The 115,343-nt window shown below is 66.7% G+C and carries 93 protein-coding genes and 2 riboswitches (1 of these 95 cut by a window edge); of the genes, 44 read left to right on the top strand and 49 right to left on the bottom strand.

The window, feature by feature from the left end; translation table 11 throughout:
• The 8 genes from era to rpoE all read right to left on the bottom strand — a co-directional run.
• On the bottom strand, window positions 1-433 hold the beginning of the coding sequence (gene era / locus CLM74_RS15835) for a GTPase Era (protein ID WP_025877117.1). Its footprint begins 464 nt before the window's first position; the window shows 433 of its 897 coding nt (coding positions 1-433); it begins with the start codon at window positions 431-433; its stop codon lies off the left edge, out of view.
• Window positions 430-1,110, bottom strand: coding sequence for a ribonuclease III (rnc, locus tag CLM74_RS15840; RefSeq protein WP_032977092.1), 681 nt, complete (start codon window positions 1,108-1,110; stop codon window positions 430-432). The genes era and rnc overlap by 4 nt, the downstream gene beginning before the upstream one ends.
• Window positions 1,100-1,483: a DUF4845 domain-containing protein gene (locus CLM74_RS15845; RefSeq protein WP_025877113.1), complete on the bottom strand. Its 384-nt coding sequence runs from the start codon at window positions 1,481-1,483 to the stop codon at window positions 1,100-1,102. Before CLM74_RS15845 ends, rnc begins: the two co-directional genes overlap by 11 nt.
• A 34-nt stretch (window positions 1,484-1,517) precedes the next feature.
• On the bottom strand, window positions 1,518-2,312 hold the full coding sequence (gene lepB / locus CLM74_RS15850; RefSeq protein WP_025877111.1) for a signal peptidase I: 795 nt from the start codon (window positions 2,310-2,312) through the stop codon (window positions 1,518-1,520).
• 54 nt (window positions 2,313-2,366) lie between these two features.
• Window positions 2,367-4,160 carry a translation elongation factor 4 gene (gene lepA / locus CLM74_RS15855; protein ID WP_032977135.1) on the bottom strand — a complete coding sequence of 598 codons (1,794 nt, stop codon included), beginning with the start codon at window positions 4,158-4,160 and terminating at the stop codon, window positions 2,367-2,369.
• 184 nt (window positions 4,161-4,344) lie between these two features.
• A complete protein-coding gene (locus tag CLM74_RS15860) occupies window positions 4,345-5,883 on the bottom strand; it encodes a DegQ family serine endoprotease (protein WP_025877107.1) in 1,539 nt (512 codons plus the stop codon).
• 76 nt (window positions 5,884-5,959) lie between these two features.
• Window positions 5,960-6,835, bottom strand: coding sequence for a sigma-E factor negative regulatory protein (locus CLM74_RS15865; protein WP_105164480.1), 876 nt, complete (start codon window positions 6,833-6,835; stop codon window positions 5,960-5,962).
• Window positions 6,832-7,452, bottom strand: coding sequence for an RNA polymerase sigma factor RpoE (gene rpoE / locus CLM74_RS15870; protein ID WP_025877103.1), 621 nt, complete (start codon window positions 7,450-7,452; stop codon window positions 6,832-6,834). The genes CLM74_RS15865 and rpoE overlap by 4 nt, the downstream gene beginning before the upstream one ends.
• 235 nt (window positions 7,453-7,687) lie before the next feature.
• On the opposite strand from rpoE, the gene CLM74_RS15875 reads away from it, so the two are divergent.
• The 4 genes from CLM74_RS15875 to CLM74_RS15895 all read left to right on the top strand — a co-directional run bounded on the left by CLM74_RS15875 (window position 7,688) and on the right by CLM74_RS15895 (window position 12,758).
• Complete coding sequence (locus tag CLM74_RS15875; protein WP_025877101.1) at window positions 7,688-9,751, top strand: 3-hydroxyacyl-CoA dehydrogenase NAD-binding domain-containing protein; 2,064 nt, start codon at window positions 7,688-7,690, stop codon at window positions 9,749-9,751.
• Window positions 9,752-10,398: 647 nt separating this feature from the next.
• On the top strand, window positions 10,399-11,262 hold the full coding sequence (locus CLM74_RS15885) for a pirin family protein (protein WP_025877100.1): 864 nt from the start codon (window positions 10,399-10,401) through the stop codon (window positions 11,260-11,262).
• Window positions 11,263-11,383: 121 nt separating this feature from the next.
• A complete protein-coding gene (aqpZ, locus tag CLM74_RS15890; protein WP_032951977.1) occupies window positions 11,384-12,103 on the top strand; it encodes an aquaporin Z in 720 nt (239 codons plus the stop codon).
• A 196-nt stretch (window positions 12,104-12,299) separates the two neighbouring features.
• Window positions 12,300-12,758, top strand: a complete 459-nt coding sequence (locus CLM74_RS15895; protein ID WP_025877096.1) for a hypothetical protein — start codon at window positions 12,300-12,302, stop codon at window positions 12,756-12,758.
• A gap of 225 nt (window positions 12,759-12,983) precedes the next feature.
• Here CLM74_RS15895 and CLM74_RS15900 read toward each other — a convergent pair whose 3' ends face one another.
• Window positions 12,984-13,835 (bottom strand): pirin family protein, encoded by an 852-nt coding sequence (locus tag CLM74_RS15900; RefSeq protein ID WP_105164482.1) that lies wholly within the window; start codon window positions 13,833-13,835, stop codon window positions 12,984-12,986.
• 269 nt (window positions 13,836-14,104) lie between these two features.
• Here CLM74_RS15900 and CLM74_RS15910 point away from each other — a divergent pair, with 269 nt between their 5' ends.
• Both CLM74_RS15910 and CLM74_RS15915 read left to right on the top strand, forming a co-directional pair.
• The gene (locus CLM74_RS15910) at window positions 14,105-16,186 is read left to right on the top strand and encodes a carbon starvation CstA family protein (protein ID WP_025877093.1); all 2,082 of its coding nucleotides are present in this window, start codon (window positions 14,105-14,107) and stop codon (window positions 16,184-16,186) included.
• Window positions 16,186-16,410, top strand: coding sequence for a CstA-like transporter-associated (seleno)protein (locus CLM74_RS15915; protein WP_025877091.1), 225 nt, complete (start codon window positions 16,186-16,188; stop codon window positions 16,408-16,410). Before CLM74_RS15910 ends, CLM74_RS15915 begins: the two co-directional genes overlap by 1 nt.
• Window positions 16,411-16,771: 361 nt before the next feature.
• Here the strand turns inward: CLM74_RS15915 and CLM74_RS15920 are convergent, their stop codons facing one another.
• Together CLM74_RS15920 and CLM74_RS15925 are read right to left on the bottom strand one after the other, a co-directional pair.
• Complete coding sequence (locus CLM74_RS15920; protein WP_158684160.1) at window positions 16,772-17,878, bottom strand: DUF3103 family protein; 1,107 nt, start codon at window positions 17,876-17,878, stop codon at window positions 16,772-16,774.
• A gap of 209 nt (window positions 17,879-18,087) precedes the next feature.
• A complete protein-coding gene (locus CLM74_RS15925; protein ID WP_105164485.1) occupies window positions 18,088-19,338 on the bottom strand; it encodes a DUF819 family protein in 1,251 nt (416 codons plus the stop codon).
• Window positions 19,339-19,494: 156 nt separating this feature from the next.
• On the opposite strand from CLM74_RS15925, the gene CLM74_RS15930 reads away from it, so the two are divergent.
• Entirely contained in the window at window positions 19,495-19,884 is a 390-nt protein-coding gene (locus CLM74_RS15930; RefSeq protein ID WP_025877085.1) for a VOC family protein, read from the top strand.
• Between the two features lie 87 nt (window positions 19,885-19,971).
• Here CLM74_RS15930 and CLM74_RS15935 read toward each other — a convergent pair whose 3' ends face one another.
• Together CLM74_RS15935 and CLM74_RS15940 are read right to left on the bottom strand one after the other, a co-directional pair.
• The gene (locus CLM74_RS15935) at window positions 19,972-21,252 is read right to left on the bottom strand and encodes a HAMP domain-containing sensor histidine kinase (protein WP_032951976.1); all 1,281 of its coding nucleotides are present in this window, start codon (window positions 21,250-21,252) and stop codon (window positions 19,972-19,974) included.
• A complete protein-coding gene (locus tag CLM74_RS15940) occupies window positions 21,242-21,952 on the bottom strand; it encodes a response regulator transcription factor (RefSeq protein ID WP_025877081.1) in 711 nt (236 codons plus the stop codon). Before CLM74_RS15940 ends, CLM74_RS15935 begins: the two co-directional genes overlap by 11 nt.
• Window positions 21,953-22,084: 132 nt before the next feature.
• On the opposite strand from CLM74_RS15940, the gene CLM74_RS15945 reads away from it, so the two are divergent.
• The 4 genes from CLM74_RS15945 (at window position 22,085) to CLM74_RS15960 (ending at window position 28,801) form a co-directional block, all read left to right on the top strand.
• Window positions 22,085-23,788: a glycosyltransferase family 39 protein gene (locus CLM74_RS15945; RefSeq protein WP_105164486.1), complete on the top strand. Its 1,704-nt coding sequence runs from the start codon at window positions 22,085-22,087 to the stop codon at window positions 23,786-23,788.
• 112 nt (window positions 23,789-23,900) lie between these two features.
• Entirely contained in the window at window positions 23,901-24,653 is a 753-nt protein-coding gene (locus CLM74_RS15950; RefSeq protein ID WP_105164487.1) for a phosphatase PAP2 family protein, read from the top strand.
• On the top strand, window positions 24,650-26,299 hold the full coding sequence (locus CLM74_RS15955) for a phosphoethanolamine--lipid A transferase (protein ID WP_032977235.1): 1,650 nt from the start codon (window positions 24,650-24,652) through the stop codon (window positions 26,297-26,299). Before CLM74_RS15950 ends, CLM74_RS15955 begins: the two co-directional genes overlap by 4 nt.
• 537 nt (window positions 26,300-26,836) lie before the next feature.
• The gene (locus CLM74_RS15960; RefSeq protein ID WP_032976622.1) at window positions 26,837-28,801 is read left to right on the top strand and encodes a M2 family metallopeptidase; all 1,965 of its coding nucleotides are present in this window, start codon (window positions 26,837-26,839) and stop codon (window positions 28,799-28,801) included.
• 121 nt (window positions 28,802-28,922) lie between these two features.
• Here the strand turns inward: CLM74_RS15960 and CLM74_RS15965 are convergent, their stop codons facing one another.
• The 3 genes from CLM74_RS15965 to CLM74_RS15975 form a co-directional block, all read right to left on the bottom strand.
• A complete protein-coding gene (locus CLM74_RS15965; protein ID WP_025877073.1) occupies window positions 28,923-29,315 on the bottom strand; it encodes a hypothetical protein in 393 nt (130 codons plus the stop codon).
• A 77-nt stretch (window positions 29,316-29,392) separates the two neighbouring features.
• The gene (locus tag CLM74_RS15970; protein ID WP_105164488.1) at window positions 29,393-30,289 is read right to left on the bottom strand and encodes a siderophore-interacting protein; all 897 of its coding nucleotides are present in this window, start codon (window positions 30,287-30,289) and stop codon (window positions 29,393-29,395) included.
• Between the two features lie 141 nt (window positions 30,290-30,430).
• Window positions 30,431-31,657, bottom strand: a complete 1,227-nt coding sequence (locus CLM74_RS15975) for a multidrug effflux MFS transporter (RefSeq protein ID WP_105164489.1) — start codon at window positions 31,655-31,657, stop codon at window positions 30,431-30,433.
• A 299-nt stretch (window positions 31,658-31,956) separates the two neighbouring features.
• Window positions 31,957-32,059: riboswitch (glycine riboswitch) on the top strand.
• A gap of 61 nt (window positions 32,060-32,120) precedes the next feature.
• On the opposite strand from CLM74_RS15975, the gene gcvP reads away from it, so the two are divergent.
• On the top strand, window positions 32,121-34,988 hold the full coding sequence (gcvP, locus tag CLM74_RS15980; protein WP_105164490.1) for an aminomethyl-transferring glycine dehydrogenase: 2,868 nt from the start codon (window positions 32,121-32,123) through the stop codon (window positions 34,986-34,988).
• A gap of 100 nt (window positions 34,989-35,088) precedes the next feature.
• Here the strand turns inward: gcvP and CLM74_RS15985 are convergent, their stop codons facing one another.
• The 3 genes from CLM74_RS15985 to CLM74_RS15995 all read right to left on the bottom strand — a co-directional run bounded on the left by CLM74_RS15985 (window position 35,089) and on the right by CLM74_RS15995 (window position 37,779).
• On the bottom strand, window positions 35,089-35,499 hold the full coding sequence (locus CLM74_RS15985; RefSeq protein WP_105164491.1) for a VOC family protein: 411 nt from the start codon (window positions 35,497-35,499) through the stop codon (window positions 35,089-35,091).
• 105 nt (window positions 35,500-35,604) lie between these two features.
• Entirely contained in the window at window positions 35,605-36,981 is a 1,377-nt protein-coding gene (locus tag CLM74_RS15990) for an amino acid permease (protein ID WP_025877063.1), read from the bottom strand.
• A 75-nt stretch (window positions 36,982-37,056) separates the two neighbouring features.
• The gene (locus CLM74_RS15995; protein WP_025877061.1) at window positions 37,057-37,779 is read right to left on the bottom strand and encodes an AraC family transcriptional regulator; all 723 of its coding nucleotides are present in this window, start codon (window positions 37,777-37,779) and stop codon (window positions 37,057-37,059) included.
• Between the two features lie 118 nt (window positions 37,780-37,897).
• On the opposite strand from CLM74_RS15995, the gene CLM74_RS16000 reads away from it, so the two are divergent.
• Both CLM74_RS16000 and CLM74_RS16005 read left to right on the top strand, forming a co-directional pair.
• A complete protein-coding gene (locus tag CLM74_RS16000) occupies window positions 37,898-39,994 on the top strand; it encodes a catalase (RefSeq protein ID WP_105164492.1) in 2,097 nt (698 codons plus the stop codon).
• Between the two features lie 21 nt (window positions 39,995-40,015).
• Entirely contained in the window at window positions 40,016-40,504 is a 489-nt protein-coding gene (locus CLM74_RS16005; RefSeq protein WP_099785049.1) for a hypothetical protein, read from the top strand.
• Here CLM74_RS16005 and CLM74_RS16010 read toward each other — a convergent pair.
• Window positions 40,501-41,247 carry an alpha/beta hydrolase gene (locus tag CLM74_RS16010; RefSeq protein WP_105164493.1) on the bottom strand — a complete coding sequence of 249 codons (747 nt, stop codon included), beginning with the start codon at window positions 41,245-41,247 and terminating at the stop codon, window positions 40,501-40,503. The genes CLM74_RS16005 and CLM74_RS16010 overlap by 4 nt on opposite strands.
• A gap of 138 nt (window positions 41,248-41,385) precedes the next feature.
• Between CLM74_RS16010 and CLM74_RS16015 the strand changes: the two genes are divergently transcribed.
• Together CLM74_RS16015 and CLM74_RS16020 are read left to right on the top strand one after the other, a co-directional pair.
• The gene (locus tag CLM74_RS16015) at window positions 41,386-41,925 is read left to right on the top strand and encodes a hypothetical protein (protein WP_105164494.1); all 540 of its coding nucleotides are present in this window, start codon (window positions 41,386-41,388) and stop codon (window positions 41,923-41,925) included.
• Window positions 41,926-41,939: 14 nt separating this feature from the next.
• A complete protein-coding gene (locus CLM74_RS16020; protein WP_032951973.1) occupies window positions 41,940-42,230 on the top strand; it encodes a hypothetical protein in 291 nt (96 codons plus the stop codon).
• Window positions 42,231-42,314: 84 nt separating this feature from the next.
• Here the strand turns inward: CLM74_RS16020 and CLM74_RS16025 are convergent, their stop codons facing one another.
• Window positions 42,315-44,441, bottom strand: a complete 2,127-nt coding sequence (locus tag CLM74_RS16025; protein WP_105164495.1) for a methyl-accepting chemotaxis protein — start codon at window positions 44,439-44,441, stop codon at window positions 42,315-42,317.
• 234 nt (window positions 44,442-44,675) lie between these two features.
• Here CLM74_RS16025 and CLM74_RS16030 point away from each other — a divergent pair, with 234 nt between their 5' ends.
• On the top strand, window positions 44,676-45,641 hold the full coding sequence (locus CLM74_RS16030; protein WP_105164496.1) for a L,D-transpeptidase family protein: 966 nt from the start codon (window positions 44,676-44,678) through the stop codon (window positions 45,639-45,641).
• A gap of 4 nt (window positions 45,642-45,645) precedes the next feature.
• Complete coding sequence (locus CLM74_RS16035; protein WP_105164497.1) at window positions 45,646-46,302, top strand: M23 family metallopeptidase; 657 nt, start codon at window positions 45,646-45,648, stop codon at window positions 46,300-46,302.
• 30 nt (window positions 46,303-46,332) lie between these two features.
• Here the strand turns inward: CLM74_RS16035 and CLM74_RS16040 are convergent, their stop codons facing one another.
• The 5 genes from CLM74_RS16040 to hflK all read right to left on the bottom strand — a co-directional run bounded on the left by CLM74_RS16040 (window position 46,333) and on the right by hflK (window position 50,970).
• Window positions 46,333-46,989 (bottom strand): hypothetical protein, encoded by a 657-nt coding sequence (locus CLM74_RS16040; protein WP_105164498.1) that lies wholly within the window; start codon window positions 46,987-46,989, stop codon window positions 46,333-46,335.
• Window positions 46,990-47,133: 144 nt separating this feature from the next.
• Entirely contained in the window at window positions 47,134-48,426 is a 1,293-nt protein-coding gene (locus CLM74_RS16045) for an adenylosuccinate synthase (protein WP_025877044.1), read from the bottom strand.
• Window positions 48,427-48,720: 294 nt separating this feature from the next.
• The gene (locus CLM74_RS16050) at window positions 48,721-48,906 is read right to left on the bottom strand and encodes a DUF2065 family protein (protein ID WP_025877042.1); all 186 of its coding nucleotides are present in this window, start codon (window positions 48,904-48,906) and stop codon (window positions 48,721-48,723) included.
• A gap of 67 nt (window positions 48,907-48,973) precedes the next feature.
• Complete coding sequence (locus tag CLM74_RS16055; protein ID WP_025877040.1) at window positions 48,974-49,837, bottom strand: protease modulator HflC; 864 nt, start codon at window positions 49,835-49,837, stop codon at window positions 48,974-48,976.
• On the bottom strand, window positions 49,834-50,970 hold the full coding sequence (hflK, locus tag CLM74_RS16060) for an FtsH protease activity modulator HflK (protein WP_025877038.1): 1,137 nt from the start codon (window positions 50,968-50,970) through the stop codon (window positions 49,834-49,836). The genes CLM74_RS16055 and hflK overlap by 4 nt, the downstream gene beginning before the upstream one ends.
• A 152-nt stretch (window positions 50,971-51,122) precedes the next feature.
• On the opposite strand from hflK, the gene CLM74_RS16065 reads away from it, so the two are divergent.
• Both CLM74_RS16065 and pilH read left to right on the top strand, forming a co-directional pair.
• The gene (locus CLM74_RS16065) at window positions 51,123-52,118 is read left to right on the top strand and encodes a YhdH/YhfP family quinone oxidoreductase (protein WP_105164499.1); all 996 of its coding nucleotides are present in this window, start codon (window positions 51,123-51,125) and stop codon (window positions 52,116-52,118) included.
• An 88-nt stretch (window positions 52,119-52,206) separates the two neighbouring features.
• Entirely contained in the window at window positions 52,207-52,578 is a 372-nt protein-coding gene (pilH, locus tag CLM74_RS16070; RefSeq protein WP_005410644.1) for a twitching motility response regulator PilH, read from the top strand.
• A 232-nt stretch (window positions 52,579-52,810) separates the two neighbouring features.
• Here pilH and CLM74_RS16075 read toward each other — a convergent pair whose 3' ends face one another.
• Complete coding sequence (locus CLM74_RS16075) at window positions 52,811-53,701, bottom strand: DnaJ C-terminal domain-containing protein (protein ID WP_105164500.1); 891 nt, start codon at window positions 53,699-53,701, stop codon at window positions 52,811-52,813.
• A 259-nt stretch (window positions 53,702-53,960) separates the two neighbouring features.
• On the opposite strand from CLM74_RS16075, the gene CLM74_RS16080 reads away from it, so the two are divergent.
• Together CLM74_RS16080 and CLM74_RS16085 are read left to right on the top strand one after the other, a co-directional pair.
• Complete coding sequence (locus tag CLM74_RS16080; protein WP_025877032.1) at window positions 53,961-54,443, top strand: peroxiredoxin; 483 nt, start codon at window positions 53,961-53,963, stop codon at window positions 54,441-54,443.
• Window positions 54,444-54,473: 30 nt separating this feature from the next.
• Window positions 54,474-55,055 (top strand): ferritin-like domain-containing protein, encoded by a 582-nt coding sequence (locus CLM74_RS16085; protein WP_033831761.1) that lies wholly within the window; start codon window positions 54,474-54,476, stop codon window positions 55,053-55,055.
• A 274-nt stretch (window positions 55,056-55,329) separates the two neighbouring features.
• Here the strand turns inward: CLM74_RS16085 and pbpC are convergent, their stop codons facing one another.
• The 8 genes from pbpC to prpB all read right to left on the bottom strand — a co-directional run bounded on the left by pbpC (window position 55,330) and on the right by prpB (window position 71,239).
• Complete coding sequence (pbpC, locus tag CLM74_RS16090; protein ID WP_105164501.1) at window positions 55,330-57,714, bottom strand: penicillin-binding protein 1C; 2,385 nt, start codon at window positions 57,712-57,714, stop codon at window positions 55,330-55,332.
• Between the two features lie 49 nt (window positions 57,715-57,763).
• Window positions 57,764-62,671 carry an alpha-2-macroglobulin gene (locus tag CLM74_RS16095; RefSeq protein WP_105164502.1) on the bottom strand — a complete coding sequence of 1,636 codons (4,908 nt, stop codon included), beginning with the start codon at window positions 62,669-62,671 and terminating at the stop codon, window positions 57,764-57,766.
• Window positions 62,672-62,846: 175 nt separating this feature from the next.
• Window positions 62,847-64,307, bottom strand: a complete 1,461-nt coding sequence (locus CLM74_RS16100; protein ID WP_105164503.1) for a bifunctional 2-methylcitrate dehydratase/aconitate hydratase — start codon at window positions 64,305-64,307, stop codon at window positions 62,847-62,849.
• A 99-nt stretch (window positions 64,308-64,406) separates the two neighbouring features.
• Complete coding sequence (gene prpF, locus CLM74_RS16105; RefSeq protein ID WP_105165040.1) at window positions 64,407-65,591, bottom strand: 2-methylaconitate cis-trans isomerase PrpF; 1,185 nt, start codon at window positions 65,589-65,591, stop codon at window positions 64,407-64,409.
• A gap of 34 nt (window positions 65,592-65,625) precedes the next feature.
• Window positions 65,626-66,330 carry a hypothetical protein gene (locus CLM74_RS16110; RefSeq protein ID WP_025877015.1) on the bottom strand — a complete coding sequence of 235 codons (705 nt, stop codon included), beginning with the start codon at window positions 66,328-66,330 and terminating at the stop codon, window positions 65,626-65,628.
• Window positions 66,331-66,424: 94 nt separating this feature from the next.
• A complete protein-coding gene (acnD, locus tag CLM74_RS16115) occupies window positions 66,425-69,043 on the bottom strand; it encodes a Fe/S-dependent 2-methylisocitrate dehydratase AcnD (RefSeq protein ID WP_105164504.1) in 2,619 nt (872 codons plus the stop codon).
• Window positions 69,044-69,152: 109 nt separating this feature from the next.
• Complete coding sequence (gene prpC, locus CLM74_RS16120) at window positions 69,153-70,310, bottom strand: 2-methylcitrate synthase (RefSeq protein ID WP_025877010.1); 1,158 nt, start codon at window positions 70,308-70,310, stop codon at window positions 69,153-69,155.
• 35 nt (window positions 70,311-70,345) lie between these two features.
• Complete coding sequence (prpB, locus tag CLM74_RS16125) at window positions 70,346-71,239, bottom strand: methylisocitrate lyase (protein WP_080148858.1); 894 nt, start codon at window positions 71,237-71,239, stop codon at window positions 70,346-70,348.
• A 162-nt stretch (window positions 71,240-71,401) separates the two neighbouring features.
• Between prpB and prpR the strand changes: the two genes are divergently transcribed.
• A complete protein-coding gene (gene prpR, locus CLM74_RS16130) occupies window positions 71,402-72,985 on the top strand; it encodes a propionate catabolism operon regulatory protein PrpR (protein ID WP_105164505.1) in 1,584 nt (527 codons plus the stop codon).
• A gap of 99 nt (window positions 72,986-73,084) precedes the next feature.
• Here prpR and CLM74_RS16135 read toward each other — a convergent pair whose 3' ends face one another.
• From CLM74_RS16135 to pdxH, 3 genes are all read right to left on the bottom strand, one after another.
• Window positions 73,085-73,549 carry a DoxX family protein gene (locus CLM74_RS16135; RefSeq protein WP_088100567.1) on the bottom strand — a complete coding sequence of 155 codons (465 nt, stop codon included), beginning with the start codon at window positions 73,547-73,549 and terminating at the stop codon, window positions 73,085-73,087.
• Between the two features lie 186 nt (window positions 73,550-73,735).
• A complete protein-coding gene (locus tag CLM74_RS16140) occupies window positions 73,736-74,083 on the bottom strand; it encodes a hypothetical protein (RefSeq protein WP_105164506.1) in 348 nt (115 codons plus the stop codon).
• A gap of 9 nt (window positions 74,084-74,092) precedes the next feature.
• A complete protein-coding gene (gene pdxH, locus CLM74_RS16145) occupies window positions 74,093-74,692 on the bottom strand; it encodes a pyridoxamine 5'-phosphate oxidase (protein ID WP_033831770.1) in 600 nt (199 codons plus the stop codon).
• Between the two features lie 40 nt (window positions 74,693-74,732).
• Between pdxH and CLM74_RS16150 the strand changes: the two genes are divergently transcribed.
• Window positions 74,733-75,560, top strand: a complete 828-nt coding sequence (locus tag CLM74_RS16150; RefSeq protein ID WP_105164507.1) for a kinase — start codon at window positions 74,733-74,735, stop codon at window positions 75,558-75,560.
• A 6-nt stretch (window positions 75,561-75,566) separates the two neighbouring features.
• On the opposite strand, the gene CLM74_RS16155 is transcribed toward CLM74_RS16150, so the two are convergent.
• Window positions 75,567-75,770 (bottom strand): dodecin family protein, encoded by a 204-nt coding sequence (locus CLM74_RS16155; RefSeq protein WP_025876997.1) that lies wholly within the window; start codon window positions 75,768-75,770, stop codon window positions 75,567-75,569.
• A 98-nt stretch (window positions 75,771-75,868) separates the two neighbouring features.
• Between CLM74_RS16155 and CLM74_RS16160 the strand changes: the two genes are divergently transcribed.
• The 5 genes from CLM74_RS16160 to mdtD all read left to right on the top strand — a co-directional run bounded on the left by CLM74_RS16160 (window position 75,869) and on the right by mdtD (window position 80,500).
• Window positions 75,869-76,411 (top strand): shikimate kinase, encoded by a 543-nt coding sequence (locus tag CLM74_RS16160; protein WP_032976596.1) that lies wholly within the window; start codon window positions 75,869-75,871, stop codon window positions 76,409-76,411.
• Window positions 76,408-77,520, top strand: a complete 1,113-nt coding sequence (aroB, locus tag CLM74_RS16165) for a 3-dehydroquinate synthase (protein ID WP_059064823.1) — start codon at window positions 76,408-76,410, stop codon at window positions 77,518-77,520. The genes CLM74_RS16160 and aroB overlap by 4 nt, the downstream gene beginning before the upstream one ends.
• Before the next feature lie 128 nt (window positions 77,521-77,648).
• Window positions 77,649-77,888, top strand: a complete 240-nt coding sequence (locus tag CLM74_RS16170; RefSeq protein WP_025876992.1) for a WGR domain-containing protein — start codon at window positions 77,649-77,651, stop codon at window positions 77,886-77,888.
• Between the two features lie 28 nt (window positions 77,889-77,916).
• Entirely contained in the window at window positions 77,917-78,999 is a 1,083-nt protein-coding gene (hemE, locus tag CLM74_RS16175) for a uroporphyrinogen decarboxylase (protein ID WP_032951968.1), read from the top strand.
• A 91-nt stretch (window positions 79,000-79,090) separates the two neighbouring features.
• Window positions 79,091-80,500 carry a multidrug transporter subunit MdtD gene (gene mdtD, locus CLM74_RS16180; protein ID WP_105164508.1) on the top strand — a complete coding sequence of 470 codons (1,410 nt, stop codon included), beginning with the start codon at window positions 79,091-79,093 and terminating at the stop codon, window positions 80,498-80,500.
• Between the two features lie 636 nt (window positions 80,501-81,136).
• Here the strand turns inward: mdtD and CLM74_RS16190 are convergent.
• Together CLM74_RS16190 and CLM74_RS16195 are read right to left on the bottom strand one after the other, a co-directional pair.
• The gene (locus CLM74_RS16190; protein WP_105164509.1) at window positions 81,137-84,667 is read right to left on the bottom strand and encodes a hybrid sensor histidine kinase/response regulator; all 3,531 of its coding nucleotides are present in this window, start codon (window positions 84,665-84,667) and stop codon (window positions 81,137-81,139) included.
• A gap of 96 nt (window positions 84,668-84,763) precedes the next feature.
• Window positions 84,764-88,309, bottom strand: coding sequence for an ATP-binding protein (locus tag CLM74_RS16195; protein WP_105164510.1), 3,546 nt, complete (start codon window positions 88,307-88,309; stop codon window positions 84,764-84,766).
• A gap of 165 nt (window positions 88,310-88,474) precedes the next feature.
• Here CLM74_RS16195 and CLM74_RS16200 point away from each other — a divergent pair, with 165 nt between their 5' ends.
• The 3 genes from CLM74_RS16200 to CLM74_RS16210 are packed head-to-tail and all read left to right on the top strand — an operon-like array spanning window position 88,475 to window position 90,264.
• Complete coding sequence (locus CLM74_RS16200; RefSeq protein WP_105164511.1) at window positions 88,475-89,119, top strand: YceI family protein; 645 nt, start codon at window positions 88,475-88,477, stop codon at window positions 89,117-89,119.
• A complete protein-coding gene (locus CLM74_RS16205) occupies window positions 89,116-89,688 on the top strand; it encodes a cytochrome b (RefSeq protein ID WP_025877835.1) in 573 nt (190 codons plus the stop codon). Before CLM74_RS16200 ends, CLM74_RS16205 begins: the two co-directional genes overlap by 4 nt.
• Before the next feature lie 3 nt (window positions 89,689-89,691).
• Window positions 89,692-90,264 (top strand): YceI family protein, encoded by a 573-nt coding sequence (locus CLM74_RS16210; RefSeq protein WP_099843332.1) that lies wholly within the window; start codon window positions 89,692-89,694, stop codon window positions 90,262-90,264.
• An 85-nt stretch (window positions 90,265-90,349) separates the two neighbouring features.
• On the opposite strand, the gene CLM74_RS16215 is transcribed toward CLM74_RS16210, so the two are convergent.
• Window positions 90,350-90,580 carry a glutaredoxin family protein gene (locus CLM74_RS16215; RefSeq protein ID WP_025877830.1) on the bottom strand — a complete coding sequence of 77 codons (231 nt, stop codon included), beginning with the start codon at window positions 90,578-90,580 and terminating at the stop codon, window positions 90,350-90,352.
• A 101-nt stretch (window positions 90,581-90,681) separates the two neighbouring features.
• Here CLM74_RS16215 and CLM74_RS16220 point away from each other — a divergent pair, with 101 nt between their 5' ends.
• Together CLM74_RS16220 and CLM74_RS16225 are read left to right on the top strand one after the other, a co-directional pair.
• The gene (locus CLM74_RS16220; RefSeq protein WP_025877828.1) at window positions 90,682-92,064 is read left to right on the top strand and encodes an L-serine ammonia-lyase; all 1,383 of its coding nucleotides are present in this window, start codon (window positions 90,682-90,684) and stop codon (window positions 92,062-92,064) included.
• Window positions 92,065-92,201: 137 nt separating this feature from the next.
• Window positions 92,202-93,197: an alpha/beta hydrolase gene (locus CLM74_RS16225; RefSeq protein ID WP_105164512.1), complete on the top strand. Its 996-nt coding sequence runs from the start codon at window positions 92,202-92,204 to the stop codon at window positions 93,195-93,197.
• Between the two features lie 97 nt (window positions 93,198-93,294).
• Here the strand turns inward: CLM74_RS16225 and CLM74_RS16230 are convergent, their stop codons facing one another.
• The 3 genes from CLM74_RS16230 to CLM74_RS16240 are packed head-to-tail and all read right to left on the bottom strand — an operon-like array spanning window position 93,295 to window position 96,622.
• A complete protein-coding gene (locus tag CLM74_RS16230; RefSeq protein WP_032976589.1) occupies window positions 93,295-94,362 on the bottom strand; it encodes a homoserine dehydrogenase in 1,068 nt (355 codons plus the stop codon).
• Window positions 94,359-95,594, bottom strand: coding sequence for an O-succinylhomoserine (thiol)-lyase (locus CLM74_RS16235; protein ID WP_088100574.1), 1,236 nt, complete (start codon window positions 95,592-95,594; stop codon window positions 94,359-94,361). Before CLM74_RS16235 ends, CLM74_RS16230 begins: the two co-directional genes overlap by 4 nt.
• Window positions 95,591-96,622: a homoserine O-succinyltransferase gene (locus CLM74_RS16240; protein WP_025877822.1), complete on the bottom strand. Its 1,032-nt coding sequence runs from the start codon at window positions 96,620-96,622 to the stop codon at window positions 95,591-95,593. Before CLM74_RS16240 ends, CLM74_RS16235 begins: the two co-directional genes overlap by 4 nt.
• A gap of 76 nt (window positions 96,623-96,698) precedes the next feature.
• Window positions 96,699-96,817: riboswitch (SAM riboswitch) on the bottom strand.
• 137 nt (window positions 96,818-96,954) lie between these two features.
• Between CLM74_RS16240 and CLM74_RS16245 the strand changes: the two genes are divergently transcribed.
• The 4 genes from CLM74_RS16245 (at window position 96,955) to CLM74_RS16260 (ending at window position 102,340) form a co-directional block, all read left to right on the top strand.
• Window positions 96,955-97,839, top strand: a complete 885-nt coding sequence (locus CLM74_RS16245; RefSeq protein WP_032976586.1) for a M23 family metallopeptidase — start codon at window positions 96,955-96,957, stop codon at window positions 97,837-97,839.
• Window positions 97,840-97,913: 74 nt separating this feature from the next.
• Window positions 97,914-99,518 (top strand): peptide chain release factor 3, encoded by a 1,605-nt coding sequence (locus tag CLM74_RS16250; RefSeq protein WP_025877820.1) that lies wholly within the window; start codon window positions 97,914-97,916, stop codon window positions 99,516-99,518.
• 96 nt (window positions 99,519-99,614) lie between these two features.
• Complete coding sequence (locus CLM74_RS16255) at window positions 99,615-100,253, top strand: hemolysin III family protein (RefSeq protein ID WP_025877819.1); 639 nt, start codon at window positions 99,615-99,617, stop codon at window positions 100,251-100,253.
• A 113-nt stretch (window positions 100,254-100,366) separates the two neighbouring features.
• Complete coding sequence (locus CLM74_RS16260) at window positions 100,367-102,340, top strand: AsmA family protein (protein ID WP_105164513.1); 1,974 nt, start codon at window positions 100,367-100,369, stop codon at window positions 102,338-102,340.
• Between the two features lie 571 nt (window positions 102,341-102,911).
• Here the strand turns inward: CLM74_RS16260 and CLM74_RS16265 are convergent.
• The 3 genes from CLM74_RS16265 to mtgA all read right to left on the bottom strand — a co-directional run bounded on the left by CLM74_RS16265 (window position 102,912) and on the right by mtgA (window position 105,177).
• Window positions 102,912-103,343, bottom strand: coding sequence for a CBS domain-containing protein (locus CLM74_RS16265; RefSeq protein ID WP_025877817.1), 432 nt, complete (start codon window positions 103,341-103,343; stop codon window positions 102,912-102,914).
• On the bottom strand, window positions 103,303-104,322 hold the full coding sequence (locus tag CLM74_RS16270) for a glycosyltransferase family 2 protein (protein WP_025877815.1): 1,020 nt from the start codon (window positions 104,320-104,322) through the stop codon (window positions 103,303-103,305). Before CLM74_RS16270 ends, CLM74_RS16265 begins: the two co-directional genes overlap by 41 nt.
• 105 nt (window positions 104,323-104,427) lie before the next feature.
• Complete coding sequence (mtgA, locus tag CLM74_RS16275) at window positions 104,428-105,177, bottom strand: monofunctional biosynthetic peptidoglycan transglycosylase (protein ID WP_025877813.1); 750 nt, start codon at window positions 105,175-105,177, stop codon at window positions 104,428-104,430.
• Window positions 105,178-105,254: 77 nt separating this feature from the next.
• On the opposite strand from mtgA, the gene CLM74_RS16280 reads away from it, so the two are divergent.
• The 3 genes from CLM74_RS16280 (at window position 105,255) to CLM74_RS16290 (ending at window position 110,261) form a co-directional block, all read left to right on the top strand.
• Window positions 105,255-106,148 carry an Hsp33 family molecular chaperone HslO gene (locus CLM74_RS16280; RefSeq protein ID WP_033831777.1) on the top strand — a complete coding sequence of 298 codons (894 nt, stop codon included), beginning with the start codon at window positions 105,255-105,257 and terminating at the stop codon, window positions 106,146-106,148.
• 120 nt (window positions 106,149-106,268) lie between these two features.
• On the top strand, window positions 106,269-107,123 hold the full coding sequence (locus CLM74_RS16285; protein ID WP_032952038.1) for a hypothetical protein: 855 nt from the start codon (window positions 106,269-106,271) through the stop codon (window positions 107,121-107,123).
• A gap of 375 nt (window positions 107,124-107,498) precedes the next feature.
• Window positions 107,499-110,261: a TonB-dependent receptor gene (locus CLM74_RS16290; RefSeq protein ID WP_025877809.1), complete on the top strand. Its 2,763-nt coding sequence runs from the start codon at window positions 107,499-107,501 to the stop codon at window positions 110,259-110,261.
• A 138-nt stretch (window positions 110,262-110,399) separates the two neighbouring features.
• Here CLM74_RS16290 and CLM74_RS16295 read toward each other — a convergent pair whose 3' ends face one another.
• Window positions 110,400-111,002 carry a TetR/AcrR family transcriptional regulator gene (locus CLM74_RS16295; RefSeq protein WP_025877807.1) on the bottom strand — a complete coding sequence of 201 codons (603 nt, stop codon included), beginning with the start codon at window positions 111,000-111,002 and terminating at the stop codon, window positions 110,400-110,402.
• Between the two features lie 142 nt (window positions 111,003-111,144).
• Here CLM74_RS16295 and CLM74_RS16300 point away from each other — a divergent pair, with 142 nt between their 5' ends.
• The 3 genes from CLM74_RS16300 (at window position 111,145) to CLM74_RS16310 (ending at window position 115,076) form a co-directional block, all read left to right on the top strand.
• On the top strand, window positions 111,145-112,062 hold the full coding sequence (locus tag CLM74_RS16300) for an alpha/beta hydrolase (protein WP_033831779.1): 918 nt from the start codon (window positions 111,145-111,147) through the stop codon (window positions 112,060-112,062).
• A complete protein-coding gene (locus tag CLM74_RS16305) occupies window positions 112,059-114,536 on the top strand; it encodes an acyl-CoA dehydrogenase (RefSeq protein WP_105164514.1) in 2,478 nt (825 codons plus the stop codon). The genes CLM74_RS16300 and CLM74_RS16305 overlap by 4 nt, the downstream gene beginning before the upstream one ends.
• Window positions 114,537-114,608: 72 nt before the next feature.
• The gene (locus tag CLM74_RS16310; RefSeq protein ID WP_105164515.1) at window positions 114,609-115,076 is read left to right on the top strand and encodes a hotdog fold domain-containing protein; all 468 of its coding nucleotides are present in this window, start codon (window positions 114,609-114,611) and stop codon (window positions 115,074-115,076) included.
• The last annotated feature ends 267 nt before the right edge of the window (window positions 115,077-115,343 follow it).

Consider the following 115,343-nt stretch of genomic DNA (forward strand, 5'->3'; position numbering starts at 1 on the left):
CGGTCACTTCCTGCAGGAACGGCAGCAGTGCGCCCTTGTCCTTCATGCGGTCGATCTTGTTGACCACCAGCACCACCGGGATACCGGCGTCGCGCAGCACGTTGAAGGCCAGGCTGTCCTCTTCGTCCCAGCGACCGGCTTCGATCACCAGCAGGCCGGCGTCGACGCCTTCCAGCGAGCCGCGGGCAGCGCGGTTCATGACCCGGTTCATCGCCCGCTTCTGCACCTTGTGCAGGCCGGGCGTGTCGACCAGCACCAGCTGCCCTTCCGGGTAGGTGGCGATGCCCAGCAGGCGGTGACGGGTGGTCTGCGGCCGGTTGGACACGATGCTGACCTTGGCCCCGACCAAGGCATTGGTCAGGGTCGATTTGCCCACGTTGGGGCGGCCGATGACGGCGACGCTGCCGCAATGATGGGGAGTTTGTTCGCTCACTTGGAATCCAGTTGTTCAAGGACGGCCGCAGCCGCTTGTTGTTCGGCAATCCGCCGCGAGGAGCCTTCGCCCTCGGTGCTGGCGGCGGGGTCGGCTACGTTGCAGCGTACCCGGAAGTGTTTGGCGTGGTCGTCACCGGATTCTGACACCAGTTCGTACTGTGGCAACGCCTTCTGTCGGCCCTGCAGCCATTCCTGCAGGCGGGTCTTGGGGTCCTTCTCCGGTCGCCCGGTGGCCGGCAGCGCCTCCATCGAGGCGGCAAACCAGGGCAGGACCATCGCCCGGCAGGCTTCAAAACCCACGTCCAGGTAGATCGCAGCAACCACGGCCTCGAACGCATCGGCCAGGGTCGAGTCGCGGCGATGGCCGCCGGACTTCATTTCGCCGGGGCCCATCGTCAGCCGGTCACCCAGCTGCAGGGTCCGCGCGATCACCGCCAGCGCACCCTCGCGGACCAGCTCGGCGCGGGCGCGGGTCATCGCGCCTTCGTCCGCCTTGGGCCAGCGCAGGTACAACGCCTCGGCAACCATCATGTTGACGATGCTGTCGCCAAGGAACTCCAGCCGCTCGTTATGCGGCGCGCCGGCACTGCGATGGGTCAGCGCCTGCTTGAGCAGGTCTGGGTCGCGGAAGGCGTGACCGATCAGGTCTTCACGTTGGAAAGATTTATTCGGCACCGCTACGGGTCAGGTCCTGGGAAGAATCGAATTTGCCAACCACATCCAGATTGCCGACCAGTTGGCGGCGCACTTCGTAGTTGACCTTGAGGGTCCAGCCATTGTCGCGACGGTCGAACTTGACGTTGGCCGGCTTCACGTTGTCCGAGTAGTTGATGTACAGCCGCTTGAAGAACAGTTCCTGGATGTTGGCCGGCGCCATGCTGCCGATGCCCGGTTCCTTGGCCAGGCTCTTCATCGCCGAGCGCACCGCGTAATACTCCTGGTACATCGGGAACAGCTTCATGCCGATGTAGAGGAAGAAGCCAACCACGATCAGGACCGTCAGGAACGAGGTCAGGGTCATGCCGCGCTGCGTGTTCATCGTCTTCATTGCGTTCTCCCCAGATACGCGAGTGGATGTGAAGTCAGTTGATGCTCGAGCCGATCCGCGACGGTTCGAAGCCGTCCTTGCAGAACCAGCCCTGGCAGTTCAGCCAGATCAGGAATGCCTTGCCGCGCAGGTTCTCTTCCGGCAGCAGGCCCCAGAAACGGCCGTCGTCGCTGTTGTCGCGATTGTCGCCCATCACCAGGTACTTGCCGGCCGGCACGGTCCACTGGCCCTGGCCACGCGGATAATCGGTCTCCAGCACGGTGTGGGTGCGGCCCGGCAGGTGCTCGACCAGCAGGTTGGCGCCCTCGCCCTGACCCTTGTGGCCAGCGTAGATGCCCTTGTTGTCGTACTTCAGCGGTTCGCCGTTGAGGATCACCCCGTCGCCTTCGAACACGACGGTGTCGCCCGGCACGCCGATCACGCGCTTGATGAAGTTCTCGCCCTTGGCGGGGTCGTTGTCGCCATGGCCGGGGAAGTGGAACACCACCACGTCACCACGGGCCGGATCGCCGACCGGCACGAAGCGGGTGTTGGTGATCGGCAGGCGCAGGCCATAGGAGAACTTGTTGACCAGGATGAAATCGCCGATCAGCAGGTTCGGCATCATCGAGCTGGACGGGATCTTGTACGGCTCGGCGATGAAGCTGCGCACGATCAGCACGATCGCCAGCACCGGGAAGAACGCACGCGAGTAGTCCACCAGCACCGGCTCGGTGTCGAGCAGGCCGGCGCGCTGGGCGCGACGCTTGGCCAGGTACAGCTTGTCGGCCAGCAGGATCAGGCCGGAGGCCAGGGTCAGCACGACCAGGAGGATCTCAAACAGTTTCATTCAGGGTCCTTTGCAACGTCACCGGACGATCGGCCCGAAGGCCGGTTTCGGGGCTTATTTGTTGTCCATCTGCAGCACGGCCAGGAAGGCTTCCTGCGGAATTTCCACGCGGCCGACCTGCTTCATGCGCTTCTTGCCTTCCTTCTGCTTTTCCAGAAGCTTCTTCTTGCGCGAAACGTCGCCACCATAGCACTTGGCCAGAACGTTCTTGCGCATGGCCTTGACCGTGGTGCGCGAGATGATCTGCGAGCCGACGGCGGCCTGGATGGCCACGTCGAACTGCTGGCGCGGGATCAGGTCCTTCATCTTTTCGCACAGCTCGCGACCACGACGATCGGCATGGCTGCGATGCACGATCAGCGACAGCGCATCGACCTTGTCGCCGTTGATCAGCACGTCCACGCGCACGAACGGACCGGCATCGAAGCGCACGAAGTGGTAGTCCAGCGAGGCATAGCCACGGCTGACCGACTTCAGCTTGTCGAAGAAGTCCAGCACCACTTCGGCCATCGGCAGCTCGTAGCTGATCTGCACCTGGCTGCCCAGGTAGTTGATGCCGATCTGGCTGCCGCGCTTTTCTTCGCACAGCTTGATGATGTTGCCGATGTACTCCTCGGGAGTGAGCACGTTGGCGCGGATGATCGGCTCGCGGATCTCCTGCACATGGTTCACCGGCGGCAGCTTGGCCGGGTTGTCCATGTTGATGATCGTGCCATCGGTCTTCAGGACTTCATACACCACCGTCGGCGCGGTGCTGATCAGGTCCAGGTTGTATTCGCGCTCCAGGCGCTCCTGCACGATTTCCATGTGCAGCATGCCGAGGAAGCCGCAACGGAAACCGAAGCCCATCGCTTCGGAGCTTTCCGGCTCGAAGCGCAGCGCGGCATCGTTCAGGCGCAGCTTGTCCAGCGCTTCGCGCAGGTCCGGGTAGTCCTCGGCATCGACCGGGAACAGGCCGGCGAACACGCGCGGCTGCATTTCCTGGAAGCCGGGCAGCGGCTTCGGCGCCGGGTCGCCGGCCAGGGTCAGGGTGTCACCGACGGGCGCGCCGTGCACGTCCTTGATGCTGGCGGTGACCCAGCCCACTTCGCCCGCGCGCAGTGCCGGCAGCACCTTGCGCTTCGGGGTGAACACACCAACGTTGTCGACCTGGTGGTTGCGGCCGGTGGACATCACCTGCAGCTTGTCACCGGCCTTGATCTCGCCCTGCATCACGCGCACCAGCGAGACCACGCCCAGGTAGTTGTCGAACCACGAGTCGATGATCAGCGCCTGCAGCTTGTCGGTATCGCGCGGCACCGGCGGCGGAATGCGATGCACGATCGCTTCCAGCACGTCGACCACGTTCAGGCCGGTCTTGGCGCTGACCGGCACGGCGTCGCTGGCATCGATGCCGATCACGGCCTCGATCTCGGCCTTGGCGCGCTCGATATCGGCGGTGGGCAGGTCGATCTTGTTGATCACCGGCACCACTTCCAGCCCCTGCTCCACGGCGGTGTAGCAGTTGGCCACCGACTGCGCTTCCACGCCCTGGGCCGCATCGACCACCAGCAGCGCGCCCTCGCAGGCGGCCAGCGAGCGGCTGACTTCATAGGAGAAGTCGACGTGGCCGGGGGTGTCGATGAAGTTCAGGTGGTAGGTCTGGCCGTCCTTCGCCACGTACGGCAGCGACACCGACTGCGCCTTGATGGTGATGCCACGTTCGCGCTCGATCGGATTGGAGTCGAGCACCTGCGCTTCCATCTCGCGGGCCTGGAGGCCGCCACAGAGCTGGATGATGCGGTCGGCCAGCGTGGACTTGCCGTGGTCGACGTGGGCGATGATGGAGAAGTTGCGGATGTTCCGCATCGAATCAGAGGACATAGAGAGGTGGCGGCGGCGCGCGGCGTCGTCAGGGTAACGGTCGATTATCGCATGCCCGGAGGGCCGCCGCGTGGTTGGCCTGCCGGCACGGCCCCGGAACGGCCGAAGCCCCGCCAGGGCGGGGCTTCGGGGACACCACGAGGGCCGCCGTGAAGGCGGCCATCGGTTGTTACGGGCCGGCCTTGACCGCGACGAAGGCGCTGTTGCCGCTGCCGGTACGGACCAGCAGCATGACCACATCGCCCTTCTTGTAGCCGGACAGCGCGCGGTTCAGGGCTTCAACGCTGCCGACCGGGGTACTGGCCACCTGCAGGATCACCATGCCCCCGGACAGGCCGGCATCACGGGCGCCCTCGCCCTTCACGGCGGTGATGCGGACACCTTCGCCCGCCTCCAGGCCCAGCTGCTTGCGCTGCGGCGCAGTCAGGTCGGCAACGTCCAACCCCAGCAGGGCATTGGCGCCGGCCTGCGGAGCCGCCGTGTCATTGCCTGCGGACGGGCTGCGGGCATTGCCCTGCGCGTCCTCGGCCAGAGCGGTCAGGGTCGCGCTCAGGTCACGCGGCTTGCCATCGCGGATCACGCCCAGGGTGACGCGGCTGCCCGGTGCCATCGCACCGATCAGCGGCGGCAGATCGGACCAGCTGTTGACCGGCGCACCGTTCACCGTGCGGATCACGTCACCGATCTTGACCCCGGCCTTGGCCGCAGCGCTGTCCGGCACGATCTGGTTGACCAGCGCACCGCGGCTGTCGGGCAGGCCCATCGCCTGCGCCTTCAGGCCGTCGATTTCCTGCACCACCGCGCCGAGCTGGCCACGGGTGACCTTGCCGGTCTTCTTGATCTGCTCGACCGCGCTCATCGCCAGATCGATCGGGATCGCGAAGCTGATGCCCATGTAGCCACCCGAGGCCGAGAAGATCTGCGAATTGATGCCGACCACTTCACCACGGGTGTTCAGCAGCGGGCCGCCGGAATTACCCTGGTTGATCGCCACGTCGGTCTGGATGAACGGCACATAGCGCTGGTCCGGCCCACCGGTGTTGCGGCCGAGGGCACTGACCACGCCAGCGGTAACCGAGTGGTCGAGGCCGAACGGTGAGCCGATCGCGACAACCCACTGACCGGGCTTCAGGCTGTTGGAGTCCCCCACGCGCACGGTCGGCAGGTTCTTGCCGTCGATCTTCAGCAGGGCGACGTCGTACTGCTGGTCACTGCCGATCACCTTGGCGGTGAACTCGCGACGATCGCCGAGCTTGACCTTCACTTCGCTGGCGTCGGCGACCACGTGGTAATTGGTCAGCACGTAGCCGTCAGGCGAAATGATGAAGCCCGAGCCCATGCCGCGGCCCTTGATGCTGGGGCCGCCGTCCTGCCCGCCAGGGCCCTGCCCGGGCATCGGGAAATCCGGGCCGAAGAAGCGGCGGAAGAACTCGGGCATCTCGTCATCACCCGGGCCCATGCCGCCCCGCGCCTGGCGGTTGCTGCGGACGATGGTGGTGTCGACGTTGACCACACCGGGGCCGACCTGCTCAACCAGGTTGGTGAAGTCAGGCAGACCGCTGACCAACGGCTGCGCCGGTGCGCGTGGGGCCGCAGCAGCGGCGGCGGCCTGCGGCTGGGCGGCAGGCGCCGCCGGTTGGGCACAGGCCACCAGCGGCAGGGTCAGGGCGAACAGGCCAATGGCATGCGTGCGGAGTCGGGGAGTCATCGGACGGCAACCTCCGGGTCGGATGGAAAGGGAAAGAAGCGCCCCGCCGACGGCGGGGCGTGGAACGGTACCCGGCTCAGTCGCGCGGGCGTTGCGACGCCGGCAGGTCGTCCTGCAGGCGTGGCTCGAACGGATAGAACGCAGCGCCACCGGCATGGGCCGGGAAACTGGCATTGAGGGCGCCACCGGCGGCGGGCGCCAGGCTGGAGCGCGGCCACGGCCGTGCCTGCAGGTTGCCGACCTCACCAAAGGGCAGAGTGCGCGCGCTACCGGCGGGCATGGTCGGGGTCAGCGGCGCCTGGCTGGCAACCGCGCGCAGCGGCGCGTCATCGCGCTGGGCCACGCGTGCGGCCTGCTGGCTGCGGGTGGCGCTGGCGCGGCGCACATCCTGGCGACGGCTGGCGGCGGCCATGGCCACCGCCGGCACGCTGGCCACGGCCATCGCAGCAGTGTCCACCGACGCCTCGGTGACGGCAGCCGGTTGCTCCGATGCCGGCGGCAACTGCGCCTGGCTGGCGATCACCTGCGGTGCGGAGACATCCACTGGCGGCGCCTCCTGCAGTTTTTCGCGGCCGACGAACAGCGCTACGGCAGCAACCGAAGCGGCCAGCGCACCGCCGCCCCATGCACGCCAACCACTACGGCGGGCCTGACGCTTCGGCTCGGCCAGCGGTGCGGGCTCGGCGGCGATGGCGGCAGCCACGGCGGCGCTGAAACCGGCCGGTGCCAGCAGCGACGCCTGGCCGCGCATGACATCACCCAGCAGCTGCCAGCGTTCCTGGCAGCCAGCCAGTTCCGGATCGTGTTCCATGCGGCGCACCAGGAAGCGCGCCTCGTCTGCCCCCAGCTCGCCGTCGACCAGCGCCGACAACTGCTGGCGATGGCGTTCGTCCAGGCGTTGCCCGGCGGGAGACTGGTGGTTGTGCGATTCGTTGTTCGGAATGCGGGTCATATACGGCTCTTCTCGCGGGTGGCACTGCCGATGTCCAGCAGCGGCCGGAGTTCGGTGTCGATCGCCTCGCGCGCCCGGAAGATCCGTGAACGCACGGTGCCGATCGGGCACCCCATCTTCTGCGCGATTTCCTCGTAGCTCAGGCCTTCCACCTCGCGCAGGGTGATCGCCGACCGGAGTTCTTCCGGCAGCGCGTTGACGGCCTTCATCACCGTCTGTTCCAGTTCCTGGCGCATCAACTCGCGCTCGGGCGTATCGGTGTCGCGCAGGCGCGTGCCGCTGTCGAACTGCTCGGCGTCGCCGATGTCGATGTCATCGGTCGGCGGGCGGCGATTGTGCGAAGCCAGATGGTTTTTGGCGGTGTTCACGGCGATCCGATGCAACCAGGTTGAGAACTGGGCGTCGCCGCGGAAGCTTCCAATCGCACGGTATGCACGGATGAAAGTGTCCTGGGCCACGTCCTGACATTCACTCCAGTCGGCGATGTAGCGACCGACCAGGGCCACGACCCGATGCTGGTACTTGCGCACCAGGACATCGAAGGCGGCACTCTCGCCGTGCTGCACGCGCCGGACCAGTTCCAGATCCAGCTCCTGAGGTGTATCAACATCGGCCATGAGGGGCCGCACTCCTGTCAGCCCAACCGACGTCGGGCAATGAGACTGCCAATCCCGGGAAAAGTTCAGTCGCCGATCACCTGGCGCCGCACCAGCTTTTAACCACCGTTCCGTTAACGTTCCGGTCCAAGGCCTGCGATCCGGGGCGCCACACCCCTGCTATTGGGATTTGACGCGGGGGAAACAACCTCTGGATCATAGCCCCCTTCTCCATACACAACCGGATGGAACGTCCATGCTCTCAAGCTTCGATGGTCTCCGCTTCAGCCACTGGCACCCCGAGATCCGCGACGATGGCGTGGTGGTCCTCTCTCTGGATCGTCAGGACAGCAGTGTCAACGCAATGTCGCAGGATGTGCTGCTGGAGCTGGGCGACCTGCTGGAGCGCATCGCCATGGACCCACCGAAGGGCGTGGTGATCCAGTCCCTCAAGAAGGCAGGCTTCATCGCCGGTGCCGACCTGAAGGAGTTCCAGGAGTTCGATCGCCGCGGCACCGTCAACGACGCCATCCGCCGCGGCCAGTCGACCTACCAGAAGCTGGCAGAGCTGCCCTGCCCGACCGTGGCCGCCATCCATGGCCATTGCCTGGGCGGCGGTACCGAGCTGGCCCTGGCCTGCCGTTATCGCGTTGCATCCAATGACAGTTCCACCCGCATCGGCCTGCCGGAAACCCAGCTGGGCATCTTCCCGGGCTGGGGCGGCAGCGCGCGCCTGCCGCAGCTGGTCGGCGCGCCAGCGGCAATGGACATGATGCTGACCGGACGCACGCTGTCGGCCTCGGCCGCACGCGGCATCGGGCTGGTCGACAAGGTGGTGGCACCGGCCGTCGTGCTCGATACCGCCGTGGCGCTGGCACTGTCCGGCACCACCCGCCCGTTCAAGCAGCGTGCGCTGGCCTGGGCGACCAATACCTGGCCGGCACGCCAGCTGCTGGCCCCGCAGATGGTCAAGCAGGTCGCACGCAAGGCGAAGAAGGACCAGTACCCGGCGCCGTATGCGTTGATCAGCACCTGGCAGCGCAGCGGCGGCAAGCCGGTGCAGGCACGCCTGGATGCCGAACGACGCGCCGTAGTGAAGCTGGCCAGCACGCCGACCGCGCGCAACCTGATCCGCATCTTCTTCCTCACCGAACGCCTGAAGGGCCTGGGCGGTGGCGATTCCGGCATCCGCCACGTGCACGTGGTCGGTGCCGGCGTGATGGGCGGTGACATTGCTGCGTGGGCCGCCTACAAGGGTTTTGAAGTGACCCTGCAGGACCGCGAGCAGCGCTTCATCGACCCGGCCATGGAACGTGCACAGGCACTGTTCGCCAAGAAGGTGCGTGACGAGAGCAAGCGCCCGGCCGTCGCCGCGCGCCTGCGTGCGGACCTGGAAGGCAATGGCGTGGCGCAGGCCGATCTGGTCATTGAAGCGATCATCGAGAACCCGGAAGCCAAGCGTGCGCTGTACCAGACGCTGGAGCCGAAGATGAAGCTCGACGCGTTGCTGACCACCAACACCTCGTCGATTCCGCTGGTGGAGCTGCGCGATCACATCCAGCGCCCGGCGCAGTTCGCCGGCCTGCATTACTTCAACCCGGTGGCACAGATGCCGTTGGTGGAGATCATCCATCACGACGGCATGGCGGCCGAAACCGAGCGTCGCCTGGCAGCCTTCTGCAAGGCGCTGGGCAAGTTCCCGGTGCCGGTGGCCGGCACGCCCGGTTTCCTGGTCAACCGCGTGCTGTTCCCGTACATGCTGGAAGCGGCCACCGCATACGCTGAAGGCATTCCGGGCCCGGTGATCGACAAGGCGGCGGTGAAGTTCGGCATGCCGATGGGCCCGATCGAACTGATCGACACCGTAGGCCTGGACGTGGCCGCTGGCGTGGGCAAGGAACTGGCCCCGTTCCTGGGCCTGCAGATTCCGGCGGCGCTGCAGACGGTGGAACCGGACAAGCGCGGCAAGAAGGATGGCCAGGGCATCTACACCTGGGAGAACGGCCGGGCCAAGAAGCCGGACGTGGCGCGCGACTATCAGGCGCCTGCCGATCTGGAAGATCGCCTGATCCTGCCGTTGTTGAACGAGGCGGTGGCCTGCCTGCACGAAGGCGTGGTGGCCGACGCGGACCTGCTGGATGCGGGCGTGATCTTCGGTACCGGTTTCGCACCGTTCCGCGGCGGTCCGATCCAGCACATCCGTGCGGTGGGTGCCGATGCCATCGTGGAGCGCCTGAAGGCGCTGCAGCAGCGTCACGGTGATCGCTTCGCACCGCGCCCGGGCTGGGACAACCCGGTACTGCGCGAACCGGTGGTTTGATGTGATCAGCCGGGCCTGCGGCCCGGCACCCGCGTAGGCAACAGCAACAGCAACAGCCGAAGCCAGAGCCAGAGCCGGAGCAACAGCCGGCTCTGGCTTTTCTGTTTGGTGGGCGGGGCGGTGTGGGTTGGCAGGACACGCCGTAAACCCATCCATGGGGGCTCGATGGCGCCATCCATGGCGCCAACGGTCCTGCCAACCCACACCGCCCCACCCCTGACAGTTTCCCGGTGACGGTCGGTGACCTTCGGGAGCTGGTAGGTGTCGACCTTGGTCGACACGCTTGGTCCACGCCATGCGTGGATGCGAGCGAAGCGACCGGCGTTTGGGTTTGATTTTGATTTTCTTTTTTCTTCTCCGTGGCTGGACAGCACACGGAAACCGTCAGAGGCCGGGCGGGTGGGTGGCGCAGGACCGTTGGCGCCATGGATGGCGCCATCGAGCCCCCATGGACGGGTTTACGGCGTGTCCTGCGCCACCCACCCGCCCGGCCAAGCGCGGCTTCTGCTTTTGCCTTCAGCGACCAACCCACAGCCACGAGGGGCTGCGCCGTTGGCTGGAACAACCTGTTACCCGGACGGGGAATGTCACCGCCACCACCACATGCGATGCTGACCGCCTTGATCCCTGCCAGCGAGAACGCCCGCATGACCACCATCATCGCCCCGCGCGTGCACGACATCGGCGGCCTGGAAGTGCGCCGCGCCGTGCCCACCCTGCAGGCCCGCAGCATCGGTTCGTTCGTGTTCGTCGACCAGATGGGCCCGGCACTCATGCACCCCGGTACCGCCATCGACGTGCGCCCGCACCCGCATATCGGCCTGGCCACCGTCACCTACCTCTGGTCCGGTGCCATCGGCCACCGCGATACGCTGGGCTCGGACCAGGTGATCCGTCCCGGCGACGTCAACTGGATGACCGCCGGCCGCGGCATCGCCCATTCCGAGCGCACGCCGCAACCGGACCGCGACCATGACAACCCGATCCACGGCATGCAGACCTGGGTCGCGCTGCCGAAGTCGCATGAGGAAATCGAACCGGCCTTCTACCACCATGCCGCCGCCACCCTGCCCGAGCAACGCCGCAACGGCGCCTGGCTGCGCGTCATTGCCGGACGCGCCTATGGCGAGGAGTCGCCGGTCAAGGTGTTCGCCGACACGCTCAACGTGGCGATCGACCTGGACCCGGATGCGGAGATCGACATCGATGATGGCCACCGCGAACGTGCGCTGTACATCCTCGAAGGCCAAGCGCAGCTGGATGGTGTGGACATCCCCGCCCAGCACCTGGTGATTCCCGAAGCCGGTGCGCGCGGCCGCCTGCGCGCGAAGACGCCGGTGAAGGCGATGCTGTTCGGCGGCGAACCGCTGGATGGCCCGCGCCATCTGTGGTGGAACTTCGTGTCCAGCTCGAAGGAACGTATCGAGCAGGCCAAGCACGATTGGGAAGCCGGACGTTTCGGCACCATTCCCGGCGACGACAAGGAATTCATTCCCCTGCCCCAGTACTGAGCATCGCGTGTTGCACACATCCGAAGGTGTATCCCTGCACCCGGCGTTGACGCTACAGTCACCCGCTGATCACTGAAATGTGACATAAATCACACTTTAGACCGTCAAAGGAGTGCAACACATGAGCATGGGTAAACGCTTGTCCGCCGAGTTCCTCGGCACGTTCTGGCTGGTCCTGGGTGGCTGTGGCAGTGCGGTGCTGGCCGCCAAGTTCGGTGGCGACGGCAATCCGCTGGGTATCGGTTTCCTCGGCGTGGCCCTGGCCTTCGGCCTGACCGTGGTGACCGGCGCCTACGCGTTCGGCCATATCTCCGGTGCGCACTTCAATCCAGCGGTCAGCGTGGGCCTGTGGGCCGGTGGCCGCTTCCCGACCCGGGATCTGGTGCCCTACATCATCGCGCAGGTGGCCGGCGGCCTGCTGGCCGGCTTCATCCTGCTGCAGATCGCCTCCGGTGCCAGCGGCTTCGCCATTGATGGCAGCCAGGCCGGCGCGTTCGCCAGCAACGGCTATGGTGCGCTGTCACCCGGTGGCTACAGCGTGGCGGCCGCGTTCCTGTGCGAAGTGGTGCTCACGGCGGTGTTCCTGATCGTGATCATGGGCGCGACCCATGGCAAGGCGCCGGCGGGCTTCGCGCCGCTGGCCATCGGCCTGGCCCTGACCCTGATCCACCTGATCAGCATTCCGGTGACCAATACGTCGGTGAACCCGGCCCGCTCCACGGCGGTGGCCTTCTTCGCCGGCAGTGGCGCAACCGGCCAGCTGTGGCTGTTCTGGGTCGCCCCGCTGCTGGGCGGTGCGATCGGCGGCATCATCTACAAGTGGATCGGCAACGACCGCTGAGCCATGACCGTGCCATTGCGGCCGACCCTCGGCCGCAATGGTTACGGATGTAACCGCGATTTGTGCGATCGCTCACGTTCCGTTAAGGTCTGGTCATCCGCCCGTGCTTTCGCCGGGCAGGACGGCATCCGGGGATGGGATGCCTCGACCGCCGGTGTCACCGGCGGTGCCAACGACACGCCACCTTGGGGGATGCATGAAGTTCGCGCCTGTTGTTCTGTCGAGCCTGTTGTTCGTTGCGGCGTCTGCCTGCGCGCAGGCCCCGGTCGACTGTCCTTCGTTGCCCGCCAGCAGCGGCCTGCAATGGCAGCAGCAGGCACAGTCCGGCTTCCTGGTCTGCCGCGCGGCCACCAGTGACGGGCGCGAAGTACTGAGCCTGATGCTCAGCCAGCGCGATCCGGGCATTCCACTGACCCGCTCGCTGCGCCAGGAAAAAGGCAGCTTTGCCGGTGAATCGATGTACTGGTACCAGCCGGACCTGGGCGGCCAGCAGCCGCCGGGCTATGCCGAGCGCCGCATCAGCGTGGTCAAGCTGGACAAGGGCCGCTACGCGCAGATCGCGCTGTATCCCGACAGTTCCCAGGAACTGGGCACGCTGCAGCAGCTTGCGCAGGGCATGAACCTGACGCCCTCTGCCGTGGCCGACGGCCGCTGAGGCGCTGCGGGGATGACTGCCTGGCAGCATTCCCGCACTTCCACCCGATCCATCGGTAGCGCCGGGCCATGCCTGGCGGCTTTCGGCGGTGTCGGCTCTTCTGGACATCCGCCGGGCATGGCCCGGCGCTACCAATGTGCTGTGGGCATGGCCCGGCGCTACCAATGTGCTGTGGGCATGGCCCGGCGCTACCGATGCGCTGTGGGCATGGCCCGCAGCGCGACCTCAGAACCTGCCTTCCTGGAAATCGACGAAGGCCTGCATCAATTCCTCGCGGGTGTTCATCACGAACGGGCCATGACGCACCACCGGCTCGCGCAACGGACGACCCGCCACCAGGATCAACCGCGCGCCGTCGCTGCCTGCCGACAGATGCAGCTGCTCGCCGCCGCCCAGCACCGCCAGTTCCTGCCGCGCCACGTCGCGCGCCGCATCCTGCTCGCCCACCGTCAACCCGCCTTCGAACACATAGACGAACGCGTTGTGGCCTTCGGGCAGGGAGTAGGTCCAGGCACGATCGGCCTCCAGTGCAATGTCCAGATACAGCGGATCGGTGGCTGGCTGCGCGATCGGCCCCACCGTGCCCTCGACCGTGCCGGCGATCACCTTGACCTGCACGCCTTCGGCCGGCTGCACCACCGGGATCTTCCCGGGAGCGAATTCCTGGTACTTCGGCGCGGTCATCTTGTCGCGCGCCGGCAGGTTCACCCACAGCTGGAAGCCGCGCATCTGCCCGCTTTCCTGCTCGGGCATCTCCGAATGCACCAGGCCACGGCCGGCCGTCATCCACTGCACGCTGCCGGGGGTCAGCAGGCCCTCGTTGCCGTGATTGTCGCGATGCCGCATGCGGCCATCGAGCATGTAGGTGACGGTCTCGAAACCACGATGCGGATGCTCGGGGAAACCGGCGATGTAGTCCTCGGCGCGATCGGTACCGAATTCGTCGAGCAGCAGGAACGGATCGAGGTCGGGCAGCGAGGGGCCGCCGATGACCCGGGTCAGGCGAACACCGGCACCGTCGGAGGTGGGCATGCCACGGATGGTACGCAGGACGCGGACCGGCTCGGGAAGGCTCATGGTGACTCCTGTTGGATGGATGCCGGTAAAAATGGACGCTGCAGCGCGCAACGCCAATGGATGCCGTCGCAACCGATTGTTCCATCCCTGGTGTTCGCCGCACGTCATGTCCGCACGTCGGCACCGCCTGCGTTGTCGGCTGCGAAGGAACGTCGCCACCTGCCACACCCATGTACGACCAAAGTACTACCGCCGAATGGTCCCGTGCACATTGACCCTGCCAAGGGCACGCGGGACTCTTTGCCTGTCTTTCCGGGAGAGAGCACCTCATGAAAGGTTTTTCCAAAATAGGCTGGGCGGCCCTCGCCCTGCTCGGCGCGTTCTGCCTGGGCACGGTGGCGCTGCGGCGCGGTGAGCACATCAACGCGTTGTGGATCGTGGTCGCGGCGGTATCGCTGTACCTGGTTGCCTACCGCTTCTACAGCCTGTTCATCGCCGACAAGGTGATGCAGCTCGATCCGACCCGGGCCACCCCGGCGGTGATCAACAACGATGGCCTGGACTACGTCCCGACCAACAAGCACGTGCTGTTCGGCCACCACTTCGCCGCCATTGCCGGTGCCGGCCCACTGGTCGGCCCGGTGCTGGCCGCGCAGATGGGCTACCTGCCCGGCCTGCTGTGGCTGGTGGTCGGCGTGGTGCTGGCCGGTGCGGTGCAGGACTTCATGGTCCTGTTCCTATCCAGCCGCCGCAACGGCCGTTCACTGGGTGACCTGGTGCGCGAGGAAATGGGCCAGGTGCCCGGCACCATCGCGTTGTTCGGTGCCTTCCTGATCATGATCATCATCTTGGCCGTGCTGGCGATGGTGGTGGTCAAGGCACTGGCGGAAAGCCCGTGGGGCATGTTCACGGTGATCGCGACGATGCCCATCGCGATCCTGATGGGCGTCTACATGCGCTACATCCGGCCGGGCAAGATCGGTGAGATCTCGGTGGTGGGCCTGGTGCTGCTGCTCGCCGCGATCTGGTTCGGTGGCAAGGTGGCGGCAGACCCGACCTGGGGCCCGGCGTTCACCTTCACCGGCACCCAGATCACCTGGATGCTGATCGGCTACGGTTTCGTCGCCTCGGTGCTGCCGGTCTGGCTGCTGCTGGCACCGCGCGACTACCTGTCGACCTTCCTGAAGATCGGCACGATCATCGCGCTGGCCATCGGCATCCTGGTGGTGATGCCGGAACTGAAGATGCCGGCGCTGACCCAGTTCGCGGCCAGCGGCGACGGCCCGGTGTGGAAAGGCGGCATGTTCCCGTTCCTGTTCATCACCATCGCCTGCGGCGCGGTGTCGGGTTTCCATGCACTGATCTCCTCGGGCACTACGCCCAAGCTGCTGGCCAATGAAGCGCACATGCGCTACATCGGCTACGGCGGCATGCTGATGGAATCGTTCGTGGCAGTGATGGCGCTGGTGGCGGCCTCGATCATCGATCCAGGCATCTACTTCGCGATGAACAGCCCAGCGGCGGTGATCGGTGCCGATGCCGCATCGGCCGCACACTACATCACCAATACCTGGGGCTTCACCATCACCCCCGAACAGCTGACCGCCACGGCGGCAGCAATCGGTGAGCCGACCATCCTGCATCGTGCCGGTGGTGCCCCCACCCTGGCGGTGGGCATCGCGCAGATCCTGCATGAGGCGATCCCCAGCAGCAGCGATGCGATGATGGCGTTCTGGTACCACTTCGCCATCCTGTTCGAAGCACTGTTCATCCTCACCGCGGTGGATGCGGGCACACGTGCCGGTCGTTTCATGCTGCAGGACCTGCTCGGCAATTTCGTGCCGGCGCTGAAGAAGACCGAGTCGTGGACCGCCAACATCATCGGCACTGCCGGCTGCGTGGCGCTGTGGGGCTACCTGCTGTACACCGGCGTGGTCGATCCGTTCGGCGGCATCCAGACGTTGTGGCCGTTGTTCGGCATCTCCAACCAGATGCTGGCGGGCATCGCGCTGATGCTGGGTACGGTGGTGCTGTTCAAGATGAAGCGTGACCGCTACGCGTGGGTCACCGCGGTGCCGGCGGTGTGGCTGCTGATCTGCACCACCTATGCCGGTTTCATCAAGATCTTCGACAGCAACCCGGCGCAGGGTTTCCTGGCACAGGCGCACAAGTTCCAGGACGCGTTGGCCAGCGGCACGATCACCGCACCGGCCAAGTCGGTCGCGCAGATGCAGCAGATCGTGGTCAATGCCTATGTAAACACCGGCCTGACCGCGCTGTTCCTGCTGGTGGTGGCGTCGGTGCTGGTGTATTCGATCAAGACGATCGTGGCGGCGCGCCGCAATCCGCAGCGCAGCGACCGCGAGACCCCGTACGTGGCGCTGAAGCCGCATGAAATGGTGGACCTGTAATGAGTACACAACTGGTTCCGGTGGGGCAGTACCAGGCGCATCGCCGGATCTGGCGACGCCTGGTGCAGACGGCGCGGCTGTGCTGCGGCATTCCCGACTACGACAACTATGTGCGGCATGTGCGGGAGAAGCATCCGGACCGCGAGCCGATGGACTACAAGACGTTCTTCCGCGAGCGGCAGGAAGCGCGGTATGGCGGGCGCAACGGTGGTCGCTGCTGTTGAGGTTCCCGGTGGGTGCCGGGCTTGCAGCCCGGCGCCCGCAGAGGCAACGGCAACGGCAACATCAACTGCAACTGCAACTGCAACTGCTGGAGCGTCGGCTCTGGGGTTCTGTGGGTTTGGCGGGGCGGTGTCGGATTGCGGGGACGCCGCAAGTACGTCCCTGTAGGCTTGGCAGCCGCATCCATGCGGCTGACACCCCGCAATCCGACACCGCCCCACCTTTGACAGATTTCCGGTGACGGTGCGAAAACATCAGGGGTCGGATCCGTTTTCCTTTGGAAAACGGATCCGACCCCTTTTTGTTCATGGATGCCAATGGAATTGATCCGCGGATGGCGGTTGCGGGCGCCGCCCGGCGGGACTACTCCGTGAGGGTGATCGGGGTCAGGGTGACCTTGGCGTTGTTGGCCGCTCCCATCCGGTCCTGGTAGGCCTGGCCGCGCTGCAACAGGTAGTAGCTGTCGATATAGTCGATGTCGTTGGCAAACCACGACGTGGGCATGGCCTTGAGGATCGCGCCTGCGATGTCGGCGATGACGGCATACTCAGGAGCGAAGGCGCCCAGTGCGGCTTTGACGCCGTTGCTCAGCGCCACCAGCAGCTCCTGGTAATTGGTATCGCCGTCATCTTCGAACAGCTGCACGTTGGCGGCGTTGAAGCGATAGTTGCCCCAGATGATCAGCGGTTGCTGCGGGGTGTAGTCGGTACCGTCGTAGTCCAGGTACGGCATGTCGACGGTGACCATCTCCGGTGCGGTGGCGCCCACCTGCAGACCGGAAACAACAGCGAACACCTCGGCTGCCCCCAGCGCCCAGGGCTCCTGGTCGTCCGCCAGGCGGATGCGGTCCAGGCGGGTGATATCCAGCGACGCCTGCGTACCGTCAGCCGACAGCTGGATGCGTTCGGGCGATTGCAGGCCGCGGGCCTTTAGCCCCGCATTGACCAGGGCCATGCCCTCCTGCACGGCACGCCGCGTGTCGACGTCGACGATCAGCACCGGAAAGTCCGGGGCCCGTTTCGCATCCAGTACATGCGCGCGGCCCTGCGCGTCGTAGGCGGTGATCGTGGTCCAGTCGCGATCATTGCCACGCGGCAGACTGGCCACCCACAGCGGATGCGCATTGATGGCCGCCAGCGAGTGCCCCTCGGGCACGTACGCACGCAGCTGCAGCAGCCCCTGCCCCTGTGCCGGGAGCCCCTTGCGCTGGCGCAGCTGGCGATCGCCAGCAGCCAGCGATGCACTGGCCAGCGTATGCGCCTGCGGATCGAAACGGCCCATCAACGATTGCACCGGCACGCCCTGCTCCGGCGCCGCATGCAGCGAGCTGCGCACTGCATCGGCGAACCCTGGCTGGGCGATCAGTGCCGCCACCTCGCGCGCACCGGCATCGGTCAGCACCTGCACATCGGCGCCGCCGGCCCTCACCGGCCCCTGCGCGAAGGCCCCCGTGCTGGTCAGCAACAGCACCAGTGCGGAAACCCGAAACCTCCATTGCTTCGTCATCGACGGCCCCATCGAACGTCGCCGGCAACGCCGGCAGGAGCTTCCCACGCTACGACGCACGCGCCATACGTTCCGGTATGTGCCGCACAGTTCCGGCAGTGTCCCGCGAAAAGCAGCCGAGCGTGGGCTCGGCTCTACCCGTTCCTGATTTCCGTCGCTGATCGCGACAGGGCTCAGCCGTTGGCCATCCACTTCAGGATCAGCCCGGTCACATACGCCAGGCCGGTACCGGTGGCATAACCGACCGTACCGAGCAGCACGCCCACCGGCGCCAGCGTCGGATGGAATGCTGCCGCCACCACCGGTGCCGAGGCGGCGGCGCCGATGTTGCCCTGCGAACCGATCGCGAAGAAGAACAGCGGCGCACGCACCAGCTTGGCCACGATCCACAGCACAAGCACGTGGGTGACCATCCAGATGGCCCCCAGCAGGAACAGCCACGGACGATCCAGCAGCGACAACAGGTTCATCTGCATGCCGATGCAGGCGATCAGGAAGTACAGGAAGACGGTACCCAGGCGCGAGGCACCTGCCGCTTCCAGCCGGCGTGCACGGGTGAAGCTGAGCGTCAGGCCCATCGCGGTGGACAGCAGGATCACCCATACAAACTGGCTGTCGAGGCTGAACTGGCTGGCCCAGCTGACATTGGCCTTGAACCAGCCCGACAGCGGTGCGGCGATGGCATGGGCCAGGCCGACGCCGCCCAGTGCCACGCCGACGATCACCATCAGATCGGTCATGCTGGGGATGCGCGCGTTCTGTGCCTCGTAGGCGCTGATGCGCGCCTTCATCTCATCGATGGCGCGGGTGTCGGCACCGTTGCGTGCATCGATCTGCTGGGCGCGGTTGGCCATGAACAACAGGATCGCCATCCACAGGCTGGCGCAGGCCACGTCGACCACCGCGAACTGGCCGAAGGTGGTGGCATCGGTGCCGAACACTTCGCGCATGGCGACCATGTTGGCGCCACCGCCGATCCAGCTGCCGGCCAACGCGGCCATCCCGGCCCAAGTGTCGCCAGCCACGGTTTCCGGATGGATCAGCTTCATCACCTGGAAGGAGACGATGGCGCCAAGCATGATGCCGGCGGTGCCGGCGCAGAACACCAGCAGCAGCTTCGGCCCCAGCTTGGCGATGCCCTTCAGGTCGATCGACAGGGTCAGCAGGACCAGCGCCGCCGGCAACAGCACATCGCGGGCGACCGGGTTGTACAGCGAGGTGTTGTGGCCATCGATGACACCGGCGGTGTTGTAGATGGCGGGGATGAAATAGCACAGCAGCAGTGCAGGCACCCAGGCGAAGATCTTCTTCAGCAGGGGCGTCGGGCCACTGGCGGCCCAGAAGATCAGGGCAAGGGTGGCGGCGATCAGACCAAGGCCAACGATGTCGTTGCTGATCAGGGCAGTAGCGGGTTCGGTCGGCATGGGATCCTCTGTCGATCGAAAGAGCGGAAAAGAAAAGCGCCGCATAAGCGGCGCGGGTCGAAATTAACATAGTCTTCACGCAGGGTCATGCTGCGCTGCTTGCGGCAGCGCGTGGGCCTGCCGAGAATCGCTGCATTCCCTACTGGAGCCTGCCCCATGCAACTCGGCGCTTTTTCAGTCAGCCTGGCGGTGAAGGACCTGGCCACCTCACGTGCGTTCTACGAAGCGCTGGGGTTCTCGGTGACCGGTGGTGATGCGGCGCAGAACTGGCTGGTACTGCGCAACAACGGCATCGTGGTCGGCCTGTTCCAGGGCATGTTCGAGGGCAACCTGCTCACCTTCAATCCCGGCTGGGACCAGCACAAGCAGGAACTGGCGTCCTTCCAGGACGTGCGTGAGGTGCAGGCCGAGCTGGACGCCAAGGGCATCGCGCTCACGGCGCGTGCCGATCCCGATGGCGAAGGTCCGGCCTATCTGCAGCTGACCGATCCCGATGGCAACGTGATCCTGATCGACCAGCACGTGGCGCGGCCAACGGGGCGGTGACACGGCCAGCGTGCCAACCAGGGTTGGCACCTACCGGAACGCACGCGGCCATTGCCTGGTAGGCATCGACCTTGGTCGACGGACAGGTCAGCCTGGCCGCGATGTACCAAAGTCGAGCGAGGCCAGGGTCCCGCGCGGCTGGCAGGGCTGCAGCTGCAGGGTCCAGCCCAGGTGCTCGCACAACCGCGCGATCAGTTCCAGGCCGATGCCCCCGCGGTCGCCGCGCTCACCGCGGGCCATCCGCGCGTGGATCGCTGCGATCTCCTCCGGGCTCATGCCATGGCCGGGGTCCTGCAGGGTCAACACCGCTGCCGAGGTCAGGCGCAGCTCGATATGACCGCGGCCGCTGTTCTCGATGGCATTGCGCAGCAGGTTGCCGATCGCTGCCTGCACCACCGCCAGCGGCGCGACGATGTCGACCGGCGCGGCCTGGATGCCGATGCTCAGGTCCTTGTCGCCCAGCAGGTGGCGATGATCGTCGACGATCTCCGGCAGCAGCTGGTCCAGCGCGATGCGCTCGGCACGGGCAGCCAGGCGAGCGGGATCACGCGCCAGCACCAGCAACAGCTCGATCAGCTGCTCAACGCCCTGCGCGGTACGCAGCACGCGCTGCATCTGCTGTCGTGCGCGCTCAGGCAGGCCGGGCTGCTCCAGCGCCAGTTCGGCGGCACCGGTCATCACGGCGATCGGCGTGCGCAGTTCATGGCTTGCAGTACTGATGAACACCCGCTCGCGCTCGACGAACTGCTCGTTGCGATCAAGGTAATCGTTCAGCGCATCGGCGATGGTGTGCAGCTCGGAACTGCCGCGCGGATCGACGTCAATGCGCTGGCCCTGCACGCCGGGCCGCAGTGCACCGATGTGCTGGGCCAGCAGGCTCAAGGGGCGCACCATGCGCTCCATGCCGAAGGAGGCCATCAACACGGTGACGAAGATCATGATGATGCCGGCCAGCATCACCCAGCGCGTTGCGAATTGTTCAAGATCGTGGAAATCGGAGATGTCCAGGGCCAGCGCAACCCGCCCCATCGAGCCGGTATCGCGCACCATCACCGCCGTCTCGCGCTCGCCGATCATCACCCCGTCATGCAACCCCGGATGCAGGGTGCGCAGGCTGGCGGGCATGTTGGCTTCATTGAAGCGGAACAGGCTCAGCGTGTCCGAGTCCTGCCAGCGATAGTGCGGCTCGTGCTCGGTGTGCTCGACGATGCTGTCCAGTTCGGAATTGAGCAGCGCGCGCCACGCCGCGTGCTCGGCGTGTTCGTGCACGTAGTTGCCCACACTGAACACCGCCAGCGAAATCAGCGCCAGGTAGCCCAGCAGCCACCACACCACCCGCCGATACAGCGGCCCGGGTTTACGCGCCATCGTCATCGTTCCGTGCGTCCGCGCCTGCGGTGGACGCCAGCCGGTAGCCCACCCGTGGCAGGGTGTGGATCAGCTTGTCGGCAAAGGGGCCGTCCACGCTGCGGCGCAGTTCGTACACATGCGAGCGCAGCAGGTCACCGTCCGGTGGTTCGTCACCCCACAGGGCGAATTCCAGCTGCTGCCGGGTGACCGCACCCGGGCTGGCGCGCATCAGTACTTCCAGCAGCTTGCGGCAGGCCGGGTACAGGTGCAGCACCTGGCCGGCGCGCTGCGCCTCCAGGCTGGCCAGGTCCAGCACCAGGTCGCCCACCTGCAGGCGCTTGCGCGGATTGCGACCCTGCGCGCGCAGCAGCAGCGCCTCCAGGCGCACTTCCAGTTCCGGCAATGCGAATGGCTTGGTCAGGTAATCATCTGCGCCGGCGCGGAAGCCGGCGATCTTGTCCGGCAGTTCGTCGCGTGCGGTCAGCATGATCACCGGCACTTCCGAGGCGTGCTCGGAGCGCAGCCGCCGCAGCACCTCCGGGCCTTCCATGCGCGGCAGCATCCAGTCCAGGATCACCGCGTCATACGGGTGGCTGCCGGCAAGGTGCAGGCCGGTGATGCCATCCGGGGCCACGTCGAGCACATGCCCGCGCGACTCGAAATAGTCGAACAGGTTGGCCACCAACTGGCGGTTGTCCTCGATCACCAACAGGCGCATGCACGAAACATCCACGGAAGTTCATGCCATGGTAGCGCTGCGGATGTCGGAATGCGGTCGCCATGCCGGCCGCTCCGACGGCTTTCCCACGTGCCCCTTATCAGAATGGCCGTTTTGCTCCCGGAGCCTGCCGTGCCCGTTGCCCTGCCCCGCCGTTGGCACCTGCCGCTGCTGTGGTTGTTGATCGTGATGGCGCTGGCGGCCGGGCTTGGCATGCGCCAGCCGCAGCCACCGGACGAACCACGCTTCGTGCTGGCCGCACGTGCCATGGTGGAGAGCGGCGAGTGGCTGCTGCCGCACCGGGGCAGCGAGCTGTACGCCGAGAAGCCGCCGGTGTTCATGTGGCTGCAGGCCGCTGCCCACCAGGTGGTCGGCAGCTGGCAGTGGTCGTTCCTGCTGCCGTCGCTGCTGGCTGCGCTGCTCAGCCTGTGGCTGGTGTCCGACCTGGCACGCCGGCTATGGTCGCCACGGCATTCGTTGTACGCGCTTGGCGCACTGTTCTGCACCCTGCAGTTCGGCCTGATGGCCAAGCGCGCGCAGATCGACATGGTGCTGGTGGGCATGACCACGCTGGCCCTGTGGGGCCTGCTGCGCCACCTCTGCGAGCGCCGCAACCTGCCGGCCCTGTGGCTGGCCGGCTTTGCTGCCGGCGTCGGCACGGTGACAAAGGGGGTGGGCTTCCTGCCCTTGCTGATGGTGCTGCCCTGGCTGGGCTGGCGGTTGTACCAGCGCCGTCGCGGCCAGCCGGTGGACGGCCCCCACCCCGCCAGCCTGCTGTGGCTGATTCCGGCCTTCCTGCTGGGTGCGGCGGTGTGGCTGGCACCGCTGGGCTGGGCGCTGCTGCATGAACCCAGTGCATCGCTGCAGTCGTACGCCCACGAGCTGTTGTTCAAGCAGACCGGCACCCGCTATGCCAACGCCTGGCACCATCGCCAGCCGGCCTGGTACTACCTGCAGGTGATCGCCACGCTGTGGCTGCCGGGTGCACTGCTGCTGCCGCTGATGGTCAAGCCGTGGTGCCGCCGGCTGCGTCGCGGCGACCAGCGCCAGTGGCTGCTGCTGGGCTGGGCCGCGCTGGTCCTGCTGTTCTTCACTGCAAGCCCAGGCAAGCGCGAGGTGTACGTGCTGCCGATGCTGCCGGCGATGGCACTGGCGGTGGCTCCGCTGTTGCCCGGCCTGCTGCGTCGCCTGTGCGTGCGCCGCTACCTGTTCGGCTACAGCCTGCTGCTGATGCTGGCCACCGGCGCGCTTGGCGTGATGATGCTGACCGACAGCCCCTGGGCGCAGGCGCAGCTGGCCCGGCGGGCGATGCCCGACACCCTGCTGCCCGTGTTCGGCGATGGCCTGCTGACCTTCGCCATCGCCGTGGCGACGCTGGCGGTATGGCTGCGGATACGACGCGCGGCCACGCTGGTACTGCTCACCCACGGCCTGCTGTGGATGCTGTACGGACTGGTGCTGATACCGGCGCTGGACCCCTACGCCTCGGCGTCGGCGGTGATGCGCCGGGTGGGCACACGGATCGGCCCCGATGCGGAGCTGGCGCTGGTGGCCTGGCGCGAACAGAACCTGCTGCAGGCCGACCGGCCGGTGCGCGAGTTCGGCTTCAAGCGGCCGTGGGTAGAGCAGTGGCACGACGCCGGTCCATGGTTGGCCGAGGCGCCGGACAAGCGCTGGTTGCTGGTGCTGGACAAGGCCATGAGCCCCTGTGTCGATCCGGCCCAGGTCATCGAGATCGGTGTTGCCAATCGCAATCGTTGGCAGTTGCTTCCGGGCACCGCCTGGGATGCGGCCTGCCATGCCGAGCGTGCAGGCGCCAACGACGAAGAAGACTGAACGATGATTCGCGCCGGGCACCGATTAACCCGGCGCAAACGCGTGTACGACCCTTCTCCGACATGCCAGTGACGAGCATGGCCGCGGATTCCCGTAACGGCCCCTTCCCTGCATGCCCGCTCGCCCTCTTGTCCCGGCAGTCTCCTTTGCGCCCTCGCTGCTGGCGTCGCGTTTTGCCGTTACCCATCTTTGGCTGCCTTCTGTCATCGGCGTTGCGGTGTTCACCGTGTTGATGGGCCTGGGTGGCGACCAGTGGCTGGCCGACCATCTGTTCCGGCTGGAAGGCGGCCGCTGGGCGCTGCAGGATGCATGGCTGACGCGTTCGGTGGTGCACAAGGCCGGCAAGTGGCTGAGCACCGCTGCGGCGCTGGTGGCGATGCTGCTGTGCTTCCACCACTGGCGCCGCGGCCGCGATCGCACACTGCGCTGGGCGCTGCTGTATGTGGTGGTGGCCGTGGCACTCGGCACCGGGCTGATCTCGCTGCTGAAGTCGCTGGTACCGATGGACTGCCCGTGGGATCTGCTGCGCTATGGCGGACACGATCCGTTCGTCGGTCTTCTCAGCAGCCGCCCGACCGGCATGCCCGCCCGCGCCTGCTTCCCCGCCGGCCACGCAAGCGCGGGATACGCATGGATGTGCCTGTACTTCTTCGCGCTGCTGTGGCGCCCCGCTTGGCGTTGGGCCGGGCTGTGGATCGGCCTCGGCAGCGGCCTGGTGTTCGGCATCGGCCAACAGCTGCGCGGCGCCCACTTCCTTTCGCATGACGTTGCCACCGCCTTGATCTGTTGGCTGCTGTCGCTGGGCCTGTATCTGGTGGTCCGCCGCCAGTTGGATCGCTCGACCCGCCAGGAGGCGGTTGCATGAACGCATCGGTCCAACGTTCCTTGCGGCTGCCGACACTGGCCAGCATCCGCGCATGGCGGCCACAGCTGTCCACCGAAGCACTGATCGTGCTGACCAGCCTGTTCTTCGCTGTGGCCGGCAATGGCCTGTTCTGGCACAGCGCCATGGCCAGCCATCCGGGCAGCCTGCGCTATGCGCTTTCGCTGTTGTTGCTGCTGCTGGGTGCGCACGGTGTACTTCTGGGCATCCTGGTGTGGCGCTGGAATGCCAAGGTGGTGATCAGCGTGCTGCTGCTGGTCACCGCGTTTGCCGCGCACTACATGAGCCGTTACCACATCTATCTGGATGCGGACATGCTGCGCAACGTGCTGGCTACCGACCCCAAGGAAAGCCGCGAACTGATGACGGTGTCGCTGCTGTGGCCGGTCCTGCTGCTGGCTGTGTTGCCGATGGTGGTGCTGTGGCGCGTTGACCTGCGCCGCCGCAGCTGGGGCCGCAGCCTGCTGTGGCGCATCGGCTTCCTGCTGGTCGCTGCGGTCACCGCACTCGGTGGTGCGCTGGTGTCCTTCCAGGATGTGTCGGCGCTGATGCGCAACCAGCGCGAAGTGCGCTACCTGGCCACGCCTGCCAATGTGCTGCTGGGGCTGCCGCGTGCCCTGCGCGGCGACAACCCGGTGCAACGCGCGCCGAAGCTGCCGATCGGTACCGATGCCAAGGCGACCCCGCGCGCAGCGACCAGCAAGCCACGCCTGCTGGTGATCGTGATGGGGGAAACGGTGCGTGCGCAGAACTGGGGCCTGAATGGTGGCCGCAATACCACGCCGGAGCTGGCCCAGGCGGCGGTGGTCAATTTCCCGGACATGCACTCCTGCGGTACCAGCACCGAGGTTTCGCTGCCCTGCCTGTTCTCGCCATGGGGACGCCACGAGTACGACGAGAAGAAGATCCGTGCGCACCAGTCGCTGCTGCATGTACTGAACCGCGCGGGCATCGCGCCGCTGTGGCGCGACAACCAGTCCGGCTGCAAGGGCGTATGCGAGGGCCTGGACTTCCAGTCGCTGTCGGACGCGACCACGCCGGGGCTGTGTGCCGATGGCCGTTGCATGGACGAGATCCTGCTGCAGGACCTGGCGACGCAGGTGCGTGCGCGCCCGGGTGATCGGGTGGTGGTGCTGCACCAGCTGGGCAACCATGGCCCGGCCTATTTCGAACGCTACCCGGCCGCCTTCCGTCGCTTCACCCCGACCTGTGACACCCAGGACATTGGTCGCTGCTCGCGCGAAGAGATCACCAACAGTTACGACAACGCCGTGCTGTACACCGATCACTTCCTGAGCAAGACCATCGGCACGCTGCAGGGCCTGCAGGACTACGACACGGCGATGATCTACCTGTCCGACCACGGTGAATCGCTGGGCGAAAAGGGCCTGTACCTGCACGGTGTGCCGTACGCGATCGCACCGGCCGAGCAGACCCGGGTGCCAATGACGATGTGGTTCTCGCCGGGCTTCGCCAGCAGCCGTGGACTGGACCTGCAGTGCGTGCGCAAGCGCTCGGCCAGCTACACCGACCACGACAACCTGTTCCCGTCGGTGCTGGGGCTGATGCAGGTGAAGACCTCGCTGTACGAACGCGATCGCGACCTGTTCGCCAACTGCGAGAGTTAGGGTTGTTCGGCAGGGCTTGCAGCCCTGCACCTGCTGCAAGCAACAGCAACAGCCGAAGCAAACGCAGAAGCGGGTTTCCTGAGGGATGGCGGGGTGGGTCCGGTGGCGGGAGACGCCGTAAACCCGTCCATGGGGGCTTGGCCGCGGCATCCATGCCGCGGACACTCCCGCCACCGGACCCACCCCGCCTTCGACAGATTTCCGCTGCTGTTGGTGGGTGCCGACCGTTGGTCGGCACGGGGTCGGATCCGAATTTGAGTCTCGATTTCTGACAGATCTCATCCACGCATGGCGTGGATCTACTGCCATCACCGAATTGCGTCCGGGGCAGAGCCCCCTGAGTCAGGGGGCGGCCGCGAAGCGGCGGGGGTCTGGGAGCTGGTAAGTGGGGCCCACGTTGATCGCAGCGAAGCGTGGGAGCGACAGCGCGCATGCGATGTCGCGGTCCCCGGGCGCCGCTCGGCCGACTTCCGCCACTTGCGGAGGCAACGCCTGCCCACTAGCCTTCGGCGGTCGTTCACCACCCAAGGATCGCCCGTGAAACACCGTCATCTCCTGCTGGCCTCGGCAATCGCCGCCGCCACGCTGGCCCTGGCCGCCTGCAAGAAGGAAGCCGCCCCAGGCACCGAGACCGCCAGCAGCAGCGCAGCGGCCGGCGAAACCGCTGACCAGTTCGTGGCCCGCATCAATGCCGAATTCAAGGCGGCCTACCCGGAGATGACCTCGGCGCAGTGGCTGTCCTCCACCTACATCAACAGCGATTCAGAGCGCATCGCGGCCAAGGCCAACGAGCGTTCGCTGACCCAGCTCAACAGCTGGATCGAGCAGGCCGGCAAGTTCGATGGCAAGCCGATGAGCGAAGACAGCAAGCGCGCGATCCACCTGCTGAAGCTGATGTCGTCGATGCCGGCGCCGCGCGACCCGGCCAAGCTGGCCGAACTGACCCAGATCGCCACCCGCATGGAAGGCAGCTACGGCGCAGGCAAGTACTGCACCGACGCCAACGATCCCAACTCCTGCCGCCAGCTGGGCGAACTGGAGCAGGTGCTGGCGCGCAGCCGCGACTATGACCAGCAGCTCGATGCCTGGCAGGGCTGGCACAGCACCACCAAGAGCATGCGCGGTGATTACCAGAAGTTCGTCGGCCTGGTGAATGAAGGTGCCAAGGGCATGGGCTTCACCGATGCCGGGCAGATGTGGCGCAGTGGCTATGACATGCCGCCGGAGCAGATCGGACCGGAAACCGATCGCCTGTGGGAACAGGTCAAGCCGATGTACGAGCAGCTGCACTGCTACGCGCGCGGCAAGCTGGACAAGACCTATGGCAAGGACAAGGCCGAGGTGGGCAACGGCCTGATCGCCGCGCACCTGATGGGCAACATGTGGCAGCAGGACTGGTCCAACCTGTGGGACCAGCTGGAACCGTACCCGGGCGCCGGCAGCCTGGACATCACTGCAGCGCTGGAAAAGCAGTACCAGACCAACCTGAGCGCGGCGCTGGCCAAGGCCGGCAAGGATGCGAACGTAGCCGCGCAGTACAAGGCGCAACGCGAGGCCGAACTGCGCACCGCCAAGCAGATGACCGAGCGTGCACAGGATTTCTACGTATCGCTGGGCATGCCGTCGTTGCCGCAGTCGTACTGGGACAAGACCCAGTTCATCAAGCCCGATGACCGCGACGTGGTCTGCCACGCCAGTGCGTGGGACATGAACATGGAAGGCGATGTGCGCACCAAGATGTGCATCAAGCCCAACGAAGAGAACTTCACCACCATCTACCACGAGCTGGGCCACATCTATTACGACCTGGCCTACAACCCGCTGCCGCCGCTGTTCCAGGGCGGTGCCAACGATGGCTTCCATGAAGCGATCGGCGACACCATCGTGCTGGCGATGACGCCGAAGTACCTCAGCTCGATCGGGCTGGTCGACGCGCCGACCGAGAGCCGCGAAGCGGTCATCAACAACCAGATGCGCATGGCGCTGTCGGGTGTGTCGTTCCTGCCGTTCGGCCTGATGATCGACCGCTGGCGCTGGGGCGTGTTCGATGGTTCGATCACCCCGGACAACTACAACAAGGCATGGTGGGACCTGAAGGCCAAGTACCAGGGCGTGGCCCCGGCCAGCGCCCGTGGCGAGGAATTCTTCGACCCGGGTGCCAAGTACCACGTGCCGGGCAACACCCCGTATACCCGCTACTTCCTGGCGCGCATCCTGCAGTTCCAGTTCTACAAGGGCCTGTGCGATGCCGCCGGCTTCAAGGGCCCGCTGCACGAGTGCACCTTCTACGGCAACAAGGAAGCCGGCCAGAAGTACTGGGCGATGCTGAGCAAGGGTGCCAGCCAGCCGTGGCAGGCCACGCTGAAGGAACTGACCGGCTCGGACAAGCTCGATGCCGGCCCGATGATCGAGTACTTCAGCCCGGTCAATGCCTGGTTGAAGCAGCAGAACGAAGGCCAGATGTGCGGCTGGCAGGCCAACGCGGCACCGGCGGCGAAATGAAAAAAGGGCGGATCCGCGAGGATCCGCCCTTTTCCGTTTCGGTAGCGCCGGGCCATGCCCGGCGAGCGCAGCGGCGTAATGAAAAGCCGCCGGGCATGGCCCGGCGCTACCGCGATGACGATCAGTTGCTCTTCTTCGCCGCCAGCTGCGCGGCCAGCGCGGCCTTGAATTCCTCGAAGGTCTGCCCCTTCTCGTTGGCTTCGGCCTGCGCCGCATCGCGCAGCGCATCCGAATAGATCAGGCGCACCGGCGTGCCCTGCCGTTCGTGCAGTTCACCGGCCTGCATGATCAGCGCCAGTACCTGGGCCGCACTCTCGCTTTGGCCGGCGATGCGGCCATCCATGCCCAGCACCCATTCGCCATCGCGACGGACGATGCCGGCCAGCAGCGTGCGCTGCGTGTCGCGCAGCTCGGCGTGCGGCTCGACGGGCGAGGCGGTGGCGGCGGCCTTGTTGGCAGCCTGCTGTTCCTGGCGACGGCGCTGGTCGCGGCGGGATTTGGAAGAGGTCGACATCAGTGGGGCTTGCATTGCGGGGGCGCAAGGATAACCCACACCCCCTGCATGCCGGTTCACGCCGGTGCGGTAGCGGCTCAGTCCAGCACCCGCCCCTGCCGCCAGTACCCCATGAAGGTGATCGCGCGGCGATCCAGGCCGCAGTCCTTCAGCAGATGCCGGCGGATCGCCATCACCGCGCCGGCCTCGCCCGCTACCCAGGCATACAGCGCGCCGTCCGCGCTGGCGTCAGCCTGCTCCCACAGGATCTGCGCATCAACGTCGATGTCGTCCAGCTCGGCAGCCTCGGCGACGGTCGCGGCCGCCGCCAGCCGCGCCTGTACTGCCTGCAGCAACCGCTGCCCATGAGCCTGCTGCCCGCGTGGCAACCACACCAGTTCGGCCGTGGCCGGTGCCTTCAACGGCACCGCATCACCGGCCTGGGCGATCTCCAGCAGGGCCAGCGTGCGCGGCGGATCGGCCAGCCCGGCCAGTTCCTCGAGGATGCCGGCCACCGCCGGCAATGCGGTCTCATCGGCCACCAGCAGCACCTGGCCTACCCCGGCTGGCGGCTTCCATTCCCAGCCCTCGCTGCTGTCCGCACAGTCGGCATCGGGGGCCAGCAGCACCACGCGGTCGCCCGGCCGTGCATGCGTGGCCCAGCGCGAGGCCGGTCCGGTCTGGCCATGCAGCACGAAGTCGATGTCGACCTCGCACTCGCCGGCACGCAGCTGGCGGAGGGTAAAGGTGCGCATCGGCGGCCGCGCCTCATCGGGCAGTGCCCGGTAGCGGGCATACCAGTCTTCGCCGCTGGGCACGTCCGGCGCGTCCTGGCCGGGCAAGGGGAAAAACACCTTGATTCGCTGGTCCGGGCCTTCGGTCTTCATGTGCGCCACGTCGGCGCCGGTGAACACCATGCGGTCCAGGGAAGGAGAAAGAACGCGGCGCTCCTTCAGCGCCACCTCGAACAGGCGGTAGGTCTGCTGCGCAGCCATGCGGGTACCTCATGCGACGACATCGGAATGGCTGGCTGTCGTGCACCCACGAACCGGCTCGCTGGAAACCCCAGCCTAATCCCTGCCCGCAGCGCCGCAACGGATCCGCGCGTGATGACGCGCCCTACCCCTGCGCGACGCTCAATGCGCCGTGCCGGCTGCCTCTGATGCGCGCTCGCGCTGGTGCTCCCAGTACCAGAACACGAAGCCGGCCGCGAAGAAGCCCGCCTGTCCCAGTGCCAGGTGCAGCGGGTTGTTGTGCAGCAGCGGCGATACCACGCCGGCCACCACGGTGCTGATCATCAGCTGCACGAACGCCTGCAGCGACGACGCCAGGCCGCGCTGCAGCGGATACATGTCCAGCACCGCCAGCGCCAGGATCGGGAAGATCAGCGCCATGCCCATGCCACCAAGGAAGATCGGCATCACCGCCCACGGCAGCGCGAACTGCGGCGCCAGGGTGACGTAGCCGATGTTCAACACGGCAGAGACCGCACACAGGGTGAAACCGAGCGCGACCTGCCGGGTCGGTGTGCTGTGCCCGGCCATGCGCCCGGACAGGAACGAACCGGTGGTCATGCCGCCGATGGTGGGAATGAACAACCACGCAAAGCCACCTTCACCCAGATGCAGGTGCTGCATCACGATGGCCGGCGCCGAGGAGATGTACAGGAAGATGCCGCCGAACCCGATGCTGCCGGCCAGGGCCAGGCGCAGGAACCGCGGATTGAAGCCGATGCGCACGTAATCGCGCAGCAACGTGCGTGGCGACAGGGCGGTCCGCGCCTCCACCGGATGGGTTTCCGGCAGGAAGCGCGCGGTGGCCGCCAGCAGCACCAGCGCGAATACCACCAGGAACCAGAAGATCAGCGGCCAGCCGGCACCGCTGAGCAGGATCCAGCCACCGATGATCGGCGCGATGGCCGGGGCGATACCGAACAACATCGACACCTGGCTCATCAGCCGCTGCGCGTCGTGGCCGTGGTACAGATCGCGGATCACCGCGCGGCCAACGATCATGCCCACGCCGGCGGACAGGCCCTGCAGTGCGCGGAACGCCAGCAGCGTGGTCAGGTCGGTAGACAACGCACAGCCCACCGAGGCGCCGACGAAGATCACCAGGCCGCCGAGGATCACCCGCTTGCGTCCCCACGCATCGGACAGCGGGCCATGGGCCAGGCTCATCAGGCCGTAGAACAGCAGGTAGACGCTGATGGTCTGCTGCACCGCCACCTCGTCCACCGCCAGGCGCTGGGCCAGCTGCGGAAACGCGGGAAAGATGGTGTCGATCGAGAACGGACCGAACATGGCCAGGCCAGCGAGCAACAGGGCCATGCGGCGGGTGGAAGGAGCAACGGCGGCGGTCATCGGGCAAGCGTCCGGCAGGGCCATGCATGACACGCACGGCGGGCGCCGATCCCCTGCAGCAGGGACGGCGCCAGATGAATACGAGAATCCCACCATCATAGGTGGGGAATGCGCGCGATGCCATGCACGGATGCACAGAACGCACGCCCGGGCCATCGGCCATTCAGCCCCGTGAGGCCAGCCCGGGCCACCGTCAGGCGCCGGCAACGAGCTATAATCGGCGGGCAACACGGTGGGAGAAGCAGGTCACCGCTGCCGAAGGCGCAACGCCCGTAATCGCTCAGGCCCGATACCACCCGTAACAGAACTCTGGAGAGACCGGTTCGATCCGGCGCCGAAGGGGCACGAAGCTGCGGTTTTCCGCGCTTTTAAACTCTCAGGCAAAAGGACAGAGGGGCGCCCGCAGACCGCCGACCGGCGGCTTGTGCCCGTGCGTGTGCCCTTTCCTGACGGATCCTTCGCCATGTCCCAGAACACCCCTTCCCTGCGTGAGCTCGAGCACCATTCGGCGTTCGTCGAGCGCCACATCGGCCCCAACGATGCCGAGATCGCGCAGATGCTCGGCGTCATCGGCCACGCATCGCTGGATGCGATGACCGATGCCATCGTGCCGGCCAAGATCAAGTCGCCGGCACCGCTGGCGCTGCCGGAGTCGATCACCGAAGTGCAGGCGCTGGCGAAGATCCGCGCGATCGCCGACAAGAACACCGTGCTGCGCAGCTTCATCGGCCAGGGCTACTACGGTACCCACACGCCGAACGTGATCCTGCGCAACATCCTGGAAAACCCGGCCTGGTACACCGCCTACACCCCGTACCAGGCGGAAATCTCGCAGGGCCGCATGGAAGCGCTGATCAACTTCCAGACCCTGTGCGCCGACCTGACCGGCATGGAAATCGCCAACGCCTCGCTGCTGGACGAAGCCACGGCCGCCGCTGAAGCGATGACCCTGGCCAAGCGCTCGGCCAAGTCGAAGTCGGACACCTTCTTCGTGCACGACGCCGTGCACCCGCAGACGCTGGAACTGCTGCGCACCCGCGCCGAGCCCATGGGCATCGTGCTGCGCGTGGGCACCCCGGCCGAAGCGCTGGAAGCGGAAGCCTTCGGCCTGCTGCTGCAGTACCCGGACACCTTCGGCCAGGTGGGCGACTACAAGGCGCTGGTCGATGCCGTGCACGCGCGCGGCGGCCTGGTGGCCGTGGCCACCGACCTGCTGGCACTGACCCTGCTGGCCGCCCCGGGCGAATGGGGTGCGGACATCGTGGTCGGCAACAGCCAGCGTTTCGGCGTGCCGTTCGGCTTCGGTGGCCCGCATGCTGCGTTCATGGCCTGCCGTGACGCCTACAAGCGTTCGATGCCGGGCCGCCTGATCGGCGTCTCGATCGACGCACAGGGCAACCCGGCCTACCGCCTGACCCTGCAGACCCGCGAACAGCACATCCGCCGCGAGAAGGCCACCTCCAACATCTGCACCGCACAGGTGCTGCTGGCGGTGATGGCCTCGATGTATGCCGTCTACCACGGCCCGGAAGGCCTGACCCGCATCGCCCGCCGCACCCATCGCCTGGCCGCCATCCTGGCCAGCGCGCTGCGCACTGCCGGTGTGCAGGTCGGTGCCGACTTCTTCGACACGCTGCACATCACCGGTGTCGACGCCGACGCGATCCATGCCAAGGCCCGTGCCGCCGGCTACAACCTGCGTGCGATCGACAGCAGTTCGGTCGGCATCAGCCTGGACGAGACCGCCACCCGCGCCGACATCGTCGCCGTAGGCGCGCTGTTCGGTGCCACCGTTGATGTGGACGCGCTCGATGCCAGCACCGCCGATGCGCTGCCGGCCGGCCTGCTGCGCCAGTCCGCGTTCCTGACCCACCCGGTGTTCAACACCCACCACAGCGAGCACGAACTGCTGCGCTACCTGCGTTCGCTGGCCGACAAGGACCTGGCGATGGACCGCACGATGATCCCGCTGGGCTCGTGCACCATGAAGCTCAACGCCACCGCCGAAATGATCCCGGTGACCTGGCCGGAGTTCTCGCAGATCCACCCGCTGGTGCCGGCCGAGCAGGCGCTGGGCTACAAGGAACTGATCGATTCGCTGGAAGCAATGCTGGTCGAGTGCACCGGCTACGACGCCGTCAGCCTGCAGCCGAACTCCGGTGCGCAGGGCGAGTACGCCGGCCTGCTGGCGATCCGCGCCTACCACCGCTCGCGTGGCGAAGATCACCGTGACATCTGCCTGATCCCGGATTCGGCGCATGGCACCAACCCGGCCTCGGCGCAGATGTGCGGCATGAAGGTCGTGGTCACCAAGACCGATGCCAACGGCAACGTCGACGTCGAAGACATCCGCCTCAACGCCGAGAAGTACAGCGACCGCCTGGCCGCGATCATGATGACCTACCCGTCCACGCACGGCGTGTTCGAGGAAGAGGTGGTGGAGATCTGCGAGATCATCCACAAGCATGGCGGCCAGGTGTACACCGACGGTGCCAACATGAACGCCCTGGTCGGCGTGGCCAAGCCGGGCAAGTGGGGTTCGGACGTTTCGCACCTGAACCTGCACAAGACCTTCTGCATCCCGCACGGCGGCGGCGGCCCGGGCGTTGGCCCGTGTGCGGTCAAGTCGCACCTTGCCCCGTTCCTGCCGGGCAAGCTGGGTGACAACGGTCCGGTCGGCATGGTCAGCGCCGCCAGCTTCGGCAGCGCCTCGATCCTGCCGATCAGCTGGATGTACATCGCGATGATGGGCACCGAAGGCCTGCGCAAGGCCACCCAGGTCGCCCAGCTCAACGCCAACTACATCGCCAAGCGCCTGGCCCCGCACTTCAAGACCCTGTACACCGGTCGCAACGGCCTGGTCGCGCACGAGTGCATCCTGGACGTGCGTCCGCTGGAGAAGACCAGCGGCATCGGTGCCGAAGACGTGGCCAAGCGCCTGATCGACTTCGGCTTCCATGCCCCGACCCTGAGCTTCCCGGTGGCCGGCACGCTGATGGTCGAACCGACCGAAAGCGAATCGCTGCACGAGCTGGACCGCTTCATCGACGCGATGATCCAGATCCGCGAAGAGATCACCGCGATCGAAGACGGCCGCCTGGACCGCGAGGACAACCCGCTGAAGAACGCCCCGCACACGGCCACGGCCGTGACCGCCAGCGAGTGGACCCACGCCTACCCGCGCGAGCTGGCCGCCTTCCCGCTGCCGAGCCTGAAGCTGCAGAAGTACTGGCCGCCGGTAGCCCGCGTCGACAACGTGTACGGCGACAAGAACGTGATGTGTGCCTGCATCCCGGTCGATGCCTACAAGGATGATGAAGTCGAGGCGTAAGCCATCGCGGCATTGGAATTGAGAACGGCCCGCGCGAGCGGGCCGTTCTTGTTTTCCGGTAGCGACGGGCCATGCCCGGCGAGCGCAGCGGCAGGACGCATCACGGGTCGGGCATCTGCCCCAGGCTCAACTGCCACGACACGCCGAAGCGGTCCTGCACCCAGCCGTAGCGGCTGCTGAAATCCTGCTCGCCCACCGGCATCAGCCAGTGCCCGCCGTCACCCAGCACGCGCGCGGCACGCTCGAATGATTCGGCGCCGGAACACTCGACGAACAGCGACATCGAGGGCGTGAAGGTGAAGTCATGCACATCCAGGCTGTCAAAGCACAGGTAGTGGGTGCCGCCGAGCAGGAAAATGGCCTGGCGGACCTGCCCAGGCACGCCCGCGCCCGCCCCGTCCTGGTGGCGCTGCAGGGCCAGCAGGCGGAATTCGGCGAAGGCTTCGGCGTACAGGGCCAGCGCCGCTTCGGCCTGGCCGGTGAACATCAGGGAGGGACGGCTGCGCAGCATGCGGTGCTCCCGTTCGTCGGGCCGGTGATGGCCCACCCGATCAGGATGGCACGCGGAATGTGGGCGCGGCGTATCGGTAGCGCCGGGCCATGCCCGGCGGCCCCATCACGCCTCGCGCATGCGCCGGGCGATGGCGCTGCTGGCCGCGATGGTCGCCGTCAGCGCCACCATCGACAGGAACTGCAGGCGCGTATGCGCTTCACTCAGCAGCAGGCCGAAGATCAGCGCCAGGATCGCCAGCGCACAGACGGTCAGCCACGGGAAGCCCGCCATGCGGAACGGCAGGCGCGTGCCCAGGCGGTCGGCGCGACGGCGCAGCACCAGCTGCGAGACCAGCGACAACGTCCACACCAACAGGCAGGTGGAGCCGACGATGTTCAGCAGCACCGGCAACACCTTGTCCGGGAACAGCAATTCCATGATGGTGGCAGCAAAGCCGAACAGGACGCTGGCCAGCACCGCGATCACCGGCACCTGGCGCGGATCGGTCCAGCCCAGCACGGCCGGTGCTTCGCGGCGTTGCGCCAGCGAATACATCATGCGCGAGGCGCCGTAGAGGTTGGCATTGAGCGCTGACAGCAGGGCGATCACCGCGATCAGGGTGATGGCGGTGGCCGCGCCCGGAATATTGGCGACATCGAGAACCGCGGCAAACGGCGACTTCAGCGCTTCGCTGGTCCACGGCACCACAGCGATGATCACGCTCAGCGAACCGATGTAGAACACCAGGATGCGCCAGGCCACGGTGCGGATGGCACGGGCGATGCTGCGCTCGGGGTCTTCGGTCTCCGCCGCAGCGACGGCCACGATTTCGGTGCCACCGAAGGCGAACACCACCACCAGCAGCGCCGCGCCGATGCCGGCCAGGCCCTTCGGTGCGAAGCCACCATGCTCGGTGAAGTTGCTCAGGCCCGGCGAGGCCACCTGCGGCAGCCAGCCCATCAGCAGCGCCACGCCCACGGCGATGAAGGCCAGGATCGCCGCCACCTTGAGGATGGCGAACCAGAATTCGAACTCGCCGAAGTTCTTCACCCCGAGCAGGTTGATCGCGGTGAAGAACAGCATGAAGGCCAATGCCGCCATCGGTACCGGCACCACCGGCCAGACCGTGGCCAGCAACCCGGCCGCACCCACTGCCTCGGCGGCGATCACGATGACCAGCTGCACCCACCACAGCCAGCCCACGGTGGCACCGGCGGTGGCGCCCATGGCATCGGCCGCATACACCGAGAACGCACCGCTGGTCGGCTTGGCCGCGGCCATTTCGCCCAGCGCGTTCATCACGATGATCACCAGCGCACCGGCCACCAGGTAGGACACCAGCACCGCCGGGCCGGCCGCCTGCACGCCCACGCCGGAGCCGAGGAACAGGCCGGCGCCGATGGCGCTGCCCAGCCCCATCATGATCAGCTGGCGTGGCTTGAGCGAATGGCCGAGGCGGGAGGGCGAAGCGGTCGTATCGGGGGTGGCGGGCATCGGCAGGGCTGGCGGCGGCTACAAGGGCGACACCTTACCGTGTCCAGCCGCCGCGGGGATAGGCACAGCGCAGCAGGAAACTCAGGCCGGTACCGGCTCGCCGACATTGCCGCCGATACGGGCGCGGTAGGCGCGCGGGGAGAAACCGGTTTCAGCCTTGAACTTGCGGGTGAACGCGCTCTGGTCGCTGAAACCGCAGGCCTGGCCGATGCAGGCAATGCTCTCGTTGCCATGCAGCAGGTGCATGGCCATCTGGATCCGCAGCCGGGTCAGCACCTGCTGCGGCGTCATCTGGAACACCTTGCGGAAGCTGCGCTCCAGCTTGGACAACGAGAACCCGGTGATGTCCAGCAGCGTCTGCATCCGCACGTTCTCGGCGTAGTGCGTATTGAGGTGGGCCAAGGCCAGACGGAGCTGCTCGTACTGGGTCCCCAGGCTGTCCTTCTGGCCGAGGTCGCGGGAAATGCCGATCAGCCCCTCGACCTGCCCGTCCACCAGCAGCGGGCGTTTGCAGGTCAGGCACCAGCCCGGTTCGCGGTTGGCGAACAGGTGCAGCTCCATGAGGTTCTCGATCACCTCGCCGGACAGCACGCGTGCGTCCTGGTCGACATAGTCCGCACTCAGGCCGGTGGGGTAGATCTCGGCCGCGGTGCGTCCGATCACGTCCTTGCGCGCACGCAGGCCCAGCCGTCGCAGCATGGTCTGGTTGACGTAGGTGTAGCGGCCCTGGCGGTCCTTCATGAAGAACAGCACGTCCGGAATGGCGTCGAACAGGGCTTCGATGTCGGCGGGTTCGACTCGCATGCGGCAAGCATACCCGAGCCGCCGATTTGTCTGCGCGTTCACTCCCACGGGACCGTGCATTAACGCCGGCGGCGCCACTGTCTGGGGTCTGCCCCCTACCCGCTCCAGGAGATCCTCCATGGCCGCCAGCAAGCCGACCGGCAAGCGCGCTCCCGCCACCACCTCCGCCGACCGTGACAGCCGCGGCCAGGGCGATGAACTGCATCAGCTCGCAGGAGGCGCCCATCCGGTACTGACCAGCAACCAGGGCATTCCGGTTGCAGACAACCAGAACTCCCTGCGCCAGGGACCGCGTGGACCCACCCTGCTGGAAGACTTCCTGCTGCGCGAGAAGATCACCCACTTCGACCACGAGCGTATTCCCGAGCGCATCGTCCACGCGCGCGGTTCGGCCGCCCACGGCTTCTTCGAACTGACCCGCTCGCTGGGCAAGGTGACCCGGGCGAAGATCCTCACCGAGGTCGGGGTGAAGACGCCGGTGTTCACCCGCTTCTCCACGGTTGCCGGCGGCGCCGGCTCGGTCGACACCCCGCGCGACGTGCGCGGCTTCGCGGTGAAGTTCTACACCAGGGAAGGCAACTGGGACCTGGTCGGCAACAACATTCCGGTGTTCTTCATCCAGGACGCGATCAAGTTCCCCGACCTGATCCATGCGGTGAAGATGGAACCGGACCGCGCCTTCCCGCAGGCGGCCAGCGCACACGACACGTTCTGGGATTTCGTCTCGCTGATGCCCGAATCGATGCACATGATCATGTGGGCGATGAGCGACCGCACGATTCCGCGCTCGCTGCGCACCATCGAAGGCTTCGGCATCCACAGCTTCCGCCTGCTGGATGAGGAAGGGAACTCCACCTTCGTCAAGTTCCACTGGCGGCCGAAACTGGGGCTGCAGTCCACCGTCTGGGACGAGGCGCTGAAGCTGCAGGCCGCCGACAACGATTTCCACCGCCGCGACCTGTTCGAGGCGATCCAGCGCGGCGACTTCCCCGAGTGGGAGCTGGCCGTGCAGCTGTTCACCGAAGAACAGGCCGATGGCTTCCCGTTCGACCACCTGGACCCGACCAAGATCATCCCCGAGTCGCTGGTGCCGCTGCAGGTGATCGGACGCATGGTGCTGGACCGCTGGCCGGACAATTTCTTCGCCGAGACCGAGCAGGTCGCCTTCTGCCCGGCCAACGTGCCGCCGGGCATCGATTTCAGCAATGACCCGCTGCTGCAGGGGCGGCTGTTCTCCTATCTGGATACCCAGCTGATCCGCCTGGGCGGACCGAACTTCAACCAGATTCCGATCAACGCACCGAAGTGCCCGTTCGCCAACCATCAGCGCGATGGCCACATGCAGATGCAGGTGCCGAAGGGGCGCGTGGCCTACGACCCCAGCTCGCTGCAGGAAGACAGCCCGCGCGAGACGCCCGCCGGTTTCCGCAGCCACGCCAGCGCCGATGATGGGCGCAAGGGCCGCACCCGCGCGGAGAGCTTTGCCGACCACTACAGCCAGGCGCGGATGTTCTTCCGCAGCCTGGAAAAACCGGAACAGGCGCACCTGGCCTCGGCGCTGGTGTTCGAGCTGTCGAAGGTGGAAACGGAGAAGGTGCGCGTGCGCACCGTCAGCCATCTGCGCAACATCGACGAAGGCCTGGCCAAGCGCGTGGCCGACGGGCTGGCACTGGGCACGCTGCCCGCCCCGGCACCGACGGCAACCCCTGCACAGGACCTGCCCGCCGCACCCGAGGTCCGCGTGATCGGCCGCAACAAGCCCCTGCTGCAGGGGCGCTGCATCGGCATCCTGTTCGACGAGGGCTCCGACGCACGGGTGATCGCCAATCTGCGCAAGGCCGCCGAAAAGGCCGGCGCCAGCGTCAAGCTGGTCGCGCCGAAAATTGGCGGTGCCACACTCAGCGACGGCAGAACGCAGGCCGCCGATGGACAGCTGGCCGGCACCCCGTCGGTGGTGTTCGACGCAGTGGCGGTCGTGCTGAGTGCCGACGCCGGCAAGGCCTTGGCCAAGGAAGCGGCAGCCGTGGGCTTTGTCAGCGATGCCTGGGCGCACCTGAAAGCCATCGCCAGTGACGAAGGCGCACAGGCCCTGTTGAAGGCAGCGCGCGTCGGCAACGATGCCGGCACCGTGGAGGCCGAAGACAGCAAGGCCTTCCTCGCCGCTGCCGCCACCCGCCAGTGGGCACGCGAGCCGAAGCTGCGCCTGCTGGCCTGACCATCCGACAGGAGAATCCCCATGCCCCGTGGTGACAAATCCGCCTATACCGACAAGCAGAAGCGCCAGGCCGAGCATATCGAAGAGAGTGAGCGCGAACGCGGTGCCAGTGAAGGCACCGCCGAGCGCATCGCCTGGGCCACCGTGAACAAGCAGGATGGTGGTGGCAAGCGCAGCGGCAGCGCGCGCAAGGCAACGAAGAAGGTGGCCAGAAAGACAACGGCGAAGAAGGCTTCCGCAAGCAAGGCGACTGCAAAGAAGGTGGCTAAGAAGACCGCTGCGAAGAAGACGCCTGCGAAGAAGGCCGCCACCAGGAAGACTGCTGCAAAGAAGGCGGTGAAGAAGGCCCCTGCGAAGGTCCCTGCAAAGAAGGCAGCCGCCGGGAAGGCAACGCAGAAGAGCGCCTCACGCAGCACCGCAGCGAAGAAGGCCGCGAAGACCCGTGCAGCAAAAAAGGCGGTACGCAAGACCGCGGCGAAGAAGGCCGCACGCACCCGCGCCGGCAGTTAGCCGGTAGCGGGCAGCGCCCTCACCCAACCGGCCACCACCGCGGCGGCCGGTTCGGCACAGGCCTGCAGCAGCAGATGCGGCCCGTCCAGGGCCACGTGCCGCGCGTCCGGCAGCAGGGTCTGCAGCTCGGCTACGCTCGGCGGCCACAGCAGGCGGTCATGACCCGCCTGCAGGCACAGCGTCGGCACCCCGATCTGCGGCAGCAATGCGCGTACGTCCACCCGCAGGGTCGCTGCGGCGCGTTGCCGCAACGTGGTCGCCGGAATCTGAGCCAACGCAGCGCGCAGCATCGACATGTGTTCACCGGTGCGCCAGCGCCCCAGCAGCAGGCGCGCCAGCAACGCCACGGGAGGCACCGGCCAGGCCGGTGACAGCAGTGCCGCGCCGGCTGCCGGCAATGGCACGGGCCGGCGCGCAAAGGTCGCGGCCAGCACCAGTCCGCGCAGCGCTGCGGGCTGGCGCGCGGCCAGCTCGACCGCCAACGGCCCCGAGAAGGACTCGGCAAGCAGGATGAAGGGGTGACGGGGCAGCTGCGGCCACAGCCATCTGGCAAGCGTGGCGTAATCCTGCCCGCCCTGCGCAGGCAGCGCGATCGCCTGCGTCGTCAGCCCATGAGCCTGCAGTGCGGACAGCAACGGGGTCGACATGCTGCCGGTTCCATCCAGGCCTGGCAGCATCAGTACGTGCAGCGGCACGGCCGACGCGGCATCACAGCCCTGTTTTTCCTCACGTCCCGTTCCCATGCCAGCTCCTTTGCTGGCAAGCATCGCCCGGATCGGCAGGCGAAGGAACCTCTTCCTGGCTCTCCCTCTGCTGTGCCGGCCAAGGTTGCGCGATACTGCCGGCTCCGCCGCAGGATGCGGCTACCAAGGAGAGCGTTGATGCGAGGGACCTACGCACTGGCCATGATGGCCCTGATGCTGCCACTGACCACCTTTGCCAGCGATGGCTGGATAAATGGCGACGGCAAGGCAGTGCCGCAGACCGATGCCATGAAATCCAGCGATGGCTTTGCGGCATCCCTGCTGGTCACCTCTGACGCCGACTGGCGGGGCAAGTGGGAAACTCCACCGGAGAGCACTCCCAGCTTTACCGAGGCCAGCGAAGTCCACCTGGGCGGAGAATTGTTCCTGCTGACATTCCTGTCCAACCCGCAACTGGATGAGAACCGCGTACCCAAGGTGCACTGCGATCTGCGCATGCTTCGCCCGGACGGCAGTACCAGTGTCGACGAACGCGATGTTCCCTGCTTCACTGCCGCCCTGCCCGGCCCGCCAACCCTGCTGTACATGACCAGTGTGCAGCTGAAGTTCGTCGCCGAGGCAGGTGACCCGAAGGGCACGTGGACCGCACAGGTGGTGGTCAGGGATCTGTTGCGGAATGTAAGCCTGCCCCTGCAGGCCCGCTTCGACGTCCGTTGACAGGAGGCCTGCAGATGAAGATGCGACGACTGCTGAGCTGGACAGGCCTTGCGCTGTGCGTGGTCTACCTGCTGTTGACCGCGTGGCTGGTCCACGGCGCGCAGACAGACGCCGACCCGAAGGGTACCTACATCCTGATGGCACTCCCCATCACCCTGCAGTCCGCCGCGCTTGATGCCATCGGCGCAGGCAGCCTGTTGTACGGCAAGCCCTGGTCGACCGCGTATGCGGTGCTGGTTCCGCCAACCCTGCTGTTGCTGTACGCAGCCGGTTGGTTGATCGAACGCTCGGCACGCGGGCGCTAGCGGCCCTCAACCGTTGCGTGCATCGACGCCCCGCATGCGGGTCATCGCATGCAGGGCGCCATCCAACATCGCGCTGTCGTTGGCTTACGCCGCGCGTGCAGGCAGGCTGGGCATGCGTGCCTCCTGCTCCAGCTGGAACACCGACACCGACGTGGTCAGCGCATGCGCCTGCTCTTCCAGCGCGCGGCTGGCAGCGGTCGCCTCTTCCACCAGCGCAGCGTTCTGCTGGGTCACCTGGTCCATCTGCACCACCACCTGGTTGACCTGCTCGATGCCGGCCGCCTGTTCCTTGCTGGCGGCGGCGATGTCGCTCATCAGCTGGGTGGTACGCGAGCTCGCCTGGGCCACGCGGGCAATGGCGGCTTCCGATTCCACGGTCACGGCCAGACCACTCTGCACCTTGGCAGCGGCGTCCTCGATCAACTCCTTGATCTCCTTGGCAGCGACACCGGCACGCTGTGCCAGCGTACGCACTTCGCTGGCCACCACCGCAAAGCCGCGGCCCTGTTCGCCGGCACGCGCCGCTTCCACTGCAGCGTTCAGCGCCAGGATGTTGGTCTGGAAGGCGATGCCATCGATCACCGTGGAGATTTCCGAAATGCGCGCCGAAGACTGGTCGATCTCGCCCATCACCGTGGCCATCTGCGCCATAGCCTGCTCGGTCTCGCGCACGGCAACGCCGGCCGCATGCGCTTCGCTGTCGGCCTGGCGTGCCAGCTCGGCGTTCTGGCGCACGGTCGAGGTCAGCTCTTCCATCGAGGCGGCAGCCTCTTCCAGATTCGCGGCCTGTTGTTCGGTACGGCGCGACAGATCGTTGTTGCCGGCCGCCAGTTCCTGTGCCGCGTTGTTGATGCTGTCGGCGGCCACCTGGATGCCACGCACGATACCGGTCAGCTGCGTGGTGGTGGCATTGGCATCGTCACGCATGCGCGCGAACACGCCCTCGTACTCGCCCTCCATGCGCGCGGTGAGGTTGCCATGCGAGATGGCGCGCAGCACGTCGGAGACATCGGCGATGCTGGCCTGCGAACTGGCCATCATGCCGTTGAGGTGGTTCACCATCGCCTGGAACTGGTACTGGAATGCCGCGGCGTCGCCACGCACGCTGAAATCGCCAGCGCGCGCGGCACGGGCCAGTTCATCGATCTGCGCGTTGATCGCCATCAGGCTCTGCTTCACCGCCGCCAGGGTACGGGTCAGCGTGCCCTTCTCACCCGGGTACTCGGGCAGATCGCGGCTGAGGTCGCCGATGGCATAGCGCTGCATCACCTCGGCCATCAGCAGCTGCACCTGCACGTGCGATTCGACCAGGTGATTGGTGGCCTGCACCATGCGGCCGAAGTCGCCGGGGAACGCGCTGGCGTCCATCCGGTAACGGATCGCGCCGGCTTCATGCTGCTCGGCCATCTGCAGCTGCGCGCCGATGGCGGCCTGCACGCTCTGGCGCACGCTGGCCATGGCCTCGCCGAGCTGGGTCAGCTCGTCACGGCCACCCAGGCGGAATTCCTGGTCCAGTTCACCCTTGGACAGGCGCTCGGCCAGCTGCACTGCACGCGCCAGCGGGCCGGTCATGCTGCGACCGATCAGCACCGATGCGGCGATGCCTGCCAGCAGCGCCACGCCACCCAGCACCAGCAGCTGCAGCAGGCTGCGCTCGCCCAGGCGGATCGCCTCGGCAGCGGCCTCGCGGCTTTCCTTTTCTTCATAGGCCACGCCATCGGCCAGCGCCTTGTTCCAGCCATTGGCCGCTTCCTGCACCGGGCCCAGGGTCAGCGCCACGGCGCCGGGGAAATCGCCCTGTTCCATCAGTTCGCTGGTCTGCTTGTTGAGCGGACGGGCGAGCGCGCGCTTGGCGGCGATGGTCTCGCCGATCACCTTGCCTTCGGCATCGCCGGGCAGGGCCTGGTAGGCCGTCCAACTGGCCTCGTAGCGCTTGACCAGAGCGGCGATGCGCTGCTCGTCGTTGGCACGGTCTTCGCCCTGGCGGATCAGCATCTCGCGGCGCACGACCATCATCTGGTTGTTGGCATCGAGCATCTCCGACAGCAGCCGCACCTTGGCTACGCCGACCTCGACCACCTGCTCCATCGCGCGCTTCTGCACCATGGTGGCGGTGGCACCGGTAGCGACCACGGCGGCAACCAGCAGCAACAACAGGCCAAAGCCAAGCCCAAGACGCCAGGCGACCCTGACGTTCCTCAAGTAGTTCATGGGGTGAATCCAAAACGGGGGGGATGCGCCCATATCGGCCCGCCAGCCGGGAATCTTGATCGCCTCCCGCTCTACTGCGTCGGAAGCCGTTCACCTTGGTGAGACCCGGCCTCCCGCTTCTGCAGCGGGACGATGGCCCGGCGGCGCGGCCCCACTGCTCATGCTGGCATCAGTTTTCTTTCACGGCGGCTGCGCAGCGTCTACGGGCAGGGTGGAGGCGTGATCTGCCTGGAGATGCCCATGCCCGTATGCCGCCCCGCCCTGCTCGCCCTGTCGCTGCTGATGTCGCCCGCCTTTGCGCAGACGCCCCCGCCCGCCGGCCTGCCAGCCCCCATCGCCGAAAAGGCCGGCGCTGACACGGCGGCGCGCTCGCCCCTGCACGCCCAGGTACTTCTGGACCGCGCCAATTTCTCTCCGGGCGAGATCGATGGCGAAGTGGGCAGCAATCAACGCCGCGCGGTGTCCGGCTTCCAGGCAGCGCACGGGCTGACGGTCACCGGCGAACTGGACGACGCCACCTGGAAGGCCCTGCAGGCCGACTCGGTCGGCCCCCTTGCCAACTACACGCTGACCGCAGAGGACGTGGCCGGTCCGTTCGTTGCGGTTCCCAAAAAGCCCGCCGACCAGGCCAAGCTGAAGGCACTGGGCTTCAGCAGCGTGGAGGAATCGCTGGGCGAGCGCTTCCATGCCGCACCGGAGCTGCTGAAGGCGCTCAATCCCGGTGTGGATCTGAGCAAGGCCGGCAGCCGCATCCAGGTGCCCAACATTGCGCCCGCTGCATTGCCCAAGGCCGCCAAACTGGTGGTCGACAAATCCGACTCCACCCTGCAGCTGCTGGACGCGCAGGGCAAGGTGATCGCGCAGGTACCGGTATCGTCAGGCAGCGAGCACGACCCGCTGCCGATCGGTGAGTGGAAGATCCTCGGCGTCTACCCGGATCCGCCATTCCACTACAACCCGAAGCTGTTCTGGGATGCCAGGAAGGGCGATCGCAAGGCCACGATTCCGCCCGGCCCGAACAATCCGGTCGGCCGGGTCTGGATCGACCTGTCCAAACCCCATTACGGCCTGCACGGCACACCGGTGCCCGGCCATGTCGGCAAGACCGAATCGCACGGCTGCGTGCGCATGACCAACTGGGATGTGCTGCGCGTGGCTGCAGCCGTGGATACGTCGGTACCGGTCGTCATGCAGGAGTGAGCCGATGCGACTAGCGCAACTGATCGTACTGGGGCTGGTGATGGGCGTGGCAGCCGGATGGTGGTTGCAGCGTGATGGCGAGCCGTCCGATGACACGGGTGCCCGCCCCCTTGCAGTGGCGCAGACCTCCGCTGCAGCCGACAGCGCCCGTGCCGTACCCGTGGAGCAGCCGACAACGGCAATCGCTGCGCCCGCCCCAGCAGCAACGGGCGACACACCCTCCGGCCTGCTGCTGCCGGTACAGGGCATCACGCCCTCGCAACTGCAGGACACCTTCACCGACGCACGCAGCGAAGGCCGCGTGCACGATGCGATCGACATCATGGCTGCTGCCGGCACACCGGTGCTGGCGGTGGCCGATGGCCATGTCGAGAAGCTGTTCGACAGCGAGCGCGGCGGCCTGACCGTCTACCAGTTCGAACCCAGCGGCCGCTGGTGCTACTACTACGCGCACCTGCAGCGCTACGCCGACGGCCTGGCCGAGAAGCAGACCATCAAGCGCGGCGATGTGATCGGTTACGTCGGCAGCACCGGCAACGCCAACCCCGAAGCCCCGCACCTGCATTTCGAAGTGCACGTGCTGGGCCCGGAGAAGCAATGGTGGAAGGGCGAGTCGATCAATCCCTATCCATTGCTGAAAAAAGGGGACGGAGGGGATTAAGTCGCAACCCGCACGGTCTGGTCGTGGCGGCTAGGCAGTGCGTGGACGCTGCCTGCGCAGCGCGATGGTGAAGATCACCAGTGCGATGCCTGGAACCAGCAGCAGCAGCGCTGCCAGTTTCCAGAAGAAGAACGGCCACAGCCAGAGGTAATCGAGGTCGGTCAGTTTCAGAAGATCCAACGGCGGCTGCACTTCGATCGTTGCCGGCCTGCCGGCCAGCGCCGGCTCCACTTCCAGCACGGTCACCCGCAGCCAGGAGCGGCCACGGGGCAATGAATCACCGCGGCCATAGCCGAAGTACGCGGCGGTAAAAACAGCCGTTTCAACGGTTTCCAGCCTGCGCACAACATTCGTTCCGGCTGGGCCAGAACGCACGCCCGCACGGAAGTCCGCATGCTCGTTGGGGGTGTCGACACGCATCAGCACGTCGGGGTCGAGGGTTGGGTCGGCGGCGTTGGGCGGGTAACGCAGCCGCAACCGCAGACGATCATCAATGAAGCGGTAGACCGTGATCTCCGCGCTCGCACCGGGGCTCAGCACCAGCGGCAGGGTCTGCGTGCGTGACGCCAGGTGGTTGGCCACGGCGCCCACCGCCAACACCACACAGGCGACTGCCCACAGGCCCCAGAACACCCACAGGGTGATCCGCAGCACCCGCGTCCCTTTCGCGCTGACATCGCCGGTCATCGATCCGCTTCCCTGCTGGCATTGCGTACACACTAACGAAAAAGCCCCGCTTTCGCGGGGCTTCTTCTTTCAGCGACGCCGGGCATGGCCCGGCGCTACCGGTGCGGCAGCGTTGCCAGGCAGCGTCTGGCATCGCCGCATCGCTCAGGCGAACGGATCCTGCAGGACCATGGTGTGGTCGCGGTCCGGGCCGGTGGAGACGATGCTGATCGGGCAGCCGGCCAGCTCTTCCAGCGAACGCAGGTAGGCGCGTGCGGCCGGCGGCAGGTCGTCCCAGTTGGTGATGCCGTGGGTGTTTTCGGTCCAGCCCGGGAACTCCAGGTACACCGGGGTGCACTCTTCCCAGCCCTGCGCGTCCAGCGGCGCGTACTCGGTACGCTTGCCGTTGTATTCGTAGGCGATGCAGACCTTCAGCTTTTCCATGCCGTCCAGCACGTCCAGCTTGGTGATGCACAGGCCGCTGATGCCATTGATGGCCACGGCGCGCTTCAGCGCGACGATGTCCATCCAGCCGCAGCGACGCGGGCGGCCGGTCGAGGCACCGTATTCGGCGCCGCGGTCGCGGATGCCCTGGCCGATTTCATCGTCCAGCTCGGTCGGGAACGGGCCGCCGCCAACGCGGGTCGCGTAGGCCTTGGCAATGCCCAGCACGTAGTCGATCGCATCGGCGCCGACGCCGGCACCGGCCAGCGCACCACCGACGGTGGTGTTGGAGCTGGTGACGTACGGGTAGGTACCGTGGTCGATGTCCAGCAGCGCGCCCTGCGCACCTTCGAACAGCACGCGCTTACCCTGCTTGCGCAGGTCATGCAGGATGCCGGCAACGTCCGACTTCATCGGCTGCACGTACTCGCCGAAGGCCAGCGCCTCGTCGAAGGTCTTCTGGAAATCGACCGCGTCGGTGTTCAGGTACTTGGTCAGCACGAAGTTGTGGTAATCCAGCGCGGTGCGCAGGAGTTCTTCCAGCTGCTTCGGATAATGCAGGTCGGCGATGCGGATGCCGCGACGCGCCACCTTGTCTTCGTAGGCCGGGCCGATGCCACGACCGGTGGTGCCGATCGCCTTGCCGCCGGCAGCGCGTTCGCGCGCCTGGTCCAGGGCGATGTGGTACGGCATGATCAGCGGCGCGGCCGGGGAGATCTTCAGGCGCGAACGCACTTCCACGCCGGAGGTTTCCAGCTCGGCGATTTCCTTCTGCAGCGCGGCCGGCGAGATCACCACGCCGTTGCCGATCAGGCACAGCGCATCGTCACGCAGGATGCCCGACGGGATCAGGTGCAGGACGGTCTTCTTGCCGTTGATGACCAGGGTGTGGCCGGCATTGTGGCCGCCCTGGAAGCGCACGACGGCGCCGATTTCCTCAGTGAGCAGATCGACGATCTTGCCCTTGCCTTCATCGCCCCACTGGGCACCAAGCACTACGACAGACTGACCCATGACGGGTTCCTCTATTTGTTGCGGCCATCGGGGCCGCGGACGGGTAAACCGCAGCGGGGCTGGCCAGCGCTTGGGTGGCGGCTCCAAACGGGGAGCGGCCGGCGATGGAAGGCCCAGACACGGAAAAAGCCGAACGGGGAGGCCCGTCCGGCTTTTGTGCATTATCCGGGTTTCCGGGGTCCGGTGCCACCTTTCCGACGGGCGGCTTCACCAGCCGGTCAGCCACCCCGCCCCGGTAGTGCCGGCCGCTGGCCGGCAGTCCCAGGTTGCCGGCCAGCGGCCGGCACCACCCTTCTAGTGCCGTACCCACCACAGCAGGCTCAACCCGGCCAGCAGGACCAGGCCACCGAAGCTGCGCAGGGCCGGGCTGGGCAGGTCCAGCAGGCGTTCGGCCATGCGCTTCCAGGCCACGGGGGCCACGAACAGCAACAGGCCTTCCAGCACCGCGACCAGACAGACGGCGGCGAACAGATCTTTCATGGGGGAACTCCGGAAAAGCACGAGGCCCGGCGTATGGCCGGGCCCCGTGAGGTACTGCCGTGCGGACTCAGCGATCGTTCTTGAGGTACTGCAGGAACGGGTCGTTCTTGTCCAGCACGATCACGCCGTTGCCGTCGGTCATCGAGCCGCGGTAGGCCTCGAGGCTGCGGTAGAACGCGTAGAACGACGGGTCAGCCGAACCGGCCTTGCCGTAGATGCGTGCGGCCTCGGCATCGCCTTCACCACGCAGGCGCTGGGCATCGCGTTCGGCTTCTGCGATCAGCACGGTGCTGTCACGGTCGGCCTGGGCGCGGATGGTCAGCGACTGCTCCTCGCCCTCGGCGCGCAGTTTGGCGGCTTCCTGCTTGCGCTGGGCGCGCATGCGCTCGTACACGTCATTGATCACCTGGCTGTCGGTGGGCAGGTCCACCTGCTTGATGCGCAGGTCGATCATCTGCATGCCCAGCCCGGCAACGGCTTCGTTGATGCCCTTCAGCTGCTCGGCGATCAGCTCGCTGCGGTCGCCGGACACCAGCTGCTGCAGGGTGCGCGAGTTGATCTGGTTACGCAGCGAGTCGGTGATGATCGGTGCCAGGCGGGCGTTGGCGATACGCGGATCGCCACCGGTGGCACGGAAGTAATCACCCACGTTGGAGATGTAACCGATGGCGAAGAAGTCGACGCTGACGTCCTTCTGCTCGGCCGTGAAGTAACGGGCCGGCGCGGTGTCCAGCACCTGGAAGCGGCGGTCGAACACCCGCACCGTTTCCACCACCGGCAGCTTGAAGTGCAGGCCCGGCTTGATGTCCGAACGCACCACCTTGCCCAGGTTCAGGACCATGGCGGTCTGGTCCTCACGGACCACGTACACCGAGCCGAGCAGGCCCAGCAGCACCGCTACGACAACGGCGATCCAGATTGAATTTCTCATCGGCTGCCCTCCTCACGGCCGCTCGAACGCCCGGTCGGGCGGCCCACCGGCCGGCCCGGATCACGGGAAGCTTCCACTGCGGTGGTACCCGGCAGCGACGGCATCACCACATCGGGGTTCGGAACCGGCGCCGGTGCCGAGGTGCTGGCACGGGTATCACCGGTCATCGGCACGTAGATCAGCTGGCGGCCATCGCCACCAATGACCTTGCGGTTCTCGCTCAGCACCTGCTGCACCGTTTCCAGCCACAGGCGCTTGCGGGTGACTTCCGGTGCGTCCTTGTACTGGGCCTGCAGCAGGCTGAAGCGCTGACCATCACCCTCGGCCTTGGACACCACGGCCTGCTTGTAGCCCTCGGCGGTGGTACGGGCACGCGAGGCCTGGCCGCGCGCTTCAGGCACGACCTTGGCCGCATAGGCCTGGGCTTCGTTGATCAGGCGCTCCTTGACCTGCTGGGCACCGTTGACCTCGTCGAAGGCCGGCTTGACCTCCTCCGGCGGACGGGCGTCCTGCAGGGTCAGGCCGGTCACGGTCAGACCGGTCTTGAAGGCACGCAGCAATGTCTGCAGGCGCTCTTCGGCGGCCACGGCCAGCGGGCCACGGTTGTTCAATACGGCGTTGAGGTCGGCGCGACCGACTTCCTCGCGCACCGCGCTCTGCGCCGACTGTTCCAGCACCTGGTTGGCATCAACGGTGCCGAACAGATACTGCTGCGGGTCATCGATGCGGTACTGGACGTTCAACGAGACATTGACGATGTTCTCATCGCGGGTCAGCACCGGCACCTGGATCGAGAAGGTCTTGATCTCGGTGGCGTTGACCTTGGTGACCGATTCGATCGGCCAAGGCAACTTGAAGTTCGGGCCTGGGGTCAGGACGCGCGAGAACTGGCCGAAGCGCAGCACCACGCCACGCTGCTGTTCGCCGATCAGCTGGAAGCTGGAGAACAGCACCAGCAGGACCACTGCCGCCACCACCCAACGCAGGATGCCGCCGTCGAACAGGTCCTTCAGCGGTCCGGGCAATCCGCCCCAGCCGCCACCATTGCCACCGCCGCGCGACCCGAACGGCCCGCGTCGATTGTCCTCGGGGCCTTGTCCGCCCTTGTTGCCGCCGGGTGTATTCCAGGCCATGCACGCTCCATCAAGATGTGGGCTGCGACGCGGGCCCTTCCCGCAACGCCAGCCGTTAACCACTACCGATCATACAAGATGGGGCGGACCGGCAGGATTGAAAGGGGCCGGAGCGGGTAAGGTGGCGTTTTCCTCGAAGTCAGGCAACGCCGATGGCCCCCACCACCCCGTTCACCGCCTTCCGCATCGAAAAAGACGACGCCGGCTACCGCAGCGGCCTGGTCCCGCTGCGTCTGGACGACCTCAACCCCGGCCAGGTGCTGATCCGCGCCCACTGGTCCTCGGTCAACTACAAGGATGCCCTGGCCGGCACCGGCAAAGGCCGCATCCTGCGCCGCTTCCCGCTGGTGGGCGGGATCGACGTGGCCGGCACGGTGGTCGCCTCCACCGATCCGGCCTGGCGCGAGGGTGATGCGGTACTGGCCACCGGCTGCGGCCTCAGCGAAACCCGTGATGGCGGCTACAGCCAGTACGTGCGACTGGAATCGAGCGCGGTCATCGCCCAGCCGGCGGGCTTGAGCCCACGCGAGGCGATGGTACTGGGCACCGCCGGCTTCACCGCCGCGCTGGCGCTGCTGCGCCTGCAGGACAACCGGCAGACGCCCGCGCTTGGGCCACTGGCGGTTACCGGCGCCAGCGGTGGGGTCGGGGCTCTGGCCGTGGACATCTTCAGCCGCGCCGGCTATGCCGTGCACGCGATCAGCGGCAAACCGGAACAGAGCGACTTCCTGCGCGGTATCGGTGCTGCCGAGGTGCTGCCGCGTGACGCCCTTGCCGACACCGGTCCGCTGCAGTCGGCACGTTTCGGCGGTGGCCTGGACAACGCCGGCGGGCCGATGCTGGCCAGTCTGCTGGCCCAGACCGTGCCTTACGGCAGCGTGGTCAGTGCGGGACTGGCCGCCAGCCCGACGCTGGACATGACCGTGATGCCCTTCATTCTGCGCGGTGTCTCGCTGCTCGGCGTTTCGTCGGCCAATGCCCCGCGCGCGCTGCGCGAAGAAGTGTGGGCACGCTTGGGTGACGCGTGGAAACCGCAGCACCTGGACCGCATCTGCACCGCCGAAGTCGGTCTGGACGGTCTGCCTGCGGTGTTCGATCGCATGCTGGCGGGCGGCTCGCTTGGCCGCACGGTGGTGCGGATCGACTGAACGTCGCAGGCAGGCGACGGACGGCAGCTGTCGCCCTCCCGCCAACAGGATGCCGGCACTACACTTCCGGCATCACATGGGGAACAACATGGCACGCATTCTGATCGTCGACGACTCACCGTCGCAGCTGTTGGGGATACAGCGCATCGTCGAGAAGCTCGGGCACCAGATCCTGACCGCCACCGATGGTGCGGCCGGAGTGGAGACCGCCAAGGCCGAGCTGCCCGACCTGGTGCTGATGGACGTGGTGATGCCCAACCTCAATGGCTTCCAGGCGACCCGCACGCTCGCCCGCGATGAGGCGACCCGGCATATTCCGGTGATCCTGGTGACCACCAAGGACCAGGACACCGACCGCATGTGGGGCATGCGCCAGGGCGCCAAGGCCTACATCACCAAGCCGTTCTCGGAAGACGAACTGTCCGAAGTGCTGGAGCGGGTGTTCGCCGGTCAAGGCTGACCCACCGCTCCGGTAGATGCCAACCTTGGTTGGCACGCCTTTGCTCTGGTAGGTGCCAACCTTGGTTGGCACACCTCTGCCGGCCAGCGGCCGGCACTACCGCAACAGGTGCCGGTCAAGGCTGACCCACCGCTCCGGTAGATGCCAACCTTGGTTGGCACGCCTCTGCCGGCCAGCGGCCGGCACTACCGCAAGGGGTGGGGACCGAGGTCCGCACCCACCGAAGCGAATTTCAGATCGTTTCGCCAAACGCCTTGGCCAGATTCCGATAGGCCTTCTTCTGCGCGTCGTCCGTCGCCGCCGGGGCGACAATCTCCAGCTCGACGATCTGGTCGCCCTCCGGGCTGCCCGGCAGGCCGCGCCCACGCAGCCGCAGCTTGCGACCGGCGTCGGAATCGGCCGGAATCTTCAGTTCCACCGCGCCGCCCAGGGTCGGCACGCTGATGCTGGTGCCCAACGCGGCCTGCCACGGGGTGACCGGCAGCGTGTACAGGATGTTGCGGCCGTCGACCTCGAACTGCGGATGCGCGGCGTACTCCACTTCCAGCAGCAGGTTGCCGCCGTGATTGCCCTGCCCGGCCAGGCGGATCACCTGCCCGGGACGGATGCCCTTGGGCACGCGCACGTCCAGCTGCTTGCCGTTGACGGTGATGCGCAGGCTGTCGCCGCTGTAGGCCGCCTCCAGTGGTACCGACAGCTTGGCCCGGGTATCGCGGTTGGGCGCATGGCCATGGCTGCTGAAGCCCGGGCCCGGGCCTGCACCCTGGCCGCCGCGCTGGCGCGCGAACAGGCTCTCGAAGAAGTCGCTGAAACCACCGTTGGGGCCACCGCCGCCGAACACTTCCTCGAAATTGAAACCGCCACCGCCGTAGTTCGGCGGCACGTTGAATTCCTCGCCCGGACGATAGCCCTGCGCACGCAACTGGTCATAGGCCGCGCGCTTCTCGGGATCGCGCAACGCCTCGTAGGCCTCGTTGATGGCCTTGAACTTGTCCTCGGCCCCGGCCTCCTTGCTGACGTCCGGGTGGTACTTGCGTGCCAGCCGGCGATAGGCGGTCTTGATTTCCGCCTCGCCCGCGCTCGGTTCCACCCCCAGGGTGGCGTAATAATCCTTGAATTCCATCCAGCTACCTCGATTCGCTTCGGCCGCGCCGGTGGGCGCCGCCCCGGGTTCATTCTACGCGCCGGCGATGCTACGCCGCCGGTCGTGCGGCAACGGTGAGGCCGACTGATCCAGCGCAATGCGCCTGCCATCGCCCGGCCCCATGCTGTGGCTGACAGCCCGCCGCGGACGACGGAGATGGGGTGTATACATGGGTTTTCCAATGTCTTGACGCGTCCGTCCCCTCCTGGCCCCTACCCTCACCCAGCAAGGAGTTCCCATGACCATCCATGTCGGCGACCGTATTCCGGAAGTCACTCTCAAGCGCATCCGCGAAGGCATCGAGACCCTCGATACCCACGCCCTGTTCGACGGGCGCAAGGTGGTGCTGTTCGCCGTGCCCGGTGCGTTCACCCCCACCTGCTCGGCCCGCCACCTGCCCGGGTACGTGGAAAAGTTCGAGGCGTTCCGCCATCGCGGCATCGATGTCTACTGCGTGGCGGTCAACGACCCGTTCGTGATGAAGGCCTGGGCCACCGACCAGCACGTACCCGACGGTCTGCTGATGTTGTCCGACGGCAATGCCGAACTGACCCGTGCACTTGGCCTGGAGCTGGATGCAAGTTCATCCGGCATGGGCACGCGTTCGCGTCGCTTTGCCCTGTACGTGGTGGACGGCACGGTGCGCGCGGCCTGGATCGAGGAGCCCGGCCAGTTCGAGGTGTCGTCAGCCGACTACGTACTGGATCACCTGCCCACCTGAAACCCCGACTGCAGAGGAAACCGGCCAGCCATGTCCAACAAGCCAGCCAAAGCCAGCAACACCTCCCCTTCCGCCAAGGTCGCTGGCATCAGCGATCGCCAGACCCTGCGCGAGCGGGCACGGAAGAACATCGAAGACGGAGCGATCACCGACAGCTACAGCGCCGACCGCAAGGTGGTGATCAAGCTGCTCAACGACGCGCTGGCCACCGAATATGTATGCGTGCTGCGCTACTACCGGCACTACTTCATGGCCAAGGGCATGCTGGCCGATGCGGTCAAGGGCGAGTTCCTCGAGCACGCACAACAGGAGCAGGCGCACGCCGGCAAGCTGGCCGAACGCATCGTCCAGCTCGGCGGCGAGCCTGACCTCAATCCGGACACGCTGACCGCACGCTCGCACGCCGAATACAAGGAAGGCAGCGACCTGCGCGACATGGTCCGCGAGAACCTGGTGGCCGAGCGCATCGCCATCGACAGCTACCGCGAGATGATCAACTTCATCGGAGACAGCGATACCACCACCAAGCGCATCCTCGAGGAGATCCTGGCGCAGGAGGAGGAGCACGCCGACGAGTTCGCCGACCTGCTGGATGGGTGGATCGGGGAGTAGCGCCGGGCCATGCCCGGCTAACGCCCTGGTAGATGCCCACCTTGGTGGGCGGCTTCTGCGCGTGCCCACCAAGGTGGGCACCTACCGGGTCATGGTGGATCGGTAGCGCCGGGCCATGCCAGCGAACGCCCTGGTAGTCGCCCACCTTGGTGGGCGGCTTCTGCGCGTGCCAACCAGGGTGGGCACCTACCGGGTCATGGTGGACCGGTAGCGCCGGGCCATGCCCGGCGGGTTGGTGCCCGATCACGTGACATCCGCCGGGCATGGCCCGGCGCTACCGCAGCACGTTGAACCGTACCTGCGTCCAGGCGCCGTCAGCAGCCAGCGCGGTCAACGTATGCGCCCCCGGATCGGAGAACTCGCGCTGCATCAGCTGCGCACCGCGCGTCTGCGCGATCCATCGACCATCCAGCAGCCAGTCCACGGCCTGTTCGCTGCCCAATGCGCGCAGCTGCAGGCGTACGCCGTGTTCGGCGTTGGGTGCACGCGCCAGCGTCGCGCCTTCGTTGAGGCCATCGATATGCAGGGCCACGCTGGCCTCGCGGCCATCATCGCGACAGTCCGGCGACAGCGCGGGAAGCTGTGAGGCATCGCGGGTGGCCTTGGGCAGCCAGGGTGACAACAGCGCCGGCCATCGCGCGATTTCCCGCGCGACTTCCTCATGCGGCGCGCTGCAGTCAGCCGATACGCGCAGTCCGGTGCGCGCGTCAGCCAGGTAGCGTTGGCGGCCAGGCTGCCATCGCCGTGCCTCGCGTTCGGGGAACGTCGGCGGTGCCGCACCGTCCAGCAGATAGGCCGACAGGCGTCGCTGGCAGAGTGCCGCTGGCAACCCTTCGGCCAGTTCCCCGGTTGGCCAGCAGATGTCTGCCTGGGTCACGCTGGCCGGCATCGGCGCGGCCGCCGCATCGCCGCGTTGGCGCGGCAGGCTGTCGACCACCTCGAACATCAACGGCAAGGCGGTGACCGCGCCGTACTGCCCCGGCAACGGCGTGCCGTCGGGGCGCCCCACCCACACGCCCACGGTGTAGTGGCGGGTACTGCCGATCGCCCACGCATCGCGGTAGCCATAGCTGGTTCCGGTCTTCCAGGCCACGCGCGGCCGCCCGCCAACGTCGAACGTGCCAACGCCGTATCCCGGGCGCGGATTCGATTCCAGCATCTCGCGCACGATCCAGCTGGCACCGGGCGAAGCCAGCCGCCGCTCGATCATCGGTTCGTCATCGGTGTAGCGCACGCGGCCGGCAATGCCGTTGCGGTTGAGCGCAGCGAACGCACCGACCAGGTCTTCCAGCCGCGCGCCGGTGCCGCCGAGGATCAGCGACAGATTGGGCGAACTGCCCGGCGGGAAGCGCAACTGGATGCCGGCGTGCGACAGGCGCGCAGCGAAGCGTGCCGCACCTACCCGTTGCAGCAGATCGACCGACGGCACGTTCAGCGACAGGCGCAGCGCACTGGCAGCACTGACCGGGCCGTTGAAGGCCATGTCGAAGTTGCCCGGCCGATAGCTGCCGAAGCTCTGCGGCGCATCCACCAGCAGGCTCTCGGAATGGATCAGGCCATCATCGAGTGCCATCGCATACAGGAACGGCTTCAGCGTGGAGCCCGGCGAGCGCCAGGCCTGCACCATGTCCACGTGGCCCAGCCGTTGCCGATCACCGAAAGACAGCGTGCCGACATACGCACGCGCCTGCAGGGTCTGGTTGTCGACCACCAGCAGTGCGGCTGACGTGCGCTCGGGCAGCGTGGAGAAATAGCTGGCCACGCGCTCTTCAAGGGTGCGCTGCAGGCCGATGTCGATGCTGCTCTGGATCCGCGCCTGCCCTGGATGCGCCGAGTGCAGGCGCTGGGCCAGCAGCGCCGCGTGCAGTGGTGGACGCAGCGAGCGTGCGACCACGTTCTCGATGCGCGCATCTTCCACTTCCTCCGGCGTCCATGCGCCGAGCTCGGCCATGCGCGCCAGCACCTTGTCGCGAGCCTTCTGCGCAGCTTCGGGATGACGATCCGGGCGCAAACGGCTGGGTGCCTGTGGCAGCACCGCCAGCAACGCGGCTTCGGCATGCGAAAGCTGCGCGGCCGGCTTACCCAGGTAGGCCCAGCTGGCCGCCTCCACGCCTTCGATGGTGCCACCGTAGGGCGCGCGCTCCAGATACAACGCGAGGATCTCGCGCTTGGACAGGTGCACCTCAAGCTGCACCGCACGCAGCATCTGCTTCAGCTTGCCCCAGGGCGTGCGCGTATGCGGATCGAGAATGCGCGCCACCTGCATGGTCAGGGTCGAGCCTCCGGAGACGATGCGGCCACCCCGCAGCAGCTGCCCACCGGCACGCAGGATCGCCAGCGGATTGATGCCCGGGTGCTGCCAGAACCAGCGATCCTCGTAAGTCAGCAGCGCCTGCAGGTACAGCGGCGACACGCTGTCGACCGACGCCGGATAGCGCCACACGCCCTCGGCATCGGCGAACGCCCGCATCGGGCTGCCGTCAGCGGCGACCACCAGCGTGCTGGTGTCGCGTTGCCGGGGCAACGGCGGCGGGAAGGCGAAATCCAGTACCAGCAGCAGCGCCAGCAACGCCGCCGTGCCCCAGCGCAGCCACGGCCACAGCGGTTGCAGCCGCTGCCGCAGGCGCGGCAGCCGCGTTTTCAGCGATCCCACCTTCATCCACGGCATCCAGTGGGACGGGCCGCGCCGTCGCGGCCCGTCCGCACGGTCACGGCTGTGCCACCGTCAACGTGGTCGGGTTGCTACGGCCGACGCCACGCAGCTGCGGCCGGTACATGTCCTCCACCAGCGACGGCGGCACCGTGTAGGTACCCGGAGTGACCGCACGCACCAGGTAGAACACGTTGGCCTTGCTGCCACGCGAGAGCTTCAGCGCCGCCACGTAGCGGTCATCGCGGAACTCTTCGTGCTTGGTATCGGCCGCTTCGCTGCGGTCGCTGATGGTTATGCCATCGACCACCACATCGGCCCACTGCTTGGCATCGCCCAGGTTGAGGTTCTCGATCTCCAGGCCTGCCGGCAGCAGGTCGGTCAGCAGCGCATCGGGCATCTCGCTGTCGGCGGTGATGGTGACCCGCACGATCAGCGCTTCACCTTCCTTCAGCGGACGCGGCGACCACGGCTTGCCATCGGTGCCGAAGTAGCTTCGCTCCACGCCGATCACGCTGTTGTCCGGCGCCGGCGCACTGCGCGGAATGCCGGCCACGTCGATGCTGGCGAACATCGGCGGCTGTCCCTGCGGGGTGAAGCGCACGCCCGCGGCCAGCTGCCCTGCATCGAAGTTGCGACCAAACAGCTTGCGTTCGCCGATGGCCTCGCTGTTGCCACCGATCACCAGCTCACCGGCCACCAGCGCCTTCTGGTTGGCGGCCAGTGCCTTGCCGAGGCGGGCGATGGCCACCTGTTCCTGCGTGCTCAGCCACATCCAGCCACTGTTGCGGCGCGCATCCAGGCCACGGCCAAGATCAACCGCGCGTGCATCCCATGCCGGCTTGGCCAGCTTGTTTTCGTGGGTCAGCGCGATCATCAGCGCATCATCACGAACGGCACTGCCGTAGTCGCCGAAGTACGACGGGCGCTCGCTGCTGGACTTGGCAAAGCCCGCCGCAAGGGCCGCCTGGCCGCGCTTGGCATCGCCCTGCAGCGACAGCGCCACGCCCAGGTGCACCAGCGACAGACCACCCACGGCCTTGCTGCGTTCGTTGTCGTACAGCGTGCGCAGGGTACCCAGCGGCGCGCGGTTGACGCGGGCCAGCACGTAACCCGAGTACGCCTGGTTGGCGAACTTCAGGCTTTCGCGTTTTTCCTGGCCGTAGAACTGGTTGCCACCGGACAGCAGGTCTTCGCTCAGGCGGTTCAGCGCCTTCTGCAGCACGTTGTCCGGCACCGCGAAGCCACCGTCCTTGGCATCGAGCAGGAACTCGGCGATGTACGGGGTCAGCCACGGGTTCACGTAGCCGTCGTCACCCCACATCGAGAAGTTGCCGTTGGCCACCTGCATCGATGCCAGGCGACCGAACGCACCTTCCATGCGCTCGCGACGGGTCTTCGCATCCAGGCCGTCAGCGCCGAGCATGGACGACGTGGCCTGGTCCAGGATCAGCGCGGCGTAGCCCTTGCTGGTGGTCTGTTCGGCACAGCCGTACGGGTAGTTCAGCGCGCCCTGCAGCGCGCTGGCGAACGGGATCGGCGGCAGCGGGCTGACCAGCAGGCGGGCATTGACCGATTCGGACATCAGCCCGTCCATCAGGCTGCCATCCAGGCTCACCGCCGCCAGCGGATCGAGCGTGCGCACCTGCGAGCGCAGTACCTGCGGCCACGCCGCGCGTACCGGCAGATCGTAGCGGCGGTCGGCCTTGAAGCCGTTGCCATCCACACGCACGCGCACCTTGGCCACGCTGTGGCCCTCGCGCGCCGACAACGGGAAGCTCAACGTGGTCTTGGCATCGGCATTGAGCTGCACGCTGCGCGTGCCTTCGCCCAGGCTGAGCGGGCCTTCGCTGTCCACGCGCACGTTGAACTGACCGGGCTTGCCGGTGAAGTTCTGCACGTCCAGCGTCACCGTGCTGCGGTCGCCCGGGGCGAGCACGCGCGGCATGCTGGCCTCGGCCAGGATCGGTGCGCGCACCACGGTTTCCACATCGCGCTTGCCGTACTGGTCATCGCTGTAGACCAGCGCCGACACCCGCAGGGTGCCATTGAAATCCGGCACTTTCAGGCGAATGCGGGCAATGCCCTTGGCATCGAGCTGCACCGGGCCGGAGAACAGGTCCACGGTCTGCACGCGCGCGGTCGGCCGCTTGGCCTGCGGCAACGCCTGCAGCGCCATGTCGCCGCCGAACTTCAGCTTGCCGCTGCCGCCGTCGAAGCTCTCGATCACCCGGCTGTAGATGTCATAGGCATCGATGCCGAGGCGGCGCTGGGCGAAGAAGTGCGCGCCGGCATCGGGCACCGGGAAGCGGGTGATGTTGAGAATGCCCACATCCACGGCCGACACAGTGACGTGCGCGACCTTGCCGGCCAGCTGCGGTGCGCTGACCGTCACTGGCAGGTCCTGCTCCGGTCGCATCTGCTTGGGCGCGGCCAGGCCGACGGCCACGGTGCGGCCCTTGCGGTCCATCGGCACGTGCACCACGCCCACCGCGCGGGCTGGGGTGATCTTGCTCGGCGCACTGCCACCGCGGAACACCAGCGCGGTGATGTAGACGTCGTGGCGCTCCCAGTCTGCGGTGACCGGGATCTTGTAGGTGGCACCGGGCTTGGCGTCGATATCCTGCACGTACAACATGCGGTCGGTCTCGACCATCAGCACGCCCTTGCCGGCGTGCGGCGGGGTCACCGTCACTTCCAGGGTATCGCCGGCCTTGTAGCCGGTCTTGTCCAGGCCCAGCTTGACCTTGTCCGGGCGGGCATCGAGGCCACGGTTGTCATCGCCCCAGCTCCAGCCGGCGCGGAACGGATAACGGCTGGTCAGGCCGGTGGACGGATCGAACACGTCCACCCGGTACTCGCCCCACTCCACCGGGAAGTCGAAGGCCACCGCGCTGCCGCCGGCATCGACGGTACGGGTTTCCTTGTTTTCGAAGCGGCGGGTGAAATCGTAGTCCCAGCGGTTGTCGTTGAAGGTCCAGTGGTAGTCGCGCAGCTCGCGCACCAGGGTGATCTTCAGGCCCTTGGCCGGCTGCGGCTTGCCGGCCGCATCCACGCGCATCAGTTCAAACCGCGCGTTGCCGTTGGAATCAGCGCCGTCGTCCGGATTGAACAACGGGCGCACGCCGACCAGTGCGGCGGCCGGCCATACCACCCGCTTCAGGGTGCGGGTGACCGTGCGGCCACCGGTTTCATACAGGCTGCCGGACAGCACCACCGCGATCGGCGCCTTCGCCTTGGTCGCCTCTTCCGGCAACGACACGTCTTCGCGCAGCTGACCATTGGCCGGCAGCGTGGTGTCGATGACATCCTTGGCTTCGCGCGGCAGCTGCAGGGTCGGGTCGCCGAAGAAGTAGCCCGGCAGGCCCTCCACCGGCTTCTGCTCGGCGGCCACCGCCATGCGCGCGGTGAAGCGGTTGCCGTCGGCCGGGGCACCGTACAGATAGGCGCCGTTGGCCTGCAGGCGCAGGTCTTCACCCGGCTTCAGCGTCTTCTGCGCGCTGTCCAGGTCCAGCTTCATGCGCTCCGGCAGGAACTCCTCGATGCGCAGGGTCATGCCCTGGATCGCTTCCTTGCTGGCCGGGTCGGTGCGGAACTCCACTTGCCAGCGCCCCGTCGGCGCCTCGGCGGGAATGGTCTGCTCGAAGTTGATGTAGCCCTGCTCACCCGGCTGCACGCGGGTTTCGCGGAAGGTCTTGCCATCGGGCTGCTTCAGGCGCAGGAACACCGGCTGTGCCTTGACCGGCTTGCCGTCGTTGTCGCGCAGCAGGGCGGACAGGCGCACGGTCTCGCCCGGACGGTACAGGTCACGGCCGGACCAGGCGTAAACGTCGAACCAGGCATTGTCACGACCGGCCACAGCAAATTCGCTCAGGTCCAGCGCCGGCTGGTTGAAGGGCAGGAAGCTGGTGTCCTTGCCGCTGCTGGCCACCAGCACGTGGGTGGCATCCAGGGTGTAGTTCAGCAGCGCATTGCCATTGCTGTCGGTACTGCCCTTCAGCACCACTTCGCCCTTGGCATCGAGCACGCGCAGGTCGATGCCCTTCAGCGACGCACCGTCCTTCAGCGCGGCGGTATGGACGAACAGTTTGTCCTTGTACGCGCGGGTGTGCAGACCGATGTCGCTGACCGAGAAGAACGCGGTATCGAACTCGCCCTCGTAGTCACCGGTGCGCTTGAGCAGGGCGAAATACAGCCCCGGCTCCTGCAGTTCCTTGATGTCCTGGGTCGGCAGGTAGGTCAGCACCCGCTCGTTCTGCTTGCCACCCAGGATGAAGCGGTTGACGTAGACCGGTTCGGCCAGCTTGTTGATCGGGCTGCGCTCGTAGTCGCTGCTCAGTTCCCAGCTGCCGCGGCGACCACCGCGCTGGTACTGGCTGAAGAAGGTCGGCAGATCCTTTTCGCGCACGCGCAGGAACTCGACATCGACCTCCGGCACATTCACCGACACCACCGGCAGGCCGCGGCTGTCCTTGGCCGGCAGCACGCTGCCCTGCGAGGCGAAACCGGCCACCGGCTTCAGCTCGCCGCTGAAGACCTTCTGCTTCAGTTCCTTGCCGAGGCGGCTGCCATCGGCGGCCAGCAGGTCCGGCGAGACCACCAGGCTGAATTCCTTGCCGGCTTCGACGAAGGGATAGCGCAGGGTCAGGCCGTCATCGGACAGGGTCCAGCTGCTGTCATCGTTGCCGACCTTCTCTTCGAAGCGCACCAGCTTGTCGAAGTCCTGGGTGCCGACCAGCGGGCGCGAGAACTCCAGCGCCAGCGACAGGCCTTCACTCTTCTGGTCCGGGTAGGCACGCAGCAGGGTGAACTCCTTCACCTGCTCGGCCTTGGTGGCGATGGCTTCGCCGCTGGCCTTTGGCAGCTGCCCGCTGTCGTTGCGGCAACCGGCCAGGCCCAGCAACAGCCCTCCTGCCAGCAATGCTGCCGTCCATCCCCACCGCATCCGCCGTGCCGGACCGCTCATGTCGTCACTCCTTGATCGAGGTGGCCATTATAGGCGCGTCGCGTCAAGGCGTTGACGCGGATTCGGCAGGAATGCATCGGAATGGTAGCGCCGGGCCATGCCCGGCGCGGTAGCCGCCAACCCCGGTTGGCGTTGGGTCCGTGCCAACCAGGGTTGGCACCTACCAAAGTGCCCCCTACCCCGGCAGGTACAGGTCCACGTAGTCGGTCACCGGCATCGCCGCCAGGGCCACCGGGTCCAGCGAGGCGGCCAGGACGCGCTGCTGCTGGGCGGTGGGGAAGCGGTGCGCCAGGTGCCGACGGAACTTGTCCATCAGCAGCGGGATACCCTCTGCGCGCCGGCGTGCGTGGCCCAGCGGGTACTCCACCAGCACCTCCGGCAGCGCGCTGCCGTCGTTGAAGCGCACCGTCAGCCCGTTGGCGATGCTGCGCTTGTCCGGGTCCAGGTAGTCGGCGCTGAGCTGCGGGTCTTCATGGCAGGTCATCTTCGCGCGCAGCGTGTCGATGCGCGGATCGACCGCCATGTCGTCCTCGTAATCCTCGGCCACCAGCCGCCCATGCAGCAGCGCGATGGCAACCATGTACTGCACGCAGTGATCGCGGTCGGCCGGGTTGTGCAGCGGCCCCTGCTTGTCGATGATGCGGATGCAGGCTTCCTGGGTACGGATCGCGATGTGCTCGATGTCCTCGGCCGCTCGCCCCTGCGCGCGCAGCTGCTGGTGCAGGATGATCGCCGCCTCCACCGCCGTCTGCCCGTGGAATTCGGCCGGGAAACTGATCTTGAACAGCACGTTCTCCATCACGTAGCTGCCGAAGGGGCGGCCGAGGGTCAGCGCCTGGCCATGCATCGATACCGCTTCGAAGCCCCAGGTCGGTGCACTGAGCACGCTGGGGTAGCCCATCTCGCCGGTGGCGGCCATCAGCGCCAGGCGTACGCCACGGCTGGTTGCATCACCGGCCGCCCAGCTTTTGCGCGAACCGGTATTGGGCGCATGCCGGTAGGTGCGCAGCGCCTGTCCATCCACCCAGGCCAGCGACACCGCATTGAGCATCCGCTCGCGGTCCAGCCCCAGCATCTGCGCGACGACGGCGGTGGTGGCCACCTTGACCAGCAGCACGTGGTCCAGGCCGACCCGGTTGAAAGAGTTGCGTAACGCCAGCACGCCCTGGATCTCGTGCGCCTTGATCATCGCCAGCAGCACGTCGTGCACGGTCGGCGGCGGGCGTCGCAACGCCGCCGCGTTGCGGCCAAGCCAGTCGGCCACGGCGAGGATGCCACCGAGGTTGTCCGAGGGGTGGCCCCACTCTGCGGCCAGCCAGGTGTCGTTGAAATCCAGCCAGCGCACCATCGCGCCGATGTTGAAAGCCGCCTGCACCGGATCGAGCACGAAGTTGGTGCCGGGGACGCGCGCGCCGTTGGCCACGCTGATACCCGGCACCAGCGGGCCCAGCAGCTTGCTGCAGGCGGGGAAGGACAGCGCCTCCAACCCGCAGCCAAGCGTGTCGAGCAGGCAATTATGCGCGGTCTGGAACGCCAGCGGCGAGTCGATGCGCGTGTCACGCACGTAGTCGACGATGTCCACCAGCAGCGCATCCCAGGCTGCACGGGCGTTGGATGGGGTGTGGCTGTCGGACATTGTCTGTTCTCCGGTAGCGCCGGGCCATGCCCGGCGGTTCATCGGCGGGTCCCGTTGCGCCCGCCGGGCATGGCCCGGCGCTACCACAATGAACCTGCCTTACGGCGTATCGGCCGGCACGCGCACCTTGCCTTCCATCAGCACGCGGGCGCTGCGGCTCATGATGGCCTTGGACACCGTCCACTGGCCGTCAACGAGTGCGGCCTGCGCACCCACGCGCAACGTGCCCGACGGATGCCCGAAGGTCACGGCCTCGCGCTCGCCGCCGCCAGCAGCACGGTTGACCAGCGTGCCGGGGATCGCCGCGGCGGTACCGATCGCTACTGCAGCGGTGCCCATCATCGCGTGGTGCAGCTTGCCCATCGACAGCGCGCGGGCATGCAGATCGATGTCCGCGGCCGGGATCGCCTTGCCGCTGGACGACACGTAATCCTGCGCGGGGGCGACGAAGGCTACCTTCGGCGTGTGCTGGCGGGTCGCCGCGTCTTCCAGTTTCTGGATCAAGCCCATGCGCAGCGCGCCGTAGGCACGGATCTTCTCGAAACGCTCCAGCGCCGCTTTGTCTTCATTGATCGCCGGCTGCAGTTCGGTGCCGGTGTAACCGAGGTCGGCGGCGTTGAGGAAGATGGTCGGGATGCCGGCGGTGATCATCGTCACCTCGAAACTACCCACGCCCGGCACGTCCAGCGTATCGATCAAGTTGCCGGTGGGGAACATCGCACCGGCGTCACCGTCGTCGGACGGATCGAGGAATTCCAGCTGGATCTCGGCAGCCGGGAAGGTCACGCCATCCAGCTCGAAATCGCCGATCTCCTGCACCTGCCCATCGCGCATCGGCACATGGGCAATGATGGTCTTGCCGATGTTGGCCTGCCAGATGCGCACGGTGCACAGGCCATCGCGCGGCACGCGGGCCGGATCGATCAGGCCGTTGGCGATCGCGAACGGACCAACGGCGGTGCTGAGGTTGCCGCAGTTTCCGCTCCAGTCCACGAATGCGGTATCGATCGACACCTGGCCATACAGGTAATCCACGTCGTGATCCGGCACCGAGGCGGTGGAGATGATCACGCACTTGCTGGTGCTGGAGGTGGCCCCGCCCATGCCGTCGGTTTGCTTGCCATACGGGTCGGGCGAGCCGATCACGCGCATCAGCAGCGCATCGCGTGCGGCACCCGGCACCTGAGCGGCCTCGGGCAGGTCCTGCAGGCGGAAGAACACGCCCTTGCTGGTACCACCGCGCATGTAGGTAGCGGGAATACGGAGTTGCGGGAGGAACGTCATGGTGGACATCTCGACAGAATAAAAGAAGGGAGCATCAGGACTGCAACGCCAGCCGCCGCCGGCGGCTGTCAGCCTGCGCACTGCGTTGCCAACGGAACAGATACAGGATGGCCAGCTTGGTGCTGCCACTCACCACAGCCAGCAGGAGCAACGGCCAGCCCAGCCGCAGACCCATGGCGGAGGCAAACACAATCGTGGACAGGTCCATCAGCAGGATCAGCTGACTCATCCGCAGCGACACCGCACCGGTATGGCCATTGCGCAGAATCAGCAGAATCTGATGAGCGTAGCCCTGGGCCAACAACGCGGTAATGACCACGATCACCGCACTGGCCACCACCCTGCCTTCATCCACATGACGATCGCCCCAAGCCAGACCAGCCAGTGCGCAGATCAACAGCAGCGCGGCTGTCAGCAGGCTGGTCGTCGCGGAGCGGCTCCGGCGGTCACGCCAGATCTCCACCAGGATGGCCATCACCAGCACCGAGGCGAGCAACCGCGGCCAGACAATGAAATGATTGAATGGTGTGACGCTGTAGCCATAGATGAAGAAGGAGAGGTAAGCCAGGAAGCTGACCGTAAACTGATTCAGCGACAGCACTGCAGTGGCACTGTCAGTCGCATCCGCACGCTCCCGACGGTTGCGCACCAACCGAAACTGCGCGCCCACACCCAACAGGCTCAGCAGGATGAAGGCGGTGTTAACCGTGCCTGCGATGTTGTAGAACGCGGTTCCCATGCAGATGGGGCTACGCCCCTCTCCTCCGTGACCACCGCCATGCGGGCCGAAGCCAGCATGGCGGCAACTTGACACAAGGCAGCCAGCCGCTGCCTTACGCCACCTTGGCGCCTTCCAGGAAGTCCTGGGCGAAGCGCTGCAACACGCCGCCGGCCTCGTAGATCGCCACTTCCTCGTCACTGTCCAGGCGGCAGGTGACCGGCACGATCACGTCCTGGCCGTCGCGGCGGTGGATGACCACGCGCAACTCGGCGCGCGGCGTGCGTTCACCGATGACGTCGAAGGTTTCGGTGCCATCGATGCCCAGGGTCAGACGGGTGGTGCCCGGCTTGAACTCCAGCGGCAGCACGCCCATGCCGATCAGGTTGGTGCGGTGGATGCGCTCGAAGCCTTCGGCAACGATGGCCTCCACGCCGGCCAGGTGCACGCCCTTGGCGGCCCAGTCACGCGAAGAACCCTGCCCGTAGTCGGCACCGGCGATGATGATCAGCGGCTGCTTGCGCTCCATGTAGGTCTCGATGGCTTCCCACATGCGCATGACCTTGCCTTCCGGCTCGACGCGCGCCAGCGAACCCTGTTTCACGCTGCCATCTTCATTGCGCACCATCTCGTTGAACAGCTTCGGGTTGGCGAAGGTGGCACGCTGCGCGGTCAGGTGGTCACCGCGATGGGTGGCGTAGGAATTGAAGTCCTCTTCCGGCAGGCCCATCTTCGCCAGGTATTCGCCAGCCGCACTCGAGGCCAGGATCGCGTTGGACGGCGACAGGTGGTCGGTGGTGATGTTGTCGGGCAACACCGCCAGCGCACGCATGCCGGCCAGCGAGCGCTCACCGGCCAGTGCACCTTCCCAGTACGGCGGACGACGGATGTAGGTGCTCTGCGGGCGCCAGTCGTACAGCGGGCTCACCGCTGCGCCGTGTTCGACGCGTACGTTGAACATCGGGTTGTAGACGCTGCGGAACTGCTCCGGCTTCACCGCCGCCTTCACCACCGCATCGATCTCGGCGTCACTCGGCCAGATGTCCTTCAGGCGCACCTCGTTGCCGTCGGTGTCCACGCCCAGCACATCCTTCTCGATGTCAAAGCGGATGGTGCCGGCAATGGCGTAGGCGATCACCAGTGGCGGCGAAGCCAGGAACGCCTGCTTCGCATATGGATGGATGCGGCCGTCGAAGTTGCGGTTGCCCGACAGTACCGCCGTGGCGTACAGGTCACGGTCGATGATTTCCTGCTGGATCTTCGGATCCAGCGCGCCGCTCATGCCATTGCAGGTGGTGCAGGCGAAGGCGACGATGCCGAAGCCCAGCTTCTCCAAGTCCGGCAGCAGGCCCGCTTCTTCCAGGTACAGCTGCACTGCCTTGGAACCGGGTGCCAGCGACGACTTCACCCAAGGCTTGCGCAGCAGGCCGCGCTCGTTGGCCTTGCGTGCCAGCAGGCCGGCGGCGATCACGTTGCGCGGGTTGGAGGTATTGGTGCAGCTGGTGATGGCAGCGATGATCACCGCGCCATCGGGCATCAGGCCCTGTGCCTGCTCGGCCTTGCCGGCTTCCAGCTTGGCGGCATCGGCGATGCCGCGCTCGACCAGTTCCGATACCGGCAGGCGGCGATGCGGATTGCTCGGGCCGGCCATGTTGCGCACCACCGTCGACAGATCGAAGTGCAGCACGCGCTCGTATTCCGCAGTGGCCAGGTCATCGGCCCACAGGCCGGTGCTGCGCGCGTAGTTTTCAACCAGTGCGACCTGCTTTTCCTCGCGACCAGTCAGGCGCAGGTAGTCGATGGTCTGGCCGTCGATGTAGAACATCGCGGCGGTTGCGCCGTATTCGGGGCACATGTTGGAGATGGTGGCGCGATCACCGATGGTGAGTGCAGCGGCACCTTCGCCGAAGAATTCAAGCCAGGCGCCGACCACGCGCTCCTTGCGCAGGAATTCGGTCAGGGCCAGCACCACGTCGGTGGCGGTGATATCCGGCTGCGGCCGACCGGTCAGCTCGACACCGATGATGTCCGGCAGGCGCATCCACGACGCACGGCCCAGCATCACGTTCTCTGCTTCCAGGCCACCCACGCCGATGGCGATCACGCCCAGCGCATCCACATGCGGGGTGTGGCTGTCGGTGCCCACGCAGGTATCGGGGAAAGCGACGCCATCCTGCACGTAGATCACCGGCGACATCTTCTCCAGATTGATCTGATGCATGATGCCGTTGCCCGGCGGAATCACGTCCACGTTCTCGAAGGCCAGCTTGGTCCAGTCGATGAAGTGGAAGCGGTCCTCGTTGCGACGGTCCTCGATGGCGCGGTTCTTCTCGAACGCCTGCGGATCGAAACCACCGCACTCCACTGCCAGCGAGTGATCGACGATCAGCTGCACCGGCACCACCGGGTTGACCTTGGCCGGATCACCGCCCTTGTCGGCGATCGCATCGCGCAGGCCGGCCAGATCCACCAGCGCGGTCTGGCCGAGGATGTCATGGCACACCACGCGCGCCGGGAACCACGGGAAATCCAGGTCGCGACTGCGCTCGATCAGCTGCTTCAGCGAGTCGGTCAGCGTGGCCGGATCGCAGCGACGCACCAGGTTCTCGGCCAGCACGCGCGATACGTACGGCAGCGTGGCGTAGGCGCCGGGCTGGATCGCGTCGACGGCGGCGCGCGCATCGAAATAGTCCAGCGAGGCGCCGGGGAGGGACTTGCGGTAATCGGTATTCATGGGCTGGCGGAATGCTCGTGGCGGGCCGGGTGCCGGCAATACGGCGGTGACGGCATCCGGCCGGCACGGGGCCGGCCGGATGCATGCAGCAGTGCAACAGTGGCGATGATCAGGAACGCTTGTCGATGGCCACGAAGTCGCGATCTTCCGGGCCGATGTAGTTGGCGCTCGGGCGGATGATCTTGCCGTCGATACGCTGTTCGACGATGTGCGCGCTCCAGCCGGCGGTGCGGGCGATCACAAACAGGGGGGTGAACATCGCGGTCGGCACGCCCATCATGTGGTAGCTGACGGCGCTGAACCAGTCCAGGTTCGGGAACATCTTCTTGATGTCCCACATCACCGTTTCCAGGCGCTCGGCGATGTCGTACATCTTCATGCTCGACTGCTCTTCGGACAGTTCGCGGGCGACGTCCTTGATCACCTTGTTGCGCGGATCGGACACGGTGTAGACCGGGTGGCCGAAACCGATCACCACTTCCTTGCGCTCCACGCGGGCCTTGATGTCTTCCTCGGCTTCGTCCGGATTGTCATAGCGCTTCTGCACTTCGAACGCCACTTCGTTGGCGCCGCCGTGCTTGGGGCCACGCAGCGCGCCGATGCCACCGCAGATCGCGCTGTACATGTCGCTGCCGGTGCCGGCGATGACGCGGCAGGCGAAGGTCGAAGCGTTGAACTCGTGCTCGGCGTACAGGATCAGCGAGGTGTGCATCGCCTTCACCCACGAATCCTGCGGCTTCTCGCCGTGCAGCAGGTGCAGGAAGTGGCCACCGATGGAGTCATCATCGGTTTCCACGTCGATCGCGCGGCCGTTGTGGCTCCAGTGGTACCAGTACAGCAGCATCGAACCGAGGCAGGCCATCAGCTTGTCGGCGATGTCGCGCGCGCCCGGATGGTTGTGGTCATCCTTCTCCGGCGCCACGCAGCCGAGCACGGACACGCCGGTGCGCATCACATCCATCGGGTGCGCCGACGGCGGCAGTTCTTCCAGCGCGGCCTTCACCGCGGCCGGAATGCCACGCAGCGACTTCAGCTTGGCCTTGTAGGAGACCAGCTCGGCGCGGGTCGGCAGCTTGCCATGCACCAGCAGGTAGGCGATTTCCTCGAACTCGCTGGTGTTGGCCAGGTCCAGGATGTCGTAGCCACGGTAGTGCAGGTCGTTGCCACTGCGGCCGACGCTGCACAGCGCGGTGTTGCCGGCAGCGGTGCCGGACAGGGCGACGGACTTCTTCGGCTTGAAGGTCGGGGTTGCGGTCGTATCGTTCATGTTTCCCTCCGAAACTTGATGGTGCAGGGTACTGCTTATTTCTTGGCGGCGAACAGCGCATCGAGCTGCTGCTCGAAGGCGTGGTAGCCGATACGGTCATACAGCTCCTCGCGGGTCTGCATGCTGTCGATCAGGTTGCGCTGGTGGCCCTCACGGCGGATCGTCTGGTAGACGTTCTCGGCGGCCTTGTTGGCGGCGCGGAAAGCGGACAGCGGGAACAGCTGGATGGCCACGCCGGCCGAAGCCAGCTCGTCGCGGCTGAACAGCGGGGTCGCGCCGAATTCAGTGATGTTGGCCAGCACCGGCACCTTCACCGCATCGACGAAGCGGCGGTAGGTATCCAGGTCATAGGCGGCCTCGGCGAAGATGCCGTCGGCACCGGCTTCGACGCAGGCGATGGCACGCTCGATGGCCTTGTCCACGCCGTCCACCTGGATGGCGTCGGTGCGCGCGATCAGGAAGAAGTCCGGATCGGTCTTGGCATCGGCAGCGGCCTTCACGCGGTCGACCATTTCGCCCTGCGAGACGATCTCCTTGCCCGGGCGATGACCGCAGCGCTTGGCGCCGACCTGGTCTTCGATATGGCAGGCGGCCGCGCCGGCCTTGATCAGCGACTTCACCGTGCGCGCGATGTTGAACGCGCTCGGGCCAAAGCCGGTGTCGATGTCGACCATCAGCGGCAGGTCGCAGACATCGGTGATGCGGCGCACGTCCACCAGCACGTCTTCCAGGGTGTTGATGCCGAGGTCCGGCAGGCCCAACGAGCCGGCGGCCACGCCACCGCCGGACAGGTAGATGGCACGGAAACCCGCGCGCTTGGCCAGCAGCGCATGGTTGGCGTTGATCGCGCCGATCACCTGCAGCGGCGATTCGGCAGCCAGCGCCTCGCGGAAGCGGGCACCGGCGGAAGAGAGGGTCGAAACGGTCATGCGGCGATCCAGGTTGAAGGACACAGGGGTAAGCGCAAACACCGTGCCAACCTGCAAGCGGTTGATTTCACGGAGATGACCGGCCCGCAACACTGAAACATATGAAACATATGAAACATTGAAACAGATGTATCATGAAACATCGCCTCCCGGTATCCGTGCATGTACCTGCCCCGCTCGCCCCTGCGCCACACCGATGCCGACCCCGGCCGCCCGGTGATCTGGACGGTCAGCGTCTCGCGCCTGACCGGCCTGCTGGGCGATGTCATTCCCGAATTCGACCGCCGCGCGCGCATCGAGCAGATCAACCTGGGCTTCGAGGAGGCCGTGGAAGTGATCGGCCAGCGCCTGCGCCGCGAGCACTGCGACGTGGTGATTGCCGGCGGCTCCAATGCAGCCTGGTTGCGCGGTCGCCTGGACCTGCCGCTGGTACCGATCCACGCCAATGGCTTCGACCTGATGGAAGCGCTGGCGCGCGCCCGCCGCATCGCCCCACGCATCGGCCTGGTCACCCATGCCAGCGACGTGCCGGTGTTCAGCAGCTTCCAGCAGAGCTTCGGCCTGGACATCGAGCACCGCCGCTTCGTCACCCGCGAAGATGCCCGCGACTGCATCGCCGACCTGCGCGCCAACGGTATCGAAGTGATCGTCGGCACCGGCATGGCCATCGACCATGCCGAACAGGCCGGACTGCCCGGCGTGCTGCTGTACTCGGCTGATTCGGTGCGGCAGGCGTTCGAGCATGCGCTGGAGCTGACCCAGGCCATGGCCCGCTCCGGCGGCAGCCGGCCGGCTCCGCGCCGCCGCACCGCCGCACGCAACGATGCGCATGCCCTGCTCGGCGACAGCAATGCGATGGCCGACGTGCGCGCACAGATCGCGCTGTACGCCCCGCACGACAGCACCGTACTGGTTACCGGCGAGACCGGCACCGGCAAGGAACTGGTTGCACGCCAGCTGCACGCCGCCAGCGGTCGTCGCGGTCGCTTCGTTGCGCTGAACTGCGGTGCGATCAGCGAATCACTGCTGGAAGCGGAGCTGTTCGGCTACAGCGACGGCGCCTTCACCGGTGCGCGCCGCGGGGGGCGCGTCGGCCTGGTCGAGGCAGCCGATGGCGGCACGTTGTTCCTGGACGAGATTGGTGAACTGCCGCTGCCGCTGCAGACCCGTCTGCTGCGGGTTCTGGAAGAACGCGAAGTGCTGCGCGTGGGCGCCACCGAACCGACCCCGGTCGACCTGCGCGTGGTCGCCGCCACCCTGCAATCGCTGGAACAGCGCGCGGCGGCAGGCAGCTTCCGCCGCGACCTGTATTACCGGCTGGCCGCGCTGCGCATCGAACTGCCCACTCTGCGTGCACGGCGAGGCGATATCCCGCTGCTGACCACGCACTTCTTCCGCGAGCTGCGCGGCATCGATGCACCGCTGGATGCAGAAGCGCTGGCCCTGCTCAGCGCTGCCGACTGGCCGGGCAACGTACGTGAACTGCGCAATCTGGTGGATAGGCTGCGCATCCACTGGCAGCCCAGTGAAGGGCTGATCGATGCAGCGCGCCTGCTGCAGCTGGCGCCGGAGCTGGTGAACGAAGGCGCCGCCACACTGCCAGTGGAAAGCAACGGCAAGCGCCCGCCGCGTGCGCAACTGCAAGCGCTGCTGCAGGAACACCGCAATGACCGCGAAGGCATGGCGCAGGCGCTGGGTGTGTCACGCACCACGCTGTGGCGATGGCTGCGCGCGGAGGGGCTGTAACGTCCTGCCGTCTGGGTGGTGCAGAACCGATGCCTGGTGGGTGCGAACCTTGGGTCGCACCGCTTTTTCCCAAGCACCCCATCCACGCATGGCGTGGATCTACTGGAGCGCCGCGCGCGCTTCGATGGCGAACCGTCCACTGCCCACGGCCGCAACCCATAGCAGCAGCACGCCCAGCGGCACTTCGCTCAGGTAGAAGAACCAGCTCAGCCAATCCGGCACGCTCAGCCCCGCAGGGATACGCGCGATGCCATCGGTCAGCGCCGCCACCGCGCAGATCGCCGCCAGCAGCAGTGCCGATGGACGACTGAGCAGGCCCAGTACAAGCAGTCCACCTGCGATCCATTCAATGCCGCCGAGCACCGGCGCACTGACTACTGGAAATGGAATGCCCGCATCGATCAGCGTGTGCACCATCCGCTCGCGCCCGGCGTCGGTGAACACCTTGTTCCAGCCCGATACGCAGAACATCACCCCGGCGACGACACGGGCGAGCAGTAACAGGAGCGCTTCCACGCCCTGGCGCGGCGGTGGCACGGTAAACAGGCAACGCCAGGAGGGCATGGCGACTCCGGATTTCGAGGGCATCGGTCGGAGTGTGCGGTTCGCTGACCTGCTCGCACATGAAGCTGGCCGGTCCGTTCGCGACAAACGGCTCTCGCAGTGGTGCGCGTTGGAACAATGGCAGTCGTACAGGCTCGACCCTACGATGCAGGTGTACCGACCTTTCCATCCACGCATGGCGTGGATCTACCCGGCCAGCAGCAGCTCGATCTCTTCCACCTGCACCACCGGCACCTGCCACGGGTGATGCGGCACGATGCCGTGCTCGAGGATGCGCTGTAGCCGCTGCGGATCGCGCGGCAGGCAGAACTCCAGCCGCACGCTGTCGACCACCTCGGTCTGCCCCGCCTCGCCCTGCGTGGGGATCGCACCCACGCGTGGCCGGAACTGTTCGAACCCCGGCGCGGACCACCACATGCCGTGCTCGTAATCGCCGGCCACCAGCGCATCCACCGAAAGGATGCCCTGCTTCACCGCCTCCAGGGCAGGCACCGGCACGAACACCACCACGCGATACAGCGGCACGCGTTGCATCACGGTGCCTTACGGGTACAACAAGCGCTTGCTCCAGCGCCCTTCGGCACCGGCTTCGTAGCACCAGCGCTCGTGCAGGCGGAACTGCGCGCCGTACCAGAACTCGATGCGGTCAGGCACCACCCGCAGACCACTCCAACCGTCCGGGCGCGGCACGTCCTTGCCCTCGAAGCGCGCCTCGACCTCGGCCACGCGCGCGTCGAACTCCTCGCGCGAGTTCAACGTCTTCGACTGCAGCGACGCCCACGCGCCGATCTGGCTCATGCGCGGACGGCTGGCGAAATAGGCGTCGGCCTCGGCATCGGCCACCTGCTCCACGCGTCCCTCGATGCGCACCTGGATGCCGGCCTCGCGCAGGCTGCGCCACAGGAACAGCAGCGCCGCCTGCGGATTGGCCTGCAGCTCGTTACCCTTGTGGCTGTCCAGGTGGGTGTAGAACACGAAGCCGCGCTCATCGAACGCCTTCAACAGCACGGTGCGCGCCGATGGCCGGCCCTGCACATCGGCGGTCGCCACGGTCATCGCATTGGGCTCGACTTCGCGGCTCTGTTTCGCTTCTTCGAAAAGGGCGGCAAAGGTCGACAGGGCTTCGGCGTACAGGTCGCTCATGACAGCATTCTTCTCACACGGTTTGGGCTATTGTGGCGGCATGGTCGCCGCTGCGTACATGCCCCAGGTGAAAGGATTCCCCGAAACAGTGGTCGAGCAGGCGCTGGATGACGCGCTGGGCAGCAGCACAGCCGTTCCAGTATTGGCGATCAGCGGCCTGCAGGGGAGCGGCAAATCGACGCTGGCCTCGCAGGTGGTTGCCCGTGCCCAGGCGCGTGGCCTGAACGCCGCAACGCTGTCCATCGACGATGTCTACCTGACCCGCGCACAACGCCAGCGCCTGGCCCGGCAGGTGCATCCGTTGTTGATCACCCGTGGCCCACCTGGCACCCACGACCTGCCGCTGGCACATGCGGTACTGGACGCAGTGGCCGCACGACAGCCCCTGGCCCTGCCCCGCTTCGACAAGCTGGCCGACGAGCGCCTGCCCGAAGCGCAGTGGCCGCAGCTGCAAACGCCGCTGGACCTGCTGGTGTTCGAGGGCTGGTTCCTGGGCACCCCGGCGCAGGACGATGCCGAACTGGATGTCCCGCTCAACGCCCTGGAGCGCGAGGCGGATGCCGATGGCCGCTGGCGGCGCTGGTGCAACCAGGCGCTGGCCCGCGACTATCCGGCGCTGTGGCAGCGTTGCGACCGCTTGTGGTTCCTGCAACCTCCTGATTTTTCGGTGGTGCCGCGTTGGCGCTGGCAGCAGGAGCAGAACCTGCAGGCGGCCCAGCCGGGGCGCCACGGCATGAACCGACCCCAGCTGGAGCGCTTCGTGCAGTACTACGAGCGGGTAAGCCGGCAGGCGTTGCGTGCGCTGCCGGCCATTGCCGACCGGGTAGTGGCGCTGGATGCCCAGCGCCAGGTGCAAGGGCTGCGCTGAGCAGCCTCACTCCACCAGGAAGGTGACCCGCAGATTCACCCGCCATTCGGTGATCTCACCGTTGCCGTCGGTGACCACCTTGGTCTCGTTGATCCAGGCGCCCTGGATGCCCTTGACCGTCCCGGACACCTTCTTCAATCCGCTGCGCACTGCGTCCTCCACGCTCTTGGGCGAGGACGCATTGATTTCGATGACCTTGGCAACCGACATGGCAGGCACTCCATCAGGCGCGGGATACCCCGCAGGAACCCCCACCCTGACGTGAAGAACGTAAAGGCCAAGGCACGGAGGTGTTAGCATCAGAGGGCATGAATCCCGCTCCGAACCTGATCCTGATCGGCCCGATGGGTGCCGGTAAAACCTGCATCGGCCGCCGCCTCGCCGAGCGCTTCACGCTGGACTTCGTCGACGTCGACCAGGCCATCGTCGATGCGACCGGGGCCAGCATCCCCACGATCTTCGAGCATTCCGGCGAAGCCGGTTTCCGCGCCCATGAGCGCCAGGCGCTGGCGCAGGTGCTGGCCGGCCGTGGCCAGCTGGTGTCCACCGGCGGCGGTGCCGTGCTTGACCCGGACAATCGCGCCCTGATCGCCAAGCGAGGCTTTGTCGTCTACCTGCGGGTCAGCGTCGCAGCCCAGCTGGAGCGTCTGTCACGCGACAAGGCCCGGCCACTGCTGCAGCGGCCGGACCGCGAACAGGTGCTGCATGATCTGGCCGCGCATCGCGACCCGCTGTATCGCGACCTCGCCGATGTCACTCTTGATACCGACCCGTTTACCGCCGCCGATGCCACTGCCCAGCTTGTCGTCAAGCTGGCCACGCACTGGCAGCGACAGGACCCCACTGCATGACCTCCCCTGCCCTGCTGCAGGTCGCCGTTGGCGGCGACCGTCCCTATTCCATCACCATCGGTGCCGGCGCCCAGGCCGACGGCGCCGCATTGGCCAGCCATGTGCGTGGCCGCCATGTCTTGCTGGTCAGCGACAGCGAGGTTGCGCCACGCTATCTGGATGCCACCAAGCAGACCCTGCTGGCCGCACGCCCGGACCTGATCCTGGCTGAGCATGTGCTGGCCGCCGGCGAAGCCTCCAAGACCCTGGCCGAGTTCGGCTCGGTCATCGAAGCGCTGGCCGCGCTCGGCGCGACCCGCGATGCCTGCGTGTTCGCCCTCGGTGGTGGTGTGGTCGGCGATCTCGCCGGCTTTGCCGCGGCCTGCTGGATGCGCGGCATCGACTGCGTGCAGCTGCCGACCACGCTGCTGGCGATGGTCGACTCCTCGGTGGGCGGCAAGACCGCCGTGGATATCCCGGCCGGCAAGAACCTGGTCGGTGCGTTCCACCCGCCCCGTGCGGTGATCGCCGACACCCGCGTGCTGGCCACCCTGCCGCCGCGTGAACTGCGCGCAGGCCTGGCCGAAGTGGTCAAGTACGGCGCGCTGGGCGATGCGGTGTTCTTCGAGTGGCTGCAGCAGCATGCCGACGCACTGGTGGCCGGCGAAGATGCGGTCATCGCCGAGGCCATCGCCCGCAGCTGCCGGCACAAGGCCGCCATCGTCGAGCGCGATCCCTTCGAGAAGGGCGAGCGCGCCCTGCTCAACCTGGGACACACCTTCGGCCACGCGATCGAAACCGAACAGGGCTACTCCGCACCGGGGCGTGATGCGCTGAACCACGGTGAGGCCGTAGCGGTGGGCATGGTGCTGGCGGCACGCCTCTCCACCCACCTGGGCCTGGCCGACGACGCCGACCGGGTGCGCCTGCAGGCGCTGCTTGAACAGCTTGGCCTGCCGGTGGCAATCCCCGCCGGGCTGGACCCGCAGGCCCTGCTCGGCCGCATGCGCCTGGACAAGAAGAACGTGGCCGGCCGCCTGCGCCTGGTGCTGTGGCGTGGCATGGGCCGCGCCGAAGTCGTACCGGACGTGGATGAAGCGGCGGTACTGAAGGTGCTGGGCGCAGGCTGACCGCTTCCGCGTTCGCCGGGTATGCCCCGGCGCTACCTGGGAGGTTTCATGAGGTTGCCGGCCAGCGGCCGGCACTACCGGATCAGCGTTGCGGCAGGGCTCACCTCGCCCCCGCTACAATCGGTGCCATGCACGTCCACCTGCAACAACCCGCCGACGGTGCCCAGGCACCGCGCTTCCTGCGCCTGACCCTGGTCCCGGACCTGTTCGGCGGCTGGGAACTGCTGCGTGAATCCGGCCGCGTCGGCGCCCGCTCGCAGCTGCGGCGCGAGCTATACCTGACGGCCGACGAAGCCCGCCACGCCTACGACAAGGCCCGCGATGCCGAACTGCATCGGGGCTTCCAGATTCTTTCGCACGGCGACTGACTGCGCCGCTGCTCTTTTCGCCCAAGGAATGCCCACTGTGACCAGCCCTCTCCGCAACGATCGCCTGCTGCGCGCCCTGCGCCGCGAACCGGTGGACTGCACCCCTGTCTGGCTGATGCGCCAGGCCGGCCGCTACCTGCCGGAATATCGCGCCACCCGGGCCAAGGCCGGCAGCTTCCTGGCCATGGCCAAGAACCCGGAGATCGCCTGCGAAGTCACCCTGCAGCCGCTGCGTCGCTTCCCGCTGGACGCGGCCATCCTGTTCTCGGACATCCTCACCATTCCCGATGCCATGGGCCTGGAGCTGTACTTCGTCGAAGGCGAAGGCCCGAAGTTCCGCCACCCGGTACGCGATGAAGCGGCCATCGCCAGGCTGGCGGTGCCGGACATGGAGCAGGATCTGGGCTATGTGATGGACGCGGTGCGCCTGATCCGCCGCGAACTGGATGGCCAGGTGCCGCTGATCGGTTTCTCGGGCAGCCCGTGGACGTTGGCCTGCTACATGGTCGAAGGCGGCGGCAGCAAGGATTTCGCGCGCATCAAGGCGATGGCGCTGAACCATCCGCAGGCCCTGCACCGCCTGCTGGAGGTAACCACCGACGCGGTGATTGCCTACCTCGGCGCGCAGCGCGCGGCCGGTGCGCAGGCCCTGCAGGTGTTCGACACATGGGGCGGCGTGCTGTCGCCGGCAATGTACCGCGAGTTCTCGCTGCGCTATCTGCAGCGCATCGCCGAAGGCCTGGAGCGCGGCGAAGGCAGCGAGCGCACGCCGCTGATCCTGTTCGGCAAGGGCACCGGCCTGCACCTGGAAGCGCTGTCGCAGACCGGCGCCGATGCGCTCGGCCTGGACTGGACGCTGGACCTGGACGAAGCGCTGCGCCGCACCGGTGGCCGCGTAGCGCTGCAGGGCAACCTGGATCCGACCACGTTGTATGCCTCGCCTGATGCGATCGCCGCGGCGGCCGCACGCGTGCTCGATACCTATGCCGCCGGCAACGGTGGTTCACGCGAGGGCCATGTGTTCAACCTCGGCCACGGCATGTCGCCGGACATGGACCCGGCCCATGTACAGGTGCTGGTCGACGCAGTGCACGCACACAGCCAACGCTGAGCATCGCGCAGGCAATCACGGCGCGATGTTGATCGCGCCGTGACCCGCAGTGCGCGATCATGGCGCCCCCACGTTGCACCGGCCACGCCCCATGTCCACAGCGCCATCGACCTACACCCGCCAGCGTCCCCTGCTGTGGCTGGTTTCGCTGGCGATCTTCATGCAGATGCTGGACTCGACCATCGTCAACACGGCCTTGCCGGCGATGGCGGCCAGCCTTGGCGAAAGCCCCCTGCAGATGCAGTCGGTGGTCTTCAGCTACGCGCTGGCAGTGGCCACCTTCATTCCCGCCTCCGGCTGGATCGCCGACCGCTACGGCACCCGACGCACCTTCCTGATGGCGATCATCCTGTTCACCCTCGGCTCGCTGGCCTGCGCGATGGCGCAGCAGCTGCACCAGCTGGTGGCCGCGCGCGTACTGCAGGGCATCGGCGGCGCGATGCTGCTGCCGGTCGGGCGCCTGGCGGTGATGCGCTCGGTGCCACGCGAGGACTTCCTGCGTGCGATGAGCTTCATCGCCATTCCCGCACTGGTGGGTCCGCTGATCGGCCCCACGCTGGGTGGTTGGCTGGTCGAGATCGCCTCGTGGCACTGGGTGTTCCTGATCAACCTGCCGATCGGCGTCATCGGCTTCATCGCGGCGATGAAGATCATGCCCGACCACTACGCCAGCCACCGCACCCGGTTCGACCTTCGCGGCTACGCCATGCTGGCCTTTGCGATGGTGGTGCTGTCGCTGGCACTGGATGGGATTTCCGGGCTCGGTACACCACACGCGCTGGTGATGCTGATGACCGTGGCCGGCCTGGCCGCGCTGGTCGGTTACTGGCTGCACGCGGCAAATTCAACGGCACCGCTGTTCTCCCTGGCACTGTTCCGCGTGCCCAGCTACCGCATCGGCATTCTCGGCAACCTGTTCTCGCGCATCGGCAGCAGTGCCATGCCGATGCTGATTCCGCTGCTGCTGCAGGTCGGCCTTGACCTCGGGCCGATGAACGCTGGCCTGATGATGGTGCCGGTGGCCGCCGCAGGCATGGTGTCGAAGAAGCTGGCGGTGAAACTGGTTGAACGCTACGGCTATCGCCGCGTGCTGATGACCAACACCGTGCTGGTCGGCCTGGCGATGGCCAGCTTCATCCTGATGACACCGGGCCAGCACCTGGCCGTGCGTCTGCTGCAGCTGGCGTTCTTCGGTGCGGTCAATTCGCTGCAGTTCACCGTGATGAACACCGTCACCCTGCGCGACCTCGACCGCGAGTTCGCCAGTTCCGGCAACAGCCTGCTGTCGATGGTGATGATGCTCGCCGCCGGCTTCGGTGCAGCCGCCGCAGGCAGCCTGCTGGCCGCATTCGGCACGCAGCTGGAAGGCCACGGCGCCACGGCTGCGCTGCATGCCACGTTCCTGTGCGTGGGCGCGATCACGCTCACGTCGACGCTGATCTTCTGGCAGTTGCCCGACACCAAGCCCGAGCCGCGCCAGGTAGAAGAAGTAGCGGAGTAGAGGGTTCGGCAGGGCTGCGCCCTGCACCTGCAGATGCCGAAGCAAGGGCGACGGCAACAGCAACAGCAACAGCGGGTATTCCGTGGGATGGCGGGGCGGTGTCGGATTGCGGGGACGCCGCAAGTACGTCCTTGTAGGCTTGGCCGCGGCTTGCTCGTGTGCGCTTTCCTGCGCACACGGCAAGACCGGGGTTGGGCGTCCTGCCCAACCCGCCCGAGGCATGCCTCGGGCCCATGCGGCTGACACCCCGCAATCCGACACCGCCCCACCTCTGACAGTTTTCCGGTGGCTGATGGGTCCACGCCATGCGCGGATGCTGTTCTTTCAATTGTCGAAATATTCGATTTCGACGGAGATTCATCCACGCATGGCGTGGATCTACGTGTCGACCAAGGTCGACACCCACCAAGAGCAGGCCATGCCATTCCGAGAGTTCGCGGCAATCTGTCGAAGACGGGGTGGGTCCGGTTGCGGGGGCGTGAGCCGCATGGATGCGGCGACCGAGCTTACATGGACGTACTTGCAGCGTCCCCCGCCACCGGACCCACCCCGCCATCCCACGGAATGCCAGCTTTTGCTTTTGCTTTTGCTTTTGCCGTTGATTCGGCGGGTGCAGGGCGCAGCCCTGCCGAACCCCTACCGCCCCAGCACGCGGGCGATCGCTTCCACCAGCAGCTCACCGGTCACCGGCTTGCGCAGGAAACCACCGATGCCGGCCGCTTCCACCTGCTGCTGCAGGTCCGGGTCGGTGCGTGCGGTCACCGCCAGCAGCGGCAACGTGTAACCTTGGTTGCGCAGATGCTGGGCCAGTTCGAAACCGCTCAGGCCCGGCAGATCCAGATCGAGCAGGCCGACATCGAAATCACCCGCGCTGATTTCACGCAGCGCGGCCAGCGCGTGGGCCGCGTGGACCACCTCATGGCCACGGGTGGTCAGCAGCCCACACATCACATCGGCCACGGTCGCATCGTCCTCCACCAGCAACACCCGCAGCGGCGGCATGTTGACCGCAGCAGCGGCGGCGTCACTGTCGGCACCTCCGTCGCTGGCCGCCCCCTGCTGCAGCGGCAACGGCAGGCTGACACCGAAGCAGGTACCGCTGCCCAGCTGGCTTTCCACCCGGATCCGGCCCTGCATGGCCAGTGCCAGCTCGCGGCAGATCGCCAGGCCCAGGCCGCTGCCGCCGTACTGCGCCGCGGTGCGCGCACCGTCGGCCTGCTCGAAGCGCCGGAACAACCGTTGCTGCTGCTCCTGGCTGATGCCCGGACCGGTATCACGCACCTCGAAATACAGCCCACGCGGCCCTTCCTCGCAACGCGCATGCAGCGTGATGCTGCCGCGGCTGGTGAACTTGACCGCGTTGGACAGCAGGTTGAGCAGGATCTGCCGCACCCGCATCGCATCGCCGGTCGCCTGCAGCCCTGCCGGCAACTGGTTGTCGAGGATGAACCGCAGGCCCTTCTGTGCAGCCAGTGGCCCCATCAGCGCGGCCAGATCCTGCAGCAGGCGATTGAGACCGAACGCGTTGGACTGCAGTTCCAGGCGCCCCGATTCGATCCGCGCCAGGTCCAGCGCATCGTTGACCAGGTGCAGCAGATGCTCGCCCGCATGCCGGATCGACTGGGTATAGCCGCGCTGCTGCGGATCCAGCGGCGAGGCCAGCAGCAGCTCACTCATGCCCAGCACCCCGGTCATCGGCGTGCGGATTTCATGGCCGAGATTGGCAAGGAAGCGCGTCTTGGCCGCCGATGCGTGCTCGGCCAGATCCTGCTTGTGCAGGGCGAGCTGGTAGGCGTGCTGGCGCTGCAGCCGGCGGCGGTACAACCAGGCGAACCAGCTGGTCAGCAGCAACCCGATCGAGGCCAGCACCAGCAGGCCGGACAAGCTGCGCCACCACGGCGGCTGCACATGGAATTCCAGGGTCTGCACCCGCGACCACACGTGGTCGGCCGAGCGCGCCTGCACTTCCAGCCGGTAGGCGCCGGGTGGCAGGCGCGAGAACAGGCGCTCGCCTGCCGGGCCCACCTCGACCCAATCCGGGTCGTAGCCGGCCAACCGGTAGCGGTAGGTGTTGGAAGCCGAATCGGCGAAGGACAACAGGCGCGCGACGATACGCAGGTCGCGGTCACCATCGGCGATCTGCAGCGGCGAGTCATGGGTCAGGTCCAGCAACTGCTCGTTGCGACGCACCTCCACCCGCTCGATCACCAGCGGCGCACGGCGGGTGGAAGGCCGCACCTGCTCGGGATCGAACACCACCACACCGGCGGGTGTACCCGCCACCATGCGCCCCGCCGAGGAGGCGATCAGGGTGTGTTCGCGGAACTCCTGGCTGGGCAGCCCATCGTGCACCCCGTACAGGCGTACGCTCTCGCCATCGGCACTCACCCGCACCAGGCCGCGGGCGCTGGTGGCCCACGCCACGCCCTGCGCGTCGACCACCAGGCCGGTAGCGGAAATCGCCGGATAGCCCTGCTCGGCGCCCACTACCGCCTGCCGTTCCAGCCGGCCCTGGCTCCAGAGATACCGCGACAGGCGACCATCCTCGGACAACCAGACCTGGCCGTCCTTGCCCACGTGCAGGGCGTACACCGCAGTGGCCGGCGCACCGGGCACCGGCTGGAAGCGCTGCGCATCCGGCTGCCATTGCAGCAGGCCGCGGCTGCTGGCCAGCCAGATCCGGTCCTGCGGGCCGCATTCCACGTCCAGATTGAGCTGACCGGCCTGCAGACCGTCCTGGCCGTTTTCCAGCCGCCGGCGCACGTGCCCGTCCAGATCACGCTGCTGCAGCCCCGATGACAGCATCAACCACAGGCTGTCGCCATCGCAGGTCATCATCGCCTCGATGTTGCCTTCCATGGTCGCGTCCGCGCCCGAGTCCCGCCCCCAGCGCCGCAGCTCGCCACGACGCGGGTCGTAGCGCATCAGGGCGTCGGTCGAGCCCACCCACACCTGGCCCTGCCGGTCTTCGCGCACCGAGGTCAGCCAGTGCATGCCGTTGACGAAGGTGCGGTGCTGCTCGATCACGCCCGTGCGCGGATTGAAGCGGTCCAGCGCGCCATGGCTGCCGACCGTCCACACCCCGCCATTGCTGGAGGGGCTGGTACCGAGCACATAGGAATTGCGCAGCGAGGACGGATCATCCTCCAGCCGCGAAAACACCGAGAACTGCCACCAGCGCGGAAGCAGGTGCCACAGGCCGGCATTGGTACTGGCCAGCCAGATGCCGCCTTCGCGGTCCTCATAGGCGCCGGTCCAGTTCGGCCGCACCAAGCCACGGGCGATGGCGCTGTACAGCGGTACGGTCTGGTAGCGTCCATCGATGCCCCGGCCCAGGCCGCTGCGCGTGTCCAGCCAGTGCCCGCCCTGCTCGTCGCGCAGCATCATGCCCAGCACCTGGTCGCCGGCCGGCAATGTCCAGGGAACGGATTCGAAACGGCCATCCGGGCGCCGCACCGTGGCCCCGGCCAGCGTGCTGATCCAGAGGCTGCCGTCGGGTTCTGCGGTCAGTCCATTGATCAGCAGGCTGGGCACCAGGTCGCCGCCGATGCGCTCGAAATCGGTACCGGTCCAGCGCGCCACGCCATGCTTGGTGCCGACCCACAGGCTGCCATCGGCAAGCGTGGCCAGGTAGGGCACCGACGCGGCCGGCAGACTGCGCGGGTTGTTCGCTTCGGGCAGGAACCGCTGCAGACGGTCATTGCTGTCCAGCCGGTACAGGCCGCCCTCGTGGGTGCCGAACCAGATCGCGCCATCCGGTGTCGCAGCCAGGCTCCAGACGGTGTTGCTGCCCATCAGCGGCTGGCTGCTGCGATCGTAGAAGCGCAGCTGGCGGCGATCGGCCGACATCCGCACCAGGCCGGCATTTTCAGTGCCGATCCACAGCTCGTTGCGGGCATCGACCAGCACGCTCCAGATGCGGTTGTCGCGCAGGCCGTCTTCGGAACGCCAGATGCGGTAGTTGCGCCCGTCGTAGCGGGCCAGGCCATCGTTGGTGGCAATCCACAGGTAGCCGTAGCGGTCCTCGGCCATGCGGTTGACGGTGTTGGACGGCAACCCATCGAACACGGTGACCTGGCGCGGCGAAGGTGGCACCGGCTGCGCGGCAGCGGGCGCCAGGCAGCACAGCAGCAGCATCAGCAGCGTCACTGCCCGCAGATACACCACCGATGGCCTCCTCACGCTGCTGTTGATGATGCCCACGCCGTGGGCGTCGGCATGGTAAACCGAAAGTTGCGCGATTCACGCCGCAGGATGCCGTGCTCAGCTGATGATCTGGCGTTTGCTGCGCGCCTGGGCAATCGCCGCCACCAGCAGATCGCCGGTCACCGGCTTGCGCAGGAAACCATCGAATCCGGCCGCAAGCACCTGCGCCTCGGCATAGGCATCCGAGCGCGCGGTAACGGCCACCAACGGCAGTTCGTAGCCCATCGCGCGCAGTTGGCGGGCGATGGCGGTGCCATCGAGTGCCGGCAGGTCGAGGTCGAGCAGGCCGACGTCGAACCCCTCGGTGGATATTTCCGACAGTGCGCCCAGGCCATGCAGCACATGCACCACCTCATGGCCACGGCTGCGCAGCAGACCGGCGATGACCTCGGCAACGGTGGCATCGTCCTCGACCAGCAGGATGCGCAGTGCAGGCAGCATCGGCGACGCTGCCTCGCCAGGGCTGGAGGCCTGCTGCCGGCTCCACGGCAGCGGCAGCCGCACGGCGAAGCGTGCGCCACGCCCCGGCTGGCTGTCGACATCGATGCGGCCGCCCATCGCCACCGCCAGCTCCTGGCAGATCGCCAGGCCCAGCCCGCTGCCACCATAGCGCGAGGCGGTACGCGGGCCATCGGCCTGTTCGAAGCGGTGGAACAGGCGCTGCTGCTGCTCGGCATTGATGCCCGGCCCGCTGTCGCTGACCTCGAACGTCACCGCGCCACCGTCGTCGTCCAGGCGCGCCGCCAGGCCGACATGGCCACGCTCGGTGAACTTGATCGCGTTGCCCAGCAGGTTCAGCAGGATCTGGCGGACGCGCATCTCATCGCCACTGACGCAGATCGGGCCTGGCAATGCCTCCCCGCGCTGGAACGCCAGCCTGCGCTGTTGCGCCATCGGCTGCATCAGCGCCTGCACCTGGTCCAGCAGTCCGCCCAGGTCGAACGGGCGGATGTCCAGTTCAAGCCGGCCGGCCTCGATCCGGGCCAGGTCCAACGCATCGTTGACCAGGCGCAGCAGATGGCTGCCGGCCTGCTGGATCGAACCGGCATAGCTGCGCTGCACCGGGTCCAGTTCGGTGGACAGCAGCAGTTCGCTCATGCCCAGTACACCGGTCATCGGCGTACGTACTTCGTGGCCCAGGGTCGCCAGGAAGCGGCTCTTGGCCTGCGATGCCTGCTCGGCGATCTGCTGCTTGTGCACCGTCAACTGCCACTGCTGGCGTCGCCGCAGCCGCCTGCGGATCGACCACAGCAGTGCCAACAGCAACAGCGAGCCCAGCATTGCATAGCCGAAAATCGCCATGCCGCTGCGCCACCAGGGGGGCAGTACCTTGATGTGCAACTGCTGCGAGGGCGTCCACGGACCACTGGCCGTCGCGGCCTGCACCTCGATGGCGTAGGTGCCGGGCGGCAGCCGCGACAACGTGCGTTGGCCGTCCCCGCCCTGTTCCACCCAGTTCTGGTCGTATCCCTCCACGCGGAACCGATAGCGGTTGCCCTGCGGGTTGGCGTAGGACAGCAGCCGTGCATCGATCTGCAGGTCACGGTCGTCGGGCCCCAGCAACAGCAGGCCGGAGGTCGGCAAGGGCTGCCAGCCGCGCGCATCATCGCGACGGACGCGAACCTGCGCGATCACCAGCTGCGAGGGTGGCAGCTCGGCATCGGCAGCATTCGGATCGAAGCCCACCATGCCGGTCTGGGTAACGGCCAGCACCCGGCCATCGGCATCGATCGCCGGTGGGCGTCCGGTGAACTCGGCATCAAGCAGGCCGTCGCGTTCATTGAAGATTTGCAGGCGACGCTGTTTCGGATCCCAGCGCAGCAGGCCGCGGGGCGTCGTCGCCCACAACTGACCGTTTGCGGCCAGGGCCAGCCCACCCATGCTGACCGGCGGCACGCCGGCACTGGCATCGACGCGCTGGATCAGGCGCAGGCTCAGGCCATCCCACTGGTAGCGCTCAAATGCGCCCTGGCGTGCGATCCACAACTGCCGGGGATCGATCCATACCAGATCGTAGATGGGCCCCCTGGAAACGCCGGACACCGCTTCGAAGCGGTCTCCCTGCTCGCGCCAGATGCCCATTTCCCCGACCACCCAGGCGTGCCCACTGGCATCGAAGCGGATCTGCTCGACCGGCGCGTCGGTGCTGCCTCGCAGCGTAGCGCCGTCGAAACTGCGCAGCAGGCGGCCGTCGGCACTGCGCTGTTGCAGGCCCAGGTTCATCACCGATACCCAGACCGTGCCATCGGGGGCCTGCCGCATCAGATCGATCCGCTGCCGAAGGTCGGCGCCACCGCCAATGCGCCAGTCGCGCAGCACACCGGTGGCGGGGTCGTAGACGCTGATGCGCCCCGCGCGGCCGAGCCACAGCCTGCCGTCGGGACGTGGCAGCACCGACCACACCGCGCCGCTGCCCAGTTCGCGGTCGCTGACCAGCAGGCTCAACGTCCCCTGTGCATCGATCTGGTAGACGCCATGCGCAGAGCCGACGTAGTAGCTGCGACCGTCGCTGGCAGCGCTCAACAGGTACTGGCTGTCCAGCGGTTTGCCATCGAACTGGTACCAGGTTGAAAAGCGTCGCCAGTCGGGCGGCAGGTAAGCCAGGCCCTGGGTCAGCAGTGCGACCCACAGCCCTCCCTCATGGTCCTGCATCAGGTCGAGCACGCCACTGTGGCCGGTCAGGAAACCACTGCCACGGTCGCCTTCCAGCCTACGCAGCACCTGGCCGTCACCACGCAGCAGGCCATCGGAGGTTCCCGCCCAGTAGCCTCCGTGGCTGTCGGCCAGGACCAGTGCCGAGCGCAGGCGGGCACTGTCGGCCCAGGCCGGTCGCGTCACCCGATCCTGCGCATCGATGCGGTACAGGCCGTCGTTCTGCGTACCGACCCAGATTGCGCCATCGGCATCGCGGCTCAGCCGCAGCACGCTCACCGCCGCCAGTTCGCGCGGCGCCACGGCTTCGAAGGCGTGGCCGTTCCAGCGCGCCACACCGGCTTCGGTGCCCACCCACAGCCGTCCCTGCGCATCCACCAGACTGCTGAAGACGGTGTCACTCGGCAGACCGCCGGGCTGCGCCCGATCATGCTGGAAATGGCGCAGCGAGCCATCTTCGCCGACGCGGCAGACCCCATGGCTGCTGCTGCCGACCCATAGCGCATCCTCGGCGTAGGCCAGGGTCCAGAACTGTCCCTGGCACCCTTCAGTGACGGAATCGAAGGTCTTGAAACGTTCGCGGTCGGCATCCAGCCGGGCCAGCCCCTTGCCGTTGATGCCAACCCATACCCGGTCGAGCGGGTCGACCAGCAGGGTTTCGATCTCGTTGCCGGGCAGCGAATCCGGTTGTGCCGGGTCGTGCTGCCAGACCCGCAACTCACCGCCGTCATAGCGGGCCAGGCCGCCGTCGGTGGCGGCCCACACGCGGCCCTGTCGGTCTTCGGCCAGCGCCACCACCATGCGCGAGGGCAGTCCCTCGGCCGCGCCGAAACGGCGCAGGCGCGGTGTTTCACCGGCCATGTCCAAGGTCGCCGCTGCAGCCGAAAGCGCCAACAGCACCAGACCTGCTCCTGCAATGCCTTGGCACCACCGGCGCCAGCCGCTCTTCATCCTGAACCCCCTGTCCTGTGCCGATTGTCACACAGGGCTGCAGCCATCGCTGCAACAGCCTGTTTCCGGCCACATCGGCACCACGAACTGTTGCAGCCGTGCACACAGCGTTGCGCGGGGGCTATGGGTATGATCGAGCGGTCTTTTTCCCGGAGCCCCCCGCCGATGCGCCACTGCCTGGCCCTGCTGCCGATGCTGCTTGCCGTGGCCCCCGCCTGGGCAGGCAACGAGGCCTACCGCATCGATCCGGTGCACACCCGTGTGCTGTTTGCGATCGACCATGCCGGCTACTCGCAGGCGCTGGGTACGATCTCCGGAAGCCAGGGCCAGTTGCAGTTCGATAGCGACAACTGGCGCGATGCGACACTGGACGTCGAGATTCCTGTGTCGCGATTGGACCTTGGTGATTCCAAGTGGAACCAGGCAACCCTGGCGCGCAGCCTGCTCGATGGCGAACGCTTCCCCACCGCCCGCTTCGTCTCCCGCCATGTCGAACCGATCGATGCCCGCCATGCGCGGGTACTGGGCACGCTGACCCTGCGCGGGGTCAGCCAGGAAGTCGCGCTGGAGGTAACATTGAACCAGGTCAAACGCTATCCGCTGCCACCCTTCCGGCGTACGGCCGGCTTCTCCGCCACCACCACGCTGAGCCGGCGTGCCTTCGGCATCACCGCCTGGCCAGGCGTGATCGGTGATGCGGTGCAGGTGCGGATCGAGGCTGAAGCCACGCTCGACCGCAGCGATTCTCCGGGAACTCCCCCGCCCCAACCCCACTCCGACAACCAGACGGCCCCCAAGGACCCTTCATGACCGCCAAGAACACCCCTGCCGCCTGGGGGAGTGTCAGCCAGACCCTGCACTGGCTGATCGCACTGCTGATTCTCGCCCTGGGCATCGTCGGCCTGACCATGGGCGAGCTGCCGAAGACGCCCAAGTATTTCTGGGTCTATACCGCGCACAAGTCGATCGGCATCACCGTGCTGGCACTGGTGGTGCTGCGCCTGGGCTGGCGCCTGTATGCCGGTGCCCCCAAGCCGGTACCCGGCGTGCCGGGCTGGCAGGAGCGCATCGCCAGTGCCACCCATGTGCTGCTGTATGTGCTGATGTTCGCCATCCCGTTGTCGGGCTGGCTGTACGACTCGGCCAGCGGCCTGCGTCCGTTCCGCTGGTTCGGTCTGGTCGATGTGCCCAAGCTGAGCGGACCGGATCCGCAGATCGTGGCGGTATCCCATGCCCTGCACGAATACGGCTTCTGGCTGTTGATCGCGGTGGTGCTGGCCCATGCCGGTGCCGCCTTCTACCACCACCTGTTCCAGCGCGATGCCACCCTGTCCCGGATGTTGCCGCGTGGCTGGCTCGCCTCTCCCCAGAAGGACTGACCGATGAACCTGAAACTGACCACCCCGGCCGCTGTGGCCGCCGCCCTTGCCGGCATGCTGGCCACCGCACCGGCGCTCGCCGCCGATTACGCCCAGGCGCCGGGTGCCGGTTCGTTCCTGGCCTTTGCCACCAAGTACGACGGTGAAGTGTTCACCGGCAGCTTCCCGGGCTTTGCCACCAAGCTCAGCTTCGACCCGGCCAATCCGTCCGCAGGTTCGCTGGACGTGGTGATTCCACTGGCCGGCGCCAAGAGCGGCAACAGCGACCGCGACTCCACCCTGCAGGGCGCGGATTTCTTCAACGTCGGCAAGTTCGCTACCGCACGCTACACCGCCAAGGGCTTCCGCGCGCTCGGCAACGACCAGTTCGCCGCCGACGGCACGCTGGAACTGCGCGGCGTGAGCAAGCCGGTCACCTTCACTTTCACCTGGAAGCCCGGCGCGCAGCCGGTGCTGACCGGCAAGGCCACGGTCAAGCGCCTGGACTTCGGTGTCGGTGGCGGTGACTGGGCTGATACCAAGACCATCCCGGACGAAACCGCGATCAGCACGATCGTGAAGTTCGACGCGAAGTAAGACGCCTTCGTCCTGGTAGCGCCGGGCCATGCCCGGCGACTTCCACCGCTGGCCGCGCTTCGCGCTCGCCAGGCATGGCCCGGCGTTACCTGCCTGCCAACAGCCAGGCCTGCACCGTGGCCGCATCGAACGGCCAGTCCAGCTCCCGCCCACCGCGCTCGTCGCGCAGCACCGGCACCCGCGCCCCATAGCGCGCCTCCAGCGCCGGCTGGTCATCGAGGAACACCGATTCGAACTCGGGCGCCCGCGCCCTGGCCAGTTCGGCCAGGGCCATGTCACACAGATGGCAGTCGTCACGCTGGAACAGGGTCAACACCGGGGTTTGCTCCCTTGGCGGAAATGCTGCGCCGCAGTCATGGAAGTGCGGCGTGAACCGCTAGAATAGCGGTCTCTCCCGGTACCCGCAGTACGGCAACCATGGCTGTCAGCACGTTCGACGTTTTCAAGATCGGCATTGGCCCGAGCTCCTCGCACACCGTCGGGCCGATGAGGGCCGCCGAGCGCTTCATCCATCGGTGGCTGCTCGACCCGGGCAAGCTTGCGCAGGTCGCGCGCATCCGTGCCGACGTGTACGGCTCGCTGGCACTGACCGGTCGCGGCCACGGCACCGACAAGGCGATCCTGCTCGGCCTGGAAGGGCAGCGTCCGAACCTGATCGACCCGGACATCATTCCGTCCACGCTGGAGCGCATCCGCAGCAGCAAGCGGATCATGCTGATGGGCCAGCACGAGATCGCCTTCGACGAAAAGCGCGACCTCGGGCTGAACAAGCGGCAGAAGCTGCCCTACCACACCAACGGCATGCGCTTCACCGCGTACAACGCCGATGACGAAGTGCTGGCCACCCGCGATTACTACTCGGTCGGTGGTGGCTTTGTGGTCAACCAGGACGATGCGGCCGATGACCGTATCGTGCCTGACGAAACGCCGCTGCCCTACCCGTTCAAGAGCGGCGACGAGCTGCTGGCGCAGACCGCGCGCAGTGGCCTCAGCATCGCCCAGTTGATGTTCGAGAACGAGAAATGCTGGCGCAGCGAGGACGAGATCCGCGACAACCTGCGCGAGATCTGGAGCGCAATGCAGGCCTGCGTGGCGCGCGGCATCCGCGAGGAAGGCGTGCTGCCGGGTGGCCTGAAAGTGGGCCGCCGCGCGCCGGCGCTGTACCGCGAGCTGTCGTCGAAGCCGGAAGCGGCGATGCGCGACCCGTTGACCACGCTGGACTGGGTCAACCTGTACGCACTGGCCGTGAACGAAGAGAACGCTGCCGGTGGCCGCGTGGTCACCGCACCCACCAACGGCGCGGCGGGTGTACTGCCGGCGGTGCTGCACTACTTCGACCGCTTCTGCCCGGGCGCGAACGAACAGCGGGTGTTCGACTTCCTGCTGACCTCGGCGGCGATCGGCATCCTGTACAAGGAGAACGCCTCGATCTCCGGCGCCGAAGTGGGCTGCCAGGGCGAGGTCGGCGTAGCCTGTTCGATGGCCGCCGGTGGCCTGGTCGCGGCGCTGGGCGGCAACCCGAGCCAGATCGAGAACGCGGCGGAAATCGGCATGGAGCACAACCTGGGCCTGACCTGCGATCCGATCGGTGGCCTGGTGCAGATCCCGTGCATCGAGCGCAACGCGATGGGTGCGGTGAAGGCGATCAACGCCTCGCGCATGGCCATGCGCGGCGACGGCAAGCACAAGGTGTCGCTGGACAAGGTCATCAAGACCATGCGCGATACCGGCCGCGACATGCAGGACAAGTACAAGGAAACCAGCCGCGGCGGCCTGGCGGTGAACGTCATCGAGTGCTGATGGTCGGCAGGGCCAGGCATGGCCTGGCTCTACTGCAGGGCCGGGCATCGACCCGGCTCTGCAGTGCCGTTCTCGACCGGACAACACCGTCACCGTTTTCCGGTTAGGCTCGGGCATCCCCTGCCCCGGAATGTCCCATGCGCGTGATCGCCACCGCCCTGCTCGCCTGCCTTCCGCTGTCCGCTCTCGCTGCGCCAACCTACGGGCCGCGGCTGGAGGGCTTCGACTACGGCTATCCAGTGAAGACCTTCGCACTGGAATCGCAGCGCCAGGCCTTGGAGATGGCCTATCTGGATGTTGCGCCGAAGAAGAAGCCGATCGGCGTGGTGGTGCTGCTGCATGGCAAGAACTTCTGCGCGGCAACCTGGAAGGAGACGATCAAGCCGCTGGTGGCGGCAGGCTACCGGGTGATCGCGCCGGACCAGGTGGGTTTCTGCAAATCCAGCAAGCCCGAGCGCTACCAGTATTCGTTCGGGCAGCTGGCCGACAATACCCACGCGCTGCTGCAGCAGCTGCAGCTGGGTGATGTACCGGTGCACGTGGTCGGCCATTCGATGGGCGGCATGCTGGCCATCCGTTATGCGCTGATGTATCCGCAGGACATGCGCAGTCTTTCGCTGGTCAATCCGATCGGGCTGGAAGACTGGAAGGCGCTGGGCGTGCCCTGGCGCAGCGTGGATGCGTGGTATGCCGGCGAAATGAACATCAGCTATGACAGCATCCGCCGCTACCAGCTGGATGTGTACTACGACGGCAAGTGGAAGCCGGCGTATGAACCGTGGGCGCGCATGCAGTCGGGCATGTACGAAGGCGTGGGCAAGCAGCAGGTGGCCTGGAGCCAGGCACTGACCTCGGACATGGTGTTCAACCAACCCGTCGTCTACGAACTGAAGAACCTGCAGGTGCCGACCACCTTGTTCATCGGCCAGAAGGACCGCACGGCGATCGGCCGTGACCAGGCATCGCCCGAACTGAAGGCGACGCTGGGCAACTACCCGGCACTGGGCAAAGCGGCAGCGGCGGCGATACCCGGCTCGACCCTGGTCGAGTTCGCGGCACTGGGCCATTCGCCGCAGGTGCAGGACCCGAAGCAGTTCAATGCCGCATTGTTGAAGGCACTCAAGGCGCGTTGAAGTTCCATAACCGCCGGGCATGGCCCGGCGCTACGAGCTACGAGGATCGGTGTGGGTAGCGCCGGGCCACGCCCGGCGAGCGCAGCGGCGGCCGGGCTCACCCCACGATCCGCAGCACGTCATCCAGCAGCGCCGCTGCGGTCACTTCCGCACCCGCGCCCGGCCCCTGGATCAACAGCGGCTGCGCGCGGTAGCGATCGCTGTGGATGGCCACGCGGTTGTCGGTGCCCGCGCCCTGCGCCAGCGGATGGTCGGCAGCCAACTCACGCAGGCCCACCTGCGCACCCTCGCCATCGACGCGCCCGACAAAACGCAGCACCCGGCCGTTGTCGCGCGCCCGCTGCCAACGTGCCTGCAGCGGTGCATCCAGCTGCTCCAGCGCATTCACTGCATCTTCCAGCGGCAGCGCAGCCAGCGCATCCGGCACCAGTGAGTCGACCTGCACCTGCGACGCGTCCAGCGCCAATCCGCTGCTGCGGGCCAGGATCAACAGCTTGCGGCGCACATCCTCGCCGGAAAGATCCAGCCGCGGGTCCGGCTCGGTGTAGCCGGCCGCCAGCGCTTCACGCACCGCCGCCGAGAACGGCGACTGGCCGTCATAACGATTGAACAGCCACGCCAGCGAACCGGAAAGCACGCCCTCGATGGCATGGATGTGGTCGCCACCGGCAACCAGCGCGCGCAGGCTGCTGAGCAACGGCAGGCCGGCGCCGACGGTGGCGCTGTCGCCGTAACGCGCACCACTGTCGGCGCAACGATCGGCGATGGCCTGCGCGCGCGACAGCTGCGCACCGCGGCCAAGCTTGTTGGCGGTCACCACGTGCACACCGCGCGCCAACCACTGCACGTGGCGCGCCGCTACATCTTCGCTGGCGGTGGCATCGACCACCACGTCGCCACGCTCCAGCCCTTCAGCGCTGGCCCACGGCGGCGAACTCTGCCCATCACGCGGCGCACGCCGTGCCAGTTCCAGCGGCAACGCCAGATCGCGGTCAATCGCCAGCGCGGTGCGTGAATTGGCCAGCCACTGCACGCTGGGCAGTTCCAGCCCACGCGCCTGCAACGCCTGGTAGCGCTGCACGAAGGCCGAACCGACGGTGCCGGTTCCGAGCAGCGCCAAGCGGCCAGTACCCAGCAGCGGAATCTCGACAGGCAAAGCGCTCATGCGTCTGCCACCTGTTTGCCGCGCGCCACCGCATCGATCACCGCCTCGGCGCGCGCCAGAGCGCTGGCCAGATCGGCCAGCAGGTCGCGCTCGCCCTCGATACCGACCGACAGACGCAGCAGGCCTTCACTGATGCCCGCAGCCGCGCGTGCTTCGGCAGTCATTGCGGCGTGGGTCATGGTCGCCGGGTGTGCGATCAGGCTTTCCACGCCTCCCAGCGACTCGGCCAGCGTGAAGTAACGCAGGCCATCGACAAACGCACGTACAGCAGCATGCGGATCATCGCCGGCACAGCTGGCCAGTTCGAAGGACAGCATCGCGCCGAAACCACTCTGCTGACGCGCGGCAACGGCGTGGCCCGGATGATCGGCCAGGCCCGGGTAGTAGACCTTGGCCACCGCAGGATGCGCATCAAGCAGCGCCACGATCGCGGCGGTGTTTTCCTGGTGCGCGCGCAGGCGTGCATCCAGCGTACGCAGGCCGCGCAGGGTCAGGAACGCATCGAACGGTGAGCCGGTAAGGCCCAGGGCATTGCCCCACCACACCAGCTGTTCATGCACGGCGGGATCGCGGGCAATCACCGCACCACCGACCACGTCGCTGTGGCCGTTGATGTACTTGGTGGTGGAGTGCAGCACCAGGTCCGCGCCGAACGACAGCGGTTGCTGCAATGCCGGCGACAGGAACGTGTTGTCGACCACCACCAGCGCACCGGCTTTGTGCGCCGCGTCGATCACGAAGCGCAGGTCGGTGATGCGCAGCAGCGGGTTGGACGGGGTTTCCACCAGCACCAGCTTCGGCTGCGTGGCCAGGGCCTGGGCCAGCGCGCGCGGGTCGGTCAGGTCGGCAGTGACCAGTTCGAAATGGCCCTTCTTCGCCAGCGCGTTGAACAGGCGCCAGCTGCCGCCGTACGCATCGTGTGGCACCACCAGGGTGTCGCCGGGCTGCAGCAGTGCGTTCAGCACCAGGTTGATCGCGCCCATGCCGGTGGCGGTCACCACACCGCCGGCGCCGCCTTCCAGTTCGGCCAGCGCCTCACCCAGCAGGTCGCGCGTGGGATTGCCACTGCGGGTGTAGTCGTACTGGCGCTTGTTGCCGAAGCCTTCAAAGCTGAAGTTCGACGACAGCACGATCGGCGGCGTGACCGCGCCGTGGGCGGTGTCCCGATCGATGCCGGCGCGGACGGCGGCGGTGGTGCGACAACAGGACGGTTCAGCGGCGTGCAGGCTCATGCGGACTCTCCAGAAGTGCGGAAGGCGGTGGCGAGGATCGCGTCGATGCGATCGGTTTCTTTCAGGAAGGCGTCGTGACCGTAGGGCGAGCGCAGCACGCGCAGGCTGCCGCGTGGGCCCAGTCCCTCGACCAGGCCGACCAGGTCGGCAAGCGGAACCAGGCGGTCGCCTTCAACGGCAACCACCACGGTCGGCGGCAGGATCGCGCTCGGGTCCACGCGGTGCAGGTCGATCGACTCGGACAGGCGCAGGTAGGCATTGACCGGCGTGCGCGCGACGTACTGCGCACCAGCCGCGTCGAGATAATCTTCGGCCGCGACACGGACGCGGCCATTGACCACCTCCGGTGCTGCGTCGAAGCGTTCGCCGAATTCTTCCGGTGTGCGGTAGCTGAGCATGGCGAACTGGCGGGCCAGCGCCAGGCCGTGGTCTTCGCCACACTGCAGCTGGCCCAGCGCCACGGCACGGCGCTGCAGCGCACGCCACGCGGCGGCATACGGGTGCGGGCGGTGCGCACCGCTGGCCAGCACCAGCTGGCGTACCCGGGCACGGTGGCGGATCGCGAACTGCTGGCCGACCAGCGCGCCGTAGGAATAGCCGACGAATGCCTTCAATGCGCGGATGCCGAGGTGATCCAGCAGCAGCGCCAACGCATCGGCCTGGTCGGCGGTATCGATCGGCACATCCAACGCACCGTCAGCGCCGATGAAATCGAACGCGAGCACACGCAGCTGCTGCGGATCCAGTGCGCGGCCACTGCCGACCAGGCCTTCGGCCCAGCCCTTTTCGCTGAACTGCGCATTCGAGGCCACATGGCGGTGCGCGGAAATGCCGCCGGCCAGCACCACCACCGGTGCGTTGACCGGACCGACCCACTCATAGCGCAGGCGCACCGGGCAGGGGCCGGCATGACGCATCGACAGCACGGCGGCGAACTCGCCGCGCTCGGCGTGCACGCGGTCATCGACCGGCACGCTGACGGGGACAAAGGGTTCGGGGCGAAGCACGGTGCTGGTGGCGAAGCTCATGGCGGGTTCCGGTAGGGAAATCGGCCATCGAGCCTTCGCGGGGCTCGCGTTCGAAGTGCACGTTGGGTGCAGGTTCGAACCATCTTTCGGTGGACGCCACGGTCCCCGCAGGATTTGGCACCTACGCAGGCGCTTTCGCGTCTGCGGGCTGCCCCGGCTTCAAAGGGCCTGTCCCTCTGCCGGTCTCGATGGTGGAGCCACGATGCCAGTCCTTTTCGGGCATGTCAATCCCTTCATGCGGATAAAGAGATGGATGAATGCAAAGCCCCCACCCTTCCCCCGTCCCGACAGCTTGCGTAGAGTCCCGGCGGTCCATGTCGCTGGAGCCTTCGATGCGCCGCCTGCCCCTGCCCTGCCTCCTGCTGCCCCTGTTGGCGAGCGCCCCCGCGAACGCTGCCGACTGGCGCCAGGGCTGGGGACTGGTGCCACAGACGCCGGCCGCGCGCACGGCCGGCGCCACGCCGCACGCGGCGCCGATGGCCCGCCTGCGCCTGCAGTCGCTGGGCGACCAGTGGCAGGCGCGGATCGACAACCCACTGTCCGGCCCGGTGCAGATCGAGCTGCGCGCCGCCCCCGGCACACAGGTGGAGGGCCTGCCGCTGCAGTCACTGGTGCAGGCCACCGGCAGCCTGGTGGTGGGCCATCTTCCCTCTCCTGCCAACGGCAAGGCACTGGATCTTCGTCTGCAGTCGGTGCCGGGCAATCCGGCCGCGCGCGCCGAAGACGTCGCCTATCGCCTGCCGTTCCAGGCTGCCCAGCTGCGCGTGGACCAGGCGCCGCAGGGCCGGTTCAGCCACGATGACGAGGAGAACCGCGACGCCATCGACTTTGCCCTGCCCGAAGCAACGCAGGTCCTGGCCGCCCGCGAGGGCACGGTGATGCAGGTACAGGACGGTTTCCGCGGCAATGGCCTGGACCGTGAACGCGATGCCGGACGCGCCAACTTCGTTCGTATCCTTCACAGCGACGGCAGCATGGCGATGTACGCCCACCTGCAGGCCGGCGGCATGCGCGTGCGTCCCGGCCAGGCCGTGCAGGCCGGGCAGCCGATCGGCCTGTCCGGCAACAGTGGCTACAGCACCGCACCGCACCTGCACTTCGTGGTGCAGCTCAACCGGGGCATGGGGCTGCGTTCGGTGCCGGTGCGCATCCTCGCCCCGCAGGGCGAATTGCACTTCGCCCGTGAGGGCAGCGGGGACGCCAGCGCCGGGCGCTGACCCGCCGACGCCGGCAGGCCGGTATAATCGGGCGCTTATCTCTTTGAAAAGCGCCCCGTGCGGGCGCCACTGCCATGTCCGAAGTCGCCACCGAAGCGTCGCGTCGCCGCACGTTCGCCATCATTTCCCACCCTGACGCCGGCAAGACCACGCTGACCGAAAAGCTGCTGCTGTTCGGAGGCGCGATCCAGATGGCCGGCTCGGTGAAGGGCCGCAAGGCTGCCCGCCACGCCACCTCGGACTGGATGGCGCTGGAAAAGGAGCGCGGCATCTCCGTCACCTCCTCGGTGATGCAGTTCCCGTACGAAGGCAAGATCATCAACCTGCTCGACACCCCGGGCCACGCCGACTTCGGCGAGGACACCTACCGCGTGCTGACTGCGGTGGACTCGGCGCTGATGGTGATCGACGTGGCCAAGGGCGTGGAAGAGCGCACCATCAAGCTGATGGAAGTGTGCCGCCTGCGCGACACCCCGATCATGACCTTCATCAACAAGCTCGATCGCGAGGGCAAGGAGCCGATCGACCTGCTGGACGAGGTTGAAAGCGTGCTCGGCATCCAGTGCGCGCCGGTCACCTGGCCGATCGGCATGGGCCAGCGCCTGAAGGGCGTGGTCCACCTGATCACCGGCGAAGTGCATCTGTACGAGCAGGGCCGCAACTTCACCCGTCAGGATTCGACCATCTTCCCCTCGATCGATTCGCCCGGGCTGGCCGAGAAGATCGGCGAGCGGATGCTGGCCGACCTGCGCGACGAACTGGAACTGGTGCAGGGTGCCAGCCACCCGTTCGACCTGCAGGCCTACCGGGCCGGCAAGCAGACCCCGGTGTTCTTCGGTTCGGGCGTGAACAACTTCGGCGTGCAGCCGCTGCTGGACTTCTTCGTCGAACACGCACCGTCGCCGCAGGCGCGCTCCACCACCGGTCGCGACGTCGCCCCGCAGGAGCCGAAGCTGACCGGCTTCGTGTTCAAGATCCAGGCCAACATGGATCCGCAGCACCGTGACCGCGTGGCGTTCATGCGCGTCTGCTCGGGCCGGTTCACTGCCGGCATGAAGACCCTGCACGTGCGCACCGGCAAGGACATGAAGCTGGCCAATGCGCTGACCTTCATGGCCAGCGACCGTGAAATCGCCGCCGAGGCGTGGCCGGGCGATGTCATCGGCATCCACAACCACGGCACGATTTCCATCGGCGACACCTTCACCGAAGGCGAGGCGATCACCTTCACCGGCATCCCCAACTTCGCCCCGGAACTGTTCCGTCGCGCCCGCCTGCGCGATCCGCTCAAGCTCAAGCAGCTGCAGAAGGGCCTGGCACAGCTGTCCGAGGAAGGCGCGACCCAGTTCTTCCGTCCGCTGACCAGCAACGACCTGATCCTGGGTGCGGTGGGCGTGCTGCAGTTCGATGTGGCTGCCTACCGCCTGAAGGACGAATACGGCGTGGAAGCCACCTTCGAGCAGGTCAGCGTGACCACGGCGCGCTGGGTCCACTGCAGCAACGAGAAGAAGCTGGAGGAGTTCCGCGAGAAGAACGCGCTGAACCTGGCCCTCGACGCGGCCGGCCACCTGGTCTACCTGGCACCGACCCGGGTCAACCTGCAGCTGGCGCAGGAACGTGCGCCGGACGTGCGTTTCTCGGCAACCCGTGAAGCCGCGCATACGGTCACCGGCAACTGATTCCAGCGACCATACGGTGGCGGGGGTGCACGCGCCCGCCATCGCGGCGATGATAGGGGGGTGCAGGTCCCCCTCCCTGCAGACGATGCCCATGCCATGTCCACGACTTCCGTTGATTCGATCCGCGAAGAAATTGCCAGCGCCCTGACCCACGGGCTGGGTGCGGTGCTTGCCCTGGCCGCCAGCGCGGTGTTGATCACCCTGGCCGCGATCTACGGCGATGGCTGGCAGCTGGCCAGTGCGATCGTGTTCGGCATCGCCCTGCTGCTGCTGTACACCGCCTCCACGCTGTACCACGCCATCCAACACCCGCAGGCCAAGGGCCGCCTGAAGGTGTTCGACCATTGCGCGATCTATGTGCTGATCGCCGGTACCTATACCCCGTTCACCCTGATCGGCCTGCGCGGCCCCTGGGGCTGGGGCATGTTCACCGCGATCTGGGCGCTGGCGCTCGGCGGCGTGGTGTTCAAGCTGTTCTACACCGGCCGCTTCAAGCTGCTGTCCACGGTGATCTACATCGCCATGGGCTGGCTGGTGGTGGTGGCGATCAAGCCGATGTGGGCCTCGATCGATGGTGGCACCCTGGCTTGGCTGTTCGGCGGCGGCCTGTCCTATACGCTGGGCACGTACTTCTACCACCGCGAATCCATCCCCTATTCGCATGCGATCTGGCATCTGTTCGTGATCGGTGGCAGCGTCTGCCACTTCGTCGCCGTGACTCGACAGGTGCTGTGACCCCGTATTGAGGGTAACGCCAGGCCCCTGGCCGGCGAGCAGGCACCGGCTCTGCACACGATGCACATGATCGCTTCGCGCCCCGTCCACCCCGACGGGGCAACCATGGCGGTGTGAATGCTGCCTCTGCTCCTGCTGCTCCCAAGGCGTCGCGCTGGCGCCTGCGTCGTCCCGGTCGCCGCGGGCAGCGCTGGCTCGCCGTGCTGGTGTTCCTGCTCGCGGCACTGCTGGTCCTCATCGCCCTTTGGGATTGGAACTGGTTCAAGGGCCCGGTCGAACGTGCGGTACAGGCGCGCACCGGCCGCGCCCTGCACATCGGCAACCTGGATGTCGACCTCGGCCGCACCAGCACCGTGCGCGCCGATACCCTCACCTTTGCCAATGCGCCCTGGGCGAAGCAGCCCACCATGGTCAGCGCCGACCGGGTCGAGATCGACGTACGGGTGTGGCCGCTGCTGCGTGGCAGCGTGCAATTGCCCGAAGTGCGCCTGACCCGCCCGGACGTACTGCTGGAAACCGCCCCGCGCAAAGGTGACCCCGGCAACTGGAACTTCCTCAGCGACAGCAAGGGCGGCACCACGCCGCAGCTCAAGCGCCTGCACATCGACGATGGTCGACTGCAGTTCCTCGACGCACTCGGCCGCACCGACATCCTGGTGAACGTTCGCAGCGGGCAACCGAAACAGGCCGACGCCGCACCACCGTTGCTGGTGGCCGGCAAGGGCCGCTGGCAGGGCAATCCCTTTACCCTGAGCGGCGGCACCGAATCGCCGCTGGAACTGACCGACAGCGCACACCCCTTCCGCATCCATCTGGATGGCCGCGCCGGGGCCACCCATGCCGTTGCCAGCGGCACCTTGACCAACCCGTTCCAGCTGCAGGTATTCGACCTGCAGTTCGCGCTGAGCGGTCAAGACCTGGCCGACCTGTATCCATTGCTGGGCATCGCCATTCCGCCTTCCCCGCCCTACGCACTGGATGGCCGCCTGAAGCGCGATCACCAGGTGTGGCGCTACGAGCGCTTCACCGGCAAAGTCGGCGACAGCGACCTGGGCGGCGATGTGCAGTTCGATGTCTCCAGGGAACGCCCTCGGATGACCGCGAACCTGGTGTCGCGCCGCCTCGATTTCGATGACCTTGCCGGCTTCGTCGGTGCCCCCCCGAAGACCGGTGGCGGCGAGACTGCCAATGCAGAACAGCGGGCCGAGGCTGCGCGCGTGGCCGCCAGCGCCAAAGTGCTGCCGGCCACGCCGTACAACCTGGGCAAGCTGCGCGCGATGGATGCCGACGTGCGCTGGAAGGCCCAGCGCATCAATGCACCCAAGCTGCCGCTGGACGACATGGATGCACACCTGCTGCTGGACGATGGTGTACTGCGGCTGGACCCGCTGAACTTCGGCGTTGCCGGCGGTGACATCCGCAGCACGATCCGCATGGATGCACGTCGCCCGCAGATTGCAACCTCGTTGAAGGCCAGCGTGCGCGGCGTGCAGCTGGGCCAGTTGTTCCCCGACGCCAAGCTGGCCGAACAGGCCAAGGGGGGTATCAGCGGCGCCATTGACCTGACCGGCAACGGCAACTCGATCGCCGCGATGCTCGGCAGCAGCAGCGGCAACGTGGCGCTGGGCATGGGCCGCGGCCACGTCGGCAACCTGCTGATGGAAGTGGCGGGACTGGACATCACCGAGTCGTTGAAATTCCTGTTCACCGGCGACAAACAGATTCCGCTGCGATGCGCCTTCGCCGACTTCGGCGTGCGCGAGGGCCTGATGCATACCCGGTCGATGGCAGTGGACACCACCGATACGATCATCCTCGGCGAGGGCGATGTCAGCCTGCGCGATGAAACGCTGGACCTGCTGCTGAAGCCACGACCGAAGGACAGGAGCATCCTGGTGCTGCGCTCGCCGCTGCGCATCGGCGGCACCTTCAAGGACCCGTCGTTCCGCCCGGACTTCAAGGCGCTGGGTATCCGGGGTGCGGTGGCGTTGACGCTGGGCAGCATCGCGCCGCCGGCGGCACTGCTGGCCACCATCGAACTGGGGCCGGGCAAGGATGCCGACTGCGGTGGGCACTACGCGAAGTAGAGCGGGCGTTCGGCGCCCTACTGCAAATGGGACGAGGGTGACGGGTGGCCCAGGCAGGACACGCCGTGAACCCCGCTCCGCGGTCCGGCCCAGCCGCTGGCGGCTGTGCGTTCGGGCGCTTGCGAAGCAGTGCTTCGCAAGCAAAGCGCCCTCACCCATGGGGGCTCGATGGCGCCATCCATGGCGCCAACGGTCCTGCCTGGGCCACCCGTCACCCTCCCGACAGTTTCCTGCGCGCGCGAAACGAGAGCAGGAATTCAAGATCAAAAGAAGAAAGCAGAATCAAAAGCAGTGCCAACCAAGGTTGGCATCTACCAACGGCAGATAGTCAGGGTGAAGGCCGCCGCGCTCGCAGGAACGTGTCCTGAGGCGGAGGGCATGGCCGTGCAGGACCGTTGGCGCCATGGATGGCGCCATCGAGCCCCCATGGACGGGTTTACGGCGTGTCCTGCACGGCCATGCCCTCCGCCTCCCCGGCATGTCAGGCAGGCGCTGCCTTGGCTTTGGCTTTGGCTTTGGCAGTTGCTTGAAAAAGCGGGCCGGCGGGCCGCAGGCCCGCCAGCGACAGAACTCACCCCGCCACGATGTACTGCTGCAGCTGATCCAGCTCGCGCCGCTGCGCATCGATCACCGACTTCACCAGGTCACCGATGGAAATCACCCCCAGTACCTGCCCGCCCTCGACCACCGGCAGATGGCGGATGCGGTAATCGGTCACCAGCTGCAGGCAGTGTTCCACCTGCTCACCGGGACTCACCGTCACTACTTTCGCGGTCATGATTTCCGACACTGCGGTGTCACGCGACGAACGATCGTGGAGCACGATCTTGCGTGCGTAATCACGCTCGGAGAGGATCCCGACCAGTCGCGGGCCATCCATCACCAGCACCGCGCCGATGCCCTTCTGCGCCATCAACCGGATCGCATCGATCACCGCCGCGCCTGGCGCGACCGCATGCACTTCAGGGGACTTGCCGTCCAACAGTTGCCGTACCGACGTCATCTGCCTGCCCTCCCAGGGTGGGTTGCAGCTCCGAGTCTGCCACGGAAGGGGCCAACCATGCGTCAACCAGGTACAACGGCCGTTGCTTGGACTCCTCGTACAGGCGTCCCAGGTACTCGCCGATAAGCCCCAGCGCGATCAACTGCACGCCCCCGAGGAACAGGATCACCGCCATCATGGTCGGCCACCCGGCCACCCGGTCGCCGTACAACGCTGCCTTCGCAATCACCCAGATGGCAAACACGAAGGCCACGCCTGCGGTGGCCAGCCCCATGTAGGTGGCCGCCCGCAGCGGGACCGTCGAGAAGCCGGTGATCCCTTCCAGTGCGAAGTTCCACAGCCGCCACAGGCTGAACTTGCTGCTGCCGGCCAAACGGGCATGCCGGTGATACGGCACCGCCACGCGGCGGAAACCGACCCAGCTGAAGAGCCCCTTCATGAACCGGTGACGTTCGCGCATCTCGCGCAATGCGCTCAGCGCGCGCGGCGACAACAAGCGGAAATCGCCGGTATCGGCCGGAATGGGCGTGCGCGAGAGGCGACCAATCACCCGGTAGAACACCGATGCGGCAGCACGCTTGCTCCAGCTCTCACCGTCACGTACCAGGCGCGTGCCGTAGACGTTGTCGTAGCCCTGCCGCCAACGTTCGACAAAGTGCGGCACCAGTTCCGGCGGGTCCTGGCCATCAGCGTCGAGGATCATCGCCGCGCCTTCGCGCACATGGTCCAGGCCGGCGGTCAGCGCCGCCTCCTTGCCGAAGTTGCGCGACAGCTTCAGCGCCGATACCCGCGGGTCGGCCTGGGCCAGCGAGGCGATCAACGACCAGGTCGTGTCACTGCTGCCGTCATCCACGTACAGGATGTGACCATCGATTCCGGCCAGGCCGTCCAGTACCGCGCACAATCGCGGATGCAGCTGGGGCAGCACCAGCTCTTCGTTGTGTGCGGCGATGACGAAGGTAAGACGCTCACGAGTCATCGCCGGATTGTACGTCGTTGACGGGGATGCAGCCCGTCAGTCCAGCGTTCGAAATACCCGCTTCCCGCATCGGAAGGCACCACGGACATCTGGGGTCGTGGCGCCTCAGTCCTCCGCCAGGTACCCCGCTCCACCCAGCTGCCGTGCCTGCCGCTGGATCCACGCCGCACGACGCTGAACGTAGGGGCCTGGCTTGGCCGCGTTGTAGCGGCGCGGCGCCGGCAGCACTGCCGCCAGACGCGCGCTCTCGGCAGGGCTCAGCCGCGCGGCGTCCTTGCCCCAGAATGTCTGCGCCGCTGCCTGGGCGCCATACACACCGTCGCCGAACTCGGCGATGTTGGCGTACATCTCCAGGATCCGCTGCTTCGGCCAGAAGGCTTCGATCAGCACCGTGTACCAGACCTCCAGGCCCTTGCGGATCCAGCTGCGGCCCTGCCACAGGAACAGGTTCTTGGCCACCTGCTGGCTGATCGTGCTGGCCCCGCGCAGGCGCCCGCCCCGCGCGTTGTGGTCGCGCGCCTTTTCAATGGCCTGCAGGTCGAACCCGCTGTGGTCGGGGAAGCGCTGGTCTTCTGCGGCCACCAGCGAAATCGGCAGGCTCGGCGCCATCTGGTCAAGGTCCCGCCACTGGTAGTGCAGCCGGTAGGACCAGTCGCCTTCACCCAGTGCCTCACCGAAACGCCAGACCATCACCGTGGACAGCGGCGGATCGATGAAACGCAGCACCAGGACCTGCAGGCAGCTGAAGGCCACGAACAGCACCGGCAGCCACAGCAGCCGCTTCCAGCGCCAGCGCCTGCGCGGTGCCGCGTCGGCGGCGGCCACTACCTTGTCCTGCTCTCCCCCTGCCCCCATTACTGGTGCATCCTTCTTATGCTTGGTTGTCGGCGCATTATCCGGCAACCATCCCCGTTTCCGCGCGATGTGAGCCGATGACCGCCCAATCCGATTCCCTTATCCGTTTCCTGCTCCCCGATGCCGGTGTCCGTGGCGTCCACGTGCGCCTGCAGGCCACCTGGCAGGACATCCAGTCCCACGGCGAGTATCCGGACAGCGCCACCGAACTGCTCGGCGAAGCCTGCGTGGCATCGGCCCTGTTCACCGGCCACACCAAGGTGGACGGCCGCCTGTCGATCCAGCTGCGCAGCAATACCGCCCTGCGTACCCTGTTCGCCGAATGCACCGCCGCCGGCACCCTGCGTGGCATCGTCCAGATTGCCGAGGGCGGTGACGCCCCCCGCGACCTGACCGACCTTGGCCAGGACGCCCTGCTGGCCATTACCATCGAGAATCCCGGCCTGGACCCGCGCGAACCGCAGCGCTACCAGAGCCTGGTCGCACTGACCGCGCCGGAATTGGATGAAGCATTCGAAGACTACTTCCGCCAGTCCGAGCAGTTGCCGACGCGGCTGCTGCTGGCCGCCGGCCGCGACGGCACTGCCGGCCTGCTGCTGCAGAAGCTGCCGGGCGACGAAGGCGACGACGATGGTTGGTCCCGCGCCAGCGCGCTGTTCGACACCCTGGGCAAGGCGGAGCTGCTGGCCACCCCGGCCGAGGAACTGCTGCACCGGCTGTTCCACGAGGAGAAGGCGGAGCTGGTGGGTGACAAGGCCCTGTCCTTCGCCTGCTCCTGCTCGCGTGAACGGGTCGCCTCGATGCTGTTCTCGCTGGGCGAGGAAGAGGCCCGTGCGGCTGCCGAAGACACCGGCGCCGTAGACGTACGTTGCGAATTCTGCGGACAGGAGTATCACTTTCCGTTGACGGAGTTCGGCATACTGTTCCACGGTGCCCAGGGGGCTGTACCGGCACCTGAACGACTTCAGTAATACCAAATGAGTCTTGTATCTGGGGAGGAACAAGGCTTGTTAAGAATTCATAAACACCCTAGGATCGAGTTCCCGCCCCAGCGGGAACTTTCACTGCCCGTCCCTGTCTGAACTGGTCCGATGCGTACCTTCCTGCGTCTACCGCTGGCCCTTCTGATCGCCCTTGGCGCGATCACGGGCGTGCACGCGCAGAGCAAGGACACCCGCACCGTCATTCCGGTCTGGAACAAGGGCAGTGGCAAGGTCGAGGCCCTGCTGTACCTGGAACCGACCGGCGAGCAGGCCGTGGGCGCACGCTGGCATTTCGGCCGCAATTCGCTCGATGCTGCGTTCGGCCTGTCTTCGGGCGACTCGCTCGGCCTGCTGTGCAACAGCAGCAGCGGCTCCAGCATCAGCGGACTGGCCAGCCATTGCATGCTGGCCAGCCTGGGCGACGACGATGATGCCATCGGCTCCAACCGGCGCCTGACCGGTACCGCCGCGCTCAACCGTGGCACCGGCCGCCTGGGAATCACTGCCGGCACTGGCCGCGAGACCCTGCCCGCCTGGCTGGCCACGCCCAGCAAGACCCCGTCGCTGCGCGCCGAACAGAATGACCTGACCGTGTTCGCGCAGAAGAACATCGGTCGCGAAGGCTTTGTCTCCATCGCCGGCACCTATGCCAAGGCACGCCTGGTACCCCTGGCCGACGCCTCACCGGCCATCGTTGACCGATGGGACAGCAAGAGCCTGAGCCTGGGCGCCGGCTACGGCAATTTCAGCGGCAGCATCATCGGCCGCGTGGTTGACGTTCCCGGCAAGCCCGGCAAGTGGGAAGGCCTGGGCATCGGCCTGACCTGGCGCACCCCGTGGTCCGGCCAGCTCACCGTCGGCGCGGAAAACGTCATCAGCCGCGGCAAGAACCCGTTCTCCCCGCGCAACGAAAGCAACGATGACGGCACCGTGCCGTACGTGCGCTACGAGCAGGATCTGTAGTCGCTCATCGACCGCGAACAAGCTGTGTTGAACATCGGGCGCCCAGGGGCGCCCGAATTGTTTCTGGACACATCTGTCAAGTGCGAAAAGCACCTATCCGTTACAAACGGATACATCACGACATGCATCAACTGAAACTTTTTTGTGCGTCGAGGGCAGGCAGGCGCGGTTGCGCCCCTTCCCACATCCAGATAACTCATTGAAATAAAAGAAATCAAAGCGAATTCATGTGTAACCACAGCGTGAATTAACGCAGCTTTAATTTTTGGCTGGGGGCCGTTACTATCGATTCAGCCTCGCGATTTTGGAGCCTTCTTTTTTGGCACCGCCGCGCAGGCACTACCCCAGCCAAGATTTCTTGGAGAGAGAGAGCCAATGAATTTCCAGTCCAACAAGCTGCGTGACGCTGTCGTCGTCGCGCTGATCGCCGGTGCGGCGACGTCCGTAACGGCCCAGGCGCAGGAAGCGACCAACCTGGATCGCATCTCGGTGACCGGTTCGCGCATCAAGAGCACCGACATCGAAACCTCGCAGCCGGTCCTGAGCCTGACCCGCGCCGACATCGAAAAGCAGGGTGTGACCTCGGTCGCCGACATCCTGCAGCGCGTTGCCGCCAACGGTGCCGCCCTGAACCGCACCTTCAACAACGGCGGTGACGGCTCGGCCGGTATCAGCCTGCGCAACCTCGGCTCGGACCGTACCCTGGTGCTGGTCAATGGCCGTCGCTGGACCACCGGTCTGGACGGCAGCGTCGACCTGAACACCATCCCGACCGCGATGATCGAGCGCATCGACATCCTGAAGGACGGCGCTTCGACCATCTATGGTTCGGATGCCATCGCCGGCGTGGTGAACATCATCACCAAGCAGAACTTCGACGGCGCCGAAGCGAACTTCTACAAGGGCCAGTACAGCGACGGTGACGGCGAGCGTGAAGCAGCCGATTTCACCATCGGCACCACCACCGATCGCGCATCGCTGATGCTGGGTGTCTCCTACGTCAAGGAAGGCAAGGTCATGGCCGGCGATCGCAAGATCTCCGCCGGTGGCCCGCCGTTCTTCGACGGCCAGAGCAGCACCGGCATGCCGGGCTCCTACATCCGCAACGACGAGCGCTATGTGCTGATCAACGGCGTGGAGACGCCGTTCAACGCCAACGTCCACGGCTACAACACCGCCCCGGACAACTACCTGTTGACCCCGCAGGAACGTACGTCGCTGTTCGCTTCTGGTTCGTACAACGTTACCGACAACATCACCTTCCGTACCGAGGCGATGTACAACGAGCGCAAGTCCGAGCAGCTGCTGGCGGCCATGCCGGTCACCAGCATGCGCCTCAGCGCCAACAGCATGTACAACCCGACGGGTGAAGACCTGACCGGCGTCAACCGTCGTTTCAATGAAAGCGGCGGCCGTTCGTTCAACCAGAACGTCAAGAACTGGCACTTCTACGGTGGCTTCGAAGGCTTCTTCGAGTTCGCGGACCGTAACTTCGACTGGGATGTCGGCTACCGCTACGACAAGACCGACCAGAACGACCTGACCTACGGCCTGTTCAATCTGGCCAACCTGCGCAACGCTTACGGCCCGTCCGAAATGCGCGGCGGCGTGCCGGTCTGCGTCACCGCCCCGGGCGGCGACATCATTCCGGAGTGCGTGCCGGTCAACGCTCTGGGCCCGGAAGGCTCGATCAGCCAGGCCGCGCTCGACTACACTTCGTTCACCGCACACGATTCGGCCAGCCTGGTGTCCAAGGGCTACTACGCCAACATCTCCGGTGAAATCGTGCAGCTGCCGGCCGGTGCTCTGGCCTTCGCTGCCGGTTACGAGTACCGCAAGGAGACCGGTCAGTTCGATCCGGACGCCTTCATCGCTGCAGGCCTGAGCACCGGCAACGGCGCAAAGCCGACCAAGGGCGGCTACGACCTGGATGAAGTCTTCCTGGAACTGTCGATCCCGGTGCTGGCCGACCTGCCGGGCGCCAAGCTGCTCGACTTCAGCGCGGCGACCCGCTACTCGAAGTACAGCAACTTCGGCAATACCACCAACAACAAGTTCGGTTTCCGCTGGAAGCCGATCGACGACCTGATGATCCGCGGCAACTACTCGGAAGGCTTCCGCGCGCCGAGCATCAGCAACCTGTATGGCGGTGACGGCGACTCGTTCGAAACCTACGCCGATCCGTGCGCAGCTGCCAACGGCCCGACCGGTGCGGTGCTGGCCCAGTGTATCGCCCAGGGCGTTCCGGCTGGCTTCGTCCAGCCCAACACCAAGGACGACGATGGCGTTCCGCAGTCGGGCGCGGCCCAGACTGCCGAGCCGTTCACCTGGAAGTCGAACCCGAACCTGAAGCCGGAAACCTCGACCAGCAAGACGCTGGGCCTGGTGTGGAGCCCGAGCTTTGTCAGCGGCCTGAACGTGACCCTGGACTGGTGGCAGATCAAGATCGAAGACGCCATCACCCGTCCGGCGATCCAGGACATCATGAACTACTGCTACGGTGGTTCCCCGGCAGAACAGGCCGCGTACTGCGGTCTGATCACCCGTGATCCAGCCTACGGCACCATCGAAGAACGCTACACCATCACCAACGTCGACATGCCGCTGCAGAATCTGGCGTCGTACAAGGTGGAAGGCTGGGATCTGGGCGTGCTGTACCGCCTGCCGGAAACCTCGTTCGGCCAGTTCACCGTCAGCTGGGACAGCACCTACCTTTCCAAGTGGGAAACCAAGGCCACCGAAGATTCCGAGGTGGAAGGCCGCCAGGGTCGCTATCTCGACCAGGATCCGTACTGGCGCATCCGCTCCAACCTGTACGTCGACTGGTCCTTCGGCGACTTCGGCGTCAATTACGGCCTGCGTTACAAGTCCGGCATGACCGAAGACTGCCTGCTGGGCGGCGCACTGCGCAGCTACTGCTCCGATCCGGATGGCCGCAAGAACCACATGGGCTCGACCACTTACCACGACATCCAGGTGCGCTACAACACCCCGTGGAAGGGCACGATCATGCTGGGTCTGAACAACGCATGGGACAAGCAGCCGCCGGTCTCGTACTCGACCTCGTACAACATGTTCGACCCGCAGTACGACCTGCCGGGCCGCTACATGTACATGCAGTACAAGCAGAAGTTCTGATCGCTCCACTGATCAGCTGATGCAGCAACGGCCCCCCAAGGGGCCGTTGTTTTTTGTACGTTCGCTGCTGGCGTCAACACCAACGAAAAAGGCCGCGGCACTGCCGCGGCCTTTCTGCATCCAGCGATGAAGAACGCCTCAGCCGTTCGGAATCAGCGTGTCGATCAGATGCTCGACATACGCTTCAAAATCCTCGCGCGCCTGCTTGGGCTGCTGCAGCTGCAGCGACAACTGCAGGAAGCCGACATAGGCGGCGTAAGCCAGGCGTGCGCGATGGCGTGCATCGGTCGAGCTCAGGCCCGCCTGGCGGAACGAGGCGATCAGGTAATCGAGCCGTCGCTGCGACACGCGGTCGATCACCGGCCGCACCATCGGATGGTCCAGTGCCTTCAGCAACTCGCTGTAGATGATGTGCGGCTGCACTTCGTGCGCCACCATCTGGAACAGCTGACGCAGGCGCACGCGTGGATCCGGCACATCTTCCAGGCTGCCGAACACCTGTTCCTGCTCGAACAGTTCCCAGCGTTCCAGTGCCGCCTGCAGCAGCGCATCACGCGAGGGGAAGTGCCAGTAGAAGCTGCCCTTGGTCACGCCAAGGCGGCGCGCCAGCGGCTCCACCGCGACGGCGCTCACACCTTGCTCGGCAATCAGATCGAGGGCCGCCTGGGCCCAGTCTTCGGCACTCAGGCGGCTGTTGCGGCCGGCACGCGGTTCGCCGGCGGAAGCGTCAGGTTGATTCATGTGCTGATTTAACCATACGCCGGGGTTCGTTGCAGTACGCGGTTGCGGCCGAAACCGTCGGCAGCCGGGCCGAGAGGCATTCCCGCAGCGCACCATACCGTGCAGTATTGACATCCCGCCGAACCCATCCATACTAGCGAGTATGGTTATGTCCCCTACTCCCGCTGCATTCCATGACCTGCGCCTGGAGGCGGCCCACGGTGCCTCGCTGGCTGCAACCGCCAGCACCTCCGGCCGTCGCGGGCGCGTATTGTTCGCGCATGGATTTGGCCAGACCCGCCATGCCTGGACGACTACGGCCAAGGCATTGTCGGCAGCCGGCCTGCAGACCCTGGCTTACGACGCCCGGGGGCACGGCGACTCCGACTGGAATGCGGCCGATCTGGCGTACCACGGTGAGCAGTTCGCCGATGACCTGATCGTGCTGGCCGGCGAACAACCGCGACCGCCGGTGCTGGTGGCTGCCTCGATGGGCGGCCTGTTCGGCCTGCTGGCCGAATCACGCTGGCCGGGCCTGTTCTCGGCCATGGTGCTGGTGGATATCACTCCGCGCTGGGATACCGCTGGCGTCGAGCGCATCCTCGCCTTCATGACCGCGCATCCGGAAGGATTCGCCTCGCTGTCGCAGGCTGCCGATGTGATTTCGGCCTATGTGCCGCATCGCCCGCGCAAGTCCGAAGACTCGCTGCGCGCCCTGCTGCGCGAAGATGGCCACGGTCGCTGGCGCTGGCACTGGGACCCGCGTCTGGTGGCCGAACTGGCCCGTGACAGCGAGCAGCACCAGGACGCACTGGCCGAAGCCGCGCGCCAGGTGAAGTGCCCCCTGCTGCTGGTCAGCGGTGGCCGCAGCGACCTGGTCACCCCGCAGACGGTGGCCGAATTCCTGGCATTGGCGCCACACGCACGCCACGTACAGTTGCCGCAGGCCACGCACATGGTCGCCGGTGATGACAACGACGCCTTTACCGCTACTGTGTTGGACTATCTGGACGTGTTGCCCGCAGCGGATGCTGCAGCTTCGTCCGCCATAAACGAGCACGTCACCGGAGCACGCTCATGAGCCTCGTCATTCCCTTCCTCGCCCTGCTGCTGGCAGGCGCGTTCGTCGCCTACCACCGCATGCGCCTGCTGACCTGGACGCTGATCAGCGTGGCCCTGCTGGTGGCCTGCTGGTTCATCCCCTACGTCAACCAGACCGCCACGATCGTCGCCGCCGCGATACTGGCCGTGATCGTCGTGCCGCTGCTGCTGCCGTTCATCCGCAAACCGCTGCTGACCGGCCCGATGATGAAGGTGTTCCGCAAGGTGCTGCCGCCGCTGTCGCAGACCGAGCGCATCGCCCTGGAAACCGGCTCGGTAGGCTTCGAAGGCGAACTGTTCACCGGTGATCCGGACTGGAACATCCTGCTGAACTACCCCAAGCCGCAGCTGACCGCTGAAGAACAGGCCTTCCTCGATGGCCCGGTCGAACAGCTGTGCACGATGGTCAACGACTGGGAAATCACCCACGTCCATGCCGACCTGCCGCCGGAACTGTGGGCCTTCATCAAGAAGAACAAGTTCTTCGGCATGATCATTCCGAAGGAATACGGCGGCCTGGGCTTCTCCGCGCTGGCCCACCACAAGGTGATCCAGAAGCTGGCCTCGGTGTCTTCGGTGGTCAGTTCCACCGTCGGCGTGCCCAACTCGCTGGGCCCGGGTGAACTGCTGGTGCATTACGGCACCCTGGAACAGAAGGACCAGTACTTGCCGCGTCTGGCCGATGGCCGCGAAGTGCCCTGCTTCGGCCTGACCGGTCCGTTCGCCGGCTCCGATGCGACCTCCATTCCCGACTACGGCATCGTCTGCAAGGGCGAGTGGAACGGCGAGCAGGTGCTCGGCGTCAAGCTGACCTTCGACAAGCGCTACATCACCCTGGCGCCGGTCGCCTCGCTGATCGGCCTGGCCTTCCGCATGTACGATCCGGATGGCCTGATCGGCCAGACCCGCGATATCGGCATCACCCTGGGCCTGCTGCCGCGCGAGACCGCCGGCGTCGAGATCGGCCGTCGCCACTTCCCGCTGAACTCGACGTTCCAGAACGGCCCGATCCGCGGCAAGGACGTGTTCATTCCGCTGACCCAGCTGATCGGTGGCGCTGCGATGGCCGGCAAGGGCTGGAACATGCTCAACGAGTGCCTGGCCGTGGGTCGCTCGATCACCCTGCCTTCCACCGCCAGCGGCGGTGCCAAGGCGGGTGCCGCGGTCACCGGCGCCTATGCGCGCATCCGCAAGCAGTTCGGCCTGTCGGTCGGCCGCTTCGAAGGCGTGGAAGAAGCGCTGGCCCGCATCGGTGGCAAGGCGTACAAGATCAGCGCGCTGTCGCAGGCCACCGCCGCTGCTGTGGACCGCGGTGACGTGCCGTCGGTGCCGTCGGCGATCGCCAAGTACCACTGCACCAACATGAGCCGCGAAGTGATCTCGGACATGATGGACGTGATCGGCGGCAAGGGCATCATCCTGGGGCCGCGCAACTTCGCCGGCCGCAGCTGGCAGGCCGCGCCGATCGCCATCACGGTGGAAGGCGCCAACATCATGACCCGCAGCCTGCTGATCTTCGGCCAGGGTGCGATCCTCTGCCACCCGTGGGTGCTGAAGGAAATGAAGGCCGCGCAGGACCCCGACACCCGTGCCGGCCTGCAGGACTTCGACCGCAGCCTGTTCGGCCACATCCGCTACGGCATCTCCAACGCCGTTCGTTCGTTCTGGTTCGGCCTGACCGGCGCACGCTTCGGCGCTGCCCCGGGCGACGCCTACACCCGCCGCTACTTCCGCAAGCTGGACCGTTACTCGGCCAACCTGGCGCTGATGGCCGACATCTCGATGATGACGCTCGGCGGCAAGCTGAAGTTCAAGGAATCGCTGTCCGGCCGCCTGGGCGACGTGCTGAGCCATGTGTACATGACCAGCGCCATGCTCAAGCGCTACCACGACGAAGGCGCCCCGCAGGCCGACCAGCCGCTGCTGGCCTGGGCCTTCCATGACAGTGTGCACAAGATCGAGGAATCGCTGTCGGCTGCCCTGCGCAACTTCCCGATCCGTCCGATCGGCTGGCTGATGTGGGCACTGATCTTCCCGCTGGGCCGTCGTGCCGAGGCCCCCGGCGACCGCCTGAGCCGTCGCGTGGCTGCGCTGCTGATGGCCCCGAACGAAGCCCGCGACCGCCTCGCCAGCGGCGTGTTCCTGACCCCGTGCGAGAACAACCCGGGTGGCCGCATCAACAGCTACCTGAGCAAGGCGATCATGGCCGAGCCGGTGGAGCGCAAGTTCCTGAAGGCGCTGAAGAGCAAGGGCATCGAGGCGCTGGACTTCAACAGCCAGCTCGACGAGGCTGTGGCCGAAGGCGTGATCACCCAGGACGAGCGCAGCCTGCTGGAAGAGCTGCGTACGCTGACCCTGGACACCATCACCGTGGACGACTTCGACACCCACGAACTGCGCGCGGCCAGCTACTACGACCGCCAGAACAAGGACCCGCACTCGCAGGCGGCCTGATCGCCCGCGACACGCGTTGCCTCGACGGCGGGCCTGGCCCGCCGTCGCTTTGTCCGCCGACCGGAAACCGCCATGTCCACGCCCCTGCTTTCGCTCTACCACCGCCTGCAGCGCTGGCCTGCCGGTGCCTGGCTGTTCTCGCGCGCGGTGTGCTTCAAGGCGCCCTATTTCGCCAGCATCGCCCCGCGCATCACGCACCTGGAGAACGGCCGCTGCGAGGGCACGCTGGCCGACCGCCGCAAGGTGCGCAACCACATCGGCACGGTGCACGCGATCGCAATGTGCAACCTGGCCGAACTGACCGCCGGGCTGATGGTCGATGCGTCACTGCCCAAGGGCATGCGCTGGATCCCGAAGGGCATGCAGGTGCAGTACCTGGCCAAGGCGCGCGGTACGCTGCAGGCGACGGCATTGCCGGCGCAGCCGATCGTGGTGGCGACCGAAGGCTATGCGTTGCCGGTGACGGTGAGTGTGCGCGACCGCGCGGGGACGGAGGTGTTCAGCGCGGTCATCGACATGTGGGTGTCGCCGGCGAAGTGATGTTGCCGCGAACGGCGCAGCCCCTCGTGGGTGGATGCTGAAAAGCGGTTCATCGGTTGGGCCGGAGGGGTGGGATGCCCAGGGGACGCCGTGAATACGTCCCTGTAGGCTCGGGCGCGCCATCCATGGCGCTTACGCCCCTGCGCATCCCAACCCTCCGGCCTCTTACAGATCGCTGCGGCGTCCACCCACGCAAGAAAAAAAGAAGAGCAAAAGCAAAAAAGCGGCCCGGCGGCCGCTTTTTTCATGCGCGCAGATCCCACGAGC

Source organism: Stenotrophomonas sp. MYb57, assembly GCF_002966815.1.
In the GTDB taxonomy this organism is placed as follows: Bacteria; Pseudomonadota; Gammaproteobacteria; order Xanthomonadales; family Xanthomonadaceae; genus Stenotrophomonas; species Stenotrophomonas indicatrix.

Coding starts and splice junctions, on each gene's coding strand:
- CLM74_RS15845 (WP_025877113.1), bottom strand. CDS start 1,483: ATGAAGACGATGAACACGCAGCGCGGCATGACCCTGACCTCGTTCCTG.
- lepB (WP_025877111.1), bottom strand. CDS start 2,312: ATGAAACTGTTTGAGATCCTCCTGGTCGTGCTGACCCTGGCCTCCGGC.
- lepA (WP_032977135.1), bottom strand. CDS start 4,160: ATGCGGAACATCCGCAACTTCTCCATCATCGCCCACGTCGACCACGGC.
- CLM74_RS15860 (WP_025877107.1), bottom strand. CDS start 5,883: ATGACTCCCCGACTCCGCACGCATGCCATTGGCCTGTTCGCCCTGACC.
- CLM74_RS15865 (WP_105164480.1), bottom strand. CDS start 6,835: ATGACCCGCATTCCGAACAACGAATCGCACAACCACCAGTCTCCCGCC.
- rpoE (WP_025877103.1), bottom strand. CDS start 7,452: ATGGCCGATGTTGATACACCTCAGGAGCTGGATCTGGAACTGGTCCGG.
- CLM74_RS15875 (WP_025877101.1), top strand. CDS start 7,688: ATGCTCTCAAGCTTCGATGGTCTCCGCTTCAGCCACTGGCACCCCGAG.
- CLM74_RS15885 (WP_025877100.1), top strand. CDS start 10,399: ATGACCACCATCATCGCCCCGCGCGTGCACGACATCGGCGGCCTGGAA.
- aqpZ (WP_032951977.1), top strand. CDS start 11,384: ATGAGCATGGGTAAACGCTTGTCCGCCGAGTTCCTCGGCACGTTCTGG.
- CLM74_RS15895 (WP_025877096.1), top strand. CDS start 12,300: ATGAAGTTCGCGCCTGTTGTTCTGTCGAGCCTGTTGTTCGTTGCGGCG.
- CLM74_RS15900 (WP_105164482.1), bottom strand. CDS start 13,835: ATGAGCCTTCCCGAGCCGGTCCGCGTCCTGCGTACCATCCGTGGCATG.
- CLM74_RS15910 (WP_025877093.1), top strand. CDS start 14,105: ATGAAAGGTTTTTCCAAAATAGGCTGGGCGGCCCTCGCCCTGCTCGGC.
- CLM74_RS15915 (WP_025877091.1), top strand. CDS start 16,186: ATGAGTACACAACTGGTTCCGGTGGGGCAGTACCAGGCGCATCGCCGG.
- CLM74_RS15925 (WP_105164485.1), bottom strand. CDS start 19,338: ATGCCGACCGAACCCGCTACTGCCCTGATCAGCAACGACATCGTTGGC.
- CLM74_RS15930 (WP_025877085.1), top strand. CDS start 19,495: ATGCAACTCGGCGCTTTTTCAGTCAGCCTGGCGGTGAAGGACCTGGCC.
- CLM74_RS15935 (WP_032951976.1), bottom strand. CDS start 21,252: ATGGCGCGTAAACCCGGGCCGCTGTATCGGCGGGTGGTGTGGTGGCTG.
- CLM74_RS15940 (WP_025877081.1), bottom strand. CDS start 21,952: ATGCGCCTGTTGGTGATCGAGGACAACCGCCAGTTGGTGGCCAACCTG.
- CLM74_RS15950 (WP_105164487.1), top strand. CDS start 23,901: ATGCCCGCTCGCCCTCTTGTCCCGGCAGTCTCCTTTGCGCCCTCGCTG.
- CLM74_RS15955 (WP_032977235.1), top strand. CDS start 24,650: ATGAACGCATCGGTCCAACGTTCCTTGCGGCTGCCGACACTGGCCAGC.
- CLM74_RS15965 (WP_025877073.1), bottom strand. CDS start 29,315: ATGTCGACCTCTTCCAAATCCCGCCGCGACCAGCGCCGTCGCCAGGAA.
- CLM74_RS15970 (WP_105164488.1), bottom strand. CDS start 30,289: ATGGCTGCGCAGCAGACCTACCGCCTGTTCGAGGTGGCGCTGAAGGAG.
- CLM74_RS15975 (WP_105164489.1), bottom strand. CDS start 31,657: ATGACCGCCGCCGTTGCTCCTTCCACCCGCCGCATGGCCCTGTTGCTC.
- gcvP (WP_105164490.1), top strand. CDS start 32,121: ATGTCCCAGAACACCCCTTCCCTGCGTGAGCTCGAGCACCATTCGGCG.
- CLM74_RS15985 (WP_105164491.1), bottom strand. CDS start 35,499: ATGCTGCGCAGCCGTCCCTCCCTGATGTTCACCGGCCAGGCCGAAGCG.
- CLM74_RS15995 (WP_025877061.1), bottom strand. CDS start 37,779: ATGCGAGTCGAACCCGCCGACATCGAAGCCCTGTTCGACGCCATTCCG.
- CLM74_RS16000 (WP_105164492.1), top strand. CDS start 37,898: ATGGCCGCCAGCAAGCCGACCGGCAAGCGCGCTCCCGCCACCACCTCC.
- CLM74_RS16005 (WP_099785049.1), top strand. CDS start 40,016: ATGCCCCGTGGTGACAAATCCGCCTATACCGACAAGCAGAAGCGCCAG.
- CLM74_RS16010 (WP_105164493.1), bottom strand. CDS start 41,247: ATGGGAACGGGACGTGAGGAAAAACAGGGCTGTGATGCCGCGTCGGCC.
- CLM74_RS16015 (WP_105164494.1), top strand. CDS start 41,386: ATGCGAGGGACCTACGCACTGGCCATGATGGCCCTGATGCTGCCACTG.
- CLM74_RS16020 (WP_032951973.1), top strand. CDS start 41,940: ATGAAGATGCGACGACTGCTGAGCTGGACAGGCCTTGCGCTGTGCGTG.
- CLM74_RS16025 (WP_105164495.1), bottom strand. CDS start 44,441: ATGAACTACTTGAGGAACGTCAGGGTCGCCTGGCGTCTTGGGCTTGGC.
- CLM74_RS16030 (WP_105164496.1), top strand. CDS start 44,676: ATGCCCATGCCCGTATGCCGCCCCGCCCTGCTCGCCCTGTCGCTGCTG.
- CLM74_RS16035 (WP_105164497.1), top strand. CDS start 45,646: ATGCGACTAGCGCAACTGATCGTACTGGGGCTGGTGATGGGCGTGGCA.
- CLM74_RS16040 (WP_105164498.1), bottom strand. CDS start 46,989: ATGACCGGCGATGTCAGCGCGAAAGGGACGCGGGTGCTGCGGATCACC.
- CLM74_RS16045 (WP_025877044.1), bottom strand. CDS start 48,426: ATGGGTCAGTCTGTCGTAGTGCTTGGTGCCCAGTGGGGCGATGAAGGC.
- CLM74_RS16050 (WP_025877042.1), bottom strand. CDS start 48,906: ATGAAAGATCTGTTCGCCGCCGTCTGTCTGGTCGCGGTGCTGGAAGGC.
- CLM74_RS16055 (WP_025877040.1), bottom strand. CDS start 49,837: ATGAGAAATTCAATCTGGATCGCCGTTGTCGTAGCGGTGCTGCTGGGC.
- hflK (WP_025877038.1), bottom strand. CDS start 50,970: ATGGCCTGGAATACACCCGGCGGCAACAAGGGCGGACAAGGCCCCGAG.
- CLM74_RS16065 (WP_105164499.1), top strand. CDS start 51,123: ATGGCCCCCACCACCCCGTTCACCGCCTTCCGCATCGAAAAAGACGAC.
- pilH (WP_005410644.1), top strand. CDS start 52,207: ATGGCACGCATTCTGATCGTCGACGACTCACCGTCGCAGCTGTTGGGG.
- CLM74_RS16075 (WP_105164500.1), bottom strand. CDS start 53,701: ATGGAATTCAAGGATTATTACGCCACCCTGGGGGTGGAACCGAGCGCG.
- CLM74_RS16080 (WP_025877032.1), top strand. CDS start 53,961: ATGACCATCCATGTCGGCGACCGTATTCCGGAAGTCACTCTCAAGCGC.
- CLM74_RS16085 (WP_033831761.1), top strand. CDS start 54,474: ATGTCCAACAAGCCAGCCAAAGCCAGCAACACCTCCCCTTCCGCCAAG.
- pbpC (WP_105164501.1), bottom strand. CDS start 57,714: ATGAAGGTGGGATCGCTGAAAACGCGGCTGCCGCGCCTGCGGCAGCGG.
- CLM74_RS16095 (WP_105164502.1), bottom strand. CDS start 62,671: ATGAGCGGTCCGGCACGGCGGATGCGGTGGGGATGGACGGCAGCATTG.
- CLM74_RS16100 (WP_105164503.1), bottom strand. CDS start 64,307: ATGTCCGACAGCCACACCCCATCCAACGCCCGTGCAGCCTGGGATGCG.
- prpF (WP_105165040.1), bottom strand. CDS start 65,591: ATGACGTTCCTCCCGCAACTCCGTATTCCCGCTACCTACATGCGCGGT.
- CLM74_RS16110 (WP_025877015.1), bottom strand. CDS start 66,330: ATGGGAACCGCGTTCTACAACATCGCAGGCACGGTTAACACCGCCTTC.
- acnD (WP_105164504.1), bottom strand. CDS start 69,043: ATGAATACCGATTACCGCAAGTCCCTCCCCGGCGCCTCGCTGGACTAT.
- prpC (WP_025877010.1), bottom strand. CDS start 70,310: ATGAACGATACGACCGCAACCCCGACCTTCAAGCCGAAGAAGTCCGTC.
- prpB (WP_080148858.1), bottom strand. CDS start 71,239: ATGACCGTTTCGACCCTCTCTTCCGCCGGTGCCCGCTTCCGCGAGGCG.
- prpR (WP_105164505.1), top strand. CDS start 71,402: ATGTACCTGCCCCGCTCGCCCCTGCGCCACACCGATGCCGACCCCGGC.
- CLM74_RS16135 (WP_088100567.1), bottom strand. CDS start 73,549: ATGCCCTCCTGGCGTTGCCTGTTTACCGTGCCACCGCCGCGCCAGGGC.
- CLM74_RS16140 (WP_105164506.1), bottom strand. CDS start 74,083: ATGCAACGCGTGCCGCTGTATCGCGTGGTGGTGTTCGTGCCGGTGCCT.
- pdxH (WP_033831770.1), bottom strand. CDS start 74,692: ATGAGCGACCTGTACGCCGAAGCCCTGTCGACCTTTGCCGCCCTTTTC.
- CLM74_RS16150 (WP_105164507.1), top strand. CDS start 74,733: ATGGTCGCCGCTGCGTACATGCCCCAGGTGAAAGGATTCCCCGAAACA.
- CLM74_RS16155 (WP_025876997.1), bottom strand. CDS start 75,770: ATGTCGGTTGCCAAGGTCATCGAAATCAATGCGTCCTCGCCCAAGAGC.
- CLM74_RS16160 (WP_032976596.1), top strand. CDS start 75,869: ATGAATCCCGCTCCGAACCTGATCCTGATCGGCCCGATGGGTGCCGGT.
- aroB (WP_059064823.1), top strand. CDS start 76,408: ATGACCTCCCCTGCCCTGCTGCAGGTCGCCGTTGGCGGCGACCGTCCC.
- CLM74_RS16170 (WP_025876992.1), top strand. CDS start 77,649: ATGCACGTCCACCTGCAACAACCCGCCGACGGTGCCCAGGCACCGCGC.
- hemE (WP_032951968.1), top strand. CDS start 77,917: ATGCCCACTGTGACCAGCCCTCTCCGCAACGATCGCCTGCTGCGCGCC.
- mdtD (WP_105164508.1), top strand. CDS start 79,091: ATGTCCACAGCGCCATCGACCTACACCCGCCAGCGTCCCCTGCTGTGG.
- CLM74_RS16195 (WP_105164510.1), bottom strand. CDS start 88,309: ATGAAGAGCGGCTGGCGCCGGTGGTGCCAAGGCATTGCAGGAGCAGGT.
- CLM74_RS16200 (WP_105164511.1), top strand. CDS start 88,475: ATGCGCCACTGCCTGGCCCTGCTGCCGATGCTGCTTGCCGTGGCCCCC.
- CLM74_RS16205 (WP_025877835.1), top strand. CDS start 89,116: ATGACCGCCAAGAACACCCCTGCCGCCTGGGGGAGTGTCAGCCAGACC.
- CLM74_RS16210 (WP_099843332.1), top strand. CDS start 89,692: ATGAACCTGAAACTGACCACCCCGGCCGCTGTGGCCGCCGCCCTTGCC.
- CLM74_RS16220 (WP_025877828.1), top strand. CDS start 90,682: ATGGCTGTCAGCACGTTCGACGTTTTCAAGATCGGCATTGGCCCGAGC.
- CLM74_RS16225 (WP_105164512.1), top strand. CDS start 92,202: ATGCGCGTGATCGCCACCGCCCTGCTCGCCTGCCTTCCGCTGTCCGCT.
- CLM74_RS16230 (WP_032976589.1), bottom strand. CDS start 94,362: ATGAGCGCTTTGCCTGTCGAGATTCCGCTGCTGGGTACTGGCCGCTTG.
- CLM74_RS16235 (WP_088100574.1), bottom strand. CDS start 95,594: ATGAGCCTGCACGCCGCTGAACCGTCCTGTTGTCGCACCACCGCCGCC.
- CLM74_RS16240 (WP_025877822.1), bottom strand. CDS start 96,622: ATGAGCTTCGCCACCAGCACCGTGCTTCGCCCCGAACCCTTTGTCCCC.
- CLM74_RS16245 (WP_032976586.1), top strand. CDS start 96,955: ATGCGCCGCCTGCCCCTGCCCTGCCTCCTGCTGCCCCTGTTGGCGAGC.
- CLM74_RS16250 (WP_025877820.1), top strand. CDS start 97,914: ATGTCCGAAGTCGCCACCGAAGCGTCGCGTCGCCGCACGTTCGCCATC.
- CLM74_RS16255 (WP_025877819.1), top strand. CDS start 99,615: ATGTCCACGACTTCCGTTGATTCGATCCGCGAAGAAATTGCCAGCGCC.
- CLM74_RS16265 (WP_025877817.1), bottom strand. CDS start 103,343: ATGACGTCGGTACGGCAACTGTTGGACGGCAAGTCCCCTGAAGTGCAT.
- CLM74_RS16270 (WP_025877815.1), bottom strand. CDS start 104,322: ATGACTCGTGAGCGTCTTACCTTCGTCATCGCCGCACACAACGAAGAG.
- mtgA (WP_025877813.1), bottom strand. CDS start 105,177: ATGGGGGCAGGGGGAGAGCAGGACAAGGTAGTGGCCGCCGCCGACGCG.
- CLM74_RS16280 (WP_033831777.1), top strand. CDS start 105,255: ATGACCGCCCAATCCGATTCCCTTATCCGTTTCCTGCTCCCCGATGCC.
- CLM74_RS16285 (WP_032952038.1), top strand. CDS start 106,269: ATGCGTACCTTCCTGCGTCTACCGCTGGCCCTTCTGATCGCCCTTGGC.
- CLM74_RS16290 (WP_025877809.1), top strand. CDS start 107,499: ATGAATTTCCAGTCCAACAAGCTGCGTGACGCTGTCGTCGTCGCGCTG.
- CLM74_RS16295 (WP_025877807.1), bottom strand. CDS start 111,002: ATGAATCAACCTGACGCTTCCGCCGGCGAACCGCGTGCCGGCCGCAAC.
- CLM74_RS16300 (WP_033831779.1), top strand. CDS start 111,145: ATGGTTATGTCCCCTACTCCCGCTGCATTCCATGACCTGCGCCTGGAG.
- CLM74_RS16305 (WP_105164514.1), top strand. CDS start 112,059: ATGAGCCTCGTCATTCCCTTCCTCGCCCTGCTGCTGGCAGGCGCGTTC.
- CLM74_RS16310 (WP_105164515.1), top strand. CDS start 114,609: ATGTCCACGCCCCTGCTTTCGCTCTACCACCGCCTGCAGCGCTGGCCT.